Source organism: Stratiformator vulcanicus (genome assembly GCF_007744515.1).
In the GTDB taxonomy this organism is placed as follows: Bacteria; Planctomycetota; Planctomycetia; order Planctomycetales; family Planctomycetaceae; genus Stratiformator; species Stratiformator vulcanicus.
On sequence record NZ_CP036268.1, the window covers coordinates 3,084,712 to 3,200,054 of the forward strand.

Sequence of the window (115,343 nt, forward strand, 5' to 3'; positions counted from 1 at the left end):
ATAATGAGCAGGTCGAGCCAGTGCTTTCTGCAGTAACCGAGACGGCTTTTGGCGACCGACAGCATTACGAGGAATTCAAAAGCGAATGCGAACCAAATCATCGCGGTCGCCACGGCAAACACATACACCATTGAGGGTGATCGCACCCAGCCGCCGAGCACGTTGGCCGTTGCTGACGGCTTCAATTCGATCGCATATTCCAGCGCGGTGATCGGGAGAATCGAAAGAGCAACGGCGATCATCGGCCACTGAAATGCATGCTCGATCGCACGCCGCAGCTTGTCGTCGATCGCCCGGAAGCCGACGGTCGGAACGTAGATTTCCCCGGATCGCCCGCGCACTCCCGTAGTGAGCAAAAGTGGCGGAAGCAGAAATACGGCGTTTCGCAATCCCCAAGAGCCCGTCGCGATCGACACGTACGTCTCGATCGCCAGCGTCATCGCGGAACAAGCCAGACAGCCGATCAAAGCCCAGAAAAATGCCACGTCCGAGCAATTCCACAGATGCAACACACCGGCGAGGCAGGCCAGGTGCAAGAACGCGATGGTCCGCGACAACTTTTCTTCGAATGTCGGCATGATGGTCACGGAAAGCTACTTTCAATATTCCGACGCTTGCGGCTGGCGCCTCCGAAGATCGGTGATCACGCCAGACCGATCAAGGTCATTGCGACGAGCGAATTCTTCAGATCTGAGATTCCGCTCACTGCACTTTGGCGTACGATAGCAGACGGCCTTCGAGCCACGAGTTAGCAGCGATCCGCAAGCCGGAAGAAAATCTGATGCCTGACTTACCGCCGGTCGACCTCCTCGAAGACACGCACGATTTTCCATGCCCGTACCTCTTCAAGGTAATCGGCGAAGACGATCGGGCATTTGCGGCTCGGGTCGTCTCGCTCGTTCGTGAAACCGTCGGTCTGGATGAAGATCCCGAATTCAAAATCCGCCGGACGACCAGCGGCCGACACCTCAGCGTGACGATCGAGCCGGTCGTCGAACATGCGAATCAGGTTCTCGAGATTTACGACGGCCTATCGCGCCTGAAGGGCCTCGTCATGGTGATGTAACGATTGACCCGCTGGTCTCTAATTCTCGAATGTCGCTCCCTGCACCTTGGCTGTCGCATTCGAGTAAACGCTGCTGAATTAAATTCGGTTCATCGCGAAAAACGTTTGAATCGCGAGATCGTTCCAGTGACTTAGTTGCCGGCAGGGAGTTGCCAATGGCCGAGAAGACCGAATCCGATCCAATGTTTCGACAAGAGGTCGAAGTAGCTGGTCATATCATCGACAGTCTACTGCTGCCGAAGATCCTCGACCGAATTGCGGCCCTGGGGGGACGTTTCGACATTCTCGACACCCAGATCGGACACGGTCGGACCGACCCCAGTTACGCGCGCTTGATGGTTGAGGCGGAGACATCGGAACTTCTCGACGACATCCTTGACGACATCGCCCAGCACGGGGCGAACGCAACCGGAGGCGGCGATTGCCAACTCGAACACGCCGACATGTCGGGCTGCTTTCCCGAGGGCTTCTATTCGACGACCAATCAGGTCACCGAAATTCGGATAGACGGCAGTTGGATTCCAGTCGGCGACCAGGAAATGGATTGCGGTATCTTAGTCGATCGGGCATCCGGGACCGCCCGCTGTGTTCCGATGCTCGATGTCAATAAGGGCGACGCAATAGTCATCGGGCGGGATGGAACGCGCGTGACGCCGGTCGGGAGAGACCGCAATGCTCACGATGCGTTCGGCTTTATGAACAGTGCCGTTTCGAGTGAGAAACCCAAAGGCGCCGTGATTCGTGAAATCGCCGCTGAGATGAAAAAGGCGAAGGCGGGGCAGGGTAAGGTTTTACTCGTCGGCGGCCCCGCGATCGTTCACACCGGAAGCCGCGATCACGTCAGCCGACTGATACGCGAGGGCTATGTCTCCACGCTATTCGCGGGAAACGCGCTCGCCACGCATGACATTGAGCAATCGTTTTTCGATACGAGCCTCGGCATTTCGATGACACACGGCGGCGGCTCTGAGGAAGGGCACGAACATCACTTGAGATCAATTAATAAAATAAGGCGACTCGGCGGAATCAGACCGGCGGTCGAGCAGGGTATATTAAAGTCGGGTATTATGTACGAGTGTATCAAGCACGATGTGCCCTATCTACTCGCCGGGAGTATCCGTGACGATGGGCCGCTTCCCGACGTCGTGACCGACGCCCTCGATGCGCAGCGGCGAATGAGAGAGATGGCGAAGGGAGCAACGCTTGCATTAATGATTGCGACAACGCTGCATTCCATTGCCGTCGGGAACTTGCTTCCGGCAAGTGTGAAGGTCGTGTGCGTTGATATTAATCCAGCTACGGTCACCAAGTTGTCTGATCGTGGCACGTTTCAAACGATCGGCCTTGTGACCGACGTTGAACCGTTTTTAAGAGTCTTGGTCGACGAGATCGGGCGATGAACAACGCTCAGCAACTTCGAAAAGATGCGATTGCGATCTGGAAAGCGGGCGTGGCCGCCGTTGATGCCACGAAGCTCGTGCGGGAGCAGATCGAAGTCAGCGGCGACACGGTGCGCGTGGCCGGCAAATCACACGCAATCCACAATATCAGACGGATCGTGGTCGTCGGTGCCGGGAAAGCGGGTGCCGGGATGGCCCGCGGAGTCGAAGACGCCCTCGGGCCGGAGCTTTGCGAAAGTAAGCTGAAGGGCCTCGTCAGTGTTCCCGCCGACTGTGTCGGACCTCTTGAAAAAATTAAACTTCACGCGGGCCGTCCGGCCGGAGTCAATGAACCAAGAGCCGAAGGCGTGCAGGGCACGCAACGAATCTTAGAAATCGTTGGAGACTTAAACGATCGCGACATCTGCGTCGTTTTAATTTCCGGCGGGGGCAGCGCTTTAATGCCGCTGCCGATCGACGGCATCACACTCGAAGACAAGATCGCGGTGACGAAATTGCTGGCCAAGTCGGGTGCCCCGATAGAAGAATTGAATACGGTTCGCAAACATCTTTCGGGAATTAAGGGCGGAAAGTTGGCCGCAGCCATTGGGACGCCGCATGCGACGGCTTTAATTATCTCCGACATCGTCGGCAACCCGCTCGACCTGATCGCCTCAGGACCGACCGTCGCGGATCGATCGACGCGTGCGGAAGCGCTGACGATTTTAAATCGATATGCGGAGCGCAACGCGATCCCCGACTCCGTTTGGGAAATTCTGGAGGACGACGAAGCGGCCCCGACGCCCCATGCGCATCAAATTATTAACCAAATCATCGGTGAGAACGGGACATCAATCGCGGCGGCAAAGGCGGAAGCCGTGCGTCGCGGCTACGAAGTCGATTCACTGGGATCGGATAACGTCGGTTTTGCCCGAGATGAGGGGGTTCGCTTGGCTCAACACGCGGTTCAGCGCCGAGCGGCCGGACCAAACTCTTATTGCCTGCTCAGTGGCGGTGAACCGGTCGTGAAACTGGCTGACACCGATCAACCCCGCAAAGGAGGCCGCAATCAGGAGCTGGCTCTCGCAGCCGCAATCGAATTGTGGGATGACGGCGCTGAGAATATCTGCGTACTCTCCGGCGGAACGGATGGCGAAGACGGCCCGACCGACGCCGCCGGAGCCTTTATTGATGCCGGGGTCATTGCCGAGGCTAAGTCGCAACAACTTGACCCGGCCACGTTTCTTGAAATCAATAATTCCTATCCCTTTTTTGAAAATGCGGGCGGCCTTCTTAAGACCGGGCCGACCCACACGAACGTGATGGACCTGCGGGTCGTTTTGGTTGATCCCTCATCTTAGTTCGGACAACAGAGCCGAGCTGCTGATATGGCGAAAAAGCCTAACATTGATTCAGCGCGTCCAATTGAGCCCAGCAATTTTCGCAATGCGAAGTGGGCGATTCGGCTTGGGTTGATCGCACTCCTAATTCCCAGCCTCTGTTTTGCCGTATTTCAATTTTGCTCCTATACGAATTTGATGCTTGCCCGGGTTGACTGCGGAAATACCACAAGGGTCCTCGGCCTTGCGCTGCATCATTATTACGACGAGTTCGACTCCTTCCCGCCGGCGGTGACGTTCGGTCCGGATGGGCGTCCATGGCATAGTTGGAGGGCACTGATCCTCAAGTCTGCTTTGGAACTTGGTTACCTCGAACCACGCTTTGCCAACTACCGGCTGGACGAATCTTGGGACAGCCCGCACAACCTCATGCTCGGACTAGAGTGCCCGAAGCTGTTTCGCTGCGCAGCCGACCGCGGCCCGGCCGGCTGCGCGAGCCGCTTTGCGATTGTCGGCCCAAATACGATTTTCCCCCCGGACGGTGCTGTATCGATCGCGGATGTTACGGACGGGTTATCCAATACAATTGTGCTGATTGAGCATTCCGATTCCGGCATCGGCTGGACCGAACCGCGCGACGTTGATTACGACGCTGACGCGGTGAGCAAATCAGGTTGGGCCGGTGCTGGACTTCGCAGCCGTCACGAAACGGGCCGATTGATTGATGGTGACGGTTTCGTCCTGTTGAGCGACGGCTCTCCCCGCTTTGTGAGCGGAGCCGGTGATTCGGAAACGGTGCGTCGCTGGTTGCTCCGAAACGATGGGGAGCGGGTCGGTGAACTTTGACTGGCAGCTGGTCGAGTCGAATCCGCATGGCATTTCTGGTCGATAAGCGGCCAGCCTGGCCCCGGCCAATGCACTTTCTCACCGAAGTCGCCTATTAACCTGGAAAACGATTGATCGCTATCCCATTTGAAATTAAACACTTACGCCAATCGCACCCGAACGGCACTCCGTCTGCATTGTGGTTGTCCCATCAGATTCGACGAAGATTTCGCGAGTCGAATGAAACAACCGATTTACTCACTTCTGGAGACGAACATGCTTTACTGGGCACTCATGTTTTTCATCATTGCAATCGCAGCAGCGGTATTCGGGTTCGGCGGAATCGCCGCCGGCGCGTCGAGCATTGCGCAGATTCTCTTCTTCGTATTCCTCGTCCTATTCATCGTGAGCTTGATCGGCGGCCTGCGACGCCCCAGTATCTAAGACGATCAGGTGAAGCAAATTCACCAAGACGAGATCGATCGTTCACACGCGCCAACTGCGGAGTTTCAACCATGAAGACTTGTGCAATGTCAGACCTTGCGGCGTTACCGCATCGGTTGACCTGTTCCACGGCGTTTGCAGTTTTGCTCACGGCCTCCCTGTTGGTCGGTTGCGGTGAGTCCGAATTAACCGTGGAAGATGCTAAGGAAGACTTGGAAGACGCCAAGGTTGAAGCGGCGGATCAGATCGAAGAAGCGGAAGCAGAAGCGGACGAGATTCGCTACGACGCTCGCGAGGACGCGATCGAGGAAGTCACCGAAGCCGACCGCGAGGCATCGCGATTGGAAGCGACGACGAAACTTGACGCCAAACGCGAAGTCGCCGAAGAGGCCGAGGACTTGGAACGAGCCAAAGCCGCGGCAGCCGCCTCCAGCGATTTAGACCTCGGTGAGACTGAGAACCCAAGTACGGACGAAGCGACGTCGGGCGATTCAGACGAAGAATAAGTCTCCCGATCCTGCCCGATCGGATAGTAGAACAATACGTAAAGAAGCCGCGATCGATTACTCGGTCGCGGCTTCTTTACGTTGAGACGCTCTGTACGCCGACAACGATCACCGCGCAGGCTAATCTTGCAATTGACGCAAGCCCGTCTCAGTCAACTCGCGATCGCCGCTGGCGATTAGCTGAGATTGACGATAAAGTCTGGAAAGAGAACAAGTTCAATCTGCGTGGTCGGGTCCGCATTGAATTGGTCTCTGTCGTGGCTGCGTCGGTTACCAACCGCGAAGTGGGCACGTAACCCGTCGAATTGAACCTAACCAATTACTACGCGTCGATACTGCTCGGTCCGGGTAGCCGCTATGAGGTTTCCGGATGGCTGAAACGAACAGCAGTGAACATAGAGTCGCCAAGCGCGCCGATTCCGCACATCGATTGCCTGAAAATGAGCAGCAGTTCCGTCAAATGGCGGACAGCCTGCCGCTGATCCTGTGGGTTCACGGGCCAGAGGGACAACCTGAGTTCATCAACCGAACGTATCGTCAGTTCTTCGGCGTTGATCTGGCCGATCTTTCCATCGGCTCGTGGCGGAGAAAAATTCATCCTGATGACGTCGAAGATTACAGCAAAGCGTACGACGAGAGCTTAAGAGCGAGAGCCGAGTTTCACGCTGAGGCACGATTCCGAACCCACGATGGTCGCTGGCGTTGGCTCGAATCATGGGCTCGGCCACGTTTCCGCGACGACGGAACATTTGCCGGGCTTGTCGGCACAAGTGCCGACGTGACCGATCGGAAGCAGGCCGAACAGACGAAGTCCAATGCCGAGCAATTCGCACGGCGAGCTTTTAATAGCGTCGCGAACTTCGTCGGCGTGCTGACGCCTGACGGAATCCTGATCGACGTCAACGAACCAGCACTGGCCGTCGGAGACTTGTCGCGAGACAACGTGCTCGGCCAACCATTCTGGGAAACTTTTTGGTGGAACTATTCGCCCAAGATCCAAGCGCAACTGCGCGAATCGATAGATCGAGCACGAGCTGGCGAAATCCTTCGCTACGATGTTCCGGTGCAAATTTCTGGCGCAGGCCGAATGTGGATCGACTTTCAACTCGCGCCACTTCGCAACGACGCGGGTGACATCACGCACCTGATTCCATCCGGAATGGATATCACGGCCCGCTATCTCGCCGAAGAACGGTTGAAGATCGCCCAGGAAGCCTCGACGGTCGGCATCTTTGATTACGACGTCATTGGCGACGAGCTACGATGGGACGAGCACTCGGCCCGCATTTGGGGCGTCGGCCAGAATTCTGTCCTCAACTACGAAGACTTTCGTAGCGGCCTGCATCCGGACGACCGAACGCCGACCGACGCAGCCGTAAAGCGTTCAATGAGTCCCGATAGTGACGGGCATTATTTCGCCGAGTATCGAGTCATTCATAAATCGGACGGAATCATGCGCTGGGTTGCGGCTTACGGGCGGACCTTCTTTGAGGACGGCCGTCCGGTTCGCATTGTGGGCACGACGCAGGACATCACCGCCCGCAAATTTCAGGAGGTCGCCCTTTCCGAAAGTGAAGAACGCTTCCGGCTCGCGGCCGATGCGGTCGGCGGGATTATTTATGAATATGACCTCGGCGAAGGTACGGCGCACCGCTCCTCCGGACTCACCGAGGTGCTTGGTTTTTCTCCCGACGAGGTTCCCAATACCATCGACTGGTGGCAGCAGCGGGTCCATCCGCAGGATGTCCCGACATTTCTTCAGGTGCTGAACAATAACGAGTCGTCCGAACGCAGCGAAACTGAATATCGGATTCAGCATCGTGACGGCAGTTGGGTGCAGGTGTGGGATCGGTCGCTCGTCGTCTTTAATCAAATGGGAATTCCGACAAAGATCTTCGGTAGCGTCGTGGATATTACGGATCTGCGGCAGGTCGAACAACAGCTCAAGGAATTGAATGAACGCCTTGAGGAACTGGTTTCGGTACGGACGGCCGAACTGAAAAACCGCAACGAACAGCTAAAGAAGCTCGCCGCCGAACTCTGCACTGCGGAGATGCGTGAACGCGATCGGCTTTCCCAGGTGCTGCACGATGGTCTGCAGCAGTTACTCGTCGCCATTAAGATGCATCTGACTATTCTCGAAAATGCCGCGGGTAGCGACGCCGACCGCGTGCGGTCAGATTTGAAAGCGTTTATCGACGAAGCGATCCAGTCATCGCGATCATTAGCGCACGAATTGAGCCCGCCGGAGTTAAATGATGATTCACTTCCGGAGGCGATGCAGTGGCTGGCCTCCCGTTTTCAGTCGCACTATCACTTCAACGTCGACGTCACTTGCGACGAGGAGCACACGGCTATTCCACCGGAGGAACGACTGCTGTTGCTTTCGACCATTCGAGAACTATTGCTGAACGCCGTCAAACATTCGGGAACGGACCGGGCCGCCATTCACTTAAGCAATGGCGATGACCATCGTTCTATTACGGTCGAAGATAAGGGCAAAGGCTTTGATCCCCGCATTGTAGAATATGGTGGCGAGGCCGGCCTCGGCCTGCGAAGCGTTCAGCAGCGAATTGTCGCATTCGGCGGTGCGTTCGAGATCGACTCCGCACCCGGTCGCGGCACGAAATTCCTGATCCGCACCCCGCTTAAGCTGTGACACAGAAGTGCGACGGTTGACATGCCACACTCCCGGGTGGTCCGACCCGCCGGGCCGGATGCCGCAGGCACAAGAGGCGATTCAGTGTCGACGGTGCCATGAAGGCTCAGGCAGGCGCGATCAATCGCGCTTAATTAAGGGGACCGTCACAAGTTCGATCGTCTAAGATTCATCGCCTCTTGTCGCTTCGCGACCCGGCCCGACGTGGGCCGGGCTACCCACCGACCGAGATGGAACCACGGGAACGAAATCCGAAGCTACTTGTATTGCCAAGCTTCGCGCCCTTACGATCGAGAAAACTTGGTCTTATTCGCGCCCATCGTAGTAGCGATGGGTCGGCTCAATGACTTTGCCGCGAACGAATACCCCGGGCGCAGGATTTTTCGGCCACTCGTTTGTCGCACCGGTTCGGATCGCCGGTCGTGCTGATTTCAAATTCAAAATTACCGGAGCAGGCAGCAATGAACTCGGCTTTCCAGCGTTGTTTTTTCTCGGCCGCCTGTGCGGTCCTCTTGGCGATCGGACAGACCGCCACAGCCGCGGATTGCGGTGACCTCGCACGTCACGCCTACCATCCGGAACACGGCTACCCGCTGCATACTTATCACCCCGACCACGGATACATCCCGTATGCCGGAACCTACGGCGTGGGTGGGGTCAGCCCCGGAGTCAGTGCCGGAGTCGCCGCGGCCGGTCGAGGTCAGGAAGCCGCCGGCATTGGTCAGATGAATGTCGATAATGCCCAAGCTCAAATTCTGCATCAGCAGGCGGCGGCGGAATTCTATAAGAACCGCGGCCTCAAGCAGGACGCCGCTCTGTCCTACTACAACAAGAAAGAGGCGGCTGAAAAAGCCCGCGATGAGGCGACGGACGCAGAAACTCGTCGGAAGGTCGCCGAATACAATAAATCGCTCACCGCGATGGAATCAGCCCACCGGCTCAGCGCAGAGAAACAGGATGTCGAAGCCGGCACCTTGCATTGGCCCTACGTCCTCAGAGACCCCGCGTTCGCTGCCCAACGCGAAATCATCGACAAAGCCTGGGCGGCCCGAACGCCCGACGATAGCGGCGAAAACTCCACTATGATCGACACGATCAATAATGCGTGCGAGACAATGCAGTCGACCTTGAAAGAGAAAGTTCGAGACGGGCTTTCGGTCACCGATTTCATCACCGCCAAGCACTTCATTTCGAGCATCAAGTACGAGGCCAAGTTCCCGGTGAAGCCGAAATCGTGAGGAATCTCTTCACTGCGATATCGGTTGGATCATGGTGACGCTTTGCGGCCTCTTCGGAGGCGACTCGTCGTTTTACCACTACTTTTCGAGATGCACTTTCGGTGTCATCCATGTCGGGCTGAAGGCATTTCACAACTCTCTCTAATAAGGATGAGTCATGCTTGGCTTTCGACTTTGCACAATCACGGCTATCTGTCTTGCGGCGACGGCAGCCGCCTCCGCCGGCGATGTGACCGTCAATCTCAGCAACTACATTCGTGCTGAGAGTGACATGCAGATGAAGGGCTACGCGGCAAAAGCGAGCGGCGTCGGCAAGCTTTACAACTTTCGCGAAATGGCTCCCCTTAAGAATCAGACCACCATTCGCCTGAATCGAGATACGCTCTACTCGTTCGGCGTGTATGACCTCGTCGAGCCGATCACAATTCATAAGCCGGCCTCACCGGACCGGTTTCAGTCATTACTTGTCGTCGATCAGGACCAGTATAACCCCGTCCTGAAGAACGGTCCGGGCAAGGTCACGCTGACCATGGCCGACGTGGGCACCCGGTATATCCTGGTCGTCTTCCGGACGTTCGCCGACCCGAATGATCCCGCAGATATGAAGGCCGCCCACGAACTGCAGGACGAGATCAAAATTGAGCAGGCCTCCGTCGGTGAATTGGACTTGCCCGACTGGGACGAAGCATCGCTGGTGCAGACTCGTAACGATATTAATGTCCTCGGCAAGCGATTGAGTGACGTTTCGAGTGGCTTTGGAAAACGCGGCGAAGTCAACCCGATCATGCACCTCATCGGCACCTCCATGGGCTGGGGCGGCAATCCCCAACGCGGTGCGATGTACGTCAATGTGACGCCTGAGAAGAACGACGGAAAAACAGCCTATGTCCTGAAAATGCCGAAGGATGTTCCGGTCTCGGCGTTCTGGTCGATCACCGTCTACAACAAAGACGGCTTCATCTCGCCGAACAAGTTTAATGCCTATTCTGTCAACGACGTCACCGCCAAAAAAGATTCCGATGGCGGCGTCACGATTCACTTCGGCGGCGACTCGGACAGTGCCAACTACCTTCCCATCACCGACGGGTGGAACTATATCGTGCGGCTATATATGCCGCAGTGGGAAATCATCGAAGGCAACTGGACCCCACCCGCTGCGCAGATCGTGAAGTAGCCTCGGCATTCTGACGATGTAAACCTCGCAAACGACCCGGCCGTGAGAACGGCCGGGTCGCTGGGGACGACCTTTTAGTCGCCCCCAGCGAGTGCGGGGCGGACGGGTGGCCATGAGGGAAAAGTGGCGATGCAGAATCCGGGCTGGAAGAACGTGGCACCTCAACACCCATGCCCACGGGACGTAGCCATGAAGGAAATGCGGCGATGCAGAATCCGGGATCGAAGAACTTAGCACCTCAACACCCCTACCCACGCTCCCGGGTGGTCCGACCCGCCGGGCCGGATGCCGCAGGCACAAGAGGCGATTAAGTGTCGACGGTGCCATGAAGGCTCAGGGAGGCACGAACGATTGCGCTTAATCAAGGGGACCATCGCGCGTTCGATCGTCTCAGATTCATCGCCTCTTGTCGCCGCACGACCCGGCCCGACGTGGGCCGGGCTACCGTGTTACGGTCAAACGTGCCCGCTTTCATCAGGCACAAATCGGGTTTAACGGCGTTTACCAGTCACCGACGGTGGCACCATCGTTGCGAGCCTGCAATTTTTGTAGCACGCCGCCGGACTGGGCGATCGTGTAGGCGAGGTCATTCTTGCTTTCGATATTCTCGCTCATAAAGCGAGTCGAGCCGTCACATAGTAAGACGTTCACGCCTCCCGTGTGGTAGCTCTCCAAGTTCTGGCCGCTGCAAGGCGTGTTAATCCTCACGCTGCCCGAAAGAAAATTAAACCCCGTCATATGGGAACAATTGCGAATCAAGCCGGAATCGCAAGCGGCCCATGCGGGGTCACCCGAAGTTCCCTTACAACCCATCCGTTCGCCGACCGCAAGGGTGTTCGAGGCACCGTCGGTCACGTGTCGAAAGCCGATGCTGCTGTTGGCGTACATGATTCCGTCCATCGCGTAAATTGAATCTCCGCCGGAGACCGGGGATGTTACGCCGAAATTTCCGACGTAGTTGGATCGCCCGATCGGAACGGAATTGAATGACATCAGGCGGGGCCCGTCGGCAATTCCGAGGCTTCGGTCAACCTCGTTCGGACACATCAGGATCGGCAGGATGACCTGAGCCGCGTCGGGCGTTGCCCGGTCTTCAGGCCGCGCCGTATTGACATCGAGGTTTTGGTAAATGGCCGATTGTTCAAGAAAAGGAAGCAAGAACGCGTTCCATGCCCATGCCTGATCGTTGTTGTTATCAGGTACCGGGGACGGGTCGCGTTCGAACACCCAAAGTGGCGGAAATTGCCCATGGTTGTCGTGATAATTATGAAGTGCGAGCCCAATCTGCTTCAGGTTATTCTTGCATTGAGACCTGCGCGCGGCTTCGCGAGCCTGTTGAACGGCGGGGAGTAACAGTGCGATCAGGATCGCAATAATTGCGATCACGACCAGCAGCTCAATCAGCGTGAATCCTCGACGACTGACTCTTGAATTGAAAGGGCTCATGAACATCGATCCGAATGGCAATCGCTTGTGTTTCGTTAACGGAAAAGCTATCACTCGATCCGACAGCCGGGAAGCTGTGCCTTCAGCCGAGACTCGGCACCTCTTGTGAACCGGTCGTTGTTATAGACGACCGCGAGGGATTTCAGAGCCTTAAACTTCCCCAGCATGGGAATGTCCTGCTCGCCAAGTTTCGTATCGAACAGGCCGAGCATCTCGAGCGAATCGGCGTGCCGAAGCAGTCCGCCGAGCCCGTTCGAATCGACGGGGCAGCCGCGAAGTTGAATTCGCTTCAGCGGCACTTGCGCAAGCACGTCGAACGTTTTGCCGGTTACGGAAGTTCCCACGAGTTCGATGCTTTCGAGATTCCGATGCCCTGCCAGTGATCGGACCCCCTCGTCTGAGACTCCGCTCAGCGGCAAAGACAAGCTGCGAAGCTTCTTCAATTCAGACAGTTTTCTAAGCCCCTCATCACTGATTGACGAACTCGAAACATAGAGCGTTTGTAACTGCGCGAGTGACGAAATGATCTCCGCCGCCCGGTCGGTCATACCGGTGCCGTCGACATAGAGTCGCTCCAGCTTCTTCAGTTTTCGGAAATGGATCGCCCCGGCATCGCCCAACTGCGTTTGATGCAGTTGGAGCGTGGTCAATTCCGGCATATTGTCCAGGATGTGTGCCGATGCGGCGGTCATCCGCGTGTAGCCGAGATTCAAAGTCGCAAGTTCTTTGAGCTCTGAAAAAGCCGCGATCGTGTCGTCCGAAATCGGAGAACGTTGAAGATCGAGCATTTCCAGATTGCGAGCTGACCCGATCAGCCGAGCAGTCTGGTCGCCGAGCACGACCGAACCGGCCGAAAGGTACTTGAGGTTCGGGCACGACATGGCGGCCGCGAAGGTGTCGTGGGGCAGGCCGCGGCTTAGCGTAAGCCCGACGATCTGAATTTTGCCTGAAGGGATTTGATCGGGTGCATTAATCCATTTCGGAATCGATGAACCGGTTGTAACGCCGACAAGGGCACCTTTCTCCGTCAGGATGCGAGCCAGGTTGGCCTCATCGGACGGCGGAGTCAGCGCTTTTGGTGAATCCGCCCAAATGGGTTCGACATCCGGCAGGGATTGCGGACGATCTTTCGAGACCTCAACCGGTGACGTCTCGGGACTCGTTTGAACCGGAAGGTGTGGTTCAATTTTCGGCGGCGTCGGCTGCGGTGCCGAGGGCGCAACTTCGGCGTTCTCTTGAGGAACCGCCGCATCGGGCGCGGTCGCCGGCTTAAACTCGATGACGCTTCGCGTTTCACCATCGCTGATCGATACGGCATTGCCGTCGAATTCGATCTGGGCGTTGTTGCTATCGGTTTGAACGACGTATTCTCCGTCTTCAGTTTTGAAGCGAATCGTGATCGCTGCGAGCAGAAAAAGAAAAGCCATCCCGCCGGCGGCGACCCACTTCAACCTGTTCCAGTTGAACACCCCGCTACCGGAGGTACTTGTCTCAGGGTCGGATTGTGGATGCTCGCCGCGCTGAAGTTTGCGTGGCGCTAACGCACGTTCGCGGGGCGGTATCGTTCGTGCCGACGAGGCAAGCGATCGACCGATCCGCAAGAGTTGTGATGACACCTCCACCATCTGCGGACGATTACCTGACGACTTTTCCAGCATCGACATACATAGGAAAGCCAAGTCGGGATCGACATCCGGACGAATTTCGCTCAGTGGGCGAGGTTGGTCGTTTGCAACCTGCTTCAGAACCGCCATGAGCGAACCGGCGAATGGGACGGAGCCGGCCAACATCCGATAGAGAATCACTCCGAGCCCATAAACGTCCGCCGCCGGTCCGACCCGTAACGGATCGCCGTCAACCTGTTCCGGCGACATGTAGCTCGGCGTACCAAGAATTTGGCCTGAGCGGGTTCGGGCTCCGGCCTCGCCATGCATCCGCATTGCCAGGCCGAAGTCCATGATGACCGGTCGACCGTTTGGGTCGAGCATGATGTTTGCGGGTTTGAGGTCCCGGTGAACGACCCCCCCGCTGTGAGCAACGACCAGAGCGTCCGCGATTGCTTTCGTGAGCTTGATCACGAATAACTGTGAAGGCGGAGTCGGCAACTTCTTTAACTTCGCTTCGAGCGAATCGCCATCGACGAAGGCCATTGCGATGTAGTCATGATTGCCGAATCGACCGATGTCGAACACCGGACAAATTCCGGGGTGTTGCAGACCAGCCGCGGCTCGAGCTTCGCGCCGGAACCGGTCGATCGAATCGGCCTCGAACTGTTCAGTGTGCGGGACTTTAATCGCAATCGAGCGATCCAGATCCGGATCGTATGCCAGAAAGACGGCGCCCATCCCGCCCTCACCGATTTTTCGAACGATCTTATAACGACCGATCGTATGCGGCATCGAGATTTCGCCCGACGTCTTTGGCTCAGTCGTTTCTCCGGCTTCGCCAAAATTTCGCGTCTCCTCATCGCGGAAGAAGTCGTTGATCACATGAGCATACTCCGGAAACTCACGCAGATATTTCGCTCGATCGACTACGTTGTTTGTCTCACGCCTCATTGAAAACTCGATCGGTAGCAGCGCCGATAACAGTACCGGCTGCTCCGAGTCCGGCAGGTCGCCCAAGAACCGGCTCAACGACGGGGGCGCGCCTGATTTCCAAAGCCGCCGGTACTGCTCGCAAACGTCGGAAATACGCCCCATCCGCGTTGCAGAATCTGAGCGCGACTTCAACTCGGACATGCGGATATCTCCGGGACATTGCTCGAACGAAACTTTCGCCAGCCCGCAATGTCGAACTTCCGTTTCGGCAACGCAAGTTCGACATCTCACTCACCTGGTCAAAATATAACAGTCATTTGTGGTCAATGGCAAAGCCATTTCGATCGAGGCGGGTGGCCCGGCCGTTTCGACGGCCGGGTCGCGGAGCGACAAGATGTTGTTCGAGCACCTTGCCCCGCAAGTAGCGTCCAAGAAACACTCGCACGGCGCTCGAACAGCATCTTGTGCCTGCGGCACCCGGCCGAAGATCGGCCGGGCCACCCTTAGACAGTGCTATTGCTTTGTAACTTGCTTGCGTAAACGTGTGACAACGGTCCGCTGTTCTTCGCTCAATGCAAGAGGATCCCACTGGCCGTCTTGCGAGATCGCATATCGAACGAGGTCTCGTCTGACCGTCTCAAGTCGTTCATCGCAATAGTGCTCAACGACAAAGGTCGGCCAATCGGCTTGCCTTATTCGACCTTCGATTAATCGCTCCAAGAATCGAGCAAACCGCTTTTGCTGTTCTTCAATTCCCATTCTGAATTTTCGCCTCATGGACGGGCGGCATGGCCACGCGACGTGGCCATGAGGGAAAAGTGGCGATGCAGAATCCGGGATCGAAGAACGTGGCACCTCAACACCCCTACCCACGCTCCCGGGTGGTCCGACCCGCCGGGTCGGATGCCGCAGGCACAAGAGGCGATTCAGTGTCGACGGTGCCATGAAGGCTCAGGGAGGCACGAACGATTGCGCTTAATCAAGGGGACCATCGCGCATTTGATCGTCTAAGATTCATCGCCTCTTATCGCTTCGCGACCCGGCCCGACATGGGCCGGGCTACCCGCTTGCCATAACTCGACGAACCGGTCGTCAACCGCATAGTCGACCAGCTTCGCAGAAAGCGGAATCGCACGATGAACATCTTCAAGCGACCCATAAGTACGACTGCCCACCTCGCTCAAGACTGGGCGTATAAATGAGTTGGCGCGGTCCGACTCATAAAGCCCGAGAAGGAACTGTTGGCCTGGTGAGTATCCGGGAGCAGTCCGCATAACTCCGTAGTACATTGAACCTCCTTTACTAAAATCCCATCTGACTGGTGGCATGGCCACGAGACGTGGCCATGAGGGAAGAGCGTCCATGCAAAGTTCGGGCCAGAAGAACCTAGCTCCTCAACACTCATGCCCACGTTCCGTGGGCATGCCACCCCGCCGTCGCGCGTCAAATCGTCTCAGATTCATCGCCTCGTGCCGCCCCGCGACCCGGCCCGATTTGGGCCGGGCTACCCGCTTGTCACTCTGGGTTGTGACCAACTTTCGGAATAATCACTGCGGATTCCCCGTTCGAATAGATATCCCAAAGGAGATTATCGTTTGGAAGCTTATATTCATTCAGATAAGGAGCTTCACGTCCTCCGTTTGCGTCCCAAGCGACCGTTGTTGTTCCATCTCGCTTGATCGCAGAAATGATGCTGACGTAGTTTCCGTGCGGTTCAAGCTTCCACAGAATGTTATCGTTCGGCAGTTGATTGTTCCCCATGTAAATCGAATGCCCGCCGTTTGCATCGAACGCTTTCTTCTTCTTCACGATCGGAACGATAGTTACTTTGTCACCATGCTTTGCAACTTCATACAGAAGATTGTCGTTCTGCTTGATATCCTTATTGAAGTAGAAGTCATGCGTGCTTCCTCCGTTTGCGTCGAGAGCTACTGGGATGTAGTCGTCGAACTCCCTCTCAACTTCGAATGCCTCCTTTTCCAGCTTGTTATTCTCGTATTTTTGATTCGCCTTCTTGAACTCCTTGAAGTAGTGGTATCCGAAGTTGCTGAAGGATGAGTCGTACTTTACGAACTGAGCCGTGTGCATCATTTCGTGAGCAAGTAGTGAAATCACTTCCTCTCGCGGCCTCTCACCTTCCTTGAAATCGATGTAAATGTCGTAGCCATATGTTTGGGCAACGGTGTCAGTCCCTGATAAATCGATCCCGATGTTTGAGGCCACCCACTTATCGAGCGGTGAAACGTCCCAGTGGATTCGCACTCGCTCGACAAGGCCACCGAATCGACCGTGGAGAATCGCCTTCGTCCAGAAGTCTAAAGGTTTCCCATGCGGTGACCGGGTCCGCATCGTGGCCGCGGCTGACACGTACGCAATTCGCCCTGCTTCGCCCCAAAGTTCTTCAGAAACTCCAGACGGCGAGAGGTTATGAATATCCTGTTCTAGCTTCGCGAGTCGCTCGCTCACCTTCTCGCCCTCTTTCACCAGCTTGTCGCGGCTGTCGAGGAGCTGTTTTTCGGCCCTTTTCGCCTCAGCTTTCACAGTTCCGGCGGGGTCTTCAAGAAAGCCCGTGATGTTTTTCTCCAGCTTCTTCCAGAACTGAGCTTCAGCCTGATCAGCTGAGATCACCGTGATCGCGGAAACGAACAGTACGACCTTGAGCAAGACAAGTTCTGCTTTCATCACCACACCCTTCAACAAAAAGACACGAATCGCCGTTTACGCCTCTCTCGTGATGAAACGATCACATCTGTCGTGAACGAATTTTGAAACCCGTGTGAAGAATCCGTAGGAAATCGCATCCCTTGATCCTTGGCCGAGAACATTTCTTCTTTCTGTGTTGGCTTCCGCTGAAAGGTATCGGGGACACCACTAGGTCACCGGTAAAGACACTAGCAACTCGTCCGGTCGACAGGTGGCATGGTCACTGGACGAGGCCAAGAGGGAAAAGCGGCGAGGCAGAATCCGGGCGCGAAGAACTTCGCGCCTCAACACTCATGCCCACGTTCCGTGGGCATTCCACGCTCACTGGTGATTCAACCCGCAGCGATAATCGCATCCCTCACCGTCAGCGTCCCCTCGTACAACGCCCGGCCGACGATCGCCCCCACTAGGTTCGGATGCTCCTCCTCCGCCAGTGCGAGGCGGCGGATGTCGGTGGTGTCGGTGACGCCGCCGGAGGCGATGGTGGGGAGGCCGAGGTCGGACATCGCGCACAGGTCGCTCACCGTCGCCTCGTCGATGCCCTGCATCATGCCGTCGTTGGCAATGTTGGTGTAGACGACGGCGGCGAGCGGACTGCCGACGTATTGCTGGGCGAGTTCTAACGCCGACGTTTGCGACACATCGAGCCAGCCCTCGGTGGCGACCATGCCCCCTTTGGCGTCGATGCCGAGGACGAGGCGGTCGGGGTAGCGCTCGGCTGCAGCTCGGAACCAGTCGGGGTCCTTCAGCGCGGCGGTGCCGACGATCGCGCGATCGACGCCCAGGTCGTCGAGCACGATCTTCAGCGATTCGTCATTGCGGATGCCGCCGCCGAGCTGCATCGGGATGTCGATGGCCGCGCGAATGCCGCGGATCGCGTCGAGATTCGTCGGCGTCCCCGCTTTGGCGGCGTCGAGGTCGACGACGTGCAGGATCTCGGCTCCCTCGTCGGCCCAGCGTTTCGCCATCGCGGCCGGGTCGTCGCCGAAGACCGTTTCGCGGTCGTAATCGCCCTGCTGGAGTCGAACGCATTTGCCGTCACGGAGATCGATCGCGGGGAGGATTTGCATATTGAGGAGCGGGGAGCGAGTAGGGCGGGCTGTGCCCGCCGGAGCGAGTGTTTCTTTCGCAGAGTCTGCCCGGCAATGCCGCGACGTTCAAACGTGCCATTCGAATCTCATGTTCGACGGTGGCCCGGTTCCTATAGAACCGGGGCGCGTGAGCCGCAAAAGATATTGGGTCCGAATCGTAGCTCTGGACCGGCGACGCACTGCCAGCATCGTTCTGCGACCTCTTGTCGCTGCGCGACCCGGACCTACAGGGTCCGGGCCACCCGCTTCTGACTTCTGACTTCTCAATTCTGACTTCTAACTTCTCGCTTCTCGCTCCTCACTTCTCACTTCTCACTTCTCGCTTCCCGCTTCCCGCTTCTCGCTCCGCGGGCACAGCCCGCCCTACATCACTGCGAAGTTTTTAAGCAGGTGGAGGCCTTCGGCTTGGCTTTTCTCCGGGTGGAATTGGGTGGCGAAGAGGTTGCCGCGGCGGATGGCGCTGGTGAAAGGGGGGCCGTATTGGGTGCGGGCGGCGACTACCGAGTCGTCTGCGGGCACCACGTAATAGCTATGCACGAAGTAGAAGTGGGCGGCGTCAGGGATGCCGGCGAACAGGGGATCGTCACCGGCCGCTTGGAGTGTGTTCCAGCCCATGTGGGGAACCTTGCCGGGGACGTCCTGAAAGCGGACGACCTCGCCGGGGATGACGCCGAGGCCTTCGTATTCACCGTCTTCATAGCTGCGGTCGAAGAGCAGTTGCAGACCGAGGCAGATGCCGAGCAGCGGTCGGTCGGCTTCGATTTGATCGAGCACGGGCCGATCGAGCTTTTGCTCGCGGAGTGCGGCGATTGCATCACGAAACGCACCGACACCGGGCAGGATCATCTTGTCGGCCCCGGCAAGCTCCGCCGGGTCGCTACAGATGCGAGCCTCGGCTCCCACCTTCTCGCACGCTTTCTGCACGCTGCGAAGATTGCCCATGCCGTAATCGACGATTGAGATCATGTTGAGTTGAGGGTCTAGAGGCGAGAGTCTAGGGGCAGGTATTAAGTGTTTTTTCCGCGCCAGCGTCGGTTGTGTCGGGAGAGACTCCAGTTGTCGCCGGGGGGTTCGCAGCGAAGGCCCGGTTGCTCGCGGCGGGAAGCATCATATTGGAGTTGGTCGGCCGAACTCCACGCTTCGAGTTCGAGCCAGTCTTCATCAATCCCGGCGAGTTGTTTGAGCAACCGCATTCCGCGGAGCAGCACGGCGAGAATTGCCGTGATTGCCACCGCCATGGGCAGCAGCAGCGGACCGAGCAGAAATATCCGTTCGGCAGCGGGCCAGATGAGCGGCCAGGCGACGATCATCGCGATCGCCCCGAGGCTGAGCCACGGCCCAAAAGGAATTTCATGGTCAAAGCGAAATGGGAGCCGGAACAGAACGCAGACCGCCGAGAGGACCAGCTTTACGGCCACAAACGCCAGCGCAAAAACCGGGGCGACAAAGAAGACCGCCAACACCGGCTGCCATCCAAGAAAGGCTCCCACCATCCCCATCAGCATCACATCGCCGAAGCCCATCGCCTCGCGATTGAGCCCCCAATGGCCGACGATGCGAACGATCCACACGACCCCCGCCCCCGCGATGATTCCCGCAATTGAGGCGAGCAGCGCGTGCAAATGCGGCCACGGACACAGCAACGTCGGCACGACGAGGTCGCCGATGGCAAACGGATCGCCCCGACTCCACCCGAGCGCCGCGGCAATCGACGGATCGTAATAGTAAAGCGGAACCAACAACGTTCCGCCCGACAGCAGCGCGAAGATGACGCCGAATAGCGCGAAGGGAACGGTGCTACCGTCGGGAATGAGCATGCTGCTCAGATCGATGAACGTCGCGATCACGAGGCCTTGCACGAGGACGACGTGTCCGATGACGAGGCAGGCGACTCTCCATCCGCCGGGAGAAAGACAGACGCTTGCCCCCGATGTCATCGGCTGCGGTGTCCACTGAGTATCAGCCCAATAGACCGCGACACAGAGGAGGCCGTCGAGTAATTCGACGACCGTTCGCCGCGCCTCAGATTTCCAATGCTGCACGCGGTAAGGGTTGCCGGGCAGCCAGCGACCGATCACAGGAAGATGATGAAACCAACGCTGAGCCGACCAGAGCGTCCGCTCGTACGCTTCGGGAAACAGCGCCGACTGAAGTTGCTCTCGCAAGCCGCGTCCGGTTAGTTCACACCGCTCGAACCGATCGACGCAACGGTTGCAGAATCGACCGGCGATGGTGCCGAATACGAACAGCGCAGCGACTCCGACCCACCACCAGAAATCGCCGTTCATGCGTTGAACCAGACGGCGCGGCGTTTTCGGAGAAACATCTCGATCCGATCGGCGATCTGGTCGGGCGACAGTTCGTCAACATCGACTGTCAGGGAAGCCGCCTGCCGATAGATCGGCTCCCGCAGCGATAACATACGGACGATCTCAACGCGCCCCCCCGTGCCGGTCAGATTCGGCCGACGGTCGGGGGACGATTCGTCGCCGGCAATTCGCCCGGCAAGCACGTCGACGGTTGCGGAGAGATAGACGACTTCGCCCGCTGCTTTCATTTCAGCGCGGGTCTCGTCGTTGATCGCGGCTCCTCCTCCTGCGGCCACGATGATCGCGCTCGACTTCAGCAGATCACGCATGACCTGCCGCTCGAGTTCGCGGAACGTCGACTCCCCTTCAAGTTCGAAGATCTGAGAGATGGACCGTTCGGCCCGTCGTTCGATCTCGGCGTCGGCGTCGACCGAGGTCCATCCGAGCCGGGTGGCCAACAGCGGCGCAATGCTCGACTTCCCGCTTCCGCGGTAGCCGATGAGGGTGATGACGCCGGGGGTTTCGTTCACGCGTTCTCTGGTCGAAGTAGCTCAACTCGATTGGCAACAACTCTAACTTGGGAGCCGGGCCGCGGAAATCTCTCGTCGCAAGTCGCGTCGCAACAGCGGCAGGGAGGCCGGCAGGCCGGTGAACAATTCAAACTGGGCGGCCGCCTGGCGGACAAACATTTCCAAACCCGACACGGTCAGGCATCCGCGACTGCGGGCTTGCTTGAGAAACAGTGTGTTCTCAGGCGTGTAAATGGTGTCGAACGCGACACCATGTTCCGAAAAGGCGTTGTCCGGGAATGGTGTCTCATCGACGTTCGGATGCATCCCGACGGGCGTGCAATTGACGACCACTTCGTAAGTTTCCGAGCTGCGATTTTCCCAACTCACGATGTGGCAGCCGATTTCGGCCGCAAGTTTCTCCGCCTTCGGTCGCGTCCGCCCCGTGATCGTGACCAAAGCGCCCGACCGAATCAGCCCGACCGCGACGGCACGAGCGACGCCGCCCGATCCGAGGATGATCGCCCGCTTGCCGGATACGGTCGCGTCGGGATCGGTCTCGCGTATGGCGTCGACGAGGCTCGAGAGGGCCGCGGTGTAGTCGGTATTCGCCGCGACCCACTGGCTTCCATCCCGATAGAGCGTGTTGGAGGCACCGATCTGCATGACATCGTCGTCGGCCCGGGCCGCCGCGCGAACGGCTTCCTCCTTGTGAGGAATCGTTACGCTGAACCCATCAAAGCCCAGCGTCGCGTAGTCTGCGAAGGCCGAGGCGAATGACCCCTTGGGAACCAAGAGCGGGAGATAGACGGCGTCGAGCCGGGAATCGCGGAGCAATTGATTGTGCAGCCTCGGGCTCTTGCTGTGCCCGATCGGATCGCCCATCACACCGAACAGTTGGGTCTTTGCCGTGATCCGCTCGTAGAAGTACTCGTGCTGCATCTGATCGAACGAAACCTGGCCCGGAGCCATGACCCGGTCCTGGCTGAACGAGGCATAGGTGAACGGGGCCCCGTAGCGGCCGCACAGGACGCGACTAAGTAGCCCGAGTTCGCCCATGCAGAAGCCAACCGTGGGAATCGACGCGCGACGCACGAGGTTGAGCATCCGCACGTTGTCGGAGGGGTGAAGCGCGGTCGTCACGATTTTGACGACGTCGGCATCACAGTCGGCAAGCCGGCGATGAATCTCGTCGATATTGTCCGGCGTTTCGGAGAAGTCGTGATAGCTGACGATCCGCTGCGTGTCGCCGTGACGGGGGATTCGTTTCGCGGCGTCCTCTTCAAGGTCGACATATTCGGCGCCCTCGATGATCGCCTGGCGGAGCAGGCCGAGGCGTTGCTCCTCCGACCCGGCCCAGCGACCCTGATCAGCCGGGCGTCGGCAGGTCACGACGGTCGGGACCGGCCGATCCTTGAGCAATCGCGGAAGATCTGGCGACTTCTTGAGCCAGTCGATCCGCAGCTCCAACAACTTCGCGCGCCGCTCGAACAGCGCGTGCTGTTCGGCAATCATCATCTCATGCCGGGTCCGGCCGATACTGACACAAATCATCGAAATCGGTTTTCAAGTGCGGAAGTCGGGCGAGGATGGTCCGCAACGCCCGAGAATTCAAGCGATGCGACGAAGCCCGCCGGCAGTAATGCGCGACCCCTCAAAGCGATCTCGCAGGAAATACATCGGAATTTTGAACCCCGCCTTCGCTCGTAACGACCTATTGACAGCACGATGAAACGCACCGCCCACACGATCCTCGACGAATATCTCGTCCTCGCCGCCCAGCAGGGTGATGAGATGGCGATGTCGCGGCTCGTCGGGCGGTTCGACGAACCCTTCCGGCGATACGCGGCTCGCCTGATGGGGAATCCCGAGGAGGCCGCGGATGCGGTTCAGGAGGCGTGGATGAAAATCGTCAAAGGGATTCGCAGTCTCGACGACCCGGCACGATTCCGCAGTTGGGCGTATCGGATCGTCAATCGGCGGTGCTGTGATCGCTTGCGGGCGGGTGTCCGACGTTTCGAATCGAGCACGCTGGCCATCGAACCGGAAGACACGCACGCAGGCCGCGGGCCCGGCGATCCTATCGAGGAGGCCGAGCAACTCGCGGAGTTGCGGGCTGCCCTCCAAAACCTACCGCAAGACCGACGGGAACTGCTCGCCATGTACTACATGGACGACCTGACGGTGCGGGAGATTGCCGAAGTCCTCGATGTGAAACCGGGGACCGTGAAATCTCGCTTGCACTACGCCCGCGAGGAGCTCAGGAGGTATCTCGAACCGGCGGAGCGAACGGCTCAGTCGGTCCAATCATAAAACTCACTTATTTCACGAAAGGAGAGATCATGTCATCACCATCACCCACCTCGGCGTTGGACGAAAAGATTCGCGCGGCGTTTCACGCCGAAGAGGCCGACCTGTTGGCCTCGGCCGATGAGCAACCGCTCTCGGAACAGGTGCTGGCGACCTTTCGCGGACGCAGCCGCTGGCTGGTCGGCATCGTTTGGACCGCCGTGACCGTATGGTCGGTCGTGTTGTTCACGTGCGGCTACCAGTTTTATCTGGCCACCGAACCGAAAGCGGTCGTCGGCTGGGGCGTCGGCGTTCTATTCGCCGTCGTCGCGATCTCGATGCTGAAGATCTGGTACTGGATGGAACTGAATCGCAACGCGGTGACGCGGGAGGTCAAACGAGTCGAACTCCTGCTGGCTACGCTCGTCAGCGAACGTGATTCCAATGCGGGAGAGTGAAGCGGGTTGAAGCTGTCAGCTATCGGCTTTCAGCTTTCGACTCTCAACTCTCAACTCTCGACTCGGCGGGCACAGCCCGCCTTACGAAGTTAGCCCAATCGGCCGAACTGGCGGTCGAGTTCTTCCCGGCTTAGAAGCAGGGCCGTCGGTCGTCCGTGCGGGCAGTGGTGGGAGTTTTCGACGAGGTGCCGCTGGGCGAGCAGGGAATGCATCTCGTCGTCACTAAGCCGTTGCCCCGCTTTGATCGCCGCCTTGCAGGACATCATGTGCAGCAGCGAATCGATGCTGTCGCGTCGGGTCGGATCGCCGTCGGTCTCGCCAATGCGTTCGAGCAGGTCGCGAAACAGCGTGACGTAGTCGGCTTTGGCCAACAGGGCGGGGTAGCCTGACAGGAGCACCGTGTTCCCGCCGAAGTCCTCAACGCTGTAACCGAGCTTGCCGAACAGTTCGAGATGCTCGATCGCAATGTGCGCCTCTTTGGGCGACAGCTCCAGCGACTCCGGCACCAACAGCTTCTGCGTCTCGACGGCTCCCTCAAGCACCCGCCGACGCAGTGACTCGTACATCACCCGCTCATGCAGGGCGTGCTGATCGAACACCGCCAGCCCGCTGTCGGTCTCGGACACGATGTAGGTGTCGAGAATCTGCATGACGCGGGCGTCGGGTTGGTTGGGCGGCGGTGCGTCGGTGGGTGCGGGCGTCGGTGAGTCAGCGTTCGACAAGGAATCCGTCTCGGGCGCCCCCTCGCCCTCACGCACACTTGCCCTCTCGCCATCCCCCGTCTCGCTCGCCTCTTCCACCACCGGCTTCCAAGACTCCAATGCCGAAGACGCCCACTCTTTCAGTTCAAGTTGGCGATCGTGCTGCTGCTCTTCGAGCGGCTGCGTACTTTGCTCCTCGCCCCGTTTCCCCGCCGGGGCCCGCATCGTGCCGCTGAGGTCGAGGCTGAGGAAGCGGGTGCGTAGCGTCGAGAGCAGTTGCCGGTAGAGGCTCGACGAATCTTCGAAGCGGACTTCGTTCTTGGTGGGATGGACGTTGACGTCGACCATCTCCGGCGGCATTTCCAGAAACAGATACGCGATCGGATGTCGCCCGACCATCACGAGGCCGCGGTACGCCTCGCCGAGGGCGTGCTGCAACGAGCGATCCTGAATGTAACGACCGTTCAGGAACAGATACTGCCCCTTCCGCGAGCCCTTGCTCAGCTCCGGATGCCCCACAAAGCCCCACAGCTTCACCTCACCCACTTCCGACTCGACGGGGATCAATCGCTCCGTGGTGGCCGAACCGTAGAAGAGTTCCAACCGGTCGATCAGGCTGTCGGTGGCGGGCAGATCGAACACCGTCCGCCCGTCGTGCTTGAGCACCGCGGCTAATCGCGGATGGGCGAGGGCCAGTCGGGTGAACTGCTCGGCGACATGCCCGAACTCGGTCGAGACGGTCTTCAGGAATTTCCGCCGCACCGGCGTGTTGTGAAACAGATTCGCGACTTCGACCTGCGTCCCGACCGGGCAGCCGACCGGCTGCGGGTCGCCTAAGCCGTCGCCATGACCGTGGCCGTGTCCGTCGACTTTGAGTTCCGAGCCGACTTCGTGATCGGCGGTCCGGCTGCGGAGGCGGAACCGGCTGACCGAGGCGATCGAAGCCAGTGCTTCACCGCGGAAGCCCATCGTGCGGACCCGGAACAGGTCATCGGCCTCCTGCAACTTGCTGGTCGCGTGGCTGGCGATTGCGAGAGGGAGGTCGTCGGGCTCGATCCCCTCGCCGTCATCAGTGACGCGGATCAGGTCGGTCCCGCCGCGCGCGACCTCCAGCTCGACCCGCGTCGCGAGTGCGTCGAGGCTGTTCTCGAGCAGCTCCTTGACGACGCTCGCCGGGCGTTCGATGACCTCGCCGGCCGCGATTTTGTTGACGACGTCCGCCTCGAGGCGGCGAATCCGCGGCGTCGTGCCCGCTGTGAGTAGCTCCATGCCCGCTATTATAAGCCGGCTGCGGAGATCGCAAGCGTGAGGGGGAGAGCGGGAGAGCGGGCGAGGGAGGGGGCTGGTGCGGGTGGCGATGAAGTCAGAAGTCAGAAGTCAGAAGTTAGAAGTTAGAAGTCAGGAGTCAGGAGCACGATGTTCACTCGGCTTTACTCTCTCCGCTTCCGGCTTTCCGCTCTCCGCTTTCCGCTTTCGCCCCTCCCTGCTCCTCGCTCCCCGCTCCTTACCCCCTTCGCGCACATCGAACTCTTCCACCAGTTCCGCCCGGCGTTCGGCAATGCGGCGGTCGAACTCGGCCAGAGCGTCGAGGGCCTTATCCCGACTCGTGACGAGGCCGATGATCAGATATTGGGTGATGGCGAAGGTGTAGCAGACCCAGCCGACGATCCAATCGTCGTACATCCGCTCGTACTGTTCGGGATCGTTGACATCTGGATAACCGCCATAGATGGCCGCGAGCAGGGCGAACACGGGGGAGGACCGCGCCAGGTGCTGGCAGGCAAGCCCTTTGGCTAACTGGCGCCACGATCGTTTCACGCTGCCGAAGGGGCGTCTCCAATCGAAGCCCCGCCACGACGGCCCCGGGTGGATGATCGTGAACAGCTCCTGATCGGGCATCGACTCGATCACGCCGATCGCCAGCATCAGCCGCAGACCGACGGTGATCCAGGCGTAGTTCTCCTGCAGGTTCAGCGGGACCCATCCGAAAATGAGGTCCTCCATGTTCGCCGTCGCGCACAGCAGCACCAGCGAGGCCCGAAACCACTGTTCGAGGTCTTTCTCCAATTCCGCATCAAGCTCCTGCAAACGAACGACGCGTCGGAGGAACAGCCGAAACAGCGGGATCGCCAACAGCCCCACCACGATCCGTACCAGCGGCCGCAAAATCGGCCGGGCGAAACTCATGATCAACGAGAGCAGGGGGCCCATGCGTCGGACGACCGTTGAGAAACGATTTACGGAGCGAATTCAAACCCGTCGCCGGGAACGGGCCGGAGGTGGAGGATAGTGGATCGCCAATGCCGCGGGGAGGCTGGGAGGTGAGAGGTGAGAGGTGAGAGGTGAGAGGGTATCTGCTCCTAACTCCTAACTTCCGACTTCTGACTTCTGACTTCTGACTTCTATCTTCATGGCCTGCCACTCCCCCGCTCTCCCGCTCGCCCTGTCACCACTCGATTCGGTCGAACAATCGCTGCAGTTTCTCCGCTCGCGCGGGATTGAGCTGACGGACGTGCGAGATTTTTCCCTGCAGGTGGGCTTCGAAGTTCAGGTGCTCGTCGCGATTCTGCGAAGCCGGGCCTTGCCGGACGCAATTGTGCAACGTCGCCTTGAGCCGGTCATAGGCCGCCCGGCTGACGTTCGGCCTGTCGTTGACGACGACCCCCGTCACAAGTTGTCGCTGTCCATGTTTGACGACTTTCCGCTTCTCGCGATGCACGACGAACTGCTCGCTGCGCACGATCTGATTCACCAGCGGAATGAATGTCGCCAGCGACCGGCGGAAGCGATCGTCGCCGGAAAAGGTCAGGTCGTCCGCGTAGCGCGTGTAGTTGGCTTCGAATGAGTTTGCGAGTCCGTTCAGACGCACGTCGAGCGAGAAGGCCGACAGGTTTGCCAGTGCCGGTGACGTCGGGGCGCCCTGAGGGAGGTGTCGGGCCGCGTAAGCGCGAATCAAATTCGCACCGCGGCCCTCCGGCAGTGGCATCCGCGGGGGAAGGGCCGACGTCGTTAGTCGCGTTAGCCAGATTGCCGCTTCCCGTGAGTAGCCCAACCCTCGAAAGACCGCGACGACGCGATTGTAGCGGACGGCGGGATAGAAATTCTCGAGGTCATAACTGAGCACCACCGCCTTTCCGACGTGGGGCTGCGCGTTAGAGACGATCGATCGGCCGCGTACGAAGCCGTGGGCCGCCGGATGGGCGGGAACTCGGTCGAGCAAACCGCGGAGCAGCAGTTGCTGGACATGTTTGAGACGCCGCTTGGGAGACTCGATCAGCCGTGACCCGCCGCTCTTTTTGTGCACCCAGCGAAAGTGATAGTGTGCCGCTTCGAGGGAGGGCGGACGATAGGCGGACTCGGTCCGGTGTGTCAGCCAGGCCAGTTCACCAATCGAGACCTCCATCCAGTCGGCGAGGTCTTCCGGAGTCGTCAGTGCCGGGAGTTCCCAGCGGGTGAGCCGCTCGAAATTCTGATCCTGCGAGCGATCGATCGTCTCGCCGGACACACCGTTCGGCAGGGCGAATCGATACGGCTTCTCAGTCGTCCGGGTCGCTGCGGATGTTGAATGATGACCGCGTCGGCGGCGAAATTCGAACCGCGCGAGACGAGGCCGAACGCGGACCTTGGGGGCCTCGTCCGTTTCGACGGGCGCGATCTTCTCGGGCTGCGATCGCTGGGTGACCGATTCATCTTCGCCGAATAGCAGTCGGAGCAACCAGCGGAACATTACAATCCGTTTGTAGACGCGATGGGCCGACGAAAACTCGATCCGCGGGCCGCTCAACGCTTCCTGTACCGCGCGACTTTGACGAGCCGGACGGCTCGGTAAAGTCGCGAGCCCGATGTCACGTGAGCAACGTTTCTCCCACGGGGTAACCCCGCAGAGCCGCAATTGAACCCGGCACGAGACCGGCTGCGGCAGGCTTGGGCGACCCGCGGACCGAGGGCGGCATCCTACTGCCATGATTCGAAATTTCCCAATACACGGAGTTGAAGGGAGAAGCGAGAAGCGAGAAGCGAGAAGCGAGAAACGAAAAGGGAGAAGCGAAAAGCGAGAAGCGAGAAGCGAGAAGCGAGAAACGAGAAACGAGAAACGAGAAACGAGAAGCGAGAAACGAGAAACGAGAAACGAGAAACGAGAAACGAGAAACGAGAAACGAGAAACGAGAAACGAGAAACGAGAAACGAGAAACGAGAAACGAGGAGCGAGGAGCGAGAAGCGAGAAGTGAGGAGTGAGAAGGCGGACGCTTGCGGTGGCGACGCGGCTGGTCTCTCGTTCTCGCTTCGCATCGATTTGTCCGAATCGGGATCGCTCGATAGAGTCTGGCACGAGTCCGTGGTCCCTCCGTCGCGCCATTGATCCGCGTCATTACACCTCCGCCCCGACCGGTCCCGCCATGTTCGGCCCCATCCGCCCCACGCCGTATGACTTGCGGTTCAGCATTTCGGGCATTCCGGTCAACGTGACCCCGATGTTCTGGGCTATCACCGCGATCATGGGGCTGGGTCGAATTGAACAGACCGGCCTGCCGGGCGTCGTGATCTGGGTCGTCGTCGTCTTCTTTTCGATTCTGCTGCACGAGTTGGGTCACGCGATCGCTCAGCGGGCGTATGGGCAGTCACCCCAAATCATTCTCTATCACTTCGGCGGGGTCGCGCAGTACATGCCACGCGGCCGGATCGGTTGGACGCAGCAGATCGTGATCAGTCTCGCCGGCCCGGGCATTCAATTAGCCTTTTACGGCGTGCTCCAGTACGTGGTCTGGCAGTTGCGTCAGTCGGACAATTACCCGGAATTCCTCTCACCTGCGTGGTTATTGATCTACGACCTGGAGTACGTGAATCTCTATTGGGCTCTGGTCAACTTGCTGCCGGTTCTTCCGCTCGACGGCGGGCGTGTGGCGGAAACGCTGCTCGTTCGGTTTCGGCATCGCGACGGAGCCGACCTCGCGATCAAAATCGGCATTGTGGTCGGCGGCGCTGCGGCGTTGTGGTTCTTTATGAACGACTATCGATACGCCGGCTTCCTCTTCGTATTTCTGGCATTTAATAATTACCAATCGCTGCAGAACACGAACTACCGCGGCTGGTAATCGAGAAGGCAGCCGCGCCCGGCAGGAAGCGGATCACGCAAGACGCCGCGATGTCTTAGGCCACTTGATTCACTTGAGCGCTCCCTGGCGGTCGCGGCTAAACGGGATCATGATTCTCGATCTTCGCACCGAAGAGGCCTTCGTTGGTGAGGTCTGCCGTTTGAACGGTTCCATCGCTGAGGCCGAACATTTCGGGATATGACTTCGCCCATTTTTCGTTCGGAGCCGGGCAATATTGTCGGCCGTTGCCTTCGATCGCGGCTACCGTCGGGATGCGGGCCGCCAAGCTTGCCGAGTGCAGGAATGAATAGCCGGGGCAGGTCAAATCCTGCACACACAGGAACAACCCGAGCTTCTGTGCCGCGGCTCCCAACAGCAGGGACTCGGTGTGCCCCTTGCACGCTTTTAGGGCGACGCCGCTGTAGCCGAGATCGACCGCCGTCAGCAGAGACTCATAGTCGGTCAGCGCCTCGTCGATCACCACCGGCTTGAGCTTCGCCGCCGCGTGCATCTGTTGGTCGGGCGATTTTCGCAGGTGACGGCTCGTCGGTTGCTCCAGATACTGCACGCGTCCGTAGGCTGCGGGCGAACGCTCCTGTAGTTTCGATAGAAATTCAACGACGTACTCGGCGTTCTCACATTTCTCGTTGAAGTCGAGCGAGTAATACCATTGTTCGCACCCGCGGCGCGATTGGGCGTCTGCCGTCACCGCATCAACCCGCAGGACTCGATCGACATCCCAGGCGAGATCATCCCCCGCGAGTTTGATCTTCAAATGCGTCAACCCTTCGGCGGCGATCCACTCCGGGAGCGTCTCGGGAAGTCCGTCGTCAATTCGTTGCTCAATGTCATCGTCGGTGAGCGGATCGAGCGCTCCGACCAGGTGATACAGCGGCATCGTCGGTTTCGGTGTTCGCGACGTGAACTGATCGAGCGTGTCGCCGACGAACCGATCATCGAGAAAGCGGGAGAGATCGCCAGACATGTATTCCGGCCCCAACACGTCATAGCTGCTCTTTGCGTGCAGCCGACCGAACGCATCATGCACCGCGGCATCGAGAGAACTGGCCGCGACCAGTTGAGCCAACTTCGGCAACGATTCGGGAAGAGACGCCCGCTGACGTACATCGATCGCCACGTCATCGTATCGCCGCATCAAATCGGTCATCAGCACGACCGGATGCTCCGACTTCCCCAATCGCACCGCCTCGGCCGCCGCCTCCCGTGCGAAGTCAATCATCGCCGGCTCGGCGGTATCAGGCTCGACCTGTGACGAAGGCCAAGCCCAGACGTTTCCAACCGGCATACTGCCGAAGCCGACCGCGGTGCGGCCGCCTTCACCTTCGAGCCGAACCGTTACGTTAATGAGTTGCGTGCGGTCGACGACGCGGCCCCCGAATTTCAGCGGAGCCCGGAACGGAACCGGTTCGAGGGCGACGTCAGCGGAGAGAAGGTGCATGGCGAAGGAGCGTCGAAAATGTGGAGAGCCGGAAGCCGAAAGGCAGTCTACATCCTGCCTCTTCCCTCTCACCACTCACCTCTGACCTCCTGTCAGTCACGTACGCTGGCAATCTGCGCACGCGGCTGGTATCACCCCCTTACCGCCAATTGCGGAAATTTTACCATCAGCGGAAATAGAGCGACTCTCGAAGGATCACAGCAATGCACGTCGGCGAAGCACTGGTCGGTGACGGATTTGAAGTATCTCACATTGACCTTTTAATCGGCGAAAAGACCGGTCCGGTCGGTTCGGCGTTTGCCTCGGCTCTGACAACGCAGAGCCAAGGACACAGCAATCTGCTGGCGGTGTTGGAGCCGAACCTCGCGGTGAAGCCGGCAACCGTGATGATCACCAAGGTCAGCATTAAGGGCGAGAAGCAGGCCGTCCAAATGTTCGGCCCCGCGCAGTACGCGGTCGCCAAGGCCGTTGCCGACAGCGTCGCCGAGGGAGTGATCCCCGCCGATCAGGCCGAGAATCTTTGCATCGTCTGCGGTGTCTTCATCCACTGGAAGGCCGAAGACGACAAGAAGATTTTCGAATACAACTACGAGGCCACAAAGCTCTCGATCGCCCGCGCGATGAAGAATGAGCCCTCCGCAGAAGAAATGGTGGCCAAGAAAGATTCGGCTAAGCACCCATTCTCGGGCGTTTGACGAATGAGGCCGCGTAAGGCGGGCTTTGCCCGCCTGATTTTCACTCTGCGGCGCGATAACGCTTCGAATTGGAACCCGCTGGCAATGCGGCTCGGCGGACTCAGCCCGCCTGCCAGCAACTGCCGATGAAACGCATTCTGATTCAGTTCGATCCCGATAAGCACCCCAGTTCGTTCGATCGTGTCGTCGCGATCGATGCGGGGGCGGACGAGGTCTTCAGCTACGGCGGCGTCGAGCCGGAGGATGTCGCTGGGCTGGTTCACGGGGCGATCTTCACTCGTGGCCCCGCCGATTTGAAGAACTCTGCCATTTTCGTCGGTGGCAACGACGTCGAAGCCGCTGAAGTCATCGCAGCGAAGATCAAGCAGACGTTCTTCGGACCGATGCGGGTCTCGGTGATGATCGACCCGAATGGCTCGAATACAACCGCGGCCGCCGCGATCGCGGCGGCGCGAGTTCATCTCGATCTCTCTGAGATCACGGCCGTTGTGTTCGGCGGAACCGGTCCGGTCGGTGAACGGATCGCCCATCTGCTTCTGAAGTACGGGGCCGGGGTCCGAATCACTTCGCGCACGATCGAACGATCGACGGAGGTGTGCGATCGCCTTCGGGAACGATTTCCCGACGGACGACTCACCGCCTGCGAGACGGGAACTGCGGACGGGCGAAAATCGATTACGCGGGGGATCAATGCGATTTTCGCGGCCGGGGCGGCGGGCGTGCAGTTTTTGAAGCAGCCGCAATGGCAGGGGATCGAAGGGCTGAAGCTCGTTGTCGATCTGAATGCCGTACCCCCCGCCGGGCTAGAGGGAATCGAAGTCACAGATAAAGGCGAAACTCGTGACGGGATCACGTGTTACGGCGCAATCGGGGTCGGCGGGCTGAAAATGAAAATCCACAAAGCCGCCGTGAATCGCCTATTTGATGCAAACGATTTGATCCTCACGACCGATTCCATAGATGAGTTGGCGACCGAAGTGGTCGGCAGGTAAAGGCCGCATTTCTCCCTTATCGATTCGTGCCCGCTTTGTGCCGCAGGCTTCGCAAAGAGCCGAAATCGCGGTTGCGGTCTGCGAGCGAATGTTCTATCGATCCGGTTCCCGACCTCCGTTCGCGAGGTCTCACGTCCCCAACTGCCCAATCACTCCGCGACCAACTCAATAAAAATAGTCCGTCACCGACGATTGCACGATGCATTGTGGTGAATGCACGGACCCGTCAGCCGCCCGATTCCGGGAGCACCGCTCCCAGCCGACAACCAGGATCAGATTATGGCCGGTGTCACGGATGACACCCCGACCGTCCCGAATCGTTCGCGGACTAATTCGAATGGCGTGCGCCTGCGATGCGCGTCGGCTTCGACCGGGGTTGCGCTCGCGTGCTTGATCGCCGCGGTGGCGATGCCCGCGTTGGCGGAGGACTACCTTTCGGCGGTGCAGCAACCTTTAGCGCAGGTTCTCATCGACGGCAACGTGACCATTCCCGCATCGGAGATTCAAAAGCACGTTTCAAGTCGTCCCGGACGCCCCGTCGACCCCGTTTTGGTCCGGGAAGATGTCCGCAAGTTACATGACACGCGGTGGTTCGCGTCAGTCTCGCAGCGGGTCAAGCCGACCGACGAAGGCCCGGTGCTAATCTTCACCGTGGTCGAGAAGCCGATCTTGCGAAAGGTCGGTTTCAAAGGAAACCGCAAGATCAAGACGCGGTATCTGGCAGCGCTGACCGGCCTACAGCCCGACCACGCCTACGATGTTCTGGTCAATCGCGAAGCGGCCCGGCGGATCGAAGAATACTATCGCGATGAAGGATTCGCGTTCGCAAAAGTCACGCTCGAAAAGGGCGATTCGGTTCGCGACCGCGAAGTCATCTTCAAAATCGAAGAAGGTCCGAAGGTCCGTGTCGTCTCGGTGCAGTTCCGGGGAAACACGATCGCCTCGGACGGCCGGCTGTCGACCTACCTGATGACCGACAAAGCTGGCTTCGATTTTCTGCCGTTCAGTAATCGCCTGCCGTTCGGCGGATTGTACGACCCGACGACCATTCCGAATGACATCGCCGTCCTGACGAAATATTACCACGACCTCGGATTCTTCGACGTTTCGATCTCTGACCAGGTCAATTTCAGCCCGGATCGTGCGAAGGTCACGATCGTCTATTCGATCAACGAAGGACTGCGTTACCGCGTCCGTCGGATCGAATACGATGGCAATCGTGTTCTGCCGACGAAGGAACTTGTTCGCGATCGGAATTTGAACGAAGGGGAGTATTTCGACCGCCGCGGCCTCGATCGCGATCTCAATGAAATCCGCGAGAGCTACGGCAATCTCGGTCGGCTCTATGCCAGTGTCGAGGCAATTCCGCGCTTTTCGGAGACCCCGGGTGTCGCCGATCTGATCGTGCGGATCGATGAAGACAAGCCGTACATTATCCGAAACATTTACGTCGACATTGCCGGGACACACCCCCACACGAAGACCAACGTGATCCGCAATCACTTCACGGTGGCGCCGGGGAGCATTGCCAATCCGAGAGAAATTCGACGCTCCAAGAGCCGCATCGAAGGTGTTCCGGCATTTGCCGCGACCACCGGCGGAGCGGTCAAAGTAGACATTCAGCGGGTCAGCTCAGAAACGCAAGCAGGTTTCCGCGGCCAAAGCCCGGACACCCGCGGCGGAGTCGACGTTTACATCCACGATGGTGAGGCGAGACGGTACCGCCAGGACAATCCCTATCTGAGTCGCCCGGCCGCCGAACCTCAGTGGTCTGAGCCTTTTGATTCGGCCCCTGAAGCTCAAACCAACAGCCGGCGCCCTGCGATTTCCACGGCGAGGAATAACCCATTCGCTTCCAGTGCCACGCGGGAAGAGCGGCCGCGACCTTTGGACAGCTTTGCCGCCGCCGATGACTCTACGACGGGCGGACCGAACGATCTTGAGTTGCGGCCTGACAATCCGTTCGTCGGTCCTCCGCATCAGCCGATGAGCATCCCATACCGCGAAAGTTCCCCCTCGTGGCCGGCAACGACTAGCGGAGCGACCCGTCAGCGTTCCAACTTTGGTGCGACATACGACGAGTCACATCCGTTTGCGGCCATGGAAACCAAACCGGCCCGCCCTTCTTCGAACGACTTCGCCACCGCAGACTTCGCCCCGTCGATCAATCGCGTCGAGCGGGGGACCCCCGTCATGCCTGTCGCCACGACGAAGCCGTCGACTTCGAATTTGAACGCCTTCGATGCCCGGAACGACTTTGCCGCGACTGACTTTGAAGCCAACACCGCAGCACCATCGGGCATCCCGACGGCATCGACTCGCAATCCGTTCGCCGATGCCCCTCTGACCGCGTCGACCACATCGGCCGCCCCGGCGGTTGTGAGCGTTCCGCGACAATCAGCGCCATCACCGACCGAACCTACCGTCAATACCGCCGATGCCACATACACCGTAAGCGAAAATCCTTACTCAACGGTCCAGCAAACAGGTGTCGGCCCCTTTCAGGAACGCAATCCACTGTTTCCACCGAGCCCAATGGGCGACCCGTTTCGCGGGGCGCTCGAAGAGCCCGGATTGGTCGACCTGCGTGTCAGCGCTCGCGAAGCACAAACGGGCCGGCTGATGTTCGGCGCGGCCGTCAACAGCAACGCCGGACTCGTCGGTAACGTCGTACTCGAAGAACAGAACTTCGACCTGTTCCGCTTCCCGACCAGCTTCTCCGACATCACCAACGGCACCGCTTTTCGCGGCGGCGGTCAGCGCTTTCGACTCGAAGCGGTCCCCGGTACGCAGGTCAGCCGGTACACCGTCAGTTGGCAGGATCCGTTCATCTTTGACACGAACTACAGTTTCGGGGCGAGCGGTTTTTACTTCCAGCGGTTCTATGAAGACTGGAACGAACAGCGGGCCGGTGGTCGGTTCAATATCGGCCGACAGTTCAGCCCGTTTGTTTCAGCGGGACTCATTTCGCGGGTCGAAGAAGTTGAACTCTCCGATCCCAGCGTGCCGACGCCCGCTTCGCTACAGGAAGCACTCGGCGATAATTTTCTGTTCACGCTCGGTGGGGTCGTGCGAATCGATACGCGTGACAACGCGCTAAACCCTACGGAAGGCACGTCGGTCGAACTGAACTACACGCAGGGCATTAGCGAATACACTTACTCGCAGGCCGATATCGAAGCCTATCAGTACTACACGCTGTTCAGCCGGCCCGACGGCTCGGGTAAGCAGATCCTGTCGCTGCGTGGTCAACTCGGTTACTCGACCGACGACACGCCGATCTTCGAACGTTTCTTCGCCGGTGGATTTCAAACCTTCCGCGGCTTCGACTTCCGCGGTGTCGGTCCGCGGGAACAAGGCGTTTCGGTCGGGGGTGACTTCCTCGCGATCGGTACTGTCCAGTATCAGGTTCCGTTGCTCGCCAACGATGCCCTCGCCGGCGTTGTCTTCTCTGACTTCGGTACCCTTGAGCCGGACGTGCAGATCGAAGATTTTCGCGTCAGCGTCGGTGCCGGTCTGCGGATTCAAATCCCGGCCCTCGGCCCCGTGCCCCTCGCGTTCGACTTCGCCTACCCGATCGTCAAAGCCCCCTTCGACGACCAGGAAATCTTCAGCTTCTACATCGGCGTGCAGCGGTAGGCGACCTACCGGGGATCACGATCGCTTTCGACTCCGTCGCTGCCCGACTAATCTTTCGTAAGCAAGATTTGAAGGTCGATCGCAGCGCGGACGCACGCATGGTAGTGGAGGGGTTGGTCACGACGACGAATGCCGACGGGACGATCAACGTCTCGCCGATGGGACCGCTCACGTCGCCGCAGTTCGACTTCCTGACGCTGCGGCCGTTCGAGGGTTCGCAGACGCTCGCGAATTTGCGAAGGGATCGGTCGTGCGTGTTTCACGTCACGGACGACGTGCTGCTGCTAACGCGGGCGATGCTCAACGTGCCGATGCGGCCCGACCTGCGCCGCGCGGAGGTGATCGATGGATGGGTACTCGCCGATACTTGTCGTTGGTTTGAGTTGAAGGCGGAATCGATTTCCGGGGAATCGCCGCGACTGACAATCGAGACGACCATCGAGCACGTCGGTATCGGGAGACCGTTCTTCGGCTGGAACCGCGCGAAACATGCGGTGTTGGAAGCGGCGGTACTCGCGTCGCGGGTCCATCTGCTCGATGGGCCGACCATGCTCGCCGACTTCGAACCCCTTCGCGTAATCGTGGAGAAGACCGGAAACGATGACGAGCGCGAAGCATTCGCGTTATTGAAGCAGCACGTCGAATCAGCGCCGGCCGCGAACACGCAGGCCGAATCATGAGCGACGGCGTGATCGTTCGCACCGGCGCCCGCCTGCATTTCGGTCTCGCGATTTCAGGGAGCGGGCCGGCTCGCCGCTACGGCGGGCTCGGGATGATGATCGACCAACCCGGCTTCGAAGTACGTTGCCGCCGGCTCGAGGACGTTGATGCCGAACTCTACGGAACCGAGTCTTCACGTGATCGCATCGCGGGGCCGGAGTGGAGCGTACGCCGAACTCAAAAACAGCTCGATGAGCTCCGATCCGCGGGACGATTGCCGAAAACGTCTCGGTTCGACTTCGCCGTCGTTGAAGCGATTCCGCAACATTGCGGCTTCGGTTCCGGCACGCAATTGGCGCTCGCCGTCTTCACCGCGGCGACGGAACTTTCTTCGAGCAATGACAACGCGAATACAAGCCCGAGGCGCGAGCCGTCGGGTGATCAACCGGCGAAATCCCCGACGGCTTGCGCCTCGGGCTTGTATGATGGCGACTTACTGCCATCGTTGAATGACTTTTTCAGATTAAAAGCGGCCACTGGTCGGGGGCGGCGATCAAAAATCGGCCTGTATGGTTTTCTTAACGGCGGACTGATTCACGAGGTCGATCGCGATCGGTCCGAGTCTGAGCGGTTCAGTCGCGAAGCGATCCCCGAATCCTGGCGATTCGTACTTATCACTCCGGAACAAAACGCCGGACCGAGCGGCAATACGGAAGCGGACTTGATGCAGAAGCTGCCGCCGATGTCGCCGAGACTGACAAATCGGCTGCACGAGTTGGCAAGCCGAATTCTTCAAGCGGCAACGAACGAAGATTTCCCGACGTTCTCTGAGGAACTTTCACAATACGGCCGGCTCGTGGGAGCCCACTTTCAACCCGCACAGGGCGGGACGTTCTTTGATGAGCGAATCGAACGGATTGATCGCGTCCTCGCCGACCGCGTGAACGGGCCGCGGCCGGTGCAGTCCTCTTGGGGACCGACGGCGGTGCTGCCGGTGCAAAGCGACGATGCGGCGGCCGAACTGATTCAAAATCTCAACGAACACGGCGTGCTCGACGACTGCGAAGTTCTCACGACGCGACCGCTCAATCGCGGTGCCTCGATCGAATACGTTGCCGACTAAGCGGCGCGGCGTTGCGTTGAGTTGCCGTCAGTTTCGGACGCGATCAGCCGCTCGACCTGAGCGTCACTGTAACCGGCGAGCCGAAGTTCGACCGCGTAAGCATTCCCGCGGCGATCACCTTCGGATGTTTCCTCCGGCGGGTGAACGAGTCCCAGTTCGGTCGATCGATCCAGCAATCGTTCAATACGATCAGCCGCTCGTTCGGCGCGCTCGGTCAGCGATTTTAGAAGGGCCACTCGACTTTCGATTTGCCCGGACACGTCGCGATCGTAGTCGTGCAGCCGAAGCTCACGATCTGTGATTCGTCGCTCAAGTCGCGCGGCCGAGACCCCCACTTCGGGACTCTCTGACTTCGATCGCCCCGCCGAGGCTCGTGCCCGACGCAGCATGCGAACGGCGAGAAAGATCATTGCCCCGAACGCCAGAACGAACAGCATCAAAGGGGAACGGGCGAACGACTCTGCGAATAGGATCACGCTCATCAATTGTCCTCCCGCGGCGTTGCCGCCGGCGCGTCGTGATCGTGAGAATGGTCATGATCGTGCGAGTGCGAATGGTCGTGATCGTGTGAATGATCATGGTCATGACCGTGGGCACTCGGCTCGCCATGCGTTGCTTCCGTCACCGCCTCGAACGACCGCGTGGCGAACGCAACCTCGGACGCCCGGTAAACATCTCGCAGCGGGATCCCATGCTCGCCTGCCACCCGGGCGCAGTCTTCGAATTCGGGAACAAAAACGGCCGGCTCTCCATCGCGCCAACCGAGTTTGCCGCGGACTTGGCCGAACTCGGTCGTCACGACGTGTTCCTGACGCACCCGCGTGGCGCGATCGAGCGTGTGCCGCCGAACACCGAAGGTGGCCGTCTCCCCGAACAAGATGTCTTCGAGCTTGTCTGCGATGTCCGGCGGCGCGAGCACGCTGAGCAGCACGCCGGGGCGATCTTTTTTCATTTGAATCGCCGTCGAGAAAACGTCGAGCGCCCCCGCTTCGAACAGTCGCTGTTTCGTATGGCCGATCACTTCGGGCGAGACGTCATCGAGATTTGTTTCCAGAAGCGTCACCCGATCGCGCTGCGGATCGGCCGCGGCGTCGCCGACGATAATCCGGAGCATGTTCGCGCGGTCCGGCAGGTCCATCGTGCCGGCGCCGTATCCGACCGACTCGATCGTCATTTGCGGAATCGAACCGAACGAATCGACGATCGTCCGCACGATCGCGGCTCCGGTCGGGGTCGTCAGTTCGCCATCGACGGGAATGCTCGCCAGCGGGATGCCCTTCAGGATTTCGGCCGTCGCCGGTGCCGGAATCGAACAAACACCGTGGTCAATCTTCACCCGTCCTCGTCCAGTCGGAATCGGCGACGCGACGACGTGATCGACATCCAACAGGTCAAACCCGACCGCGGCGCCGACAATATCGACGATCGAGTCGATCGCCCCGACTTCGTGAAAATGAATCTTGTCGACCGTCGTGCCATGGACGCGGGCTTCCGCCCGGGCGATCGCGAGAAATATCTCGTGGGCAATCTCTTTCTGTGTCGCCGTCAGTCCGGTCGCCGCATCGAGAATCGATTCAATATCGGACAGGTGCCGGTGGGCGTGCTGCTCAGGATGTTCGACCCGGACGTAAGTGGAGCGAAAGCCGTGTTTGACGATCTCGTCGACACGCAGGGTCACGCCGGGCAGTCCCAAGGAGTCGATCGCAGCGCGAATCGGTGCGAGTTCGACACCGGCGTCGAGTAGGGCCGCCAACGTCATGTCGCCGCTGATGCCGGTCGCACAATCGAGGTACGCAATCCGCAAGGGGAATCTCCGATGACACTCGGTGTCTCTGATCTGTTGGAACCGACACGGCGGTCAGTTTCAACAGGACTGAGACAACCTCGGTTTTGTCGACTGGACGGGGTCTTTCGAACCGGCGGAAGTCTATCTGCGCGACTGATATTCACCAACCCGATCTCAGCGGCGCCGCCATCGGCCCACTGAGTGCCAAGCAGATCGAACTCTCTACGACTTTGAATCCTGCATCCGTGCCAGTTCGAGCGGTGACAGTTTCTCCGGCTCAGGCGACTTCTCCGGCTCGGATTGTGCGGGCGTGCCGCCGTCCTGCATTCGAGCAAGTTCCAACGCCGAGGGTTTTTTCGCCGCTCCGGCGGTTGAAGAGCCGGCCTCGCCCGAATCCTGCATTCGTGCCGCTTCGAGTGGCGAAAGCTTTTCCTGTGGCGAAGCGGGCGGCGTAGGTGTCGGTGGCGCCTGCGGGGCTTGACCACCGTCCTGCATCCGAGCCATTTCGAGAGGTGAGGGTCGCTGCCCTTTATTTGACGACTCCTGAGCCGGCTGAAATTCCGTCGATGCCGCGGGCTTGGCCTTCGCCTCGGCAGCAGCGTCCTTCCCGACGAGAGCTTTCGCGAGCTTCTTCGCCTCCTCATCGGTGAGGACCCGAAGATGTCGGCAGGGGATGTCGTACCACGAGATATCAGCGGGCCCGTCGAACTCGACGAGGGCGTCACCATTCATATTCACTGTTTTGACCCGCCCGACCCGCTCGCGAAAGCGGTCGAGCGTGGAAGGGCCCCCTTCGACGGCGACCGATTGGTCGGTCCATTCCCGCTTCAGCCGTTCGGCTTCTAGGATTCGCGAATCGGAAGAGGCGACGGCGTCGGTGGGCATCCGGCTGGCACGATCGGGTTGGTGAAAATTCGATTTGATTCTGCGGCACGTCTCAGGCAGTGTAGTAACGGTCACACATTCTGAAAACATCGACGAACCTCGAGAGCGAGCGCATGTCGAATCAAAACTCATCTGCCCGTCACCATTCTCTCAACTTCGCGACTGCGATCGGGCTGTGTTGTTTTTGCCTGCTGTCGATCCAGCAGCCGCTCGCCGCCGATGAGTGGACGATCCGAACAGCAGACGGGACCGAAACCATCTCGGCCAGCGCTCACGGCTCCGCGGAGGGCGTGAAAGCCCTGATGTTGCCGGACGGCAGCATCAGGCTTGAGCCGAGTGCGAATATCATTAAGCGCGTCCCGATGGACGGTCTCGCTTTGGCCGCAGCCGAGGAAATGTCCGAGACCCTCAAAGGGGAACTCGGGGGTGAACTCGTCCTGACGCTTTATGACGAGCCATTCTTGGTCGCACTCGTTTTGAGCGACCCGCTTGATCGTCGGGACGATCGTCGGGCGGCCGGGTTTTTGAAGAAAGCCGTGCGGTTTCAGCAAAACGTCAATCGCGTTTTCGAACGGTTCGCCGATGAAGTCGACCTCAAGCTGACCGAACCGGAGTTCCCGCTCGTGATGCTCGTGTTCGAATCGGACGATGACTTCGAAGCCTATGCGACCGAAGCGACCGGCGGGCGGGGCTTGTCAGCGTCGAGCGTCCTCGGTTTTTACTCGGGCATCACGAATCGACTTGCCCTGCGGCTCACCGAGTGCGACACGTTTGAGGTTCCGCTGCACGAAGCGATTCATCAATTCGTCTACAACCGCGGGCTCGCGAAACGATTGGCCCCGGTGCCTTCATGGTGGAACGAAGGCATCGCGACGGGTTTCGAAAACAACGGCGAGACGATCGGCGTCGGTCCCGGCCGGATCAGCGCCGACTTCGCCGAGCGGGCACAGACGGCGAACTCGTCTGATTGGAACGGCGTCGTCAGCGGAGATACGGCATTTCGCCGCGACAGCCTTGCGGGCGATGCTTACACGCACGCGTGGAGCCTGCACTGGTATTTGGTCACGCAGCATCGCAAGCAATACGCCGATTTCGTCCGCAGCCTTGGTCAGCTTGAACCACTCACGGACCAGACTCCTGAGTCACGACTCGCCATATTTCAGCGAGCGTTCAAGCAGCCGCCGAACGAAATGCAATCGGAATTTCCGCGTGTGCTGTCCGTCGGCCTACGACGGCAGCGCGTTCGCAAGCAGGAGACGTCGCGGCGAGGGTGGATGACCCGCCGGTCCAATCTCGCCCGGGTCGAGATCAATGCCGGCAGCGTCAACGGTGGTCCGATTCGTGTCCACGGAGCGATGAAAAACATCTCGCCGATTCGCTCGATGTCGTTCGTCGTGCGGGTCGAGACCGACGGAGGCTTGTACGCCGACTGGCACGTTCCGAATCTCGCGCCGGGACGGACGATGAAACTGTTGCCGCAGAATGTTCAGAAGGCCGCTCCCGGAGCGATCGGCGTCGGCGGGACACGCTTCGGCGTTGCCGTCGAGACGGCCGTGCCCGACAGCCCGGAGGCCAAGAATTGGGCCGCGGGCGATTTGCCGGTGCCGGTCTTCAGCCGCGTGCGATGAACTCGCTTTAGCGACATGAGCAGACCGGTCAGTGGTCAACGGGTGAGCGACATCGCAATAGACCGAATGGCGAAATTCCCGCCAGGGAGTTTGAGTTTCGCTCGATGCCCTCGCAATTTCTGAACGTGTCGGCAAAATCCTTGTTAGGTGGTGCTAGCCGTTGCGTCCTTTACCCTACGGTCGCAATGCGCCGCGAATATTGAATCCCATTCTGCTTCCGATAGCGAAATTTTATGGCTGACGAACAAGCTGCTCCGGCAAAGCCGGCCGATGTCTCGGAAGAGTCGATCCGCAAGCTCAACAAGGCCTTCTCCGAGATCAAGGCCCAAATGGCACAGGTGATCGTCGGGCAGGATGAAGTGATCGATCAGCTCTTGATCGCACTGTTCAGCCGGGGGCACTGTCTGCTCGAAGGCGTACCCGGGCTGGCGAAGACGTTGATGATCAGCACGCTGTCGCGCTGCCTGTCGATGACGTTTTCCCGCATTCAGTTTACGCCCGACCTGATGCCGGCGGACATCACGGGCACCGACGTGTTGCAGGTCAACCAGACGACCGGGCAACGCGAGTTCCGCTTTATTCAAGGCCCACTTTTTCACAACGTCGTCCTGGCCGACGAAATCAACCGAACTCCACCGAAGACACAGGCGGCCCTGCTCGAAGCGATGCAGGAACGAACCGTCAGCGTCGGGCAGATTCGCCACGAGTTGAGTACGCCGTTCTTCGTCTTGGCCACGCAGAACCCGATCGAGCAGGAAGGGACCTACACGCTGCCCGAAGCGCAGCAGGACCGGTTCATGTTCAAGGTGTTCGTCAATTATCCGTCCTTTGCCGAAGAAAAGACGATCGCTCGACAGACGACGTCGATCCAGTCCGACGACATTAAGCCGGTGCTGACGGGCGAAGAGATTGTTGAACTGCAGAACCTTGTTCGGCAGGTCCCGGTGAGCGATCACGTGATTGACTACGCATTGGCTTTGGTCCGCCAGACGCGGATCACCGAAGAGGGGGCCTCGGAGTACGCCAAGGAGACGCTCAGTTGGGGAGCCGGGCCGCGGGCCGTGCAGATGCTCCTGCTGGGCGGTAAAGCCCGGGCACTGCTCAACGGGCGCTCGCACGTCTCACCCGATGATGTCGCGGCACTGGCCGCACCGGTGCTGCGGCATCGTGTCGTGGTCAACTTCGCCGCCCAGAGTGACGGCATCAACAGTGACAAAGTAGTCGAAAAACTTCTCTCCGAAACCCCTTCCCGAGAGGGTGAGCTGACGCGTGACCCACGATTCCAGAAAATTTTTGCAGCCTGAGGCGATCTCGCGGATCTCCCGGCTGGAAATTCGGGCCCGTCACATCGTTGAAGGTATCTTATCCGGTATGCACCGCAGCCCGTACTTCGGGCAATCGGTCGAGTTCGTACAGCACCGCGAATACGTCGCCGGCGATGAAGTTCGCAACATCGATTGGAAAGTCTGGTCGAAGACCGACAAGTACTACGTCAAGCTGTACGAAGAAGATACCAACCTTCGGACGACGATCGTGCTCGACGTGAGCGAGTCGATGGAGTTTGGACGCGGCCCGCTCAACAAGCTCGACTACGCATCCACGGTCGCGGCGGCGTTGTCCCTGTTGCTCCTGAAGCAGCAGGACTCCGTCGGCATGATTACGTTCGACGAAGCCGTGCGCGGTCGGGCTCCGCAGCGGAGTAAACAGTCTCACCTGCTGCAACTGCTCGACACGCTGGGCAAGCAGTCCGCCTCACAGAAGACCGATTTCTACAGCATCCTGACGCAGGTCGCCGAAGAGCAGACACGCAAGGGTATGATCATTTTGATCTCCGACCTGCTGGCTGATCGTGAGGGCTTGCTGCGCGGCTTGAGCATGTTGAGGGCCCGCGGGCACGACGTGCTCGTGTTTCAGATTCTCGATGACGAAGAGCTCGACTTCGGTTTTACCGGCACGACCAAATTTGAAGGTCTGGAGGAAACGGGCGAGCTGATCTGCGACCCGCGGTCATTAAGAGACGGCTACCTCAACGCGATGGAAACCTATCTCGAAGAACTGCGGCGTTTCTGTGCCCGCAATCTGGTCGACTTTCAAACAATTCGCACCAGCGACCACCTCGACGCCGCATTGCTGCATTATATGAACCGCCGGATCGGCATGAAGATGCCTGCCCGCGGTTAGTCGTCGCTGCTGACGCTTGAGAGCGGCAACAAGTACTTCCGGCGGTAAGTAAGCCCGATAACAAAGAGCATTGAAACTGAAGAGGAAGGGTGGCGGATCGATAATGGAATCGGCGAATGCCGGTCGGCACTGATGCGTCGACGATAAATCGGCTTTCCGCGTTCCACGTTCCGCTTTAATTACATGGCCTGGCTCACAACCTTCTTCGCACCTTTCTTTCTGAACCCCGCGATTGCCGCGACGGGGGCCTTGCTGATCGCCTCGCCGATCATCATCCATCTGATCAATCGCTTGCGGTTTCGCCGGGTGCGATTCGCGGCAATGGAGTTCCTGCTGCAAAGCCAGCAGCGCAACCGCCGCCGGCTGTTGATCGAACAATTGCTGCTGCTTCTGCTGCGAATTCTGATCGTCCTGCTGTTCGCCGCCTTGATCGGGCGATTGATCGTCGACCCGCAAACATTGACCGCGCTGCGGCAGGGCGTGGTGACGCATCACGTCGTCTTGCTCGACGATTCGGCTTCGATGCGAACCCGGTCGGTCGATGGAACGGCCTTCGAAGCCGCCAAAGAGGTGTTGCGGAAGTTTCTCTCAGAAACATCGAGTCTGGGACGATCCCACAAGGTGACGGTTCTTCAGATGTCCCGCGCGGCTGACGGAGTCGCCGTCGTCGCGGAGCGTTCTCTGGACGAAGCGCTGCGGAATGAATTGGACACAAAAATTGAAAACCTCGAGGCGACGTACAGCGCGGTCCGATTCGATGAAGCCATCGCCGCCGCGACACAGCGATTTGCGGGCGAGAAGACGGCGATTCGTCGGCTTTATCTGCTGACCGACCTCCGCAATCAGGACTGGGTCGAAAACGAAGCGATGTCGTCGGCGCTGCGGCAGTCTGCCGAAGAGGGCATTCAGGTCAATGTCGTCCCTGTCGTGCAGGAAGCAGGGCCGAATCTCGGGATCGTTGAGATCGACGGCGACCTGCACACGGCCGCGGAAGGTATTCCGCTCCGCATTCGTGTGGGGGTGAAGAACTTCGGACAGACGATCGCCGAGAACGTCGAAGTCGCAGCCATCAGCGATGGTCGACGCCTGCCGTTCACGATTCGGTTTACTAAGATCGAACCGGGTGAGACTGCGATCCAGGAGACCGATCTGACACCGCCGGCGGTCGGCAATCAGTCGCTAAGGTTTGAGCTCGAGTCGGATGATTATCCCCCCGACGATGCGCGGCACATCGCGATGAACGTGGCCTCCGACCGGCCGATCCTGTTAGTCGACGGCAACCCGCGGTCCGATGCGGCGGGCCTCATCGGCGATGTCCTCGCCCCGATCGAGGGCCTGTCCGGACTGAAGCCTCAGGTGATCGGTCCGAATTCGATCGCCGAGACCGCGCTGTCCGATTACGCCTGCGTGTTCCTGCTCGATGTTCCGCCGCTGCGAGACGACGCGGTTCGGGTCCTCGATAATTATGTGCGGGGCGGGGGTGGCATCTGCTGGTTTGTCGGACCTTCATTCAACTCGGATTTTGCCAATCGCTATCGCGTCGGCCTTGAGCCGCCGGAGACGGACGATGACGGATTCCAGGAATTCGCCTCGCCGCTGTTTCCGGTGCCGCTGACCGGCTCGCGGCGCGACCGCAAAGTCGAGACGTTCGATACCGGAACGGCTCCCGACGTCACGATCCTCCCCGTCAGTCGGTTCCGCCTGTTTGCTGATGAACTCGCCAAGTTCTTCGGCGATGTCCGCATCGCTTCCTATCTGGCCGTCGACCCCGATTGGGTCAGAGATGATGAGCAGCGAAACGATGCGGTGGCGACCGTCGCCCGGCTCGATACCGGCGATCCCCTCGTGTTGTCTCATCAAATCGGGAAAGGTCGCGTCCTGACGGTTCTCACGACCGCCGACCCCACTTGGAACAATTGGGCGAAGAACTTTATCTACGTGCCATTCATTCACGAAACCGTGAAGTATCTGGCCGAGCGTGACGAAGTCGACTCGGCGCTCGTGGGAGAGCCTCGGGTGGAGGAATTCTCCGCTTCAGACTTCGGCCCGGAGCTCGTCGTTGAGCGGCCTGACGGGACGGCATTCACGATCCGCGCTATCCCGGCTGAGGGCGACCTCGACGAGGACGTCGAAAACTCGCCTGACCGCGAGATCGACGGTGGCGAACTGAAATTACTGTCGGTCTTTAACGCGGCCGATGAACCGGGCGTCTACAAGATCAGAAAGCAGACCCCCGACGGTGCTCCGCTGGACGCCGAATGGGTGGCCTACAACGTGGCCCTCGGAGAAAGCGAAGTCGAACTCGCCCAGCCTGACACGTTGCGAACGATGTACGAGGGCGTGGACGAAATCGTCATTCATTCCCCCGGCGACCTCCGCTGGCTCGAAGCGGGGCAGACCGGTCGCGAGATCGGCGCCATACTAATCGCGTTATTAATTGCGTTTCTGATTGCCGAACAACTACTGGCGTACCGGCTCAGTTTCCATCCGTCGAAGGGGGGCCGGTCATGAGCACGTTCGCTGTAATGAATTTGGTGCCTCCCTCGGACTGGCTGCTGCTGGCGCAGTCGGAAACGGCCATCCGGCTGATCGAATGGAGCCTGCCGGAGACCCCGCTGGGCTGGACGCTGCTCGTCGGCGGCGCGGCTTTGATGATCGCGTTCACCGTCTGGATGTATCTGCGCGACACCGTCGAGCATCCGCCGTGGGTGACGTTCATTCTGACCACTCTGCGTCTGGCGGTGATCGTCGGACTGCTGTTGGTATTACTCAACCCGCAAGAGCGGGTGCAACGCGTCGTGACCCGGCCGTCGCGAATGGCGATCTTGGTCGATACCTCGTTGTCAATGGCCGACCCGCAGAATGCCCCGCCGACGACGCCGGACGAATCGTGGGACCCACAGTCGCGAGCCCAAGCCGCACAAGCGGCGCTGCGTGACAGCGGCGTGTTGGACGAGCTCCGTAAGCTGCACAACATCTCGCTCTTCACTTTCGACGGGCAACTGGTCGAACAAGCCGTGTTCCCCCAAGACTCGGTACTGACCGGCGACAGCGAAGACTCGGATGAAGGCGACGACGAAAGCGAGCCCGAGGCTCAACCGTCAGCCGACGAATCGTCATCGCCGAATCAGCTCGATCCTAAGACGTTCAAATGGAATGAGGTTTTGCAGCCGGTCGGCCGTGAAACTCGCCTTGGCGAAGCGCTGGCCGAATTAATCCGCACGCAGGGAGGCAACACGCTCGCCGGAGTCGCGGTCTTTTCGGATGGTGGCTTGAATGCGGGGGTCGGTGAAGACGCCGCGATCGCCGCCGCGAGTCGGTCGGAGAAGCCGATTCGTGTCGCGACAGTCGGACTGGGCGACGTGACCGAGCCCGCAAATTTGATGCTCACGCAGGTCCGGGCGCCGTCCGATGTGCGTTACACCGTCGGTCGCGAGAAGCAGGACCCATTCGATATTACCGCCTACCTCCAGGCCACAGGCATGGAAGGCAAACAGGCGGTCGTGAAGTTGCTCAGGCACCCGGCGGACACCGAAGAGAGCACCGCAGCCGAGATCGATAGCGTCCCGCTCCGACTTCCCGAAGATGGCAGCGCCGTCGAAGTTCGGTTCACCGAGGAACCCGACACAGCCGGGCGATTTCGATACGTCGTCCGGGTCGAGCCGCCGGCGGGAATCCGCGATTACCGCGACGATGACAACGAGAAAGACCTCGCAATCAATTTCGTGAGTCGGAACACCTCGGTGCTGATCATCGCGGGCGGACCGATGCGCGACTATCGCTTCAGTCGGAACATGCTGCATCGCACGCCAACGTTCGACGTTGACGTCTGGCTGCAAACGGTCAGCCCGTCCGAGGTATCGATGGTCAGTCAGGATTCGTCCGATCTGCTGACGGAATTCCCGCGTCAGTTTCCGCTGCGACCGATTTCCGATCGACTGCCGGAGACAACCGATTCTCCGAAGACATACGATGTCGTCATTGCGTTCGATCCCGATTGGACGGAACTGGCCCCCGAAGATTTGGAGCATCTCTCCGACTGGGTTCGGCGACAACGCGGAGGCTTGATCCTCGTCGCCGGCGATATCAACACGCCGACCGTGGCCGATGATGATCCGGCACTGGAGCCGGTTCGCGATCTCTACCCGGTCGTGCTGTCGCGGCGCATCTTGCTCGACCCGGCATCGCTGGCCGCGGAGCAGCCCTGGCCCATCGGTTTGACCGATGCCGGTCGGCAATCGGGCTACCTGCAGATCGCCGAATCGGCCGATGAAACATCGCAGTTCTGGAACGCGTTCCCCGGCTTCTACCGGGTCTATCCGACGCGCAAGCCGAAGGACCTCGCGACCGTTCAAGCCGTCTTTACCGACCCGTCGGCACAGTCGGACGGGATTCCGGTGTTGTTTGCGACACAGCAATTCGGTGGCGGACAGGTCCTCTATATCGGCAGCCCCGAAGTGTGGCGGACGAGGGCGTACGAAGAGGAATACTTCAACCGGTTCTGGGTCAAAGCCGTCAACGAAGTCGGTCGCGGTCGGTTGCAGCAGGGAGACGGCCGCGCGGTCATATTGATGGATCGCACCGACTTCGTGATCGGTGAGACGGTTCGCGTCCGGGTGCAGGCCAACGATGAATCGGGCCGACCGCTCACAACCGGATCACTGCCAATGACGGTTCTCAACCCGGCCGGGCGTTCGGTGTTTCCCGAAGGGGCGGAATTGCTGCCTGACCCGGTCAACATCGGCCAATTCTCCGGTACATTCCGGGCCGCCGTGCCCGGAGGCTATGAAATCAGCGTGGAACTGCCGGGAGCGGAAACATCCGAGTCCCTTTCGACGAACATCGACGTCGCGGTGCCGCAACTGGAGCGGATGAATCCACGCCAGAACCGCACTTTGCTTACCCAGATTGCTGAAGAAACATCGGGCGAGTATCTGACCGTCGAGCAGGTTCAGACGCGGCTGCCCGAGATATTCTCAACCTCTGCGGCCGAGGCGACCCGCATCGACGAAGACCTTCGCACACTGTGGGACCGTATGTGGCTGCTCTACGCGGTCCTCGGTTGTTTGTCCGCGGAATGGCTGATGCGGAAACTTTTGAAGCTGGCGTAGCGTCTTAACTGACACGAACGAGCGACAAGAATGGTGATCGACTAAGAATGTCTTCGACAGATATAAGCCCGGGGCACCGGTCGCCGGGAATTTCATGTCCCGCCCGATCCCGTGCGTCTTGCGTTAGGATTATGACTGACGTTTGGAAAGTAATTTGAGCGAATCGATGGCTGATCCGGTACGTAGCGACACGTTCGACAAATTGCGGCAGGTCCTCGTCGGCCTGCGGAGGCGCATTCGTCGCTACGTGCTGATTGAAGGCATTTCGCTCACGGTCTGCGTGCTCGGCACATTGTTCTGGGTCAGCCTGTTGCTGGAATGGGGCTACTTTCGGCTCAGTAACTTCGAGCCCCCGATCGCGTTGCGTGCGATTCTCATTATCGGCGGCATCGCCCTGACGGTCGGCACGGCTGGCGTGTGGGTGATCTCGCGACTGCTGCGAAACATGCAACTGCGTTCGCTCGCAATGGTGCTCGAGCGGCGATTCCCGCAACTGGACGACCGCCTCATCCTTGCCGTCGAAACTTCTGAATCGCCGGACGAAGCGACGACGCGAATGAACCGCATTCTGACCGACCGCGCGATCGGCGAGGTCGTCGATTTGCTGCCGACGCTTCGCATCGGCGACGTCTTCGACGCCCTGCCTTTACGTCGCGCGGCGCTTGCTGCGTTAGTCCTCATCGCATCGATCGCCGTCTTCGGAGCCACCAACGCCGATGCGATGTCGACGTGGTGGAGGGCATTCGTCGGATTCGAAGACGCGTACCGGATGCGTGCGACCCGGCTGACGACCTCGGCCGTCCTTCCGCCTGACGAACGTGTCGTACGACTGAATCCGGAGTCGCCGCTTAAACATCCCCGCGGCGGCGATTTGTCGCTGCTCATCGAAGTTTCAGACACACCGCGTCCCGACGGTGCCGAGTGGGTGATCCCCGAACAGGTGACCGTTTACAGTCGGGACGGACGTGGGGCTTCGTCGGTGGTTCCGGCGGTGCAAGTGGGTGAAACGCAGTTTCGGGTCGTGATCGAAGAGGTCGTCGATGACCTACGGCTGTGGGTCTCGGGCAACGATTACACCGACCGAGTTCCGTACGTCGTCCAAATTGTCGACGCGCCGCGGATGGACTCGGCCGCACTGGCCATTCTCTATCCCGCGTACATGCAGCGCAATCGGCAGGACGAGGACGGCGGCCCGATCCCTGACGCGACGCCGCTGACCGGCCCGGCCGTTGAAATTCCCGTCGAGTCGTATTTCGATTTTGAAATCACATTTAACAAACCGATGCTCAATGCCCGCGTGCGGTTCGGAGGAGACGAACTGACCATCGGCGACTTCCGCGACTCGACCGGCGACGCAGAGCGCTCTTTTCGCGCCGCTTACGTCGTCGAAGGCATCGAAGGTGAACCGCCGACGCGCACGTTGCTGGAAGAAAATTGGGCCCGCGGTCTGTGGGACGAAACACGAACGCGATTGACATTGCCCCTGCTGGTCACCGATGCCGCTCGGGGCGTGATCTCCGAGCCGCCGGAAGGTCGGCCCGGTCCGGTCGGACAGCCGCTATTCGCCGTCCCGCCCGACGTGCTGATGCGATTATGGGTGGAAGATTTCGACGAGATTGCCACGGTCGAGCCGGTCCGAATCGAACTTCGTGCGATCCCGGACTTGCCGCCGGAGATTAATACCCGACCAACCGGAATCGGCGGACTCATCACACGAACGGCGGTGATCCCCGTGGCGGGACAGGTGCGCGACGACTTCGGAATTCGGGATGCGCAGTTCGAGTATCAACTTCAAGCCAAGTCGGCGCCCGACGACGCGCCGCAAGCGGGCTGGATTCCGCGGACGCTGCGTCGACCTCCGAGCGGCCTGCCGACGGTGTTCGAGTTAGGTCGATCGGACGACGAAGAGTACGAGTGGCTCGACACGGCGCCGCTCGACCTGGAGTTAGGTGACGTCCTCTCGGTCGTCGTCATTGCCGAAGATGCAAACGATCTCATCGGTCCGCAGGTCACCCGCGGTGAAGTCTTTCAATTTCGCGTCGTCACGGCCGAAGAATTGCTCGGCGTCTTGTTCAATGCCGAACTCAATCAGCGCAAGACGTTCGAACAAGTGATCGAGGAAATTGAAGACGTCCGCACCGATCTGAGCGGCGCGATCGAGAACGCGACGAAGGTGTCGACGCTGCGTGAAAGCGGCGATCGCGACGAATTGAGAACCGCCGTGCTGGCGGTCCGACGTTCGGCCGACCGGGCATACGCGGAGCTGTCACAGAATCGTCAATCGACGGCGACCATTGCCGACGAGTTCCGACAGATATTCCAGCAACTCGTTAACAATCGAATTCATACGGAAGCTCAACTCGAACGAATCGACAGCCGAATTCTCGAACCGCTCGACATGCTGGTGGACAACTCGTTCCCGGCTGCGACCGATAGCGTCGCAGAGATCAGACGGGCTGATCGCGAGACCCGGCCGGTCGAGCCTTATCTCCGCCGATCGATCGATCAGGTGGAGGACATGCTGCGGACGATGCGTGAGGTGTTGGACGAAATGCAAAGCCTCGCCGATATGCAGGAAGCGTTGCAGGAGTTGTCGTCGATCTACAAAGACTTGAGCGACGTCAAAGCGAAGACCAAGGAAGAGCAAAAACGTGATATCCTCAACAATCTCGGCGGCGGCTTGTTCGAATGACCGGCGATTGCCACTTTCACTCGGGGAGTTCGAGTAATGCGAATGATCGAATCGACGACAGACCGCAATTTTCTGCGGACTCCGCTACGCCTGGCAATTGTCGCGGTCGTCGCTTGCTCGATGATCCCGTCGGTCGCGTCCGCACAGGACCTGACGGAAGCACTCGGCAATCGCAGCCTGCCCGATCGGGCCGAAGCGCTCCGCGTCCGCTTCAGTCGGCTCGAAGACACGTTCTTCAAACTGGCTCGCTATCTCGAAAAGACCGAGCCGGAAAAGGCGGAACTGCTGCTGCGTGCGCTTCGGCAGAGCAAGGAAGAACGAATCGAAGATCGCATGAAAGCGATCGTCACAATGCTCGGCGGCGGCGGGGCCGAAGTCCGGCAATACGGCGATGCCCTCGACGAGCAGGAAGCGGTTCTGGCCCGCCTGCAGGAATTGCTCAAGCTGCTTCGAAGCGAAGACATCCTGGCCGACAACCGCAAGGAACAAGAGCGCATCCGCGATCTGATCAAGAATACGCGAATCTTGATTGACCGGGAGAAAGTCCATCAAGCCGAAACGCAACGCGGCGGCGATCTGTCCGATGTGACGGAAGATCAGGAAAAGACGGCCGAGATGACCGGCAAACTCGTCGAGAAGATCGATCGCCAGGACGCCGAGAAATCGGGCGCCGCCGGTGAGAAAGGTGAGTCGGGGGAAGGGGAGAAAGGCGAGTCCGGGGAGAAAGGCGAGTCAGGCGAAGGCGAGAAGGGCGAGTCAGGAGAGAAAGGGGAGTCAGGCGAGAAAGGTGAGTCCGGCGAAGGCGAGTCGGGCGAGAAGGGTGAGTCCGGAGAAGGCGAGTCGGGCGAGAAGGGTGAGTCCGGAGAAGGTGAGTCGGGCGAGAAGGGTGAGTCCGGAGAAGGTGAGAAAGGCGAGTCAGGAGAGAAGAGCGAGTCGGGTGAAGGAGAGCCGGGCGAGAGTGGTGAATCAGGTGATAGCGGCGAATCAGGCGAGAGTGGTGAGTCCGGAGAGAGCGGGCAGTCCGGCCAGTCGGGTCAGAGCGGACAGTCAGGTCAGAGTGGCCAGTCAGGCGAGAGCGGTGAACAGAGTGACGAGAAAACACCCGGTCGCGATGAGATCGAAAAAGCCAAGCAGGAGATGGAGCGCGCGATCGAGGAGTTGAAGAAGAAAAACGCCGAAAACGCGACCGAAGCTCAGACCGAAGCGATCAATGAACTGATCAAGGCCAAGGAAAAGCTGGAAGAGATTCTCCGGCAACTTCGAGAAGAAGAGCGGGAACTGCTGCTCCGCGCTTTGGAAGCTCGCTTCCAGAAGATGCTCCGGATGCAGGTCGAAGTCCGCGCCGAAACCGTTCGACTGGGAGCCATCGCGAGTGACGAATGGGGAGCGCGCGAGTTCGGGCAGTCGCGAGACGCGTCGAACAAAGAGCTCGAAATTGCCCTCGAAATTGACAAGGCGTTGGCATTGCTTCGCGAAGACGGCTCGTCGGTGGCGTTCCCGGAAGCCGTGGCCCAATTGAAGGAAGACGTCCTGTTGATCGTGGGCTTCCTCGCGGAAAATAATGCCGGAGAGCTGACGGTCGCCGTCGAAGATGACGTGATCTTGGCCCTGAAAGAGATTTTGGAGGCTCTGCAGCGCGAGATGGAAAAACTTCGCGAACAACAGCAGCAGCAACAGCAAGGTCAACAGGGTCAACAACAGGACAAGGCGCTGGTCGACAAACTGGCGGAACTAAAAATGCTCCGTACGTTGCAAAAGCGGGTACAACGGCGGACCCGGACACTCTCGCGTCTGTTTGAGGGCGAGCAGGCTGCCAAGCCCGACGTCGTTGAACAGCTCCGCCAACTTTCCGGGCGACAACAGCGTATTCAAGAGGCAACTTACGATCTCGCGACCGGTCGCACAGAGTGAGACGCGAGACGATATACACAGGAAACATAGGTAGTCGCTGCGAACGGCCATCTCAGACAATCAAACGGCGGGAGTAACTCTGATGCACTATTCATGCGAAGCGATTCCGAATCGATTTTTCGGTTTACTGCCCGCCGCCGCGATGGGGTTCGTGTTGGTCGTGACTTCTCTGAGCGGGCCGGCAACGGCCGCCGAGGAGAAATCCCATGGTGAGCGCGAGGAGATCGTCTCCGCCCCTTCACTTGATGAGGTTCGGTTGCGCGTCTTCAGTTGGCTCGCCGAGCACAGCAGCGCCGGGGCTCGCGAAAAGCAGGCGGCCGAATGGGCCACCTTTGAGGGGGATATCGAACCTCACGAACTGACCCGACGCGTGATCGACACCTTTGCGAGTGCGTCGCCCGAAGTCGCCGAGTTCGTTTCGAAGTGCTCCGTGCTCAACCCACCGCAAATTGCTTTGGAAATCGACGAGCTTCCTAATTACGACTCCGAACCGTTTTATTCGGCGAACATCGCGGCCTTTTACGCGGGCTTTTTGGTCGATACGCGACGGTTCGACGAAGCCTTGTGGATTATCGAAGACATTGAGCGTGAGCATGTCGTCGATCCGGCGTCGTTGCTGTTTCACCAAGCCGTCTGTCAGCACCAACTCGTCGAGCGTGAGGCGGCCATGCAGACGCTCAAGACATTGCTCGAAAACACCGAGCAGGTCCCGCCCAGCTATACGTCGATCGCCACGCTGATGAAATTCGATTTGGAAGGCTCAAAGCCCGACAGCCTGGGTGAAGTTTCGGGATTGATGCGTGACGTTGAGCGTCGTCTCGACCTGGGCCGCGGCGGTCAGCGTGTGCAGAAGAAGCACGATGTGATCGTCTCAAAGCTCGACCAGATCATCGAGAAACTCGAACAGCAAATGGGTGGTGGTGGCGGAGGCGGCGGTGGCGGCGCCGGCCAGAACAATTCCAATCAGTCGAGCGGCCCGGCGAAGGACTCCACCGTGAAGGGGGCAGAGGGCGAAGGCAAAGTCGATACGAAAGAATCCAAAAGCGGCGAGTGGGGCAACCTGCCGGAACGCGACCGCGAACAAGCGAAGCAGGACACGCTCAAGCACCTTCCGGCGAGCTACTGGCGATTGTTTGAAGAGTTTTCCGTCCGAAGAGCTCGGAAGGACCGTTAAAGTGTTAAAACGGAGAACTTCGTCGACGACACCGATGCACGATTTTGACGCTCGAGACTGACTCCATGGCACACTCCGCAGCAATCATTGCTCTCGCCGGTCTACTCGCCGCCGGAGGTCCCGAGGCCGACGTGGCGACGTTGGACGGCCAAACCTACTCCGGAACGGTCGCCGCTCTCAACGGCACGACGCTCACGCTCGAAACGTCGGACGGTTCCGAGTCGATCGCCACCAAGCAGATCCTGGAACTCACACCGAAGTCGGCTACGGATGGCGAAGCTTCGGCCGATTCCGTAGCGGTGCGTCTGCGTGACGGATCGCAGTTCGGTTGCAGCCGTGTCGTCGTCGCGAATCGAGAGGCCACACTGACGTGTCCCGATCTCGGTGACATTAAAGTACCGAGCGGAGCCATCGAGTCCCTGCGATTCGGAAAGCTGGACGCTCAAGTTCGCAGGTCGTGGGAAGAGATTCTCGAAAGGAAACAGAAGTCTGATGTCGTCGTCACGCGAAAATCGGACATCCTCGACCGGGTCGAAGGGACGCTTGACACAATTAGTGACGAGGCGATCGGGTTTGTACCGCAGGGAATTGACCGCACACTTAAAATTGCACGTTCGAATGCGGTTCTCTTCGCGGTGATCTTCGCCGAGACCAACGAGCGGTCGGCGAAGCCGCTGTGTGATTTGAAGATGACAAGTGGCGATCGGGTCCGTCTGAAAAAGCTGGCCACAACCGAAGACGGGAACTTAACCGGCACGCTGGTGGGTGGAGGAAACGTGACGGTTGCGTGGAGTTCCGTTCGCGCTATCGACTACAGCCTCGGAAAAGTCGTATCGCTGTCCTCACTGAAGCCACGTGATATCGAACACACGCCCTATTTTGACGTCGATTGGCCGCACCGCGTCGATCGCAACTACGACGGAGAGACGATCAGTATCGACCGCAAGACGTACTCGCGCGGGCTCGTCATTCACTCAAAAACGTCGTTGCAATACCGTATCGATCGCGACTTTCGGAAATTCCGCGCCGTGATGGGCATCGAAGATACGGTTCCCAGCGGGCTCGGAGACGTCGACGTTGTCTTCACCGGCGACGGCAAAGAATTAATGAAGCGGAAGGTGACCGGTTCGGACAAGCCGATCGACGTGGAATTAGATCTTAAGGGTGTCCGCGACTTTGAGATTCTGGTCGATTTCGGTGGCGATCTCGACATCTCCGACCACCTGGCGCTCGGCGACGCAAGGCTCATCAAATGAAAATGACCAGCAGAATAGTCCGCTCCGCACAAACCGCGTCGGGCACTCCGGCTGTAATGTCGCGAACCGATGATCGGTTAACCGCTTTCAGAAATTTATTTCTGCTGAGCTTGCCCGCCATCTTGGTATTGCTCGGCGGGAAAACGGCGAGCGCGGACGGCGTTGACGTCGACGAGTCGGTGCTCGCCGCCCAGAACGAGCGAATTGAAGTAATTAATGGTGCGGCCCCGTCGGTCGTGGCAGTCTTTGGCGCAGCCGGTGGCGGCGGAGGCTCGGGAGTGCTGATTTCGAAGGACGGTTTCGCTCTCACCAACTTTCACGTGACCGAGCCGTGCGGCGACTTCATGAAGTGTGGTCTTAATGACGGAAAACTCTACGACGCCGTGATCGTCGGCATCGACCCGACAGGCGATGTGGCATTGATCAAGCTGCTCGGTCGCGATGACTTCCCATTTTCTCCGCTCGGCGATAGCGATGCGTTATCGGTCGGGGATTCCGTCTACGCAATGGGGAACCCGTTCCTGTTGGCAACCGATTTCAGCCCGACGGTCACATTCGGCATCGTCAGCGGATTGCATCGTTATCAATACCCCGAAGGTTCCGGCAAGAACCTCTTGGAGTACACCGATTGCATTCAGGTCGATGCTTCGATCAACCCCGGCAACTCCGGGGGGCCGCTATTTAATGCGAAGGGTGAGGTCGTAGGCATTAACGGCCGCATCATGTTCGAAAAGCGTGTCCGTATTAATTCGGGTGTGGGCTATGCAATCTCAATTAATCAAATCAAGAACTTCATGGGCCACCTGAAATCAGGCCGCGTTGTCGACCACGCGACGCTCGGCGCGACCGTCGCGACCGACTGGGACGGAACGATTCGTTTCCAGCAGGTGTCGATCGATTCGGAAGCCTACCGGCGAGGGATCCGCGAAGGAGACGAACTCGTGTCATTTGCGGGCCGGCCGATTCGCAGTGTGAACCAGTTTAAGAATGTCCTCGGCATCTTCCCCAAAGGATGGAAGTTGCCTTTGACGTTCCGCTCCGGGGATCAGACCGCATCGGTGCAGGTCCGCTTGCAACCGCTCCATCAGGAATCCGAACTGAAGTTCGACAAGCCGGAGCTTCCCGATGGCCACCCGGCGAAAGCGAAGCAGCCTAAGCCGCCGGAAGAGTATGCCGACCTATTGGAGAAGAAGGACGGGTTTTCTAACTATTACTTCAACCGCCAAGCTCAGAAGCGACTGCTTTCAGGCTTAAAGGAATGGGGGGACTTCGGCGGGGCAGGAGCCTCTTGGGGAATTTCGGGCAGCCTGCAAAACGGTTCGTCCTATCGGATAACGCTCACGCCCAAAGTTGCCGGTCTTGACGTCGCGGAACGTGCGGCATTTCTGCAACCACTGACAGCCGCAGATCGTTTAATAGACGAGCCGGTCGGTACAGGCGGATTGCTTGCAGCACTGCACCATTTGAAATTACTGCTGACCGAAGGCTCCGCCGGTTTTGCCGACTTCTACTATCTGGGAACCGAACCGCTCGACGGGACCGGGCCGATGATCGATATCTTGATGGCTGAGCGAGCCGGCACGCAGACGCGGTTTCTGTTCAGCGTGGAAACGGGGCGATTCGTTGGGATCGATTTTCGGTTGGACGAGTTTTCCGACGAGTGTGAGATTCGATTCGCAGAACCGAAGCAGCTTTCCAGTCGAAAGTTTCCCCAAAGCTTTAAAGCCCGATCGGGTGGCGAGACGTTCGCGACGTTCGCCGTCGAAGGCCTGTCCGTCCGGGCGAAATCGGGAGAGAACGAATGACGGGTTCGACGCAGTGGATCAAACGAATTAAACAACTCGCAGCATTGACTGCGAGTGTGGCGATGATGTTCGCCGTGGCTCCGGCTTCAGCGATCGGAGCAGAAGGTCTGCCGGCGGCATTGAAGAGGACCGTGAAAGTCTTCGGGGCCGGCGGACTGCGGGGGCTGGAATCCTATTCCACCGGCTTTCTCGTTTCGCCCGAAGGTCATATCGTCACGATTTGGAATCACGTTCTCGACGTCGAACCGATCACCGTTGTGCTCGACGATGGCCGAAAATATGAGGCCGACATCGTCGGCACCGAGCCCAAGCTCGACCTGGCCGTCATTAAATTGCGAGCTGACTCGGAACGATTCGACCACTTCGACCTTGAGAACGTACCTTCGGCGGGCGTGGGTGATCGTATCTTCGCCCTCAGCAATATGTACAAAGTCGCCGTCGGTGACGAACCAGTCTCTGTCATGTCGGGCGTGGTTTCGGCCGTCACGTCGCTCGAGGGACGTCGCGGCGGTTTTGAAATCCCGTTCGAAGGCGATGTCTTCCTGTTCGATGCCATTACTAATAATCCCGGCGCCGGTGGCGGAATCGTCATCACCCGCAGCGGCAAGCCGTTGGGCATGATCGGACGGGAGATCCGGAATGCCGACAGCAATACCTGGGTGAATTACGCCATCCCGCTGCGCGACCTTAAGACTCCGATCGAACAAATTCTCTCGGGCACTTACGAACGAATTGAGACGCGGCCGGACGACGTAGCTGGCGATCAACTGGAGCCGGCCGACTTCGGCTTGGTCATGTTGCCAGACGTCGTCTATCGAACTCCGGCCTATGTCGGATCGGTCATCCCGGACTCACTCGTCGCAACCGCCGGCATCGAGCGCGGCGACTTGGTCGTCTTTATCGGTGACGAGCTCGTTCAATCGATCCGCGATTTAAAGTCAGCCTTGGCTGCCGTTGAAGAAAGCGATGACGTTCGACTGATCGTCCGCCGCGGCGACGAGTTGATTACAGTCGAAGTGACTGCCCCCGAAAAATCGGAATAGGTTTGTCGCGGTCGGTGGCGAACACCCCGGCCGACTCGACGAGCTGCTCTTCCAATTAGATTTACTCGCAACAAGCTGGTTAGCAATATGTGGGATTATCGTCGCGTCTTAATTCTCCCCGCCCTTGCGGCTACGCTGATCGCAATTGCGGGAAGCTCAGACGCCGAGGATGTCGTCGAACTGGAAGAGCAGGCATTTAAGTCGGCTGTGGCAGCCGTCGCCCCCTCGCTGGTTCGAATTCGCACCGTCGGTGGTCGAGACGTCGTGGGCGGACAGGTCGCCGGCAGTGGCCCCACGACGGGAATTGTCGTTTCTGATGACGGATACATCGTCACCAGCACATTTAATTTTGCCGCCGAACCGACATCCATTCTCGTAGAACTTGTCGACGGCCGCCAATTGGCGGCCAAAAAGATCGCCGACGATAAATCACGAATGCTGACGCTGCTAAAGGTCGATGCGGAAAACCTGATTCCCGCCGAGCCGGCAGAGATATCAGAGGTCAAAGTCGGCCAGTGGGCCATCGGCGTCGGCAGAGCTTACAGAGGCAGTCGTCCTAACTTGGCGATCGGAATCATCAGTGCGAAAGATCGCATCTACGGCAAAGCCGTGCAGACCGACGCGAAGGTGTCACCGGTCAACTATGGCGGTCCGCTCATTGATATAAGCGGACGCGTCGTGGGAATTCTGGTCCCGCTGTCGATGCAGGGGAAGGGGACGACGGCCGGCGTGGAGTATTATGACTCCGGTATCGGGTTCGCCGTGCCGTTCGAAGACTTCCTCAGCACGACGGATCGACTCAAAGCGGGGGAAACGCTACGGCCCGGACTGCTCGGTATTTCGTTCAAATCGAAGAATGAGCTGACCGGCGAGCCGCTGATCGGGATGGTCCGGGTCGATTCCCCGGCCGAACAGATCGGCCTCGCCACCGAAGACACGCTGATTTCAATTAACGGCAAACCGGTTCAGCGAATCGCAGACGTGAAACAGGCGATTGGTCCACTCTACGCGGGCGATACGATCGAGGTGGGATTCCGCCGCGGCGACGAAACGCTGAGCGGGTCGGCCGAATTGGTCGCCGAATTAAAGCCCTACGCATCGGGGTTTCTGGGCATTCTCCCCGCCCGCCCCGATGGTTCCGAGAACGCAGCAGCGGTTACGGACGACGAGACGACTGGCATGAGAGTGCGTTACGTCTTTAAAGGCAGCCCTGCCGAAGAGGCGGGACTAAGTGTCGGCGATGTCATCACGGCCGTAAAATTTAAAAACGCCGAAGCAAGTGGAGAAGAATCGAATGACGCGCCGGATTGGTCGCCGGTCACCAGTTCGGAAGAGCTCTTGGGTGTGATCCGAAATCTTCGGCCCGGCCAGGAAATCGAGTTGGAATACGAGAAAGGCGATAGCCCTTCAACGGTCACGGTGGCGCTCGACTCAGTCCCCACTGAAATCGTTGGAAGTCTGCCGATCGCCGCGATTGTCCCACCCGGCGAAGACGTGGAAGTCGATACCGGCAGGCTCAGCGAAACGTGGGAAGACGGCGAACGAAGCTATTGGGCCTACGTCCCAGAATCATACAACCCGCAAGCGGCGTACGGGCTGATCGTCTGGCTGCACCCCGCCGGCGATACGATGGAAGCCGAAGTGTCTCGCAAGTGGAAGCCCTTCTGCGATTTGCACGGAGTCTGTTTGCTCGGCCCGAAAGCGGCTGATATCGCCGGCTGGAAGGGCGAAGAAATCGAATACGTGACGGAACTGACCCGCCGCTTCCGCGAACGGTATTCGATTGATCCTGTTCGCGTCGCCGTCGTCGGACGCGGTCGCGGAGGGGTGATGGCCTTCCAAGCCCTTTCCAAAGAGCGAGATTTGTATACCGGTGCGGCGATCATCGATTCACCGATCGCCGGAGACGTAATTCAGAACGATCCGAATTACCGGACGCAATTCTTATTCGCCTTTGACGAATCAATCCGCATCCTCCCTCTCATCAAGCGTTCTGCACAGTTGTTGAACGGCCTGAAATTTCCCGTCGCTTCCATCCCCTACACGAGCGAGGATGGTCGCCTTCCGCGAACCTCAATCGAGGCATTGTTCCGCTGGTTTGACGCGCTCGACCGCATTTGAATTTCCCCCGCGCGATCGATTTGACGTCTGACGGTGTGATTGCATCATACCCGCTTCCGACGAGCCTGAACCGATCAGCCAAGACGCCCGCCACGCCCGCCAGCCCTGCCTCAATGCTTCTTCTGAGGGTTTGTTGACGTTTGGCAACATTGGAACGGCTCAGATGCCGACTCGGCCTGCCCGTCACACCTTGTTTCGTGCTACAGTTCAACAAAGGTACGTTCAGGATTTCATTCGCATCAGCCGGCTTCGCTCGGCCGTTTCCCCTCTAAATTTCGGCCACCGCTGTGGGATCGCTGTTGCAGGTCATTGCGCTCGGCATTGTCCAGGGACTCGCCGAGTTCCTGCCGATCAGTTCGTCCGGCCATATCGTGATCGCAAGCGCGCTGCTTGAGCAATTTGGTGATGAGTCACTTCCCAAAATCGGCCTGACGACCAACGTCGCGCTGCATGTGGGTACGCTCGTTTCGATATTGGTCGTGTTTCGACGAGAACTCATTCAAAGCCTGTCCGACCCCCCATTACTCCGAGCCGTTGTCGTCGCGACGATTCCACTTGCGCTAATTTACCCGTTGAAGGACACGTTGGAATCGGCGTTCGAGAGTCCGTTGGTCGCAGGATGCGGTTTGCTTGTGACCGCGGTGCTGCTGTTGGCAGCCGAGCGGATGGGAACAGGCGAAGGTTCTTCGCGGGTATCGCTCGCTCAGGCAGCCATAATCGGGGTCTTCCAATTAATCGCGCCCTGCCCAGGAATTTCGCGATCGGGCAGCACGATTGCCGGTGCCCTGTTCGCCGGTGTCGAACGCAGGACAGCCGCAACGTTTTCGTTCATCATTGCCATTCCGGCGATCGCGGGAGGTGCGGCGGCTTCTTTAGTCGATGTGATTCAAGAACCTGAGCAGCCCGATTGGGGCCTTCTTCTTATCGGCGCAATCGTGTCCTGTCTCGTCGGCATTGCGGCACTACGGCTGATGCTCAATATCGTTGGCAAACGACGTCTTTGGATTTTCTCAATCTATTGCAGCGTCGTCGGATTAAGCACCATCGTCTGGCAATTGCAGTACGCCTTGACTTCGAATTGACCGAACCCGGCTCAATGAAGAACCGGTTCAATGAAGAATCTGACACAATAGCGATAATCGCGTCGCTGGAATCCATTAATTAAGACGGCGAGTCCGCAAGAACACCTGGCGCAGCATCCCGATCGCCAAGGGTACGCACAGGATTACGAGAGCGAACACGGCAGCACACACACTTCCAATCAGATTGGGATGAAAAAACCAAGTGAAAGCAGCCACTACAATCGCCGCGGAATAGGTCCATCGACGACCTTGCATCGGATCAGTGCACGCAATTCTTAAAATCAGAACAAACGCGAGCCATGCCGATATTAACCCGAGGCTCACATGGCCGACTCCTCCATCGTCATTGACCGCTCTGGATGTCAGCGTCTGAGCCGAACGATCCTCCTCCTCGCCTGCACTTAAGTTAGAAACAAGGTTTGGCGACGGAACCGGTGCCAGTCGGACAGAAATAGTTCTTGCACTGCGTTCGTACCATTTTCCCGAAACGGACTCCGGCAACTGCATCTTTTGAGATTCATCGTTCGAAAGACGATTTGCACGGCCGAACGAGAGAACCTTCGCGCCGTCGACAACGACGGCATTACGCCCGACGGACCTATCGTCCATCTGAAGCGGAGTGACCGCAATCGGCCCGCCTTTCGAAATATAATATCTTGCCGTCGCAACTCCCGCGGAATTGGCAGGAAACCGGACGAGAACCTGCGGCGCGGCGTCGTCAGGGGCGGCAAGTTCGGCTGAGCAATCCTCGCCTTCAACCGTAATCGGCCCCGTCACGTCCGTCAGCACATTCCAAGTCCATTCCGTCGACACCGTTGGCGAACGCGCAAACTGCATTTGCTGCGTCACCTCAAACAGGCCTGACTCTCTTCGATCAATAATTTGCGTCGAAAGAACCGGAAGAGCCAGTTCTTCGACTGGCGTTACATTAACTACCGGCCCTGTGATCCGGTCTCTCGATTGAGAAGCGTCAGACAGAAGAAAAGTATTTTCCCGGTCTCCTGTGAGATCGACCGTTTCGCCTCTGATGAGTTTAAAGTCACCCGAATCGATCTCGTCAATGACGAAGCCTGACCATGAATTGCACTCGATCACATATTGCTTGATTGAGTATTCCGACCGGCTGGGCTGCAGCAAAGGCAATCGGACCGAACCCCGAAACGGAACCTCTCGACTTCCGAAAATAGTGACCTCATAACCCTCGCTGGATGGGACGGTACGGAAGATCGAAAGCTGATTCCCGATAAGCGTCCATGACGCCAAACGATCTACCCCTTCGGACTGCACTGAAACACGTCGAACGTCGAACCCGGCAGGAATCGTCACGTCATCTTCAAGAACGCCAGCACGACCGCCTCGGAACTGAGCCGTCCAATTAATATTCATCCGCTGATCGACCACAACACATTGCTGCCGAACTTGAATGAGCGGATCGCCCTCAACTCTCGTCAGTTGAAGGGGCATTCGTGATGGCTTCGATTGAAGTAGCCAAACGATTTGACCGCTGTTTAGCACCGCAAACTCCAACACTTCAGGATCGGCCGGAGCCCAAGCGTCGCCCGCCACTTCCGGCAGCGAATGATTGACTTTCCAAGCGACGCCGGCAGAGACGCCAACAAAGACCCTGGCAAATAAATCATTTGAGCCATTAATCCGGATCGAGGACGGAAAAATTTCAGCAGGAATCGAAACAACTTTCGACATCCTCGCCGCGGACGATTCTTCCTTAACAGCAAGCATCAGTTCCACCGGCAACTGCCAATAGCCATCACTGGTTTCCAAATCAGCGGGCAGGGGAACAGTCATCGTGCGAATCGATGTACCGGCAGCGACATTCGAAAACGTGCCACTTCGCCAATTAGCTTCTCTCGGAATTGAATCTTTTGGAACGGGAATCGAAATTGATTTCGGTCGCCGTCGAATCTCGTTCATTTTAATATGGTAGGTAACTCCCAACATTCCCGCCGCAAGACGCACTCGGCACAAAACATCAACCGTCTCTTCTGAAATTGCAGGTTTATTCCCTAATTCAATTGCAATCTCAGTTAATCGAGATACATCTACCGTCGAATCAGAAATCTTAAGCGGTTCTGACGCCGCGAGCGGTGACTTACCGGACAAGGCCCGCACACGAATCGGCTGCTTAACACCAACAATTCGAAGGCTGGCACGCGGGACAGGCCGCAATGGCAATTGCAGATCTCGAGCAGACCCGTTCTGGCTTTGCAACGGAGCTGAAACGACAACCCTGATCTCATGCGTCTCTTGCAAGGATGATTCCGAGCGATCAACGGGCGCTTTTAAACGGACCGCCAGCTCTTCGTCATGGCGGATCAGCTCGACCGGTTCTCCGTCGAACCATGCGTCGGTCTCCTCAGTCCGGACGAGACGAGCTCCGGGTATCGCAAACCGATCACTATTTGCAACGCCAGCCAATACTTGAAATCTGGCTTCGAGTTTCATCACTTCATCGTCGATCGCCGTCAACGTATATTCGGCACTCGTGCAAATAAAGTCACGGCGAACTTCATGCGCCGCACGAAGCTGCGCCAGCGTCTTTTCTTTAACATGGACAATATTAGGAGTGTCCGGATCACGAAGAATTTCAATCGGCATCGTGGCCACGCCAGTTTTAGAATCCGGCGTGAGTAGCCGCCTTCCGTGTGAAGACTCGGCCTTCGCTACTCCGAATACCAGACCGGCAATGAACAATCCTAGCGCCGATGACCTCAATATAGATGACCGGTTTGAAACAACGGTACTTCCCTCGGAATCATCACGGGTTCGCAAAGCAGACGAACCGGAAGATAGAAGAAGCGGAATCATTAAGCTCAGCACGGTTCCGCAAAGAATCGCCGGACCAATAAAACTAAAAGGGCCCGCGATGGCCAAGCAACAGATCATGCCGGCTGCGAACGTCAGAATCGTCACGCCGCCGACAACTCGCCTTAATGAAAACACGAACATCGTTACGAGCAATGTTGAAATGAGAGCAACGGATCTATGCCGTCGCGTATCAACCGCTGCAATGGTCGTACCCTGCCTTACATTTTCGAATGTATAAGTTCTTGCTTCACTCGCATCGTCTGGGTTCGCCCATTTTACGCCGTCAATCCAGAGTTTTGTTGAACGAGGAGTACGAACTTTCCAAACGATCTCCTGCGAATCGCCGTTGACCGAAGAACGCCTTATCCTAGCTCGAGTTCCCAACAAAGTTTTCTCGACAGTCAATTTAGGCCCATCGATATCGTTGGCCGCTTGCGACTCTTCTTCTTTCGTCACACCGTCACGCCGGATATTTGCGGTCTCTACGATCGCCCCTCTTTCTTGTCGTTCGTTCTCACCGTTGCGATAGACAAAGTGCTGAGACGTTTTAACTTCCGAAAAAACACTTGTGTGGCCCCAGCGCATGGGGTCAGTCCCGAGCCCACCGCCGTTCGCAACCGATGACCAGTGGGACACGTCGGAAACGAGGACGACTGGCAAAGACCCGCGATTGACTTGCGCAGCGCGCCACAGAGTAAGTTTCGGCTGTTTTGAATCGTAGTGCAGCCGCTGCGACTCCTGCGTCAAATTTTGTTCGTCCTCCGAATCCTCCGCTTCAGGGCTAGCAAGACTCGCTCGAATCCCATCCGTTCGTGATCTTAAAAGCACAATCCCTTTCAAAGACGCACCGTCGCGACCGACGGGAAGAGGGACTGTTACCTCTTGCCCTTTCGGAGATCGCAACTCTGAGACACCAACAATCGTTTTGGTGGTGTTCTTTCCGCCGGGAATTCGCAGACGAATAGACGAATGCCGCCCTGGACGACTTATATCCGTAATCGCATTGACGACCGACACACCCTGGTTCGGATCGGTGGTCGACCACCGAACGTCAGACATTGGCCCGGTCATTTCGAGATCGAGAAACGTGTCAATCGGTTCGGCTGACACTTCCAGCCGATATTCAACAACCGTTCGCCCGGCGTCGACATCAATTGAAGTAGTAGTCTCCGCATTGAAGAGTTCACTCTTAAGTACACTTTCGACAGCCTCTTCAAATGAATCTGTATACAGCCGCATCGAGCCGGGTTGCCCACGCGTCTCCAAAGACTCACCCGAACTCCCAACTGACTGAAATGTATATTTGCTTTGAATGTTCTCCAGTGAAACACCCTGAGATTGCGTGACAATCTCGATCGGACGGCTTGGAATCGTCACTGCCGTCGCGACGATACCAAAACGCCCACTCTCACCCGGCCTCAGTTGATTCGGAAGTGCAACGACGAGCCGTCTTTCTCCCGAAGGAAGTCGGTAATCATCCCAAATCACTTTTTGATTACTCGACGTCGACAGATTAGCTTTGCCGTGACCTTGAACGTCCGCCACGTCCCATCCGTATGGAACGCGGAACTCAAGCGAAGGAAGTGCTCCCGAGGTCACCGATATATCGTATTTGCTACGACACACGAGTTGGCCCACGGTTTCACTTAATTCATGAATGGCCTCCGCAACATATCGCGGTTGCTGCTCAGACAACCGAAAGCGAAGCGACGGGTTACTCGCGAGAATATTAAAGTTAAGTCTGCTGCCGTCATCACGGGATGACAATTGCTGCATCCCTTCAGACTTCAAGTCAAACACATTTATCCCACCTGAAAGTTGCACTTCGAAAGCAACTCCTTCGGTGACTGCCTCAACTGGCATTAACATCGGCACTTCGACGAACTGATCTGTGTTGAGAAATGAATTCGTCGAGACAGTGAGTTGGGGCAATACACCGCGATATGAACGATCGAGGCGGCAATCAATAATTTGAATATTGCCTTCGGCACGTGAGATGAAACTCAACTCGTCACCGCCGAGGCTAATTTCTAACTGGCTGACAGTGTCTGGAACGCTAAACCGCAGACTGCTGACTGCATCCCGAAAAGGTCGAAGACGAAGTGACGCAACCGTCTTCACAGAATCGCGTCCGATTGTCGCCGCGACATTCCCCTCTGCCCACAACGGAATAGTCTTCTCCCCCTTCTGAACGCGGGAAAGAGTGACTACAAGTTTTGACCGTGACCCGTTGAGAATTTCCCAACGGCCTGTTCGTTCGGACGAAGAAATGAGCCGTCGAACAATACCGGACTTACTTGTCAGATCGAATTGGCTCGGAACGCTTAAGACGCCTTTCGTTACCACAGCTTCCGGAAGAGTTAATTCCAAGTCACCTTCACTGCCGATCAACTGAATCTCACTGTCCCATCGACCTGTAACGCGCCGCAACGGGCGCGGAAGCCGGGCAATCAACCGCCCAAGCCGATCGGAACCAAACGGGATATCCTCTCCGTCGACAACAACGGACCGCAAATTAACGTTAATCGTATCAGACAATACGAGTGCGCTGATCGGCTTCTGAAAGACAAGTTCGAACGAGCCACGGCATCCATCGCTACTGACGCGCCCTTCAAAACTCGATTGAGAAATTGCTGTCGGCGTTAATTGGGAAGCGTGGTTCTCGATCGATGACGACATTAGCTCAGCTAAGTGGGACATCGTCGCCGCCGTCCACTGCCCCGGCTCGATCGAATCGTCAAGTCGCCGTTCTCGAACGAACGCCATCAATGACGGAGAACTGGGGCGAATCGCTTCTACTGGGATATTTTCTTCACAGTAGCCGACTCGAGCCGAAATAGTCCATGTCAACGAGATACTCGTGTAAATCGCGAACAGAACGACTCTGCTATTTAACGAGCGGAGCGTGACTGACATATCCGTCGATCTTATTTCGCAGGAGAAACTGGTCTGATTCATACCTCTTATTCTCCCGGGAGCGACTGTTTGGACAACTCATTTGTCCGCTCCCCCGACTTCGTCAAGAACTCGCCTCTATTATCTAGAGAGCTAGATTCGTCGATAGAACCGTCCGATTTATTGTCGACAAAATCATCTATTAACGAGATGCTGCCCGATAGCTCATGATCATCTTCGACCCGGATGATCGGCGACGCGAACCGAGCACGCTGGAATTGTTCTACTGCGGCTGCAATAAGAACGATTACGGCACCTACCACAGCGGGGGGAATGAACATGAACAATCTTTCGCCGATAATAATCCATAGCGTTCCGCCGAGCCCGATCCACAAGACTGTGCACAAAGGGCTTCGCAACACCGGGTTCTTAATAATCAAAAACACGAGGAGCGCCGCCACCACAGCCCCGACGAGGAAAACGAGTGAAGTTGAAACAATGCTGAAGATAATGATGTCAGGATAAGCGGCCCCCTCAAAATTGTACCTTCGCCAATCGATATCCCGGGTCGCTCCGAATGAAATTTCGCCGTCCGTTTGGCTGAACTCTGCTGCCGGACGGCGGCTGGCTCCCGTTAACGACCAAGCCCATTCAAACATCGGTCGAAGTCCGTCGGGGTCATTCCAGAGATATAACTTCGAGGGAAGTGAAATTTCGACTGACACGTCTTTGACAGGTGCGGCCGTGACAATTCGCGGCGATTGAATTATGAAACGCTCCCACATCGATGGAGCAACGGCCTCTCTCGCCCGGAAAACGACCGTTGCAATTTTTGCGTCCGATTGCGAAGCAGCAGAAACCTTGAGATCGTCGCGTTTTACAGAAATAAATAGGCCTCCAACCGTTTCAACTATATTGGTCGCAACACGCTTTCCATCGATGTACATGGCGGTCACCTGAACCGTCTCGGGAACACTTACTATGACGGGAGTGTCAATTCCATTGCCGAACACGCCCGCAACAATTGGTTGATCAATACGGCCGACCAACTGACCGGACCGATCGAAAAGCAGTTTGATGTTCGCCCTTAATCCGAGCATCTGTGCGGGGTCAGACAGGTTTGGCCGTGAGATCTCAATAGTCAATTGCTTTGGCACGTTAACTGATGCCCACTCGATCGACGACCGGTCCTCGCTGTTGAACCGGGCCCATTCCTCGCTGACCGGGGAAACAGGCAGGAGACTACTTTCGAGCGTTCTCAATCGGCATCCACTGACACTTGCATTAACGACCTGCAGTGGTGAAGTAGTGACGGCAAATCGCGGTTCGGGACGATATAGCGGCCTCTGAGCAGTCGCAACTGAAAGGGCTTGGTCTTTAACAGTTTGCGGGTCGTTAAATGGCATTAATGGGACCGACCAGCTTGCCGTCAATTCGAACTTGCCGGACTGGAATTGACTGAACTCGACGACGATTAACTTACTTGAAGTCGTCGGTTCAATTTGACTCGACACATTGAGAATTCGACCGACCTCGTTCGTTATGACGGGCAGATGGTCGGCTAGAGAATCGTGGCGAAAGACGAGCTGATTTATCGAACCGTAGCGCACGTTGACTGAAAAGTGCTGCTCGAAAGTCGTTCGGCGAGAACCGACCGAGACACCGATTTCGGTAACAACGTCAGTAACGCGAGATCGTGGTTTAATTCTCGGGCGAACAATCGTTGAGCCTGCTTCAATTGCGTAGATCGAAGAAAGCGTGTCTCCCGATGGTGTGGTCCGAAAAGGAATGGGGGCACCTGACTCGTCGACAAGAATTGCGTCGAATCGATCAGTCGACTCGACATTGACGATGGCATTGCCGACGGTTCCGCCGATAACTTTCGGCAGCCTGATACGCTCTAAAGACTTGATGTCAGTGTCGCTGAGAATCCCGGCAAATCCGAATTCGAACTCACGAGTGTCGCCATAGTTGATTTGAAACTGCAACCGCGACTTTTCATCAGGAGCATCGGGAAAGTCGAGGACTCTCGCCCCGGCTCCTTCCTTTGGCAGTAACTGCCAATCATTCGCTCCCGGCCACGAGACTTCAATTTCTTCCAAGTCGCCGCGAAGAATGCTGCATCGAAATTTGCAATTAATCTCTACCTGTTCTTCGCTAAAGCGGAGCGTATATGCCGGGCGAACGAGCCAGGCAGGTGTGACGCGTCGTGCTTCAAAGGCGAACCGAAAAGGCTGGTTTAAGAATTCGAATGCCGCACTGCCGGTCGCGAAACCGCTGTCTCGCACGTCTATTTTCTGAACATTCCGACTTCTTTGCCGATTGAAAAGGAGGTTGAAGTCGCGTGATTGGGTTAAGACGATCACACCTTTGTGGGATCGCTTCGGCACACCGTCTACTTGAAAACCGTCGAATTCGACGGCAACCGACGGTTGTTCTGTATTTTCGAGGGGCCGCTCCAATTGCCAATCAATCTCGAGCGTTCCCGCGGCCGGTTCTTGCAGCAAGACCTCTGCAAACACTTGCCCGTCTTCGGTCGTGACGGTGTAACCCGCGACCAAACGTCCTACCGCTTCCCGCACAGTGAACCCAGCCGGCAATGAAACCTTAACGCGTTCGATCGGGCCATTCGTCGATTGCAGCCTTTGGAGGGCCTGCACGCGGATTGTCTCCGCAACGACCGCCACGGAAATTGAGGTCGAAACTTTTAATGTCTCCGCTTCGCCCGATTGATCGGCAAGGCGTTGCCATTCGACGGCAAACTCGTTGCCAAATCCGGCCATCTTGAATGAATTCGGCTCATCGGCCGATCGCTCGGTGATGATTCCACGTGCACCGGCCTGCCGGGCAATGTCGGTGACGGGCTCTTCAAACTTAAGTTTCGCCGTCGACTTGGCCGGTGTCGTTGGAAAGCCGATGCGAAGGCCCCTGCGGGACGCCTTTCTTTCCACTCTCACGAGCACATTGAGCACGAGCGTATGGGTTCCGCGACCTGAAAAATCGAAAACGTATCCCTCTGACGCATCAAGGCTGCGGAACTTGGCGGAGCCCGGTCCGTCGTATCGCGTCGAGGTCAGAGTAGCGGTCGGTATGCCCAACAGGACGGGGTGAGGTCCTTCGTGCGAATCAATCTGTATGCTGTATCGGACGGCGAGTTCGGCCAGCTTGTCCCCAATGGCTCCGGTCAATTCGATATTTTCAATCGTTGCTGGAGGGCGTTCTCGTTCTTTGAGCCACGTGTAGAACTGCTTTCGTGTCGCATCGCTGAATAACTCAGGAGGTCTTTTCTCACTTCCAGATGGGCTAGCCGATCTCGAATCAACGCGTGCCGGGGCACCGGCATTATCGGAATCTTGGGCGAGCAGTGAAGTCGGCAATAAGGTCGTCGCTGCGAACAATTGAGCCAAGATCGCCAGTGATTGCCAATGAACGGTCAATCGCCGACGAGAGCATTGAGATGTCGTTCGAAGCTTGCCGCTCACGTGTCGACCGCGTATTGAAGAAACCATATCAAAAAACCCCGCAGAATATCTGCAGGAGAAGTCGCTGCCGCTGCAGAGCCGGTTCAAATCGAGTCCAATGATCGATCCGCAACCTCTTTCTTAAGACGACCATACTCGAGACGCCACTGACCGAGCCCTCACGGTAAGGTCGCGACCGAGATGGCTCGTGGGGATCACGAACTCGCTTACCGTCGTTGGCTCACAACGACGACGGACGATCACAAGGCGAGTATGAAGGAGCCTGTGTCCACAGTTCAATCGCTGAAGCCTGTGCCGTCGATTAATATTATGAGGAACGGTCGTAGCTGAGAACGGCCGATTCGTGTCGTTTTCTTAAGAAAGGCTGAGTACGGCGACCAACTCGTCGTGAATAGCCGTTCCGTTCGTTACAAGCAGGTCCGGCACGCCGACATCGAAAGCGGCTCCGTCCAACTTCGTTACGGTTCCACCGGCCCTGCGGGTAATAACGACGCCACCGGCCATGTCCCAAGGCTTTAAACTGCTTGACCAAAAGCCATCGAGGCGGCCGCACGCGACATAGCAGAGATTCAGCGCAGCCGACCCGGTCCGTTGGACATTCTCTGCAGCGGGGAGGGCGACTAGAAATCGACGAACGGCCGGGTCGGCTGGGTCCGTGTTGCGAGGCAAGCTGGCGACTAGCAGCGATTGGCGAAGTTGCGGAATTGTCGACGTCGAGATCGCGTTGCCGTTGAGCAGGGCCGGACTTGTTGAGGTCGCCTCGAATAACTCTTCGCGAATGGGATCGTAAACGACGCCCAGGCTCAACTCGCCGTCAATTTCAAGGCCAATAGAGACGCAGTAATAGGGAAAGCCGTGAACGTAGTTCGAGGTGCCGTCCAATGGATCGATGATCCAGCGAAAATTGGCTTCCTTCGACCGTGACGGCTGGGAGAGGCCTTCTTCGCCAAAGAAGCCGTGATCGGGAAATTGCTCGGAAATCAATTTCTGGATGACGTCCTGCGACGCAAAGTCGGCCTCCGTCACAACATCGGCTCGACCTTTCTCAGTCACAGAAAATCGATCCGACCACGACAGCAGGACCTCTCCCGCAGCCACGGCGGCCTGTTTTGCAACATCCAGGTATTCAGCAGGCTCCATCCGTGACTCCTCAACATTCCGTATTCGTTTCTTGACTCACAACGCCGCTGAATGCGTCACGAAGGGGGATTCACGCAGTGCGGCATCGGCTCATCCGCGAGCGCACGCAAGACGTTCTCAGCCGCGATATCGGCCATCGCGGCGCGGGTGTCCACGGTCGCGCTGCCGATGTGCGGGATCACGACGCAGTTCTGCAGGTCGAGCAGGGGGTCGTCGGCGGGAATCGGCTCGGGGTCGGTCACGTCGAGTCCGGCCGCCGCGATTTCGCCGTTCGTGAGTGCAGCGGCAAGGTCGTTTTGATTGTGGATCGATCCGCGGGCCGTGTTAATGAAGACGGCTGTCGACTTCATCTTTTGAAACGCCGATGCGTCGAACAGGCCGCTTGTCGAATTATTCAGGTCGCAGTGAACCGAGATGAAGTCGGACCGGGTCAGCAGTTCGTCCATTGAGACATAGTCGGCATCGAATTCCCCTTCGGCTTCCGGTTTCGATGAACGGCTTGTGTAGAGCACATCCATGCCCCAACCGCCGTGGCAACGACGGGCCATCGCTTGACCGATCCGCCCCAAACCGACGATGCCGATCGTCTTCCCGACCAAGTCAAGGCCGATAAAGCCGAGCGGTTCCCATGTCTTCCATTTGCCGTCGTGGACCGATCGTTCACTCTCTGATATGCGTCGCGCACAGTTTATTAATAGAGCGAAGGCGATGTCGGCTGTTGCATCAGTCAGAACGCCCGGTGTGTTGCCGACCCGAATGCCGCGTCGCGTCGCTTCTTCGACATCAATGTTGTTAAAGCCAACGGCATAATTGCTGACGACCTGCAATTGCGGTCCGACTCGGTCCATGAAATCGGGGTCGATGGCATCAGAGAGCATCGACAGCACGCCGTGACATCCGGCTGCACGCGTGCAAAGCGTCTCGCGATCAGGCGGCAGATCGCCTTCCCAGATATCGACGTCGCACAATGTGCGTAATCGCTCCAACCCGTTCTCCGGAATGCGGCGGCTGACGAAAACGCGGCGTTTGGAATCTTCGGCCATCAAAGTGCGGTCAGGGTAAGTAGGAAAATTCGGATGGGTTTTCATCCGACAACTTGAGTCCGGACGGAGCCTATCAGCGCAGATTCTGAGAAGCCAGTTGTGGTCGGATCAGGTCTTCCGGTGACGCCGGAAATGCGTCTCGGTCCGATTGTCGGGCTTGTGAGGGTTTCGGCAGCCCGGGCGCGTAAGGATTGCAGGCAATTTGTACAAGCTCGGCAACACCGCCGCTTCCGCTTTGCAACAGGATGTATGGTTTCAACACCCGTCGAATCGAAACGGCGACCTCGCGTTGCCGGTTTGCAACAGGTTTCGACCGGCCGGGTCAACGAATTCAACCATCGAGCAGTGATACGCGATGCCCGAGTCCATCCTACAACTCGCCGTGCTCCTCACCGGTCTGGCCGTTTACTCGGTCATCACTTTGGTGACGGATATCCGCTATCACCGCATTCCCAACAAAGTGACCGTCCCGATGTTCGCGGCCGGTTGGATCTACCAACTCGCCTTTGCGGGCCTGCCGGGACTGGCGGACGGAGGCCTCGGCTTTCTAGCCGGGTTCGGCATTTTATTCATCCTCTGGATGATCGGCGCGGCCGGCGGAGGCGATGTCAAACTGATGGGCGGCCTGAGCGTTTGGCTCGGCTGGCAGCCGACGCTGATCGTGCTCGCCATCAGTGTTCCGCTCGTCGTGTTCTTCGGACTGGCACGACTGGCATTCAATTGGATGCAGAAATTATTCAGCGGAGCCTCGGACGACGAAAGTCCGACCGCTCCGAAACGAGCGAGTACTCGCGTGATGCCTTTCGCGGTACCCGTCGCCCTTGCCGTCTGGACCTTCGTGGGATGGTCGACCTATCTCCAACTCGCGACCGGATGAATGCCCATGCAAACTCAAAAACTTAACTCGACTCGAAGAGTCCGCCGCCGCCCGCTCCGCGGGATTCTGAGCGCGGAACTCATTCTTGCATTGCCTGTCCTGTTGATGGTCGGGGCGATGATGTTCGAGATCGGCATGTTGCTGCACGCCCGGGGGGTCGTCGTCGATGCCGCCCGCAATGGTGCCAGACATGCCAGCTATGTCGACATCGAACCGGAATCGGTCAGAGAACACACGCTCCGCTCGCTCGGCCCGTTCATGAGCCGCTTCGCGGACGTCAGTGTTCGTTCGGCCGAGCGGACCGGCGACCCGGTCGAAGTCGTTGTGCGTGTGCCCATGCAGGCCGCCGCGCCGAATCTGCTGTGGCCCTTCGGTTTCGACCTACGAGGTCGAGAGCTGATTGCTGCGACGAAAATGACCAAAGAATAGCTGACTGAAATCACACCAACACCGACGAACCCGTTACCCAACTCACATCGCCGAATCCACTGGCCGACGCGACTTTACCCGGGAGATTGAATCATGCGGTTTACACCCGCCCTGCTCGTACTGATTATGTTCGTCGTGGTCGGCGGACTCATTGCCGCATACGTGGCGAAGACCATTTTCGCCAGTGAAGAAGCGCCGGCCGAAGAAGAACGCCGGACAATTCCGATGGCCGCCGGCGACATCAAACCGGGCACGTTTATTACGGAAGCCCACATCGCCGACGGACTCATCCCGCCCTCAGAAATTGACGGTTCGATGATCCTGCGTCAGCAGGTGGTCGTCGGTCGTTACGCGAAAGAAGCGATCCCCGCTCGTTCGCCATTCCGCCTCGGCGATCTCCAGGACCCTGGCTATCGCCCGAGCATTCAAGTCAAAGAAGGCATGCGAGCCGTTTCCGTCGGCATCAGCGATAGCAGCGACGTCGTCGAAGGGCTACTCGATCCGGGCGACTTTGTCGACGTTCATATGACCGTCAGCAATCACCCGGATCGACGGATTCGTGGCGGCCTGACGATGACGCTGTTCCGCGGTGTCAAAATCCTGGCCGTCTCAAGTCGCTCGGGAGTCGCCGACTCGCCCACGGCGATCACGCTCGAACTGACGCCCGAACAGGCCAACATCATGATTCTCGCCCGTGACCGTGGCGACATCACCCTGACGTTGAACCCGGACGGTCTCGGGACCGGCGTCGTCGATGTTCCCGAAAGCGATCGGGCCACGCTCGAGCAGATTCTCGGTCTTCGCCCCACGCCCGAACCGGAACCGCCGCTCGAGATCGAGCATTTCGACGGCTCGCGACGCGATGTTCTTTACTTCAACGATGGACGCCGCGTGTGGCGGTCACAGATCGACACTCCGGGCAACGACCTGAACTACAACCCTATCAACGGTCGGCCTGACCGAGAACCGGCTCCCAAGGACGAGAAGAAAGTCGCACCGACGGCTTAGTAATCTACCGCTTCAATCGGACCCGACCTCCGCAGCATTCTGATAGAAATCATGACCAAGCCCACGAAACAAGAGCGAAAACCATGCGGTCGCAATCAGCGACGCGGCTATGCCGCGCTGCTGATCGTGGCAGCCGTTTTCGCATCGTTGGCACTGTGTGGTTACGTCGTGGAAAGCCTTTGGCTGCGGACGGCGAAGCAAGAATTGAAGAATACGGCGGAGGCGGCGTCATTGGCCGCCACTCGTATGTTGCACACCGACGATCGCCTGCGGGCCGACGTTGATTGGACTTCGATCCGTGAGCGCGCATCTTACGCCGCTCGCGAGGTCGCATTTTCGAGCCGCGTCGCCGGGGGTTCCGTCCCACTCGACGATCGACCCAACCGGGACGTTCGGTTTCTTGACGATGCCAATCGACTCAGCAATGTGGGCGACTGCAGCCACGCCGTCGTCACCGCCCGACGAACCAAGTCCAACGGGCGACCGATCCCGCTGATCTTCGGACCGTTCTTCGGCAAGTTTATGCTCGACATGGAAGCAGTCGCCGAATCGCAAGCCAACCACCGCCTTTCCGGTTTGGCAGCGACACGGCATATCGACATTCCCGCCTTCCCGTTGGCGATCCGATTTGCAGACGATGACGCGATCCCGACAAATGATTGGACCAGCGCGATCACTCAGCGCCGCGGGAACGATGAGTGGAGCTACGACCAAGAGAGCGGAACATTTCAGCCCGGCGCCGATGGCATTCCGGAACTCCAATTGAGCGTCGCCGTCGCCTCACCGGATGAAACGACGAATGCCGTTGCGGTCGACTTCTCCGCCGGCAACCCAGACGACCGGCCTTCCGGTCTCTCGGCCGAAGACCTCAGCGAATTCGGCGAGGAATTGCGATTTTTCCCGCGTGATCCGCGACTCGACGCCGTTCCGATCGACACGAATCTTGCGGAGCTTGGGAACGCGATCGAGTTGGGAGCAGGACGAATCGTGTTCCTCTATGAAGGTTCGCAGGCGGCATCAACCGGCGCGATTCGTCTCGCCGACTTCGCCGCGATCCGGTTCGTCGATCTCATCGCGGCTGACGACGGCTCCCTGCGGGCGATCGTCCAACCGACGATCGTCGCGACGCCGACCGCCATCCTGGCAAAGCGTGATTCCGAATCGTCCGACCTGCCGGCTCCGAACCCGTACGTCTGCAAGATCTATCTGAGCTACTGATTCCAAACGAACCCTCAGACATTCAAATCCCGACCCGATCACCCTCGCGATAACAGGCGACCGCCATGGTTACCAAGACAGAAACTCAGACCACGAACGGACAGGGACTTCCGACCCGGGAGTTCCAACGGGTCAAGACGCGCATCCATCACCGTATGGTCGACGCGATCGACATGTCGAAGGCGGGCGATCTGGATGAAGCCGACCTGCGACGCCAGCTCACCGCCCTCGCCACGCACCTGTGCGATCAGGAAGACGTCGACCTTTCGTCCGAGCAGCGCGACCGCATGGTCCGCGAGATCATGGACGAAATCTACGGTTTCGGTCCGCTCGAACCACTGATGAGCGACCCTGCCGTCAGCGACGTGCTCGTCAACGGTCCTCACAGCGTGTTCGTCGAGCGGAACGGCCGGTTGGAACAGACCGACGTCGAGTTTGCTGACCAGCAGCACCTGCTCGAAGTCATCCGTCGCCTTGTCGGTCGAGCCGGCCGTCGGATCGATGAAGTCTCGCCGATGGTCGATGCCAAACTGCCGGACGGCTCACGACTGAACGCGGTGATTCCACCGCTGGCCCAGAAGGGGGCGACGGTTTCGATTCGCCGCTTCCGCACTCACCAATTGCAGTTCGACGACATGGTGGAGATGGGGACCCTCGCCCCCGCCATGGCCGACTTCCTGAAATTCGCCGTGGCCGGCCGCCTCAACATCCTGTTCAGCGGTGGTACCGGTGCCGGTAAAACGACCATGCTCAATAACGTGAGTCGTTACATTCCGACGTCCGAGCGTGTTGTCACCGTTGAAGAAACAGCGGAACTGCAGTTGCAGCAACCCGACGTCGTCTCGCTCGAAGCCCGTCCGCACAACGTCGAAGGCAAAGGCGAAATCACGCTGCGAGATCTCGTCAAGAACAGCCTGCGGATGCGGCCCGACCGTGTGATCGTCGGCGAAGCCCGCGGCGGCGAAGTGCTCGACATGCTGCAGGCAATGAATACGGGCCACGACGGCTCGATGAGTACCGTCCACGCCAACGATTGCCGCGAAGCCCTCGACCGTATCGAACTGATGATCGCCCTCGCCGGGGCCGAGTTGCCCAGCTCCGTCGCGCGACGCTACGTCGCCAACGCGTTGGACATCATCGTTCACGTGAGTCGGCTCAGTACCGGCGAGCGGAAGATCACGCGAATCTCGGAAGTCGTCGGAATTGAAGACGGCGATTACGTCGTCGAAGACATCTTCGTCTACCGGATGACCGGTGTGAAAGACGATCGGGTCGATGGGGCCTTCTACGCCACCGGCCACGAGCCGCGCGTGCTGGGCCGACTGGCCGCCAAAGGACATGACATCCCGACCGACCTGTTCGTCGCGCGGGAACTGGAATTGAAAAAGTAGGAGCAAGGAGCATCGAGCAGAAGGCGCATCCCTTGCCCCCTCCGCTCTTCGCTTTCCCCTCACGGCTTCTCGAAATCAGGCATAGCAATGGCGACCGCAGCCCCTATCAAATCAAAACCCGAATTTGCCGGCATCTTGCGCGAACGCAACGAGTTCGCCCAGGGCGACAGCGGGCAAACTTCGGACAAGATTAACAGCAGCTTTGACAGCCTGATGCTGCAATCAGGCCTGGGCATGTCGCCCGGTCTGATGCTGGCCGTCATCGTTTGCTCGGCGCTGGCGCTCGCCGGTGTCGCGTTCGTCGTTCAGGAAAACCTGCTGACGACCGGTATCGCGTTCTTTGTCGGCGGCGTGTTGGCCGTGCTGGCGTTGTTTGCCGTCAGGGCCCGGCGGCAGAAGAAGATCATGGGACAGATCCCGGACATGGTCAGCGAGTTGGCTCGCGCCGCTCGCACAGGACGCAGCCTCGAAAGCTGTTTGCAAACCGTCGCCGAAGACACGCCTTCGCCGCTCGGGGATGAATTGAGAATCGGAACCCGTCGCATGGCGATGGGTGTACCCGTTGCCGACGCATTACGAGATCTGCCGGAACGGACGGGCGTCAACAGCTTGCACGTTTTCGTGATGGCCCTCGCGCTGCACAGCGAAACGGGTGGCGACCTGGTGCGGATCCTCGAGCGACTCGCCCGCGCCGTTCGCGATCGAATCGGCTTCCTCGGACGGCTACGAGCGGCCACCGCCGCGAGTCGTGCGACGGCGATCCTGATGCTCGTCGTTCCTCCGGCGATCGTGCTGTTCTTCATTATTCGCGACCCGAACTACCTGACCGACCTGTTCGACAGCTTCTGGGGCCGGTTGGTGACGGTGCTCGCAATCATCCTTCAGATCGTCGGCAGCCTGTGGGTTCTGATGATCCTGAACCGCAGCCGTCGAACATAGACCACACAAGCCGGCGACATACGCCGCTCAACGAGTCATTGAAATAATTCTCGACGGCCGATGCCTCGGGACTAAGAGAAACGGGATGGAATCATGACCACTCAGACAATCTTCAATCTGGTTTACATCATCGGCGCAGTGGTCATCCTCGCCACGATCGTGCCGGTCGTGGTGAAGTGGTTCCGTCGTTCTGAAAAGAAAGCGGATCAGGCTCAGGCGGAACGCGTAGAGTCAGCCGCGCGACCGGAACCGGTGCGCCAGCAGGTCAACGAACCGGCTTACGCGATGGCCGGAGCGAGTGACGAGCCGGAGTCGAACCCGCATTGGCGGTCTCGACTCTTTGAAGAGTCGGCTCACAACGAAGCCCGCGAAGCAAAGCTCGATCCGGAAGACGTGCCGGTGCAGGGCGACGGCGACTATGCCTTCGGCGGCGCAACCACCACGCTCGCTTCAATGCTGCCGGAGACCGAAGAACGACATCACGGCTGGCGCAAAGTCCTCCGGACGGCCGGCTATCTGTCTCCCCACGCCTGGCAGAACTTCACCGCGTTTCGCTTTCTCGCGGTCGTCATTCCGCTCGTGCTGCTCGGGGCTTTATTGATTCTGGTTCCGAAAGCCTTCGAGATTCCAGTACTGATCGCGATCCTGCTCGTCCCGGCAATCTGCTGGGCGGCGGTCGGCTTGTACGTGCGGAACAAGGCCGCCGATCGCAAACTTCGAATTGAACAGGGACTGCCCGACGCCGTCGACATGCTCAACATGTGCGTCAGCCAGGGCCTGACGATTCCGCAATCGTTTGAGAAAATCGCACGGCAGATCAAACCGGCCTATCCGGACCTCGCCAAAGAATTTCAGATTATCGTCGAACACGCCCGCGTCGGATCTCTCCCGCAGGCATTGGAAAACTTCGCCGATCGTGTCGACGTACCGGAAGCCCGTTCGCTGACGGCACTGCTGACGCAAACGGATCGTATGGGTACGAGCGTGTCGCAGTCTCTCTCGGACTACTCCGACAGCGTACGCGACGACCTCAAACAGCGGGCCGATGAGAACGCGAACAAAGCAGGCTTCAAACTCCTCTTCCCGACCGTGCTGTGCCTGATGCCGGCGGTCTACATGTTCCTGCTCGGTCCGGCGATCGTCGAACTGAACAACTTCCTCCGCGAAGGCGGCCGCGAACTGCTCGACGACAGCCGAGCCGCGATCCAGGAAACCGGTATCCAGAACGACTCACGAATCACCCGCTAACAAAGCAACAAACAAGCCGCGCACGAAGTAAGCGGATCCCGGCGGGGACGACGTCTCCCTCAATCGATCCGCTTACTTCGTGCGCGGCTTGTGTATCTTTAATTCGCTATCCGATTCGAATCTCGCGTGCTTCGCGAAACGCCTGATTGCCGAGATGGCACAGCCGGGTCGAGAGTGACGTCGATTCATAGTCGAACGCCGTTTGACGTGACCGGATCGATTCAAGAAATGACCGGAGATAAGAGCGGGGATCGAACCCGATCGACCGACCCGCCGTCGCCTCGCCATCGATGACTTTCCAACCGCCTCGATCGAGGATGAGCGTCCCCTTGGTGCCGTAAAACGCTACGGCCGCATTGCGTCCTTCCGGACCGCGGCGACTCCACTCGCGGTGCTCCCATTGGATGATCCGATCGCCGTAGTCATAGGTCACATTCAGCGAATCAGGCGTCTCTTGCGGCGGGGCCGCCGTTAATCCTGCTGCCGTCACGCGTGTCGGCAGCGTAACCCCGAGGCCGAGCGCCGCGACGTCGAGCAAGTGCGGCCCCCACAGCCCGAGTTCCCCGCAGCCGTAGTCCCAAAAGCTCGACCAGTTGCGGTGAAATCGATTCGCATTGAACGGCCGAGGCCCGGACGGGCCGAGCCACGCGGCGTAGTCAACGCCGTTCGGTTCGGCCGAGTCCGCCCGCTGCGGGATCGGCTTTCGCATGTTGACGGCCCAGGCCTTCGCCAACCGAACGTGACCGATGTTGCCGCTCCGCAGGTAATTCATCGCCTCGGCGAAGGCCGTGCTCCCACGCTGAGACAACCCCACACAGACAATGCGGTCGTTGGCTTCGATCGTTTCGCTCAGCCCGTCTAACTCCGCGAGTGTTCGCGTCAGCGGCGGCTCGACGTAAACGTCTTTGCCCGCTTCGACCGCATCGCGGATCATCTGCGCGTGCCAGTGATCGGGCGTCGCGATCGCGATGGCATCGATCTCAGGCGCGTCGAGAATGCGGCGGTAGTCAGACTCGATCCCCGGCGCGACCCCCGATTGTTCCGCCAACTCGCGAGCTGTTCGAGTCATCACGGACGCGTCGACATCGCAAACCGACGTGACGCGACAGCCCTCGATGGCGGCGAAGGACTTCGCGAGCGGGCGCCCCTGATGGCGCACGCCGATCACCCCGAGCCGGACAGGTTGATCCTGATCGTGCGGCCCGGCCGCAGCGCTCTGCGCGAAGGCTACACCACCCGCCACGGCCCCGGCCGCAGTGCGTGCTCCGTCGCCCAGAAATTGTCGCCGATTGACGCCGATTCGCCCCGCAAGCGGGCCCGCCGGACGCTTTGATGTTTCGTGATCGCTCATGCCTCAAGTATACCGCGCCTGAGGGCGGTTACGAATGTCCGAAGTTCGTCGCTATGCTACGCGAAATGAAATCGGGAGACTCGATGCGATATCTGGACACAATCCGCTTCACCCTCTGCGGCGCCGCAATCCTGCTCGCCGTGACGATCGTCGCCGCCATCGTCTGGGCGATTCTCAGCCGCGTCGGCGACCCGGCGGGAACGGGAGGCGCCTTGGCCGTCACCGCCACTGCGGGAGTGCTGCTGGGGATCGACCTACTGGTGCTGCTCGCAGCGACGGCACTGGCCGTGCTTCAAATGTTGAGTGGCCCGGACACCGTCCGGGTCGCAAAGCGACCAGAGGACTCAGCTGCGGATTCCGACCCAAGGAAGTAGCCCGGCCTTTCATGGCCGGGTACCAACAGGCACAAGATGCTGTTCGAGAATCTCCCGATTGACCGGAGACTGAGGCCTCAACGGAACGTTTTCGAACGACATCTTGTCGCTACGCGACCCGGCCGCCAGCGACGGCCGGGCCACCCGCGCAACTCAGGTATTGAAACCGGCTCCAGACTATCGAACTTCCGACGTGTAATAGCACTCCACAATTCTGTAGCCGCTCGCACGACCGTGACCAACAAGCTTCTCTTCGCCTGGACGAAGTGAGAGACGAAGTGAGAAACGGCGCAATGGCACTGAACCATATGCGGGACCGATAGTAACCACCATTGATCTGTTCGAATTGTTTTGACAGTACACCTCAGTCCATCCTCCCGAAAACTGCCCCCTTTTACGCACCTCAAAGAATCGGACGGACCACGAGGCGGGCAAAATCTTCTCTTTCTGGCGCCCCTGCGGGTTAGCTTGCTTGTCTGTCTTCCAGTTTTGACCAAAACCCGACCATTCCCAAATCCTGAACTGCTCGCCATCATTTTGGGCTATCATCTGCAGGCGACCATCATCCGAAACCCAAGCCTTTCGTACTGACGTGTTGTCACCCGTTAGCGGCTTCCATCGGCCAATCGATTCGAACTGCCAAACTCGACTAGTGTCACCATCGTTAGTCGCGTGAATGTACGCCGTACCACTTTTCATCAGCAAGCTGTGTACGTGCGTATTACGGCCGGTTGCCCTGATTTTCTTTCCCTCAGTAATCACAAAAACTGTCTCCCCATGCTTGACGAATGTATCCGCGTGCGCAGGGACTGTGAGGCCAGCCAAAAATAAGCAAGAAATAATTGTAAGACAATTCATTCCTTGTTCCTTTCATAACATTGTTCCTGGACCTTTAGCGGAAAAACGATAAGTAGAGCAATGTACGGAAACAACTGCCTAATTACGAAAACTTGAATTTTATCGAATGAGGATGATCGGCAGGTGGCTGGGGTCGGGCGCGAATCATACAATCGCTCCCGATCACGTCGCGACACGTTGAAGAATACTCAAGTCGCCCGCCCCCAGTGTCAGGGGCGTTCACCGGCTCAACGCTCACACCGCGTTCGCTGGGGGCGGCTCTGCGAGACCGTCCCCAGCCACCCGTCGCAGTTTCAAACCCGTCTACCAGCTTAAAGGACCCTGCCAAGCCTCCTTTAATTCCTCCAACGGTGAATTGATCCGCACTCGGCCTTCGGCATCGGTAACTCGCACGGAAGAACTACCGGTAACCTCACCCAGTCTCACGCAGGGCAATCCAGCAAATCGGGTCTCGAACTCTTCCGCCTTCGAGGCTCTAACTTCGATCAGGAATCGGGTCGGGCTTTCGGCGAAGAGCAGGGCGGTCGGGTCGACGCCGTCCGGGAACGTCAATTCTATGCCCAAGCCGCCGGCGAAGGCCATTTCTGCGGCCGCTGCGGCGAGGCCGCCTTCGCTGAGGTCGTGGCAGCTTCGGACCGTTCCTGTATGAATCGCTTCATGGACGGCAGCGAACACCTTCGGGGCACGCTCCAGGTCGACCTCCGGTGGAGCACCGCCCTCAATTTGATTTACTTTGAAATAGTGGCTGCCGCCTAACTCAGTTTTCGTTTCACCGACGAGATAGATCGCATTGCCCGCGGACTTCAGGTCCATCGTGACGGCGGCGGACACGTCATTAATTTGACCGATGGCACTAATTAAGAGCGTGTGCGGAATGATCACCGTCTGCCGGATGCCGTCCGCATCAATATAGGAGAACTCGTTATTAAGACTGTCCTTACCGCTGATAAAGGGAGCCTTAAATGCAACGGCTGCTTCCTGACAGGCCAGCGCCGCACGCACGAGTGCTCCGAGCGTTTCGGGGCGTTCGCAGTTGCCCCAACAGAAGTTATCCAGAATCGCAATCCTTGACGGATCGGCTCCCACCGCGACGGCATTTCGAATCGCTTCATCAATCGCGTTGGCGGCCATAATCCCCGCGTCGAAATCGCCGAGGCCGGACGTGATGCCGCACGACACGACGATACCGCGCGAGGAATTCAAATCAGGCCGAACGACGGCGGCATCGGAGGGGCCGTCTTCCTGAATACCGACCAACGGCTTAATCACACTTCCCGACTGCACCTCGTGATCATATTGCCGAATGACCCACTCCTTACTGCAGACGTCGAGCGATCCGAGAATCGCTTTCAGATCGCTATCGTATCGGTCTTTCGATGGAAGGTTCAGCTGTGGAAATTTCGGCTGCGTGAATGTCGCCTCGCGAATGACCGGCGGGCGACCGTCATGCAAGAACGTCATAGAGAGATCGCAGACCTCGTTGCCGTCATAGTTCAGCACGAGGCGGCCGGTGTCGGTAAATTCGCCGATCGCGGTCGCCTCGACACCTTCGGACGCACACAGGTCGCGGAACTCCTCCCAATTTGAGGGCGGCACCGAGAGGACCATTCGCTCTTGGGCCTCGGAGATCCAAATCTCCGTGTAACTGAGGCCCTCGTATTTCAGCGGGGCTTTCTCGAGATCGACTTGTGCGCCGGTCTCTTCGCCCATCTCTCCGACGGCGCTGCTGAAGCCGCCGGCGCCGCAGTCGGTGATGGCGGAATAGAGATTGCGATCTCGCGCGGCGAGGACGACGTCGGCCACCATCTTCTCTGTGACGGCGTCGCCGATCTGTACGGCTCCGCCGGAGACCACTTCGCTCTCTTCGGTCAGCTCCGCCGACGAGAACGTCGCTCCGTGGATTCCATCTTTTCCGGTCCGACCGCCGACGGTTACAATTAAGTCGCCGGGAGAAACTTTCTTTTCGCATTTATCGACCGGAATCGTGGCGACGTTGCCGCAGAACACGAGCGGATTCCCGATGAATCGCTCGTCGAACAGCACGGCACCGTTGACCGTCGGGATTCCCATGCGGTTGCCGTAGTCGCGCACGCCGGAGACGACGCCTTCCATGATGGCCCGCGGATGCAGCACGCCCTTGGGCAGTGCGTCGGCAGCGATCTCGGGAGGGGCGAAGCAGAAGACGTCGGTGTTGCACACGGGACGACCACCCAGCCCTGTGCCGAGCGAATCGCGAATCACGCCGCCGATGCCGGTATTCGCGCCGCCGTAGGGCTCCAAGGCCGAGGGGCGATTGTGTGTTTCGACTTTGAAACTGACATTGAGCGTGTCGTGAAACTTGACGATGCCGGCGTTGTCTTTGAAGACACTGACGCACCAGTCCTCGCTGCCGAGATCACGGCGAATCTGCTGAGTCGCCGCGAAGATCGTCTCCTTGAGCATATTGTCGAACGACACTTCGCGGGTCTGCTCGCCCACTTGCTCCCGGTAGCGGATGCGACCGGCGAGCGTTTTGTGCGAGCAGTGCTCGCTCCAGGTCTGAGCGATCGTCTCCAATTCACAATCGGTCGGTTCTCGATCGAGTTCCCGGTAGTGAGCCTGAATCGTCCGCATCTCGTCGAGGCTGAGGGACAATTGCATGTTGCGACTGAGGGCCAGAAGTTCCTCATCTGAGAGCGTGCCCAAAGTCAGTTTGACGAGTTCGAACTGGTACGGGCTGCCCAGCGCGATGGAATCGAGTTGGAGCGGGCCGAAGAAGACGCGTTCGATCGCATCGTTGGCGAGCACCTTCGACGCGAGACGGTCGATCGCCGCTTGCGGAACGTCACCATCGAATCGGTACTTCCGTCCGGCCGCGACCGCATCGACATCGAGTCCGGAGGCGCGGAACATCTGCCGGGAACTGGAGCCGACATTGTCCGTGACGCCGGGTCGCGGCAATACGGTCATCAAAGTGCCGGAGCCATTTCCCTTGGAGGAACCGTCATCTGGCAGTGCCCTGAGTTCAAATTGCTCGACGACCGGATCGGTCAGCCGTGCGGCGATGTCGGTGCGGACGCGAGATTCGTCCTCCCCGCCCTCGATCAGAAACGATCGTGAGGCCGCCACTGGAGGTAGCGTGTCGATCCCGATTCGCCGGGCCGAAGTCAGCACACGTTGAGCTTCGCGATCGGGTTCGCCGTCGCGCGGCCGAATTTCAATTTCCCACAACATAGTTTACATCCGACCTGTTCTCGTTGTCTTGACTGCTTCCGATTCGAAAGTTCGGAAGCAGGTTCTTCAGAGGTCAAAGGCATGAAGCCGATGGTCAGTCAAAAATAGAGCTTCCCGGCCGCTTGCGAGTCTGACGCGAATTCCGGATGGCGCCATTTCGCACTTAGTCACATTCGTGATCGAGTCGCTTTCGAGCAGCAGCGGCGGCCGCCAGCATATCCGAAATCGCTTGGGAATCCTGCTGCTCGATTGCGCTGCGAAAGCGGGAGAGCTGCTCGCTGAAACGGTCGAGCGCCGCCGTCACTTCTTTTTGGTTGGCGATGAAAATTTGCGTCCACAATTCGGCATCCCCGGCGGCGACGCGAGTCGTATCGCGAAAACCGGTTCCGGCGAACGCGTCGAAATCACCCGCTTGAATCAGCCCCGCGAGCGCGGAAGCCGTCACGTGGGGCAAGTGACTGGTCAATGCGAGGATGCGATCATGGTCCTGCGGCGACATGCTTGCGACATTCGCGCCCAGTGAACGCCAAAACGATTCGACCATACTCACGGCTGATTCGCTGTTTTCAGCGGTCGGGGTGACGACGCACGTTTTTTGTTGAAAGAGTGACGCACTTGCGTGCCGCCATCCCTGTTTTTCCGACCCGGCCAACGGATGCGAGCCCACGAATTCGATACCGCGTTCCAGCGAACCGGCCGCATCGCGACAAATCGTTGCCTTCACGCTGCCGCCATCGGTGATCACAGCGCCGTCCCGGCAGTGACGGGCGATCGCGCGCACGTCCTGCGCGATTCGTCCGACCGGCGTGCAGACGACAGCGAAATCAGCCTGCGGATCGGTCGGCGGACCATCGATTTCCTGCGCCACGTCGATAAGGCCGGCCTCGCGGGCTTCGTCCAACCGACCCGGGTCACGACCGAAACCGACGACCGTCCAGCCGGGATGATGGGCTTTGATTGCTGCCGCAATCGATCCACCGATCAAGCCGACGCCGACAATCGCGACGACACCATCGGTCGGGATGTGTTGGCTCGGATCACCCGGTGATCCCGATCGATTCTGGTGCATGTCCACAACTCCGGTCGCACTTTAAATTGCCTTCGCCGATCATGCCAGCGGGCGACGGAAAGCGAGGTCCGGTCCGAAGCGAGTGCCGGAGGCGCCCTTTCCAATCAACGCCCCCCGTGTTTTACTGGAAGATTCCGAATTTCTCGTTTTCCGAATCTCTCGCCCCATCGGGCGTCTCGATTCGGTCGATTCTTTTTGAGTCTGTCAGACACGATGGCCAATTCCGGGACTTCTTCCGGCAAAATAACCGAAGCCGCCCGCGCGTTGCTCGGCTACCTGAATTATTCCGCGGGACGAGCGGACGTTGCGGCACTTTCCGCCGCTAACGAGATGTTCGCCGCCCTCGATCCGTCTTCGTGGGACGAGGTCCGGTCCGCTCTGCGCGGCGAGTTGAAATCGCTCGCGGCCGAGTCAGATGCGTTTCGGGACAGCCGTCAGGCGAGTGCCGCCCTCGATCTCACCTTCGATGAGTTGCTGCCCGCCTATCGCCGCCATCACCGGGATCTCCTGGCGCACCTCGAACCGACCGACGAACTCAATCCGTTTTTCCTGATGCGGATGTTTGAGGCAGTGCTGCGGCAAGAATCCCCCTTGGATTCGTCAGATCGTGTGGTCGAAGGCACGATCGGCACGATCAACGATTACGTCGGTTACCGCCCGCGGGCCGTGCTCGAGAACGACCGGCTTGCCGAAGTCTATGCCCACGAACGATTTCGCCCGGTCCCGCTCTTTATCGCTGGAGCCGGGGTCGCATGGGGGCCGTTTCACGACCTGCTCGAAGCCGCATTGAAGATTTGTCATCAGTGTCCCGCCCCGATGCGCGAGGCGGCGTACCTGCATGTCGAACGCCTTGACGAAATCGCACTCGATGTCCGGGCGCACGATCACCTGCATCCGGTCAACAAACGGACGAACTACCCGTTCGGGGAATGGGATCCCGATTTGATCGATGAGTCGGGCTACTACCGGCGATTTATCGTTCGCAAGATCATCCTCGATTCGCTCTCGGCATGGCTGCGGGGTGAGGATGGCTCGAACCTGTCTTACGAGGACCGGCTGTTCGACGCCGCCGGCGTGTTGTGCGGCACCATGCTGATGGCGTCGGCAATCAGCGGCGAAGGACCCACGACCCACGACTCGACGCGATCGCTGACCGACTTGCTGCCTGACGTCGCGAAGCAACGGGATGACTATTACGGCTGGCTGATGGCCATCGCCGGGAGCGGGCGGGCAAAGCGTCTTCAGAGCGAGCAGAAACAGTTCCGGCAACCTTTCGGTCGAGTGCGACAGTTCCTCAATCTTTATCTCGCCGAATATGGATCGCGGCAGGTGCAATCGCGACACGTGGCTGTGCAATACGCCCGGCTCGGCATGGCCCCGGCCGCGCGAGAACTGTCCGCTCAGATCCCTTCCGTCGCCGGACGAATCGAGTGCGACATTCGCTGCCGCATTTCGAGCGGACGTGTGGCCTGTTCCGAACGCGATATCGATGAGGCGATCCAGTCGTTTCGCGATGCGTGCGATTTAATGCGACGCGGTATCGAATGCGGCGGGCTGATTGACCCGTGGAATATCCTCGGGTTCCAAGCCCAATTCCCACTGTTCGCGGCACGTGAAGACGCCATTCCGGATCATCGAGCCGAATCGTTATTCGATTTGATGGAAGCAACGTTCGATCTCGCTGGCGAGATCACGACGGTTGCCGCCGCACTCGGACGCGACGACAGCGATTTCCTGCGCGAGTTCCAACAACTCGGCGACTGGTGGGATCGGTTCGCGACGACAGTGATTCAGGATCTGCCGTCGATTTCCGGGCAGGAGCATTTCGACTCGGCGTCGGCCGTCGCGAGCGTTTTGCGGGCTTGGTATCAATCGAAGCAACCGGGTGAGGACGTTTCCTTTTGGAGAGAGCGTGTTGAAGTCCTCGATTCTCCGCGTTCCTTCGGGCGGATCGTGCGTGTGCTTCTGGATCACAATCAAGCGCTGGCGGCGGCGGGCTTGCTGATGGAATGGCTCAGCCGCGTTGACGATGTCGGTGCGGAATCGGGCGAGTTCTCGCTATTCGATCTGCTTCGCCGCGTATTCGATACGATCGTGTCGGATGAGTCGGACGAAGCCGAAACGTGGCAGCAGACGCGTCGATTCTTCGACTTCCTCGAAGCCAATGCGGGTGAGTTTTGGGAGACCCCGAGCTTTTCCGAATTCGGTGACGATGCCGAGCCGGAGGCTGCCGCGAATACCGACGACGGGGAGGATGAGCTGTTCGCCGCCGCGTACGAGGGCGTCGTTTATCGCGACAGCTCGGATGATGGGCAGGAAGGCGAACTGATGGATGACGGGATGATCCCATCGACCGACGATGCCGAATTCGACACCGCCGCCGAACGACTGGAGCCGAGGCTGAAGTTTCTGAGTGCGTTGGGCCGGCTGTGGCAGGAAGCGGCCGGGCGATTCGACCCGGTCCGGCTCGAAAACTCGATCGCCGACTCCAACCCCCGCGCCGAATTGCCGACGCGAACTCTTAACCGATGGAGGCGGCACGCGAACCGTCTCTCCACCGATCTGCGCAAGCTCGGTCACTTCATCGAAGACCGAAGTATCGAAGCCACCGCCGGGGACGCCGATGCGAACGCGGCGCTCGACAACGTCGTTCAGGCAAAGCTGCAATTGCTTCATCAGGTGGTCGCTCCCGTGTTGGAGGTTGACATGGGACACGCCCTGCTTGCGGCGCGCGTTCGCGACGAGGTCGACCCGCGATCCCGCTGCATCGCCGCCGTCCTCGCGGCCGATGTCGGAGGTGTCCGAACGACGATGTCTTCGCTCATTGCCGACCTGAAGTTCGAGCCGCTGCTGTATGTGGGGTTCGATCACGGCGGCCGATTCAAAAAGGTCGTTGACGTCCGTTCGCGACAGCGGCTGATCCGATTTCTTCTCTCGGAGCTGCCGCGGCTCGGGCTGTTGCAGGAGACCCGTCGATTGCTCAAGACAGCGCTCGATATGGAGCGCCGTTCCCGTCCCGAAGGCCCCGCGGTGACGGAGTTCGACCGCCTGTTCCGAACGGCATTTTCGGAAAGTCTCGATGCCGCCATTCGCTCGGTTTCACGCACCGCTTCCCGTTTGCCACAACCGCGTGTCGAGCGACTCGCGCCGATGCAGCCCCGCCGAAAGAAACGATCGGCCCGTCCCGGGCGGCCCCGCAAGCGTGTCCCCGTTCGCACGGTTTCGCATGTCGCTGCGCTGCCGACTCGATCCGATTCGGTGGTCGAAGCCGCGGGCCTGATCGTCGACGCCTTCAGCGGACTTTGGATCAGGCACGCCCGCACGATGCGGCTCTCTGCCGCCGAGGCGTTTCTCGATCCCGTCATCTGGCGTCGGACCAAAGCCTTCGTTCGCGAGTATGGCAGCGAATTGCTGCACGCCCGCCTGATGACCGTGACCAATCTTCGAGCAATTTTGCACGAAGGCGTTGCCGGCTTTCTTGACCGCTTGGTTGAAGATTCCAATCCGCTTTCCGAATTGAAATTCGCCGACGCACTTAAAACGAAGAAAGTCGATGCTGACGAAGCGGCGGAGATTCTGGAACTGATCTTCACGACGGTACTCGATCAGCTTGATCGATTCGTCGAGTACAACACCACGACGACACAATCGGACTATGGCGAGAAGTTTGATCGCTTCCTCGATCTGCTCCGCATTGAAGCGCGATACGACCGCGATCAATGGAACCTGATGCCCATGATCCTCGCGCATCGGGCGATGGCCGAGCACGGCGAATATGAAGCGGTCCGGCAGTGGGAGAAATTTCTGGCCGTTCAGACCGCCGAGAAAGCAGACGCCTATCTGAAACGGCTCGGCGATATCGAGCGGCGACACGCCATCCGACTGCCCTCGGTTCATGACCATGTCGCCGAAAAATTTATTCGACCGCTCGCGGTGAATCGCATTCTGACGCTGGTCGCCAAGACCACCGGTGATGCGCCGGTCGATCGGGCGCGGCGCGAATTTCGATCGGCCGTCGAGGCTTACCTTACCGAATCGAGCGGTTCCTCGGTCGACTTGCCGGAATGGTTGGCTCGGCTCGAGCAGCGCGTCGATGCCGTCGTCTCACACCGTGACGCCCGACTCGATCCGTTCACCCTCCGGCGAGCACCGCGGCAAATGCGGCCGCGGCAACTGCTGCTGCAATTGCGGCGAGCGGAGCGACGAAAGCCTAAGAGGCCGCGCGAGCGCACGAACGAACTCGCATCCTAACGCCGATCGGACCGCGACCGGCGTTCGCGGATGATGCGACGGGCCGGATCATTTCTCCCCGACTGGTTCGAGCACTTTCTGCTGCTCGTGGTGGGGCATTAATTCGTACTGCGTGACGGCCATCGTGAATTGGCCTTTGCCCGCCGAAAGACTCGATAGCACTCGCGCGTAGGTCAGCATTTCAGCGAGCGGCACGACGGCCGTGATCGTCTCCAATCCGTTCCCGGCCGGTTCGAGTCCTTCGACTCGACCGCGACGGGTCGAGATATCGCCCGTGACCGCCCCCACGGTTTCATCCGGAACGGTAATCTCGGCCCGCACCACCGGTTCCAGAAGCGTCGGTTTCGCCTGCTCGAAGACCTTCTTAAAGCAATTTCGCCCCGCGGCTTTAAAGGCATTTTCATTGCTGTCGACCGGGTGGTCTTTGCCGAAGAACAGCTCCACGCACACATCCTGCACCTGATAGCCGGCGGCGACCCCGGCTCGCATCTGCTCGCGAACACCTTTCTCAACGGCAGGAATAAATTGATTCGGCACCGAGCCGCCGCTGACGCGATCGACGAAGGCGAAATTAATGTCGGGGTCGTGATGAAAATGCCGCAGATGTTCGAAACGATCCTTGGTGAAGTACTCGTCGGGATTAATACCCGGCGGTAGTTGCGAAACCCTTAAATGCACTTCGGCGAATTGTCCCGCTCCTCCCGATTGTTTCTTGTGACGGTAGGAATCGGTCGCTTCGCCGGTCACGGTTTCCCGATATGGTACGCGGGGAGTATGAGTGACAATATCGACATGCTCGCGGGTGTGAAGACGTTCCTCAACGAGCTTCAGGTGCAATTCACTCATCCCCTGAATGACCATCTCGTTCGTCTCATCATCGCGGGTGAAGTGGAAGGTCTGATCTTCCTCTTCCATGCGATGCAGGGCCGTCGATATCTTTTGTTGATCCGACCGGCTCTTCGGCTCAACGGCCAGCCCGATGACCGGCTTCGGGAACCGGATCGGCGGTAATTGACGCTCGGCTCCGTTCATGCCGATCGTATCACCGACATGCAATTCCTCGACCTTGGGAACCGCGACGATATCCCCCGCGAACGCCTCTTCGGCCCCCTCCTGTTGACCGCCCTGTAAATCGAGCAGCCCGTGCAATTTGACGGTCCGACCACTCGCGAAGTCGGTCACCGTGGCGTCCTTGGTGAGCCTACCGGAAAAAATGCGGACGTAGCTGAGCTTGCCGGCGTACTGATCGATTCGAGTCTTAAAGACCTGACCGATCGCCGGACCATCTTCGCTCGGTACAAGGTCGACAACCCGACCATCCGCGGTCACCGCCTGATGGGGCAGTTTGGCGGGAGACGGCGCGTAGGTCGCCAACGCGTCCATGAGTTCGGCAACTCCGACGTCCGCTGACGCGCTGGCAAAGAAAATTGGAATTAAGGTCCCACTGAGCATTGCCCGCGTTGCCCCGACCACAAGATCCTGCTCGGAAAGTTCTTCGCCGTCGAAGAACCGTTCCATGAGCTTGTCGTCCGACTCCACGATCGCGTCGATCAGCATCTGACGAACTTCGTCGAAGGAAATCGGCAGTTCACTCGCCGATGCCTCCGCCGAATTAAGAACGGAGACGACACTCTTAAAAGAGCCGCCCTCTCCGACCGGCAGATTCATCGGCACACATTCGCTGCCGAACATCTCGCGGGTATTCTCTAAGAGTGCTTTTAAGTCGGCCCCATCGCAGTCGCAGTCATTAATCAGGATCATGCGGGCAAGACCTTCCTGAGCGGCCTCCTGAAATCCGCGCCGCGAATTGACTTCGATTCCGTGACAGGCATGAATGACGACCACAGCCGTCTCGACCGCGCGTAAGGCACCGGCAAGCTGCCCCGCGAAGTCGGGGAAGCCGGGCGTGTCGAGCAGATTAATGCGGGTGCCGTTGTGCGCGAAGTGGCAGATGTGCGAGAAGATCGACATGTGCCGGGATCGCTCCTCATCCTCGGCATCAAGAAAGCTCGTGCCGTCATCGACGGAACCGGCCTGCGGAATCACTCCCGCCTTGAACAGCATCCGGTCGGCAAGAGTCGTCTTACCGACCGCCGCGTGGCCTACCAGAGCAACATTCCTCAACTCATCAACGTGCCGAACCGCCATTTCTCCCGCTCCTGTTCGGGCCGGTTGGCGGCGTGAGGACGTTCATCGCCGACCGATCGGCCGGGTCTTCAAATCCGTCGCCTGTCTCGCCGCGTCATTCGCCGGAGCGATCGTCGCGATGCGGTAACTGGTCGCTTCGCGAGGACGGCTTCAGCCGATGACACTGGCGCCCAAGCGGCGGGGAATCGGCTCCGGCGACCGACTCATGGGGCGAATGGCCCGTCTCGCATCAGATTTTCGCTCGGGGGTCACCGCCGAACAAATCGGTCGTCACTGATAACTTATCACAGAGGAGAAACGCATTCCAACCAAGGCACGCAGTATTTCTCATTAAATCAATTCCCCAACCAAACAAGCCCGCAGCGCGAGCAAGGGAATCCGCTCGAAGGGTTGCCCAATCTGTTGACACTTAAGAATGAAGTCTGCATTCTTGTGCCGAATATTTTGATAGACCGCGCTACGAAGTGTCTTCATTATTCGAGCATCGATACCACTATTCAATCAGAAAATCTCGGCTTATGTGGAGGCATTAATCGTCTTGTCCCTTGCTTGCGCTGCGGGCTTGTTGATCGCATCGACTTTAACGTGTGCGTGGCAGCGGGAGCAGCAGACTGTTTAATTCGAAGAGCGCAAGCCTGCCGTCGGCGTTGACGAATTGGACTAAGAACAGCAGGCCGACACCCAGAAAAATGATCGGCACAAACAGTACGATTCCCGAGACCGTCCACCATACGGAGCCGGGAAGCTCTCGCTTGTCAGCCACGGCATACGCCGCTCCCGCCGCAAGTCGCGCGGGCCACGCGACAACCACGAACAGCGGAGCAACGATCCAAGCGACATCGGCCGGCACATGCACAATCGAAAGTAGAGAGATCGGCAACGCGAGCAGCAGCGCAGCGATCGCCGCTAAGAGGACCGACCACGGAGCGCGACGAAACAGGCCCCATAGTGACGTAATGTGAAACGCCGCTCGCCAGCGATTTCGTGCCGCAAATCGGGCTTGCGCGAGCGGCTGAATCATCAACGTAATTGCGAGCGCCATCGCCCCGAGAAATCGCCCGACGGCCATCGGACCGGGCTGCGGCGTATCGATCATCAGCAGCAAGGCCGGGACCGCAAAGATCACCCACGCGACGAATACCCCGCGCAATCCGAGCCAGAAGCGACTCCGCAATCGAAGCGCCGCAAGGAACCCGCTCATCCGCAGCGAAGCCCGCCTCACGAAGCGGCCACGACGAATCTCTCGCCATCCGCGAAGGAGCGTGCCGATCGGATTAAAGAACCGCGCCGGCTTCGCCCCCAAACCGACGGCGAGCAGCAGGTAGAGCAAGACGATCCACGAGAGGACTACCGTCACGCCGGTGAGACGCTGGGCGACGATCCCGTCGGGATCGATCAGCACCGCATCGGCGGCGAAGTCCGCGAGTAAGCGCAGCGGAAATGTGAACAGGATCAAACCCACCACCAGCGACGCCCCGCGACGCATTGTCCGGGCCGAGGGAATCGCATCGCGCCAGCGAAAGCCGTTGGCGATCCGGCCTTCAGATTCCAACAGGTAGCCGAGCACGTAAACGTTCGCTATCGGTATGGCCGATAGCGCCGAAAGGAAGATGACGGCCCCGCAAGCGTTGAGCCCATGATGCAGGAATCCGCGAATGCGCCGCACGAGCGTCATCCCTGTCAACCGACGTTCAGCCATCGGCTCCGCCGGCGCAACGAAGTCGGGCTGCGTGGGAGGGGCGACTTCCGCGGACATGTCGGACGACCAGAACCAAAGACGAAGAGATTGGAACGCGACTAACGTTTCATACCCGCAAACTCATCGCGGCGCTTCATCCGATTGCACCATCGATTTCAATTGCTTGAAACGATTCGTCGCCCGATCCGGTATATTGGGGAGCAATTCGCAGGAGCTTTCGATGTGGCGGAATCGATTCATTTTCATCTGCGGGCTGCTCGCGATCTCCGCGTACGTTTTCGGCGCAGCGGCGATCCCCGAGCCAATCAGCACCGCAATTCCCGCAGCCGAACGATCTGAAGCGCCGGAACCTAAGTCCGGACCGACTGACGGGTCCTTTGCCCAAGCCCTCGCCGACGTCGAAGCAGAACTGTCCGCCCGCAGTTCCACGGCCATTAGCATTCCCGTCGCGGAAGAGCTAACGATTCTGCGTCGGCTATCGCTGGCACTGCACGGCACGATTCCGTCACTGGAAGAGATTCGCCGTTTCGAATCGGATGCCCGGCCCGATCGTCTCGACCGTGCGACAAAGCAGATCATCGAAGACCCGCGGACGGCTGATTACGTTGCCGAACGCTTGAGCCGGAGTTTCGTCGGAACAGAGAACGGCCAGTTCATCGTGTTTCGCCGCGATCGATTTCTGAATTGGCTCAGCACCGAACTGAACGAGGGGCGGCCGTTCAACGAGACCGTGCGGGACATGATCTCGGCGCGGGGACTTTGGACCGACCGACCGGCGGCTAACTTCATTACTGCGGCGGTCACCGACGATCAGATCGACAACGCTGAATTGACCGGTCGCATTTGCCGAGCGTTTCTCGGTCAGCGAATCGACTGCGCCGAATGCCATGACCACCCGTTCGCCGAGTGGAAGCAGACGGATTTCGAAGGGCTTGCCGCATTCTTCGAAACGACAGATATCAGCCCACTCGGCATCCATGAGAAGTCAATTGCCGAAATCGCCAGTCAGCGTGCGACAAGTGAAATCGGCGAGCCGATGGTGCCTTTTTATTCGGAGGGATTGACCGACGGTGAGTCGCCGCGCGATCGTCTCGCGGCGTGGATCGTCGATCCGCAAAACAAACGGTTCGGCCGAGCCGTTGCCAATCGCATGTGGTGGCTGCTATTCGGTCGGGCTTATCACGCACCGGTCGATGATATTCCCGACCCGGGTGATGAGTCGACCCGACTGTTGGACATCCTCGGCGAGGACTTCGCGACGCATCAGTACGACCTGCGTCGGCTGATCCGGCTGATCGCGTCGACCTCCGCCTTTCGCGCCGCCTCCGCCATCGAGGGGATCGACCAGTCGCGATTTGAGACCGCACAGGACGAGTGGCGAATCTTCCCGGTCAGCCGCCTGCGGCCTGAGCAAATCATCGGATCGATGCTGCAAGCCGTGCAAATTCGCACGGCCGACGCGGATGACCAATTCTTGTTCCGTTTGATTCGTTTCGTGCGGGAACGCGACTTCGTCGATGCCTACGGCGACCCCGGCGACGAGGTACCCGCCGATGCGAGCGCGACGATTCCGCAAGCACTGCTCCGGATGAACGGCCGGTTCACCCGCGAACTGACGGAGGCGAACCCCTTCACCGGAACGGGCCGCATCAGCGCGTTCTCGTCTGATGTCGACACCGCCGTCGCAACGGCGTTCCTGTGCGTGCTGACCCGACGCCCGCACGCGAACGAACTGGAATCGATCCGGCCGTGGATGAAGCAATCCGACGCGACCTTCGAATCGTCGCAGCTCGAAGATCTAATGTGGGTGCTGATGAACTCCCCAGAGTTCGCGTGGACCCATTAAGAAGTCATTGAAAAGCAAACAAGCCCGCCGCGCAAGCAAGGGATTTCCGTGTCCGACTTCCAACCTCATCCGCGACTTCGATCGCGCCGCGACCTGTTCCGCATTGCGTTGGGTGGCGGGCTTTCATTTCTACTTCCGCCCCTATCACTTCGCGCCAGCGAACAACGTGGCGTTGAGCGACCGGCATCGCTGATCACCGTCTGGCTACAGGGTGGGCCGAGTCAGTTGGAAACCTGGGACCCGCATCCGGGCACCAAAATTGGCGGTCCGACGCGGGGAATCGAAACGTCGATCCCGAAGATTCAAATCGCCGAGCATTTCCCGCGAATCGCCGAGCAGTTGAGGCACCTCAGCGTCATCCGCTCGTTGTCGTCCAAAGAAGGGGATCACGAACGCGGGACGTATGCGGTCAAGTCTGGGTACCGGCCCGACCCGACGGTGACGCACCCGTCGCTCGGCTCGCTCGTCACGCAGGCATTGCCGAATAAATCGCTCGAGATTCCCTCGCACGTCGCGCTCGCTTCCGGCACTTGGCCTCCTGTCGGTGGGTATCTCGGGGCCGAATACGATGCGTTCAAGGTCAGCGATCCCGGCGGGCAGATGCCGCACATCAACCCTCCCGTCTCCACGGAACGACAAGCGATGCGGGTCAACGGACTCGACATCCTCAATCGCTCCTTCGCACGCGGCCGACCGGGGCAACTGGAACGCACGCTTCAACCGGAGACGGTCCGACGGGCACTAACCATGATGAACTCCGAGCAACTCGAAGCCTTCAAGATCGAGGAAGAAACAGCGGAGACTCGCGCGGCTTACGGCGAGGGTCGCTTTGGACGCGGTTGCCTCGTCGCGCGTCGACTCGTTGAGACCGGTGTCCGAGCGGTTGAAGTCACACTCGACGGTTTTGACTCGCACGCCGATAACTTTGATGCGCATGTCGCCCGCGCAAACGAACTCGACCCCGCGCTGTCGCAACTGGTTCGCGAGTTGCGGGAGCGCGATTTGTGGCAATCGACGATGCTGCTGTGCGTCGGCGAGTTCGGACGCACTCCGCGAATTAACTCGCTCGATGGTCGCGACCACTGGCCGCACGGTTTCTCCTGTCTCGTGGGCGGGGGCGGCCTGCGATCGGGCGTTGTCATTGGTGCAACCGATCCGGAAGGGGGCCGCGAGCCGGTCGACCCGGTGACAGTACCCAATCTGCACGCGACGATCCTCTCCCGCTTCGGGATCGACCCGGACGAAGAACTGTGGACACCGATCGGTAGACCGCTCGCGCTGTCGGAGGGAACGCCGATCGAACGCCTTTTACCTGCCACTTAGTTCTTTCTACGGCTTACATGCCCGGTTTTAATCTGGCCCGGACCCCGCTTGGGTTGCGTCGAGCATTCAGGCAGACATTTCTGAGCAGGGGCTTCAATTCGGTTGAAATACAAGCCCGAGGCGACAGCCGTCGGGAGAAACGCGGATTGATCGACCATCGGCTTGCGCCTCCGGCTGGTATTGGAATCACTTCTAGCAGACCGGCATCCAATGTCGATTTTGGTCGCCAACTGAATGCTCTGGCGGCTGCGCCGCACGGACGGTGTCCGTGCCACTCGAGATCGGTGGCGAGGCGGGTCAATTTCGGGCACGTGAACGGTTTCACCGCTCCGATCTTGATACCGGCACGATCGTTGCATCCGGAATCTTCCGCTCAACCCGACCGGGGGTCGGGGTCGATGCAATAGGTGTGGCGTCCTTGCGCGCCGCAGTGATTCATGGTCAAGGAGTGGCAATGAGCGGATCGGCAGTACGCCCCGGCAAACATGGCAAAACAGCCAATCAAGCGGTGACGCACAAACCAGGCAAGAGGGGCGGACAGGGGTCCGACTTGTTGCCGATTATGGTCGGAATGGTTCTGACGCTCGGCTTTTACGCCGCCATTCCGTCACTGCCGGCTTATCGCGAATTTGTGACGCGTTACTTCTGCGGACACCCGCTCGAGTACGTCACGGCGGGGCTGTTCTTCATTGGTCTGGCAATCCTCGGGCGAAAAATGCTGGCCCTCGGGGCTGAGCGGCGTGCCTTTCGGCAGATTGATGAAGCCGCCGGAGAACCACTCGCCCGGACGCTGCGATCGCTTGGGCTTGTCGACTACTTACTCGCTGGGATTCCGCCGCGGGCGCGACGGACGGCGATCGCGGGACGGCTCCGCGACGTCTCCGAGTATCTTGACGGCAACCCGACTCAGAACGAAGTCGGCGGACATTTGAAATATCTGGCGGAACTGGCCGCCGAGCGCATGCACGGCAGCTACGCGTTTCTGCGAACGATCACCTGGGCCGTTCCGATCCTCGGATTTCTCGGCACCGTCATGGGAATCACAATCGCGATCGCCAACATCAATCCCGAACAACTGAACTCGTCACTCGGCGAAGTCACCGGCGGTCTTGCGGTCGCGTTCGATACGACGGCGCTCGCTCTGGCACTGTCGCTCGTTCTCGTGTTCGCCAATTTCATGACCGAGCGAGCCGAGCAGCGGCTTCTTGACGATCTCGAAGAATTCGGCATCTCGCTTTCTGCCCGGCTCGGTGCGGCATCGGCCGCCGGTTCGCCCGTGATGGACGCCGAAGCGGAAATGGCCGAACGGTTCTCGTCCGAAATGCAACAGTTGCTCGGCGAGCAGGCGGCCGTCTGGCGGGAGTCGCTTGAACTGGTGCGGACCCGCTGGGTCGAAACGATCAACGAACAACAGACGGAACTCGCGGCCAACCTGCAATCGGCCTCGATGGCGACACTGGCCGATCATTCTCGGTCACTCGCCGCAGCCCGGCATGAGCTCATTGAAGCCGTCAATCAGTCGACCGGTGCGATTACCGGCTCGGTCGATCGCTTCACTCGGGAAGCGGACGAACGTCAGACCGAACAAATCGCCGAACTTCGCTCGCTGTGGACCGGTATCTCCGAGCAGCTCGGCGACTCGGGCGACCGCCTTCGAGAGCATCATGCGGCGATGCAGGCTCAGACCGAGCAACTTTCTCGACTGATGTCGGACGAAGCTGATCTGGCTCGATTGCAGCAGCTTCTGGCCGACAATCTGGCCACGCTGCAGATCGGCGAGACGTTCGAAGATTCGATCAACAGCCTCACCGGAGCCGTGCATTTGTTGACAAGTAAGGCGGGCAAGCGGGCCGCGTAGGCCTATCCGTGTGAAGCAAAATCGACCCGACCGACGTCCTTCAGCGAGGCACGCTCGATGGCCCGAGCGAAAGCCGCGGCGGCCAATCCCGTTTCACTGTTCCCGTTCCTGGCCGTGCTCCTATGCGCGATGGGGGCGCTGATCTTCTTGCTGATTGTTATCACGCAACAGATCCGGGAAGAGCGACTCGCGACGGCTTCAGTTGCCGCATCGGACTCCGATGACCCGGAGCCGCCTGAAATCATCCAACCGCCCGTACCGGAGCTGCATGCGCCGCCGACATTGGCGCCCACGCCGATCGTCGCGGACGCCGGGACTCGCAATGGGATGGCCGGACAGATCGACCCCGATCAACCGGTGAAGGTCCCCCGCGTCTATCTCTTCCGCGAGAACCCGCCAGCGCCGCCGCCGCCCGATCCGAATCAAAAGATTCGCGCCGCCTACGCGCTCGCGACTCAGAAAGTCGAAACGTTTCGCGCTCGCGCCGCGTCCGGCCGCAATCGATCGATCGCACTGAGCCGCTCGGTCACGGCGCTGAAGAATGAACTCCAGTCGGCCGACCGCCGACGCAGCGAACTGCAACAGGCAATTGCCGCCCGAGATGCCGAGCGGTTGAAGAAGGAAACGCAGCTCGCCCGAATGCAGGCCGAACTGAGCAAACTGGCTGATGAGGTCCGCGAAAAAGCGGAGCAGCGCGCCAGCGAGCCGCCGAAGTATTCCGTTGTGCCGTTCGATGGCGCAACGGGAACGACTCGGCGTCCGATCCTTATTGAATGCACGGGCGAAGGGCTGACGTTTCTGAACGAGCGAATCGATCTGGGCGGAGCCGACCTCAATGGTTTTACGGCCGATGCGAACCCCGTCGCAGCCGGAGTCGACGCACTCAATGCCTACTGGAAGCAGCAGGACCGGCGGGAACCTTACGTGCTGCTGCTGGTGCGTCCGGAAGGCACGGTCGCGTACTACGCGGCCCGGCTGTTCCTGGGCGACCGGATCGAACAAACCGGTTACGAGCTCATTCCTGACGGCGTCGAAATCGCGTTGCCCGAGATCGACCGCGAAGCACGAGATTTAGCGGTCGCGGCGATGCGTGATATCCCACGATCGATCGGATCGGTCGGTCGATCGATGGGACGCGCTCCGGTTCGAAACGATGACCCGATCGAAATCACGCTCGGCGAGCGCGGTCTATCAATGGGGGGCCTCTATGAAGACCCGACCGAGATGACACCCAATTACGCTCGCTCGGAAACGAGCGGACCAAACCGGAACTCCTACGGACCGGGGAATGGGCCTGCCTCCGAGCCACGCACCAATCCTCGCTCCCCCTTCGCCCCCGGCAACAATGCGGGACGATTCGACCGGAACGCCGGCCCGGCTAACGGGACCGGTCTTAATCCCAGCGACCCATCCGGAACGGGGCAGCGCCGTTACGGCGACCGCCCCAGCCAGTCAGGCCCCTCCGGCAGCGATTTCGACGCCTACCTGCAAGCCGCTCGCGATCGAAAGTCGGGCAACTCCACAAACTCACCTGAGCGGAGCCGCGGCGAAGAGGGTACATCGAGTAACTCTGACGCCCCAACGAATCCTGATGCGAAATCATCCGGAACACGACCCGACGGAAGGCAGTCGCTCGAATCGCTGCTCAGCGGAGCGGGCTCTCAGCAGAGCCGGGCGCAGCAGCTTCGCCGAGATCCGTTGAGGGACCAAGATGACAACTGGGCCCCGAGCGAGCGATCGCTCTCCTCCACGCGGGCGGGTAAGGCCTCCGGTGAACCGCGGTTGCTGTCCGACGATATCGAAGAGACCGCGCTCAACGGTTCGACCAGAAATCTCCCGCAGGCTCGCGGCGATGCCACACTGTGGGGTTCCTCTTCTCGCAACGCGCTAATCGGGTTGGAACGGTCGATCAACGTCCGCTTCTACGCAGATCAATTGGCTGTCGGATCACAATCGCCGATCAAACTCGGACGTGGCGAAACTTCGACCGAATTGCTCCAGGCACTCGTCCGTAAAACGAACGCAGAAACGACGGCGTGGGGTGATCCACCCGATGGCTTCCGATGGACGCCGCAGCTCGACATCGACGTGATGCCGGGCGGGAATCAACATCTCGGCCGCATCGACGACCGGCTGTCGCGTTACGGTCTGCGAACTCGCATCGAGCGTCGACTCACCGATCCCGCACTCGAAACGGGGAATTAACCAATGGCCCGTCGACGTGGGGGCGATCCCGAATTCGGCTCCGATTCTTTCCTCGACATTGTCGCAAACATTGTCGGGATTCTGATCATTCTCATCGTGGTCGCCGGCCTGCGTATTGCGCAGATGCCGGCTGTTCTCCCAATGGAAATGGTCGAATCTGGACCGGCCCTTGTCGAGCCAGAAGTGCTTCCCGAACTGCCGCCGACACCGCTCACGCCACCACCCGCTCCCCGACCCGCAAAAATTAAAAAGCTCGCGCCGGTCGTCGCTCCCCGTCCGGTGATTGTCGAAGTCGAACCCGAACCACCGAAGGCCCCGCAGATCGACCAGCAGCTTCTCGCCGCACAGCGACAAGCAGAGGACGAACTGCGCCGGCTCACCATATTGGTCGACCAAGAGGACGATACATCCGCGAAGCTCGCCCAATTTCAAACTGCGGCCGAGCGAAAACTTGCCGCCGAGCGGCAACGACTCGCGGCGCTGCAAAGCCGCATCGAGGATCAACGGCAGCGAACCGCGTCGGTCGAAACTCAAGTCGCAAAACTGAATGCGATCCGTGAACTTGCGGATCAGCGAATTGAAGAACTTGAAGAACAGCCCACGATCCGTCTCGAACATGAATTAACCCCCGTCGGCACCACGGTGCAGGGAACCGAGATTCACTTCATGATCTCCGGAGGCAAGATCAGCCGCGTGCCGCTCGACGAACTCGTTTCACGGTTGGAGCCCGAGATCCGCCGACAACTCGCCTGGCTCGCCCGCAACGGACGCGGCACCGGAGAAGTCGGACCGATCGACGGCTTCTCGATGATCTACGTCGTGGAACGAGGCGGAAAATCGATCCTCGACGAACTCGCGGGCCGAGCGACCGGCATTCGCATCTCGGTCGCCGGATGGAAAGTCCTGCCGGAGCCGAACTATCCCCGCGAATCAGTCGACGAGGCGTTACGGTCTGACTCACGGTTCCGATCGCAACTGCGACTCGCCCCCCGCGTGGCGGCACTCACCTTTTGGGTCTATCCCGACAGCTACGCGGAGTTCCGGGAATTTCAGGCCTACGCACACCAGCAGGGCTTCACCGTCGCCGCCCGCCCGCTGCCCGAAGGCGTCCCCATCGCCGGCTCCCCCCGCGGCAGCAAATCGCAAGGGCGTTAGTTCTCCGAGCAAGCAACCAATAGCCCGACGCGCCAGCGAGGCCGTTACCTCAACGAATTGCCAATCCGCAATGCCGGGTGGCTGGGGACGAGCGCGATATACGTTCGGCGTTAAGGGCGCGCCGGCTTCGGCATGTATCACCTCGCTCGCCCCCAGCGGTTCGCGAGCGGACGTCACCCTGAATTGCACAGCTTGCACCGCGATCGCTGGGGGGCGACTCTGGCGAGACCGACCCCAGCCACCCGTCGCTGCCCGAAGGCGTCCCCATCGCCGGCCCCCCCGCCGCAGCAAATCGCAAGGGCGTTAATTCTCCGGGCGAGCTACCAATAGCCCGACGCGCCAGCGAGGCCGTTGCCTCAACGAATTGCCAATCCGCAATCCGGGTGGCTGGGGACGAGCGCGACACTGGGTCGGCGCTGAACGCGCGTCGGTTTCTGCAAATATCGCCTCGCTCGCCCCCAGCGGATGTCAGCAAGAATTGCACAGCTTGCCCCGCGCTCGCTGGGGGCGGCTCTGGCGAGACCGTCCCCAGCCACCCCTCGCTGCCCGAAGGCGTCCCCATCGCCGGCTCCCCTGCCGCAGCAAATCGCAAGGGCGAAAATTCTCCGGGCGAGCTACCGATAGCCCGACGCGCCAGCGAGGCCGTTTAGACGCGGGCACCGCGGGTTCGGGGCATTGGCCGAATACAGCCTCTGTTGCGAATTCGCATCACGTCACCGGGAATGATGCCCGGACGCAACGTCTATTGAGAACCACCCGCAAAAAACGCTCGCGTTTTCGCCTTCTCCCAGATCAAAACGCCAACGGTCCGGTCCTTGCTTCTCGTGACGGCGTTCATACGCAGTTGCGAGAGAAACAGTGCAGGGTGTGGGAGCAATCGGCGGGGCGGCCCTCGGAATGGGGGCGGCGTCCGCTATCAGCGGGGCAGCAACCGGTACCGGCGGCGTTACGGCCGGACCGGGCGGCGCGCCATCGGCACAGATTCCTTCGAATCCCGTTGAGTCGGCGTCCGAACTCGGGCAACTCGATCAGCTTACCGAGGCCCTCGCGGAACTCGATTCGATTGACCTTCTGATGCTGATCCTCCTTTCGGGGGCATCGCACAAAGAAGATGAGGAGAGCTCCGCGGAGTTCCTCCTCGGCCTGATCGCCGGGATCGCCGCAGCAGGCCAAACGGGCAGTGCGGATGGCGTATCAGATTCCGGTGCCGGGGCGTTCGCTCCTGGCACGCTGGTTGATGTCAGTGCTTGATGACTTCTGCTGACCTGTCGGCTGAATCTTCCCGGACGTCAGTCCCACCACCAGTTGTCGGACGCTTCCATCGCGCGTTGGCGGCGGTCCGATAGTTTCGACCCGTCGGTCACCGGCTTGGCCGACCTGACCAACGCGGCCGGACGAATCGAGACACCGCCCGCGATGATTCCGACAACCGTTCCGGTGCCGGCCCGTTTGGCGTTAGCGGTCGAGGCCACCCATTTCGGAACGGGTGTTTTCGTGATCGGGAAGCGTGAGTCTTGCTTGAAGACCGGCATCGACCACCCGACCGCGCCGCCGATCTGCGGTTCTTCCAAGAGTGCCGTCAGCAGCAGTATGTCGACCAGATTCTGCAACTCGGCGAACGATCGATGGACCGCCGCGAGTTCTTCGAAGTGCTCGGAGAACAACCGAGCGAATCGCTCGGTCGAAGCGTCGGTCGAGAGCGCATTCGATCGATTGCCCGCATCATCCACGACCTCGTCCTGCGACAACAGCTTCAATCGCGGACCGGCCAGCTCGAACGCCGTCCCCGCCTCGTTTCGCACGATCGACTCGAAACGTGGCACGAACCACCACCGCTGCATCGCGTTCCCTCCGGGTCTCAGCATCGCCAAATGAGACGGCACCCGCCGCGTCCCCGACGGCAAGAGTCCCGAGGCGACCTTCTTCATGACCCAGTCGGCTTCCACCAGCACCGAGGCGAACCGTGAATCGGCCGGGACGCCGTGCACACTCACGACCTGATTGCCGAGGACCTTTGCCATTGTGAGGAATCGCCCGGCTGCGATGGCCGGAGGCGCCGGTGTGGAATTAGCGGCGATCCAACGCTTCAAGTCGGCGAGTTTGCTTGGAACCGGGTCGATCGAGCAACCGACCGAGTTCGATTGATCAGCCGAGCGAATCGCGACCACGAGGTCTTCCAATCGCAGCGGGGCCCGGCCCGATTCGACCGACGTGATTCGCCCCGCAGAATCGGGGGCAAAGGGCTCGGCCGGTCCCGAAATCACAACGTCTCCGGTTTCCGGATAGAGAAAGACGTGTTCGATTCGCGTGAGGCCGGCGAGAAACGCCATCTCTTCCGAAATTGCCTCACCTGCGACCAGCCGCTTTGCGACCGCATTCTCCAATCGAACGAGCGACACCTTTCGCGATTCGCTCGAGCGAGCCACATCTTCGGACAGTCGTTCGGAGACATAAGCTCTGGCTCGTCGCGCGTCGAGCCGCGGCACGCGGTTGCCCTGAACCGCCGAGGTCATCAAGCCGTCACGGTCGACAAAAATTCCTCCTCCGACGCTTCCTCCACCACCGGCTCCTCCGCCGCCGGTTCCTCCACCACCACCCGCTCCTCCGCCGCCTGCACCCCCACCACCTGCGCCGCCGCCACCCGCGCCACCACCGCCGGTCTGGGCGAAACTGAGCGTCCCGGCCGAAGCGATCGCGACAAGCAGCATCAATCGGTAACAGCACCGCTTATACGGGTGCCCGCTGCGAAGTTCAAAAATCATTTTGCAACTCGATCGTGTGAGACGGCCCGTCTCGGTTCAACCAGCGGCTCGCCGGAACAACGCGACCAGCACATGCCGCTCAATAGTGAAACGCAAAGCCGCTCAGCGATAAACACCGTGACAATCGGTACAAGACTGCGACAGTTTCGAGCGGGCCAAATCAAACCCTTCGAAATCGCCCGCCTCGGCCGACTCCCGCATCGTCTTGGCCGATTCGGTCATCAAATTCGAGTAGCCTATGAACTCACTGTCTTCCGCGTATCCATAGCCTTCCTGCACAATCACTTGGGCCAACACCGCTAGCAACTGCGACTCACGGCTGACTTCGTCCCGATTAGAATTTAGTGCGTCAGAACCCGCCCCCAGCAAATTCAGATTTTTCTCCGCCGCGTCGAACCGTTGCATCAGTCCGCCGAAATCGGCGACCTCCCAGAACTGCACCTCGTCGGAAGACTCGGGCAGATCGGGAGCGATATTCCCACGCAGCACGGCGTCGATCTTTTCGAAAGGTTCGGCGACCTGCTTCTGAGATTTCGCACCGCGGCGAAGTTGCTCCGCCACCATTTCGGCTGCGAGGTCGCGAATCGCGGGAGCATGGTCCTTCCATGAAATCGGGTCGGAGTGCATGGTCGCCACGTGGGCAAGGGCTCCCAGTTCCGCTGCGTAGTATGGGATGTCGAGGTAGCCGTTGTTGAAGTCGGCCACCGAGCGGACTTTGCCGGCGAACCGATTGCGAATCTTGGTGACCTCTTCGCTCAACGCATCGCCGGTGATCAAGTCCGACCAGGCGACGGCCTTGTCAGGAGGCTCCGACGGATTGCTGTCCGTCCCGGTCGATTCTTCCGGTACCGAAGAGGCGACTTCCACGGAGCCGGTTGCCCGCGCTTCCATCCCGGCCACGATGCGCTTGTCCGCGGCGATGGCGAGGGGATCGTCGAAGAAAATCTCTTCGGGCACGTTCGGCCAACGGATCTGCTCGGCGGTCGTTGTCACCGGCGAACCGCCTCCGCTCGGCCTGGCCGGGTTATTGCCTGCGTCAACTTGCGGCGGAGCCATTCCCGCTTGCGGGTCGGAGGACGTAACCTCAGCAGGCTCACTGCCGGAACCACCGCCACAGCCGGGGAGCGCGAACATCACGGCGGACAAGCACAGAACTCGGACAAGCGCGGGTTTCATTCTGTTGCCTGATTAATTCGGTACAGATGCGAAATCGAACGCAAGAAGATCGCCCCATCCGCGATCGCCGGGGTCGCGTTGAAGCCTTCGGGGAATTGCGTTTTCGACAGAAGTTCGTATTCACGTTCAGCCGCCACGACGGCGACCGTTCCGTCCTTACCGCACAGCAGCACGCGTTCGCCGTCGGAGACAGGCGAGGACCAGAAGTCGTCCCGAATGCGTTCCTTCCAGAATTCTTCGCCCGAGATGACATCGCGGCAAGTCACGATGCCATCGTCCGACACCATCAGCAGCAACTCGCCGACCACGATCGGCGATGACCGTTTCGGCACCATGCGACCATTGGACCAGACGACTTTGGCATAGCCATCCGAATCGATTTCGGTCGGGTCGATCGCCACAAGCGACGTTCCCCCGTCTCCGGCGGTCACCATGATGAGTCCCTTTGCCATGACAGGCCGCAGCCCCGCGTTCATGCCGCCATGGCGGACGCGCCATAATTCATCGCCGGACTTGGGATCGTAGGCCACCGTCTCCATCGCCGCGGGACTGACCAATTGAAGCCGGCCGTCGACTTCGAAAATCGCGGGCGTGCTGTAGGCCTTGTAGCGATCGGGATTGTCTGATTCGTAATCGATTCTGCGATCGACCTTCCAAGCGGTCTCACCGGTCCGGGCATCGAGACAAATGACGTACTGCACATCGACCCCGTCACAACTGAAATAGAGTCGGCCGTCCTGCAAAATCGGAGACGAGGCCGGTCCCCGGAAATCGTCGTACAAAATGTCCCGTCGCTCCCACAACGTCTCGGCCGATTTCGAGTCGAGGCACGCGGTCCCGTAACGACCGAAATGCACGTAGACGCGTCCCGATTCAACGACCGGGGAGCAGGACGCATACGTGTTGGTCGGATGCGAGAAATTTGGCGATTCGTTTTCGAACACGACCCGATCATGAATCACAGTGCCATCGGTCGCGTCGATCGCGAGTACAGACATCGAGCGGCCGTCTTCGGTCGCGGTCGTGAGCCAGATCGTCCCTTCAAGCACGACCGGCGAGGACCAGCCGCGTCCGTGCACAGGAGTTCTCCAGACGACATCCGAATCCGCGTTAATGTCGACCGGGAGATTGGCACTTTCGACGAGGCCGTTCCCGTCGCCCCCGCGGAACATCGTCCAATCAGATTGGGAGGCATTCGCGTGAGTTCCACCGGCGCCGGACGTCCGAAGAGTCTCCGACTCCGCGGCAAGACCGGATGTCTCCGGAGTATCGGCGGGCGCTCGCGACCCGCCGCATCCGCAGCACGCGAGAAATAAAATGAGGGGGCCAAATAGCCCAGCAGGTCGACGCATTCTGATTCTCCGATCGGTCTTCTGCAGCGTAACGGCGCTACGGTCGAAAGTCACGGGGCCCGCACTCTTGGACAGCGATCCGAAATTTTTGATCAAATTCTCGCAATTTCGATCGATTTCCCTACAGAAAACCAGATTGTGCCCCCTCCGGGCATTTGCTACCAACCGCCCCCGACACACTGACCTGTCACGATGAATCGAGTCCGGGCATCGCCACCGGCGTCGGCACAGCCGTCGCTTTGGCAGCAGCCCTTCGTCGATCAATTTGATCGACACAGAGCGAACGAGGGATTGAAGTTGACCAAGACGGCCGACGAAACCGCCCGACACAAGCTCCGCGTCCTCTTCGTTGACGATGAGGATGCGATTCGCAATATCATGTCCATTGAGCTGCCCCGGCTCGGATTTGACGTCACACTGTGCGCCGACGGCGCCGAGGCCATCGAGGCGCTCAACAAGCAGTCGTTCGATGCGGCCATCATCGATCTGCGGATGCCCAATGTCGACGGCTGGGGCGTTGTCGATCACATCAATGAGGTCGCGCCCGAGACCGAATTTGTCATTAGCACCGGCCACGGCGACATGGACGAGGCGATTCACGCCGTCCGCAAGGGAGCGTTCGACTTCCTGCCGAAGCCGACCAAGCTGTTTGAAATCGCCAACGTACTCAATCAGATCGGCGAGAAACTCGCCCTGCAAAACAAAGCCGCCGCGCTCGAATCGCAAATTCGAAAAGTCGAAGGCCCCAAAAGCGACTTGATCGGCGATGGCCCCTTGATGGCCAAAGTCAAAATGCTGATTCAGAAGATCGCGCCGACCGACTCGACGGTCCTCATTCTCGGCGAAACCGGCAGCGGCAAAGAGATGGTCGCCCGCCGCATTCATGAACTGAGTAAACGAGCCGACAAGCCGTTCGTGGCGGTCAACTGCGGGGCACTCCCCGAGAATCTCGTCGAAAGCGAATTCTTCGGCCACCGCAAGGGAGCCTTCACCGGTGCCGAAACCGCTCGCAAAGGCCTGTTCGAAGTCGCCAACGGCGGAACGCTGTTCCTCGACGAATTGGGCGAGCTCGACAAGACGATGCAGGTCAAATTGCTCCGATTTCTGGAGTCGGGCGAGATCCGCCGCGTCGGCGAGAACGAATCCTTCACGGTCGATGTTCGCATCCTGTGTGCGACGAATCGCGACCTCACGGAGATGGCCGCCGAAGGCGAGTTCCGCGATGACCTTATCTTCCGCATTAATACATTCGAGATGCACCTGCCGGCACTTCGCGACCGACAGGAAGACATTCCCGAACTCGCCCGGCACTTAATCGCCCGGCACCTTAAGAAGTCCGACATCTCGGACGAGTTTATATCGCCGGAAGCAATGGACATTCTGACCCGGCACGACTGGTCGGGCAACGTCCGCGAGTTGGCCAACGGACTGGAACACGCTGTTATTCTGTCGGACGGTCACACGATTAAGCCGGAAGATCTGCCCGCCAATATTCTTCGCAGTGCCCGGGCCAACGGAGCAGCCAGTGTCCCGTTCCAAGTATTGGGCGACACCAAAACCCTGCGGGAAATCGAGCGGGACGTTATCCTGCAAACACTGAATCGCAATGGCGGAGACAAGCCCTCAACCGCCAAAGAACTCGGCATCGCACTCAAGACGCTTTACAATAAGCTGAACCAGTACGATGCTACGCAGGCTGCTTAAAAAGCTATCAGCTATCAGCTATCAGCTGTCAGCTTCTGGCGAGCCCAACCGCGGGCCGCCCGGCCTTTTGAGGCCGAGTCGTTACCTGAGAGTGGCCCGGACATCGTCCGGGTCGCGTAGCGACAAGAGTATTCAGGCAGCGATTTCCCTGCTGATGAGGCATCGAATTTTAAAGGTGGCCGGCAGCTGAATGCTCTGGCGGCTGCGCCACACGGACGTTGTCCGTGCCACTCGGGTTTATTAATTTCACTCCCGGAGTCGGCCTCCAATTGTCTTGCGATGTTCTCAAACGGCATCTTGTGCCTATTGGTAACCGTCCAATTATAGAGTGGCCCGGACATCGTCCGGGTCGCGTAGCGACAAGAGCACTCGGGTTGAGGTGTCCCCACCAGACCGGCGTCCAATGTTAATTGTGGTCGGTAGCTGAATGTTCTGGCGGCTGCGCCGCACGGACGTTGTCCGTGCCACTCGGGATTTATTAATTTCACTTTCGGTGTCGGCCTCCAATTCTTTCTTAATGTTTTCGAGCGGCATCTTGTGCCTGTCGGCACCCGGCCACAAAAGGCCGGACTACCCAAGTCTTGCCGATAGCTGACAGCCGATAGCTGACAGCTTAAATAAAAAACGGACGCGCGCCCGGCAGTTTTGCCGCGGCAACATCCGCCGCATGGGGATAACGCAGTCAGATGACTACTCCCACCGGCGGGGCGAACAGAGGCGGTGCGCACCGTGTGTTCCTCCAACCGTAGGAAGACGGTTGCGCGGCGGCCCACGTTCGGGTGCCGGGGCGCGTCTCGCCCCCGCATCTGGATGATCGCATCGTCCTTGCATCGCTCACTTCCGCGGCAGCCAAAGGACGATTGACCAAGAGAACAGATGCAATACCGGAAACGAGCCTCCCCCTGCGGGGGCAAGCTGCCCCCGGCACCCAGCAAAAGGAGAAATCGAGCAGGTAACAATTGCCAATGCGTGTAAGATAGGCGGAGTCACGCGACGACGTCCGCCTATCGAAATAGCAATTGACAGCTAAATTGATAACGCGCGCGGATCAACGATAATGCCTGCGCCACCCTTTGGCTCTCCTCACTGCAAGTGAGTTATGAAACGCATCTCCACATTGCTCGCGCTGGTGCTATTCGGCTGCACGCCCTATGGGTCGGATGAAAACGCAATTCCGCCCGAGGTGCTGGCCGCGTTGCGTAACTCTGATCAAGTAGCGTTGTACTCTCTCGACCCGCACCCGCATCAGGTCGTCAAAGAAAATCTGAAGTACTACCCGCTCGGAAACGAATCGGCGGTCATCGACTCAATGGAATTAACGGAGCCGAGGTTGATTTCGAGTATCGCCGACGCACTGGAACAAGACGTCGCGGCGAGTTCAGGACTGGCAGCCGGCTGCTTCCTGCCCCGACACGCTCTTAAATTTCGGACGGAAGATGATCATATCGCCGAAATCGTAATCTGCTACGAGTGCCTGAATGCGGTGATCGCCGTCGACGAAAAACCAATCGCTTCAGTTCTACTCTCCGGAACCTCGGCCGAATTACTTAATCGAATTATCGACGACGCGGAAATCGAGCGGGCTACTCCATCATCGAGATGAGCTGCATTCAGCACACTATTGATTTCAAATCACTGGCAAAGCCCGTCCCACCCGTCGCCCTTACAACCAAGACCCTTAATTCCAACTCGGACGATTCGTCCCAATGTCGGCGGGTGGCTGGGGACGACCTTTTAGTCGCCCCCAGCGATCACGGGTCGCCGGTCACAAAGTGGGCGCCCGTTGGACGACTGGGGGCGGGCGACCTTCAATTAGTCCGACGTGGAATGACGACCAAGTGCCTGCTTAATAATCGCGCCCGTCCCCAGCCACCCGTCGGCTAATTGAAGGGATTGGCTATATTTTGTGGACTCCTTAAATACTCTCGCAAGAGATCTACGAACGTATTTGCTATCCTTTTCCGATTTGTTCCGTCGAACGCATCGATCGCACCCCCCGAACCCTCTTGATCCAGAGATAAAACGAGAACAAATGCTTTGAGCGAGTAATCAGCGATTTCGATCTCTCGAATGTTGTCTGCCAATCGATCAAGGTCGAAGAGTACCTCCGAAATCGATCGAAAGTGAATCAGCGCATCATCCGTTTGCCCCGGAGGCATACCGTTCACGCTTTCGAAATACGCGTAAAGCTCTGGATGTCTCGCCGGTTCCAAATGTAACTTCAGTGAGTCAATTTGAGCTGTCGTTGCCGAAGCGTTTTGCTCGACCCCTTGCAAACGCCAGTATTTTTGAAGCTCGCAAAGCATCTGACGTACATCATCACTGGTCACGGACAATAGCGCCGGCCGAAGTTTCATTTAAAGTTGTCAAAACATCATGTAAAAAATTTAGATAAGCGAGAATATCCCAGCCCGCTGAAGTGCGGTGGCAACACATATTCCCGCTTCACGTCGGACGGCGCGACTGTATAAATTGTGCGTTGACGGTCTGATCATTTTCATATTCTGCACTCCAATGCTATCGATTTTTCAGTATCTCGCGTCCGAGCACCTCAGGATCGATTGAGGAATCGAAGACCGACTTCGCGTCAGGGTCGGGAACGACCCCGCCGTCCGGATTCGGGACGTGCGGTTCGACTACGAATTGAGATCCATCATATTCAACAGATAGAAACGTCGATTTTCGGTGTAGCATACCTGCTGACCTAACCCCAGCGGCTTCCAGCAATGGCTTTGTGATCGACGAAAAGTCGGTGGGATGCGGCATTCCTTGGTGAGATTCATTGAGGGCATCTATAATTTGCTGGCCCAACGTTCTGGAATCACATTCTGTCGGCAACTGCTTGATGTTGTCACTGCCAAACCATAGCTTCGTCGTCGCTTGATTAAGCGGACAGCATAATATTTTTTCCTTCAAGAGATAAACACCAACCATCTTCAACATGACGGGCACCGTATGCTATTGGAGAATTGTAAAGTAAAAATCGACGCCAACCGCTTTCGCTTCCTGATGTATCTGCCGCAATAAATCAAATTGCGTGTTGCTAGCTCCGGGAGGAATGGCAACATGCACGGCTCGTCCGGTGATCTCAGAAGACTTTATTTGAAAGTTCGCGTAGAATGCACCGTTAAAATCTTTCACTTTGGTTACAAACCCTCTGAGCAGTGTCCCAAGTGATTGCAGATTCTGGTATGTAGGAGCCTTTAAATCTACACTCTTGATACTCGTAACGACACCATCAGCAAAGCGGTCTACAGTTGGATAATTTTGAGGGAGGTTTTGACCAAGGACAGTTTCAATTGCTTCTCCCCGCGGCGGGTGGCACTGGCTCCGCCAGTGATTGCGGCTGAACATTCATCAAGATTGAGAGAAACCGGCGATCGTCGGCAGGGAGAGGCAAAGCCGTACGGGATTGTTGTGCAGGCTGTCGGTTGCCGAAACCAAGGCCGAAACCAGTGCGTCCCTTAATCCCCCGCCGCAACTTCGATC

The 115,343-nt window shown here is 59.0% G+C and carries 80 protein-coding genes (2 of these 80 only partly in view); 47 read left to right on the forward strand and 33 right to left on the reverse strand.

What is annotated here, in order from left to right; genetic code table 11:
- A protein-coding gene (locus Pan189_RS12015; protein ID WP_310820377.1) for a hypothetical protein crosses the window boundary here: on the reverse strand, positions 1-578 show its 5' portion. Its footprint begins 325 nt before the window's first position; only the first 578 of its 903 coding nucleotides appear in the window; its start codon is at positions 576-578; its stop codon lies off the left edge, out of view.
- Between the two features lie 203 nt (positions 579-781).
- On the opposite strand from Pan189_RS12015, the gene Pan189_RS12020 reads away from it, so the two are divergent.
- The 9 genes from Pan189_RS12020 (at position 782) to Pan189_RS12060 (ending at position 10,631) form a co-directional block, all read left to right on the forward strand.
- Entirely contained in the window at positions 782-1,066 is a 285-nt protein-coding gene (locus Pan189_RS12020; protein ID WP_145364140.1) for a YbeD family protein, read from the forward strand.
- Between the two features lie 155 nt (positions 1,067-1,221).
- Positions 1,222-2,466, forward strand: a complete 1,245-nt coding sequence (locus Pan189_RS12025) for an ornithine cyclodeaminase, nickel-pincer nucleotide-dependent (protein WP_145364141.1) — start codon at positions 1,222-1,224, stop codon at positions 2,464-2,466.
- Positions 2,463-3,806 carry a glycerate kinase type-2 family protein gene (locus tag Pan189_RS12030; protein WP_145364142.1) on the forward strand — a complete coding sequence of 448 codons (1,344 nt, stop codon included), beginning with the start codon at positions 2,463-2,465 and terminating at the stop codon, positions 3,804-3,806. The genes Pan189_RS12025 and Pan189_RS12030 overlap by 4 nt, the downstream gene beginning before the upstream one ends.
- Before the next feature lie 27 nt (positions 3,807-3,833).
- Complete coding sequence (locus Pan189_RS12035) at positions 3,834-4,631, forward strand: DUF1559 family PulG-like putative transporter (RefSeq protein ID WP_145364143.1); 798 nt, start codon at positions 3,834-3,836, stop codon at positions 4,629-4,631.
- 255 nt (positions 4,632-4,886) lie between these two features.
- Positions 4,887-5,054: a DUF1328 domain-containing protein gene (locus Pan189_RS12040; RefSeq protein WP_145366175.1), complete on the forward strand. Its 168-nt coding sequence runs from the start codon at positions 4,887-4,889 to the stop codon at positions 5,052-5,054.
- A gap of 71 nt (positions 5,055-5,125) precedes the next feature.
- A complete protein-coding gene (locus Pan189_RS12045) occupies positions 5,126-5,560 on the forward strand; it encodes a hypothetical protein (protein WP_145364144.1) in 435 nt (144 codons plus the stop codon).
- A 370-nt stretch (positions 5,561-5,930) separates the two neighbouring features.
- Positions 5,931-8,219, forward strand: a complete 2,289-nt coding sequence (locus Pan189_RS12050; protein ID WP_145364145.1) for a PAS domain-containing sensor histidine kinase — start codon at positions 5,931-5,933, stop codon at positions 8,217-8,219.
- Between the two features lie 461 nt (positions 8,220-8,680).
- Entirely contained in the window at positions 8,681-9,457 is a 777-nt protein-coding gene (locus Pan189_RS12055) for a hypothetical protein (protein ID WP_145364146.1), read from the forward strand.
- A gap of 157 nt (positions 9,458-9,614) precedes the next feature.
- Positions 9,615-10,631, forward strand: coding sequence for a DUF1214 domain-containing protein (locus tag Pan189_RS12060; protein ID WP_310820378.1), 1,017 nt, complete (start codon positions 9,615-9,617; stop codon positions 10,629-10,631).
- Between the two features lie 501 nt (positions 10,632-11,132).
- Here the strand turns inward: Pan189_RS12060 and Pan189_RS12065 are convergent.
- From Pan189_RS12065 to aroE, 9 genes are all read right to left on the reverse strand, one after another.
- Positions 11,133-12,077 (reverse strand): DUF1559 domain-containing protein, encoded by a 945-nt coding sequence (locus tag Pan189_RS12065; RefSeq protein ID WP_310820379.1) that lies wholly within the window; start codon positions 12,075-12,077, stop codon positions 11,133-11,135.
- 50 nt (positions 12,078-12,127) lie between these two features.
- A complete protein-coding gene (locus Pan189_RS12070) occupies positions 12,128-14,818 on the reverse strand; it encodes a protein kinase domain-containing protein (RefSeq protein WP_145364148.1) in 2,691 nt (896 codons plus the stop codon).
- Positions 14,819-15,130: 312 nt separating this feature from the next.
- A complete protein-coding gene (locus Pan189_RS12075; protein WP_145364149.1) occupies positions 15,131-15,376 on the reverse strand; it encodes a hypothetical protein in 246 nt (81 codons plus the stop codon).
- 756 nt (positions 15,377-16,132) lie between these two features.
- Positions 16,133-17,299 carry an eCIS core domain-containing protein gene (locus tag Pan189_RS12080; RefSeq protein WP_145364150.1) on the reverse strand — a complete coding sequence of 389 codons (1,167 nt, stop codon included), beginning with the start codon at positions 17,297-17,299 and terminating at the stop codon, positions 16,133-16,135.
- 353 nt (positions 17,300-17,652) lie between these two features.
- Complete coding sequence (gene hisA, locus Pan189_RS12085) at positions 17,653-18,390, reverse strand: 1-(5-phosphoribosyl)-5-[(5-phosphoribosylamino)methylideneamino]imidazole-4-carboxamide isomerase (protein WP_145364151.1); 738 nt, start codon at positions 18,388-18,390, stop codon at positions 17,653-17,655.
- Positions 18,391-18,774: 384 nt separating this feature from the next.
- Positions 18,775-19,377: an imidazole glycerol phosphate synthase subunit HisH gene (gene hisH / locus Pan189_RS12090; RefSeq protein WP_145364152.1), complete on the reverse strand. Its 603-nt coding sequence runs from the start codon at positions 19,375-19,377 to the stop codon at positions 18,775-18,777.
- A 41-nt stretch (positions 19,378-19,418) separates the two neighbouring features.
- Positions 19,419-20,699: a prepilin peptidase gene (locus tag Pan189_RS12095; RefSeq protein WP_145364153.1), complete on the reverse strand. Its 1,281-nt coding sequence runs from the start codon at positions 20,697-20,699 to the stop codon at positions 19,419-19,421.
- A complete protein-coding gene (locus tag Pan189_RS12100) occupies positions 20,696-21,250 on the reverse strand; it encodes a shikimate kinase (RefSeq protein WP_145364154.1) in 555 nt (184 codons plus the stop codon). Before Pan189_RS12100 ends, Pan189_RS12095 begins: the two co-directional genes overlap by 4 nt.
- A gap of 42 nt (positions 21,251-21,292) precedes the next feature.
- Entirely contained in the window at positions 21,293-22,783 is a 1,491-nt protein-coding gene (gene aroE / locus Pan189_RS12105) for a shikimate dehydrogenase (RefSeq protein ID WP_145364155.1), read from the reverse strand.
- A 174-nt stretch (positions 22,784-22,957) separates the two neighbouring features.
- On the opposite strand from aroE, the gene Pan189_RS12110 reads away from it, so the two are divergent.
- Together Pan189_RS12110 and Pan189_RS12115 are read left to right on the forward strand one after the other, a co-directional pair.
- The gene (locus Pan189_RS12110) at positions 22,958-23,542 is read left to right on the forward strand and encodes an RNA polymerase sigma factor (RefSeq protein ID WP_145364156.1); all 585 of its coding nucleotides are present in this window, start codon (positions 22,958-22,960) and stop codon (positions 23,540-23,542) included.
- Between the two features lie 29 nt (positions 23,543-23,571).
- Complete coding sequence (locus Pan189_RS12115; protein WP_145364157.1) at positions 23,572-23,976, forward strand: DUF6768 family protein; 405 nt, start codon at positions 23,572-23,574, stop codon at positions 23,974-23,976.
- Between the two features lie 89 nt (positions 23,977-24,065).
- On the opposite strand, the gene mutL is transcribed toward Pan189_RS12115, so the two are convergent.
- The 3 genes from mutL to Pan189_RS12130 form a co-directional block, all read right to left on the reverse strand.
- On the reverse strand, positions 24,066-25,946 hold the full coding sequence (gene mutL / locus Pan189_RS12120; protein ID WP_145364158.1) for a DNA mismatch repair endonuclease MutL: 1,881 nt from the start codon (positions 25,944-25,946) through the stop codon (positions 24,066-24,068).
- 129 nt (positions 25,947-26,075) lie between these two features.
- On the reverse strand, positions 26,076-26,864 hold the full coding sequence (locus tag Pan189_RS12125; RefSeq protein WP_145364159.1) for a DNA topoisomerase I: 789 nt from the start codon (positions 26,862-26,864) through the stop codon (positions 26,076-26,078).
- A gap of 259 nt (positions 26,865-27,123) precedes the next feature.
- Positions 27,124-28,404, reverse strand: coding sequence for a reverse transcriptase family protein (locus tag Pan189_RS12130; protein ID WP_310820380.1), 1,281 nt, complete (start codon positions 28,402-28,404; stop codon positions 27,124-27,126).
- A 671-nt stretch (positions 28,405-29,075) separates the two neighbouring features.
- Between Pan189_RS12130 and Pan189_RS12140 the strand changes: the two genes are divergently transcribed.
- A complete protein-coding gene (locus tag Pan189_RS12140) occupies positions 29,076-29,771 on the forward strand; it encodes a site-2 protease family protein (RefSeq protein WP_145364162.1) in 696 nt (231 codons plus the stop codon).
- Between the two features lie 97 nt (positions 29,772-29,868).
- On the opposite strand, the gene Pan189_RS12145 is transcribed toward Pan189_RS12140, so the two are convergent.
- The gene (locus tag Pan189_RS12145) at positions 29,869-31,230 is read right to left on the reverse strand and encodes an enolase C-terminal domain-like protein (protein WP_145364163.1); all 1,362 of its coding nucleotides are present in this window, start codon (positions 31,228-31,230) and stop codon (positions 29,869-29,871) included.
- 203 nt (positions 31,231-31,433) lie between these two features.
- Here Pan189_RS12145 and fae point away from each other — a divergent pair, with 203 nt between their 5' ends.
- The 5 genes from fae to Pan189_RS12170 all read left to right on the forward strand — a co-directional run bounded on the left by fae (position 31,434) and on the right by Pan189_RS12170 (position 38,339).
- Positions 31,434-31,925: a formaldehyde-activating enzyme gene (gene fae / locus Pan189_RS12150; protein ID WP_145364164.1), complete on the forward strand. Its 492-nt coding sequence runs from the start codon at positions 31,434-31,436 to the stop codon at positions 31,923-31,925.
- A 125-nt stretch (positions 31,926-32,050) separates the two neighbouring features.
- Positions 32,051-32,917 carry an NADP-dependent methylenetetrahydromethanopterin/methylenetetrahydrofolate dehydrogenase gene (locus Pan189_RS12155; protein ID WP_145364165.1) on the forward strand — a complete coding sequence of 289 codons (867 nt, stop codon included), beginning with the start codon at positions 32,051-32,053 and terminating at the stop codon, positions 32,915-32,917.
- A 279-nt stretch (positions 32,918-33,196) separates the two neighbouring features.
- On the forward strand, positions 33,197-36,556 hold the full coding sequence (locus Pan189_RS12160; protein ID WP_310820381.1) for a POTRA domain-containing protein: 3,360 nt from the start codon (positions 33,197-33,199) through the stop codon (positions 36,554-36,556).
- Positions 36,557-36,654: 98 nt separating this feature from the next.
- Positions 36,655-37,236: a DUF447 domain-containing protein gene (locus tag Pan189_RS12165; protein ID WP_145364167.1), complete on the forward strand. Its 582-nt coding sequence runs from the start codon at positions 36,655-36,657 to the stop codon at positions 37,234-37,236.
- Positions 37,233-38,339 (forward strand): hypothetical protein, encoded by a 1,107-nt coding sequence (locus tag Pan189_RS12170; RefSeq protein WP_145364168.1) that lies wholly within the window; start codon positions 37,233-37,235, stop codon positions 38,337-38,339. The genes Pan189_RS12165 and Pan189_RS12170 overlap by 4 nt, the downstream gene beginning before the upstream one ends.
- On the opposite strand, the gene Pan189_RS12175 is transcribed toward Pan189_RS12170, so the two are convergent.
- The 3 genes from Pan189_RS12175 to Pan189_RS12185 all read right to left on the reverse strand — a co-directional run bounded on the left by Pan189_RS12175 (position 38,336) and on the right by Pan189_RS12185 (position 41,010).
- Positions 38,336-38,821 (reverse strand): hypothetical protein, encoded by a 486-nt coding sequence (locus Pan189_RS12175; protein WP_145364169.1) that lies wholly within the window; start codon positions 38,819-38,821, stop codon positions 38,336-38,338. The two genes, Pan189_RS12170 and Pan189_RS12175, sit on opposite strands and share 4 nt — an antisense overlap.
- The gene (gene larC, locus Pan189_RS12180; RefSeq protein ID WP_145364170.1) at positions 38,821-40,143 is read right to left on the reverse strand and encodes a nickel pincer cofactor biosynthesis protein LarC; all 1,323 of its coding nucleotides are present in this window, start codon (positions 40,141-40,143) and stop codon (positions 38,821-38,823) included. The genes Pan189_RS12175 and larC overlap by 1 nt, the downstream gene beginning before the upstream one ends.
- A gap of 204 nt (positions 40,144-40,347) precedes the next feature.
- A complete protein-coding gene (locus Pan189_RS12185) occupies positions 40,348-41,010 on the reverse strand; it encodes a hypothetical protein (RefSeq protein ID WP_145364171.1) in 663 nt (220 codons plus the stop codon).
- A gap of 113 nt (positions 41,011-41,123) precedes the next feature.
- Here Pan189_RS12185 and Pan189_RS12190 point away from each other — a divergent pair, with 113 nt between their 5' ends.
- The 13 genes from Pan189_RS12190 (at position 41,124) to Pan189_RS12250 (ending at position 63,014) form a co-directional block, all read left to right on the forward strand.
- Positions 41,124-42,638, forward strand: coding sequence for a DUF1570 domain-containing protein (locus Pan189_RS12190; RefSeq protein WP_145364172.1), 1,515 nt, complete (start codon positions 41,124-41,126; stop codon positions 42,636-42,638).
- A gap of 233 nt (positions 42,639-42,871) precedes the next feature.
- Entirely contained in the window at positions 42,872-43,942 is a 1,071-nt protein-coding gene (locus tag Pan189_RS12195; RefSeq protein ID WP_145364173.1) for an AAA family ATPase, read from the forward strand.
- A gap of 67 nt (positions 43,943-44,009) precedes the next feature.
- Entirely contained in the window at positions 44,010-44,819 is an 810-nt protein-coding gene (locus tag Pan189_RS12200; protein WP_310820382.1) for a DUF58 domain-containing protein, read from the forward strand.
- A 183-nt stretch (positions 44,820-45,002) separates the two neighbouring features.
- Positions 45,003-47,330: a BatA domain-containing protein gene (locus Pan189_RS12205; RefSeq protein ID WP_145364174.1), complete on the forward strand. Its 2,328-nt coding sequence runs from the start codon at positions 45,003-45,005 to the stop codon at positions 47,328-47,330.
- Complete coding sequence (locus tag Pan189_RS12210; RefSeq protein ID WP_145364175.1) at positions 47,327-49,930, forward strand: hypothetical protein; 2,604 nt, start codon at positions 47,327-47,329, stop codon at positions 49,928-49,930. The genes Pan189_RS12205 and Pan189_RS12210 overlap by 4 nt, the downstream gene beginning before the upstream one ends.
- A 166-nt stretch (positions 49,931-50,096) precedes the next feature.
- On the forward strand, positions 50,097-52,622 hold the full coding sequence (locus Pan189_RS12215) for a hypothetical protein (RefSeq protein ID WP_145364176.1): 2,526 nt from the start codon (positions 50,097-50,099) through the stop codon (positions 52,620-52,622).
- A gap of 36 nt (positions 52,623-52,658) precedes the next feature.
- Positions 52,659-54,533, forward strand: a complete 1,875-nt coding sequence (locus tag Pan189_RS12220; RefSeq protein WP_145364177.1) for a hypothetical protein — start codon at positions 52,659-52,661, stop codon at positions 54,531-54,533.
- An 82-nt stretch (positions 54,534-54,615) separates the two neighbouring features.
- Positions 54,616-55,707, forward strand: a complete 1,092-nt coding sequence (locus Pan189_RS12225) for a hypothetical protein (protein ID WP_145364178.1) — start codon at positions 54,616-54,618, stop codon at positions 55,705-55,707.
- Between the two features lie 65 nt (positions 55,708-55,772).
- Positions 55,773-56,963, forward strand: coding sequence for an NPCBM/NEW2 domain-containing protein (locus tag Pan189_RS12230; protein ID WP_145364179.1), 1,191 nt, complete (start codon positions 55,773-55,775; stop codon positions 56,961-56,963).
- Between the two features lie 2 nt (positions 56,964-56,965).
- Entirely contained in the window at positions 56,966-58,768 is a 1,803-nt protein-coding gene (locus Pan189_RS12235; protein WP_145364180.1) for a S1C family serine protease, read from the forward strand.
- A complete protein-coding gene (locus Pan189_RS12240) occupies positions 58,765-59,811 on the forward strand; it encodes a S1C family serine protease (RefSeq protein WP_145364181.1) in 1,047 nt (348 codons plus the stop codon). The genes Pan189_RS12235 and Pan189_RS12240 overlap by 4 nt, the downstream gene beginning before the upstream one ends.
- An 87-nt stretch (positions 59,812-59,898) precedes the next feature.
- Positions 59,899-61,932, forward strand: a complete 2,034-nt coding sequence (locus Pan189_RS12245) for a PDZ domain-containing protein (RefSeq protein ID WP_145364182.1) — start codon at positions 59,899-59,901, stop codon at positions 61,930-61,932.
- Between the two features lie 287 nt (positions 61,933-62,219).
- Positions 62,220-63,014: an undecaprenyl-diphosphate phosphatase gene (locus tag Pan189_RS12250; protein ID WP_310820383.1), complete on the forward strand. Its 795-nt coding sequence runs from the start codon at positions 62,220-62,222 to the stop codon at positions 63,012-63,014.
- A gap of 75 nt (positions 63,015-63,089) precedes the next feature.
- Here the strand turns inward: Pan189_RS12250 and Pan189_RS12255 are convergent, their stop codons facing one another.
- From Pan189_RS12255 to Pan189_RS12270, 4 genes are all read right to left on the reverse strand, one after another.
- Positions 63,090-68,798, reverse strand: a complete 5,709-nt coding sequence (locus Pan189_RS12255; RefSeq protein ID WP_145364184.1) for a hypothetical protein — start codon at positions 68,796-68,798, stop codon at positions 63,090-63,092.
- A gap of 5 nt (positions 68,799-68,803) precedes the next feature.
- Positions 68,804-72,112, reverse strand: coding sequence for a hypothetical protein (locus Pan189_RS12260; RefSeq protein WP_310820384.1), 3,309 nt, complete (start codon positions 72,110-72,112; stop codon positions 68,804-68,806).
- Between the two features lie 459 nt (positions 72,113-72,571).
- On the reverse strand, positions 72,572-73,357 hold the full coding sequence (locus Pan189_RS12265) for an inositol monophosphatase family protein (RefSeq protein ID WP_145364186.1): 786 nt from the start codon (positions 73,355-73,357) through the stop codon (positions 72,572-72,574).
- A gap of 56 nt (positions 73,358-73,413) precedes the next feature.
- Complete coding sequence (locus Pan189_RS12270) at positions 73,414-74,445, reverse strand: 2-hydroxyacid dehydrogenase (protein ID WP_310820385.1); 1,032 nt, start codon at positions 74,443-74,445, stop codon at positions 73,414-73,416.
- A gap of 310 nt (positions 74,446-74,755) precedes the next feature.
- Between Pan189_RS12270 and Pan189_RS12275 the strand changes: the two genes are divergently transcribed.
- The 7 genes from Pan189_RS12275 to Pan189_RS12305 all read left to right on the forward strand — a co-directional run bounded on the left by Pan189_RS12275 (position 74,756) and on the right by Pan189_RS12305 (position 81,510).
- Positions 74,756-75,277, forward strand: coding sequence for an A24 family peptidase (locus Pan189_RS12275; protein WP_145364188.1), 522 nt, complete (start codon positions 74,756-74,758; stop codon positions 75,275-75,277).
- A gap of 6 nt (positions 75,278-75,283) precedes the next feature.
- The gene (locus Pan189_RS12280) at positions 75,284-75,706 is read left to right on the forward strand and encodes a TadE family protein (protein ID WP_310820386.1); all 423 of its coding nucleotides are present in this window, start codon (positions 75,284-75,286) and stop codon (positions 75,704-75,706) included.
- A 93-nt stretch (positions 75,707-75,799) separates the two neighbouring features.
- Complete coding sequence (gene cpaB, locus Pan189_RS12285; RefSeq protein WP_145364190.1) at positions 75,800-76,714, forward strand: Flp pilus assembly protein CpaB; 915 nt, start codon at positions 75,800-75,802, stop codon at positions 76,712-76,714.
- Positions 76,715-76,765: 51 nt separating this feature from the next.
- Positions 76,766-77,932, forward strand: a complete 1,167-nt coding sequence (locus Pan189_RS12290; RefSeq protein ID WP_145364191.1) for a hypothetical protein — start codon at positions 76,766-76,768, stop codon at positions 77,930-77,932.
- A gap of 65 nt (positions 77,933-77,997) precedes the next feature.
- Positions 77,998-79,323: a TadA family conjugal transfer-associated ATPase gene (locus tag Pan189_RS12295; protein ID WP_145364192.1), complete on the forward strand. Its 1,326-nt coding sequence runs from the start codon at positions 77,998-78,000 to the stop codon at positions 79,321-79,323.
- A gap of 87 nt (positions 79,324-79,410) precedes the next feature.
- Positions 79,411-80,262: a type II secretion system F family protein gene (locus Pan189_RS12300; protein WP_145364193.1), complete on the forward strand. Its 852-nt coding sequence runs from the start codon at positions 79,411-79,413 to the stop codon at positions 80,260-80,262.
- A 93-nt stretch (positions 80,263-80,355) separates the two neighbouring features.
- Positions 80,356-81,510, forward strand: a complete 1,155-nt coding sequence (locus Pan189_RS12305) for a type II secretion system F family protein (protein ID WP_145364194.1) — start codon at positions 80,356-80,358, stop codon at positions 81,508-81,510.
- A 106-nt stretch (positions 81,511-81,616) separates the two neighbouring features.
- Here Pan189_RS12305 and Pan189_RS12310 read toward each other — a convergent pair whose 3' ends face one another.
- Positions 81,617-82,861 carry a Gfo/Idh/MocA family protein gene (locus tag Pan189_RS12310; RefSeq protein WP_145364195.1) on the reverse strand — a complete coding sequence of 415 codons (1,245 nt, stop codon included), beginning with the start codon at positions 82,859-82,861 and terminating at the stop codon, positions 81,617-81,619.
- A gap of 53 nt (positions 82,862-82,914) precedes the next feature.
- Between Pan189_RS12310 and Pan189_RS12315 the strand changes: the two genes are divergently transcribed.
- On the forward strand, positions 82,915-83,235 hold the full coding sequence (locus tag Pan189_RS12315; protein ID WP_310820388.1) for a hypothetical protein: 321 nt from the start codon (positions 82,915-82,917) through the stop codon (positions 83,233-83,235).
- 1,161 nt (positions 83,236-84,396) lie between these two features.
- On the opposite strand, the gene purL is transcribed toward Pan189_RS12315, so the two are convergent.
- Both purL and Pan189_RS12325 read right to left on the reverse strand, forming a co-directional pair.
- Positions 84,397-87,306: a phosphoribosylformylglycinamidine synthase subunit PurL gene (gene purL / locus Pan189_RS12320; protein ID WP_145364197.1), complete on the reverse strand. Its 2,910-nt coding sequence runs from the start codon at positions 87,304-87,306 to the stop codon at positions 84,397-84,399.
- A 163-nt stretch (positions 87,307-87,469) separates the two neighbouring features.
- The gene (locus Pan189_RS12325; protein ID WP_145364198.1) at positions 87,470-88,375 is read right to left on the reverse strand and encodes a prephenate dehydrogenase; all 906 of its coding nucleotides are present in this window, start codon (positions 88,373-88,375) and stop codon (positions 87,470-87,472) included.
- Positions 88,376-88,588: 213 nt separating this feature from the next.
- On the opposite strand from Pan189_RS12325, the gene Pan189_RS12330 reads away from it, so the two are divergent.
- Positions 88,589-92,626, forward strand: coding sequence for a hypothetical protein (locus Pan189_RS12330; protein ID WP_145364199.1), 4,038 nt, complete (start codon positions 88,589-88,591; stop codon positions 92,624-92,626).
- Between the two features lie 48 nt (positions 92,627-92,674).
- Here the strand turns inward: Pan189_RS12330 and Pan189_RS12335 are convergent, their stop codons facing one another.
- Both Pan189_RS12335 and Pan189_RS12340 read right to left on the reverse strand, forming a co-directional pair.
- Positions 92,675-94,774 (reverse strand): elongation factor G, encoded by a 2,100-nt coding sequence (locus Pan189_RS12335; protein WP_145364200.1) that lies wholly within the window; start codon positions 94,772-94,774, stop codon positions 92,675-92,677.
- Positions 94,775-95,354: 580 nt separating this feature from the next.
- Positions 95,355-96,530, reverse strand: a complete 1,176-nt coding sequence (locus Pan189_RS12340; RefSeq protein ID WP_310820390.1) for a hypothetical protein — start codon at positions 96,528-96,530, stop codon at positions 95,355-95,357.
- 163 nt (positions 96,531-96,693) lie between these two features.
- Here Pan189_RS12340 and Pan189_RS12345 point away from each other — a divergent pair, with 163 nt between their 5' ends.
- The 6 genes from Pan189_RS12345 to Pan189_RS21390 all read left to right on the forward strand — a co-directional run bounded on the left by Pan189_RS12345 (position 96,694) and on the right by Pan189_RS21390 (position 106,111).
- Positions 96,694-98,319 carry a DUF1549 domain-containing protein gene (locus Pan189_RS12345; protein ID WP_310820391.1) on the forward strand — a complete coding sequence of 542 codons (1,626 nt, stop codon included), beginning with the start codon at positions 96,694-96,696 and terminating at the stop codon, positions 98,317-98,319.
- Between the two features lie 48 nt (positions 98,320-98,367).
- Positions 98,368-99,642 carry a DUF1501 domain-containing protein gene (locus Pan189_RS12350; RefSeq protein ID WP_145364203.1) on the forward strand — a complete coding sequence of 425 codons (1,275 nt, stop codon included), beginning with the start codon at positions 98,368-98,370 and terminating at the stop codon, positions 99,640-99,642.
- A gap of 454 nt (positions 99,643-100,096) precedes the next feature.
- A complete protein-coding gene (locus tag Pan189_RS12355; protein ID WP_145364204.1) occupies positions 100,097-101,500 on the forward strand; it encodes a MotA/TolQ/ExbB proton channel family protein in 1,404 nt (467 codons plus the stop codon).
- Between the two features lie 57 nt (positions 101,501-101,557).
- Positions 101,558-103,705 (forward strand): hypothetical protein, encoded by a 2,148-nt coding sequence (locus tag Pan189_RS12360; RefSeq protein WP_145364205.1) that lies wholly within the window; start codon positions 101,558-101,560, stop codon positions 103,703-103,705.
- Positions 103,706-103,708: 3 nt separating this feature from the next.
- Positions 103,709-104,860, forward strand: coding sequence for a hypothetical protein (locus Pan189_RS12365; RefSeq protein WP_145364206.1), 1,152 nt, complete (start codon positions 103,709-103,711; stop codon positions 104,858-104,860).
- A gap of 858 nt (positions 104,861-105,718) precedes the next feature.
- Positions 105,719-106,111: a hypothetical protein gene (locus Pan189_RS21390; RefSeq protein WP_310820393.1), complete on the forward strand. Its 393-nt coding sequence runs from the start codon at positions 105,719-105,721 to the stop codon at positions 106,109-106,111.
- A 38-nt stretch (positions 106,112-106,149) separates the two neighbouring features.
- Here the strand turns inward: Pan189_RS21390 and Pan189_RS12375 are convergent, their stop codons facing one another.
- The 3 genes from Pan189_RS12375 to Pan189_RS12385 all read right to left on the reverse strand — a co-directional run bounded on the left by Pan189_RS12375 (position 106,150) and on the right by Pan189_RS12385 (position 110,150).
- Positions 106,150-107,622, reverse strand: coding sequence for a DUF1598 domain-containing protein (locus Pan189_RS12375; RefSeq protein WP_145364207.1), 1,473 nt, complete (start codon positions 107,620-107,622; stop codon positions 106,150-106,152).
- Positions 107,623-107,724: 102 nt separating this feature from the next.
- Positions 107,725-108,798: a hypothetical protein gene (locus Pan189_RS12380; protein WP_145364208.1), complete on the reverse strand. Its 1,074-nt coding sequence runs from the start codon at positions 108,796-108,798 to the stop codon at positions 107,725-107,727.
- Positions 108,795-110,150 carry an outer membrane protein assembly factor BamB family protein gene (locus Pan189_RS12385; RefSeq protein WP_145364209.1) on the reverse strand — a complete coding sequence of 452 codons (1,356 nt, stop codon included), beginning with the start codon at positions 110,148-110,150 and terminating at the stop codon, positions 108,795-108,797. The genes Pan189_RS12380 and Pan189_RS12385 overlap by 4 nt, the downstream gene beginning before the upstream one ends.
- Before the next feature lie 291 nt (positions 110,151-110,441).
- Here Pan189_RS12385 and Pan189_RS12390 point away from each other — a divergent pair, with 291 nt between their 5' ends.
- Entirely contained in the window at positions 110,442-111,854 is a 1,413-nt protein-coding gene (locus tag Pan189_RS12390) for a sigma-54-dependent transcriptional regulator (protein ID WP_445785722.1), read from the forward strand.
- Between the two features lie 1,099 nt (positions 111,855-112,953).
- Positions 112,954-113,457: a hypothetical protein gene (locus Pan189_RS12395; protein ID WP_145364212.1), complete on the forward strand. Its 504-nt coding sequence runs from the start codon at positions 112,954-112,956 to the stop codon at positions 113,455-113,457.
- Between the two features lie 277 nt (positions 113,458-113,734).
- Here Pan189_RS12395 and Pan189_RS12400 read toward each other — a convergent pair whose 3' ends face one another.
- The 4 genes from Pan189_RS12400 to Pan189_RS12415 all read right to left on the reverse strand — a co-directional run.
- On the reverse strand, positions 113,735-114,184 hold the full coding sequence (locus Pan189_RS12400) for a hypothetical protein (RefSeq protein WP_145364214.1): 450 nt from the start codon (positions 114,182-114,184) through the stop codon (positions 113,735-113,737).
- Positions 114,185-114,371: 187 nt separating this feature from the next.
- Positions 114,372-114,797 carry a hypothetical protein gene (locus tag Pan189_RS12405; protein ID WP_145364215.1) on the reverse strand — a complete coding sequence of 142 codons (426 nt, stop codon included), beginning with the start codon at positions 114,795-114,797 and terminating at the stop codon, positions 114,372-114,374.
- A gap of 15 nt (positions 114,798-114,812) precedes the next feature.
- Positions 114,813-115,208: an endonuclease toxin domain-containing protein gene (locus tag Pan189_RS12410; RefSeq protein WP_145364216.1), complete on the reverse strand. Its 396-nt coding sequence runs from the start codon at positions 115,206-115,208 to the stop codon at positions 114,813-114,815.
- Between the two features lie 110 nt (positions 115,209-115,318).
- A protein-coding gene (locus tag Pan189_RS12415) for a tetratricopeptide repeat protein (RefSeq protein ID WP_145364217.1) crosses the window boundary here: on the reverse strand, positions 115,319-115,343 show its 3' portion. 1,766 nt of this gene lie beyond the right edge of the window; the window shows 25 of its 1,791 coding nt (coding positions 1,767-1,791); its start codon lies off the right edge, out of view; it ends in the stop codon at positions 115,319-115,321.

Excerpts from the sequence above, each read along its gene's own strand:
- Pan189_RS12020 (WP_145364140.1), top strand. The coding sequence starts at position 782 with ATGCCTGACTTACCGCCGGTCGACCTCCTCGAAGACACGCACGATTTT.
- Pan189_RS12025 (WP_145364141.1), top strand. The coding sequence starts at position 1,222 with ATGGCCGAGAAGACCGAATCCGATCCAATGTTTCGACAAGAGGTCGAA.
- Pan189_RS12030 (WP_145364142.1), top strand. The coding sequence starts at position 2,463 with ATGAACAACGCTCAGCAACTTCGAAAAGATGCGATTGCGATCTGGAAA.
- Pan189_RS12035 (WP_145364143.1), top strand. The coding sequence starts at position 3,834 with ATGGCGAAAAAGCCTAACATTGATTCAGCGCGTCCAATTGAGCCCAGC.
- Pan189_RS12040 (WP_145366175.1), top strand. The coding sequence starts at position 4,887 with ATGCTTTACTGGGCACTCATGTTTTTCATCATTGCAATCGCAGCAGCG.
- Pan189_RS12045 (WP_145364144.1), top strand. The coding sequence starts at position 5,126 with ATGAAGACTTGTGCAATGTCAGACCTTGCGGCGTTACCGCATCGGTTG.
- Pan189_RS12050 (WP_145364145.1), top strand. The coding sequence starts at position 5,931 with ATGGCTGAAACGAACAGCAGTGAACATAGAGTCGCCAAGCGCGCCGAT.
- Pan189_RS12055 (WP_145364146.1), top strand. The coding sequence starts at position 8,681 with ATGAACTCGGCTTTCCAGCGTTGTTTTTTCTCGGCCGCCTGTGCGGTC.
- Pan189_RS12060 (WP_310820378.1), top strand. The coding sequence starts at position 9,615 with ATGCTTGGCTTTCGACTTTGCACAATCACGGCTATCTGTCTTGCGGCG.
- Pan189_RS12065 (WP_310820379.1), bottom strand. The coding sequence starts at position 12,077 with ATGAGCCCTTTCAATTCAAGAGTCAGTCGTCGAGGATTCACGCTGATT.
- Pan189_RS12070 (WP_145364148.1), bottom strand. The coding sequence starts at position 14,818 with ATGTCCGAGTTGAAGTCGCGCTCAGATTCTGCAACGCGGATGGGGCGT.
- Pan189_RS12075 (WP_145364149.1), bottom strand. The coding sequence starts at position 15,376 with ATGGGAATTGAAGAACAGCAAAAGCGGTTTGCTCGATTCTTGGAGCGA.
- Pan189_RS12080 (WP_145364150.1), bottom strand. The coding sequence starts at position 17,299 with ATGAAAGCAGAACTTGTCTTGCTCAAGGTCGTACTGTTCGTTTCCGCG.
- hisA (WP_145364151.1), bottom strand. The coding sequence starts at position 18,390 with ATGCAAATCCTCCCCGCGATCGATCTCCGTGACGGCAAATGCGTTCGA.
- hisH (WP_145364152.1), bottom strand. The coding sequence starts at position 19,377 with ATGATCTCAATCGTCGATTACGGCATGGGCAATCTTCGCAGCGTGCAG.
- Pan189_RS12095 (WP_145364153.1), bottom strand. The coding sequence starts at position 20,699 with ATGAACGGCGATTTCTGGTGGTGGGTCGGAGTCGCTGCGCTGTTCGTA.
- aroE (WP_145364155.1), bottom strand. The coding sequence starts at position 22,783 with ATGATTTGTGTCAGTATCGGCCGGACCCGGCATGAGATGATGATTGCC.
- Pan189_RS12110 (WP_145364156.1), top strand. The coding sequence starts at position 22,958 with ATGAAACGCACCGCCCACACGATCCTCGACGAATATCTCGTCCTCGCC.
- Pan189_RS12115 (WP_145364157.1), top strand. The coding sequence starts at position 23,572 with ATGTCATCACCATCACCCACCTCGGCGTTGGACGAAAAGATTCGCGCG.
- mutL (WP_145364158.1), bottom strand. The coding sequence starts at position 25,946 with ATGGAGCTACTCACAGCGGGCACGACGCCGCGGATTCGCCGCCTCGAG.
- Pan189_RS12125 (WP_145364159.1), bottom strand. The coding sequence starts at position 26,864 with ATGAGTTTCGCCCGGCCGATTTTGCGGCCGCTGGTACGGATCGTGGTG.
- Pan189_RS12130 (WP_310820380.1), bottom strand. The coding sequence starts at position 28,404 with ATGTTCCGCTGGTTGCTCCGACTGCTATTCGGCGAAGATGAATCGGTC.
- Pan189_RS12140 (WP_145364162.1), top strand. The coding sequence starts at position 29,076 with ATGTTCGGCCCCATCCGCCCCACGCCGTATGACTTGCGGTTCAGCATT.
- Pan189_RS12145 (WP_145364163.1), bottom strand. The coding sequence starts at position 31,230 with ATGCACCTTCTCTCCGCTGACGTCGCCCTCGAACCGGTTCCGTTCCGG.
- fae (WP_145364164.1), top strand. The coding sequence starts at position 31,434 with ATGCACGTCGGCGAAGCACTGGTCGGTGACGGATTTGAAGTATCTCAC.
- Pan189_RS12155 (WP_145364165.1), top strand. The coding sequence starts at position 32,051 with ATGAAACGCATTCTGATTCAGTTCGATCCCGATAAGCACCCCAGTTCG.
- Pan189_RS12160 (WP_310820381.1), top strand. The coding sequence starts at position 33,197 with ATGGCCGGTGTCACGGATGACACCCCGACCGTCCCGAATCGTTCGCGG.
- Pan189_RS12165 (WP_145364167.1), top strand. The coding sequence starts at position 36,655 with ATGGTAGTGGAGGGGTTGGTCACGACGACGAATGCCGACGGGACGATC.
- Pan189_RS12170 (WP_145364168.1), top strand. The coding sequence starts at position 37,233 with ATGAGCGACGGCGTGATCGTTCGCACCGGCGCCCGCCTGCATTTCGGT.
- Pan189_RS12175 (WP_145364169.1), bottom strand. The coding sequence starts at position 38,821 with ATGAGCGTGATCCTATTCGCAGAGTCGTTCGCCCGTTCCCCTTTGATG.
- Pan189_RS12185 (WP_145364171.1), bottom strand. The coding sequence starts at position 41,010 with ATGCCCACCGACGCCGTCGCCTCTTCCGATTCGCGAATCCTAGAAGCC.
- Pan189_RS12190 (WP_145364172.1), top strand. The coding sequence starts at position 41,124 with ATGTCGAATCAAAACTCATCTGCCCGTCACCATTCTCTCAACTTCGCG.
- Pan189_RS12195 (WP_145364173.1), top strand. The coding sequence starts at position 42,872 with ATGGCTGACGAACAAGCTGCTCCGGCAAAGCCGGCCGATGTCTCGGAA.
- Pan189_RS12200 (WP_310820382.1), top strand. The coding sequence starts at position 44,010 with ATGCACCGCAGCCCGTACTTCGGGCAATCGGTCGAGTTCGTACAGCAC.
- Pan189_RS12205 (WP_145364174.1), top strand. The coding sequence starts at position 45,003 with ATGGCCTGGCTCACAACCTTCTTCGCACCTTTCTTTCTGAACCCCGCG.
- Pan189_RS12210 (WP_145364175.1), top strand. The coding sequence starts at position 47,327 with ATGAGCACGTTCGCTGTAATGAATTTGGTGCCTCCCTCGGACTGGCTG.
- Pan189_RS12215 (WP_145364176.1), top strand. The coding sequence starts at position 50,097 with ATGGCTGATCCGGTACGTAGCGACACGTTCGACAAATTGCGGCAGGTC.
- Pan189_RS12220 (WP_145364177.1), top strand. The coding sequence starts at position 52,659 with ATGCGAATGATCGAATCGACGACAGACCGCAATTTTCTGCGGACTCCG.
- Pan189_RS12225 (WP_145364178.1), top strand. The coding sequence starts at position 54,616 with ATGCACTATTCATGCGAAGCGATTCCGAATCGATTTTTCGGTTTACTG.
- Pan189_RS12230 (WP_145364179.1), top strand. The coding sequence starts at position 55,773 with ATGGCACACTCCGCAGCAATCATTGCTCTCGCCGGTCTACTCGCCGCC.
- Pan189_RS12235 (WP_145364180.1), top strand. The coding sequence starts at position 56,966 with ATGACCAGCAGAATAGTCCGCTCCGCACAAACCGCGTCGGGCACTCCG.
- Pan189_RS12240 (WP_145364181.1), top strand. The coding sequence starts at position 58,765 with ATGACGGGTTCGACGCAGTGGATCAAACGAATTAAACAACTCGCAGCA.
- Pan189_RS12245 (WP_145364182.1), top strand. The coding sequence starts at position 59,899 with ATGTGGGATTATCGTCGCGTCTTAATTCTCCCCGCCCTTGCGGCTACG.
- Pan189_RS12255 (WP_145364184.1), bottom strand. The coding sequence starts at position 68,798 with ATGAATCAGACCAGTTTCTCCTGCGAAATAAGATCGACGGATATGTCA.
- Pan189_RS12265 (WP_145364186.1), bottom strand. The coding sequence starts at position 73,357 with ATGGAGCCTGCTGAATACCTGGATGTTGCAAAACAGGCCGCCGTGGCT.
- Pan189_RS12270 (WP_310820385.1), bottom strand. The coding sequence starts at position 74,445 with ATGAAAACCCATCCGAATTTTCCTACTTACCCTGACCGCACTTTGATG.
- Pan189_RS12275 (WP_145364188.1), top strand. The coding sequence starts at position 74,756 with ATGCCCGAGTCCATCCTACAACTCGCCGTGCTCCTCACCGGTCTGGCC.
- Pan189_RS12280 (WP_310820386.1), top strand. The coding sequence starts at position 75,284 with ATGCAAACTCAAAAACTTAACTCGACTCGAAGAGTCCGCCGCCGCCCG.
- cpaB (WP_145364190.1), top strand. The coding sequence starts at position 75,800 with ATGCGGTTTACACCCGCCCTGCTCGTACTGATTATGTTCGTCGTGGTC.
- Pan189_RS12290 (WP_145364191.1), top strand. The coding sequence starts at position 76,766 with ATGACCAAGCCCACGAAACAAGAGCGAAAACCATGCGGTCGCAATCAG.
- Pan189_RS12295 (WP_145364192.1), top strand. The coding sequence starts at position 77,998 with ATGGTTACCAAGACAGAAACTCAGACCACGAACGGACAGGGACTTCCG.
- Pan189_RS12300 (WP_145364193.1), top strand. The coding sequence starts at position 79,411 with ATGGCGACCGCAGCCCCTATCAAATCAAAACCCGAATTTGCCGGCATC.
- Pan189_RS12305 (WP_145364194.1), top strand. The coding sequence starts at position 80,356 with ATGACCACTCAGACAATCTTCAATCTGGTTTACATCATCGGCGCAGTG.
- Pan189_RS12310 (WP_145364195.1), bottom strand. The coding sequence starts at position 82,861 with ATGAGCGATCACGAAACATCAAAGCGTCCGGCGGGCCCGCTTGCGGGG.
- Pan189_RS12315 (WP_310820388.1), top strand. The coding sequence starts at position 82,915 with ATGCTACGCGAAATGAAATCGGGAGACTCGATGCGATATCTGGACACA.
- purL (WP_145364197.1), bottom strand. The coding sequence starts at position 87,306 with ATGTTGTGGGAAATTGAAATTCGGCCGCGCGACGGCGAACCCGATCGC.
- Pan189_RS12325 (WP_145364198.1), bottom strand. The coding sequence starts at position 88,375 with ATGCACCAGAATCGATCGGGATCACCGGGTGATCCGAGCCAACACATC.
- Pan189_RS12330 (WP_145364199.1), top strand. The coding sequence starts at position 88,589 with ATGGCCAATTCCGGGACTTCTTCCGGCAAAATAACCGAAGCCGCCCGC.
- Pan189_RS12335 (WP_145364200.1), bottom strand. The coding sequence starts at position 94,774 with ATGGCGGTTCGGCACGTTGATGAGTTGAGGAATGTTGCTCTGGTAGGC.
- Pan189_RS12340 (WP_310820390.1), bottom strand. The coding sequence starts at position 96,530 with ATGTCCGCGGAAGTCGCCCCTCCCACGCAGCCCGACTTCGTTGCGCCG.
- Pan189_RS12345 (WP_310820391.1), top strand. The coding sequence starts at position 96,694 with ATGTGGCGGAATCGATTCATTTTCATCTGCGGGCTGCTCGCGATCTCC.
- Pan189_RS12355 (WP_145364204.1), top strand. The coding sequence starts at position 100,097 with ATGAGCGGATCGGCAGTACGCCCCGGCAAACATGGCAAAACAGCCAAT.
- Pan189_RS12360 (WP_145364205.1), top strand. The coding sequence starts at position 101,558 with ATGGCCCGAGCGAAAGCCGCGGCGGCCAATCCCGTTTCACTGTTCCCG.
- Pan189_RS12365 (WP_145364206.1), top strand. The coding sequence starts at position 103,709 with ATGGCCCGTCGACGTGGGGGCGATCCCGAATTCGGCTCCGATTCTTTC.
- Pan189_RS12375 (WP_145364207.1), bottom strand. The coding sequence starts at position 107,622 with ATGATTTTTGAACTTCGCAGCGGGCACCCGTATAAGCGGTGCTGTTAC.
- Pan189_RS12380 (WP_145364208.1), bottom strand. The coding sequence starts at position 108,798 with ATGAAACCCGCGCTTGTCCGAGTTCTGTGCTTGTCCGCCGTGATGTTC.
- Pan189_RS12385 (WP_145364209.1), bottom strand. The coding sequence starts at position 110,150 with ATGCGTCGACCTGCTGGGCTATTTGGCCCCCTCATTTTATTTCTCGCG.
- Pan189_RS12395 (WP_145364212.1), top strand. The coding sequence starts at position 112,954 with ATGAAACGCATCTCCACATTGCTCGCGCTGGTGCTATTCGGCTGCACG.
- Pan189_RS12405 (WP_145364215.1), bottom strand. The coding sequence starts at position 114,797 with ATGTTGAAGATGGTTGGTGTTTATCTCTTGAAGGAAAAAATATTATGC.
- Pan189_RS12410 (WP_145364216.1), bottom strand. The coding sequence starts at position 115,208 with ATGTTCAGCCGCAATCACTGGCGGAGCCAGTGCCACCCGCCGCGGGGA.